Annotated in this window: 100 protein-coding genes (1 of these 100 running past the window's edge); 55 read left to right on the plus strand and 45 right to left on the minus strand. The window is 55.4% G+C overall.

The window, feature by feature from the left end; genetic code table 11:
• Window positions 1–107: 107 nt before the first annotated feature.
• The gene (locus ACXAIA_RS15170; RefSeq protein WP_475350065.1) at window positions 108–3,632 is read right to left on the minus strand and encodes a YhdP family protein; all 3,525 of its coding nucleotides are present in this window, start codon (window positions 3,630–3,632) and stop codon (window positions 108–110) included.
• Window positions 3,633–3,897: 265 nt separating this feature from the next.
• Here ACXAIA_RS15170 and ACXAIA_RS15175 point away from each other — a divergent pair, with 265 nt between their 5' ends.
• Together ACXAIA_RS15175 and bcp are read left to right on the plus strand one after the other, a co-directional pair.
• Window positions 3,898–6,873, plus strand: coding sequence for a bifunctional [glutamine synthetase] adenylyltransferase/[glutamine synthetase]-adenylyl-L-tyrosine phosphorylase (locus ACXAIA_RS15175; RefSeq protein WP_475350066.1), 2,976 nt, complete (start codon window positions 3,898–3,900; stop codon window positions 6,871–6,873).
• 95 nt (window positions 6,874–6,968) lie between these two features.
• A complete protein-coding gene (gene bcp, locus ACXAIA_RS15180) occupies window positions 6,969–7,433 on the plus strand; it encodes a thioredoxin-dependent thiol peroxidase (RefSeq protein ID WP_475350067.1) in 465 nt (154 codons plus the stop codon).
• Here bcp and ACXAIA_RS15185 read toward each other — a convergent pair.
• Window positions 7,420–7,605: a hypothetical protein gene (locus ACXAIA_RS15185; protein WP_475350068.1), complete on the minus strand. Its 186-nt coding sequence runs from the start codon at window positions 7,603–7,605 to the stop codon at window positions 7,420–7,422. The two genes, bcp and ACXAIA_RS15185, sit on opposite strands and share 14 nt — an antisense overlap.
• Before the next feature lie 55 nt (window positions 7,606–7,660).
• On the opposite strand from ACXAIA_RS15185, the gene ACXAIA_RS15190 reads away from it, so the two are divergent.
• The 3 genes from ACXAIA_RS15190 (at window position 7,661) to adhP (ending at window position 10,554) form a co-directional block, all read left to right on the plus strand.
• Entirely contained in the window at window positions 7,661–8,431 is a 771-nt protein-coding gene (locus tag ACXAIA_RS15190; RefSeq protein ID WP_167724028.1) for a response regulator, read from the plus strand.
• A gap of 134 nt (window positions 8,432–8,565) precedes the next feature.
• A complete protein-coding gene (locus ACXAIA_RS15195) occupies window positions 8,566–9,414 on the plus strand; it encodes a ferritin-like domain-containing protein (protein ID WP_475350069.1) in 849 nt (282 codons plus the stop codon).
• A gap of 117 nt (window positions 9,415–9,531) precedes the next feature.
• The gene (gene adhP / locus ACXAIA_RS15200; RefSeq protein WP_475350070.1) at window positions 9,532–10,554 is read left to right on the plus strand and encodes an alcohol dehydrogenase AdhP; all 1,023 of its coding nucleotides are present in this window, start codon (window positions 9,532–9,534) and stop codon (window positions 10,552–10,554) included.
• A 62-nt stretch (window positions 10,555–10,616) separates the two neighbouring features.
• Here adhP and ACXAIA_RS15205 read toward each other — a convergent pair whose 3' ends face one another.
• Both ACXAIA_RS15205 and ACXAIA_RS15210 read right to left on the minus strand, forming a co-directional pair.
• Entirely contained in the window at window positions 10,617–11,138 is a 522-nt protein-coding gene (locus ACXAIA_RS15205; RefSeq protein WP_475350071.1) for a methylated-DNA--[protein]-cysteine S-methyltransferase, read from the minus strand.
• A gap of 2 nt (window positions 11,139–11,140) precedes the next feature.
• Entirely contained in the window at window positions 11,141–12,628 is a 1,488-nt protein-coding gene (locus tag ACXAIA_RS15210) for a DNA-3-methyladenine glycosylase 2 family protein (RefSeq protein WP_475350072.1), read from the minus strand.
• Between the two features lie 273 nt (window positions 12,629–12,901).
• On the opposite strand from ACXAIA_RS15210, the gene ACXAIA_RS15215 reads away from it, so the two are divergent.
• Window positions 12,902–15,040 carry a methyl-accepting chemotaxis protein gene (locus ACXAIA_RS15215; RefSeq protein ID WP_475350073.1) on the plus strand — a complete coding sequence of 713 codons (2,139 nt, stop codon included), beginning with the start codon at window positions 12,902–12,904 and terminating at the stop codon, window positions 15,038–15,040.
• An 83-nt stretch (window positions 15,041–15,123) separates the two neighbouring features.
• Here the strand turns inward: ACXAIA_RS15215 and ACXAIA_RS15220 are convergent, their stop codons facing one another.
• The 5 genes from ACXAIA_RS15220 to ACXAIA_RS15240 all read right to left on the minus strand — a co-directional run bounded on the left by ACXAIA_RS15220 (window position 15,124) and on the right by ACXAIA_RS15240 (window position 21,599).
• On the minus strand, window positions 15,124–15,729 hold the full coding sequence (locus ACXAIA_RS15220; protein ID WP_475350074.1) for a nucleoside deaminase: 606 nt from the start codon (window positions 15,727–15,729) through the stop codon (window positions 15,124–15,126).
• A gap of 118 nt (window positions 15,730–15,847) precedes the next feature.
• Window positions 15,848–16,102 (minus strand): hypothetical protein, encoded by a 255-nt coding sequence (locus ACXAIA_RS15225; RefSeq protein WP_475345601.1) that lies wholly within the window; start codon window positions 16,100–16,102, stop codon window positions 15,848–15,850.
• A gap of 253 nt (window positions 16,103–16,355) precedes the next feature.
• Window positions 16,356–17,484, minus strand: a protein-coding gene (gene prfB / locus ACXAIA_RS15230; protein ID WP_475350075.1) for a peptide chain release factor 2 whose coding sequence is annotated in 2 segments (ribosomal slippage) — window positions 16,356–17,414 and window positions 17,416–17,484 — 1,128 coding nt in all. Because the reading frame shifts where the segments join, the coding sequence is not laid out codon by codon here.
• Between the two features lie 171 nt (window positions 17,485–17,655).
• Entirely contained in the window at window positions 17,656–20,079 is a 2,424-nt protein-coding gene (locus tag ACXAIA_RS15235; RefSeq protein ID WP_475350076.1) for a penicillin-binding protein 1A, read from the minus strand.
• 266 nt (window positions 20,080–20,345) lie between these two features.
• Window positions 20,346–21,599 carry an N-acetylmuramoyl-L-alanine amidase gene (locus tag ACXAIA_RS15240; protein ID WP_475350077.1) on the minus strand — a complete coding sequence of 418 codons (1,254 nt, stop codon included), beginning with the start codon at window positions 21,597–21,599 and terminating at the stop codon, window positions 20,346–20,348.
• A 682-nt stretch (window positions 21,600–22,281) separates the two neighbouring features.
• Between ACXAIA_RS15240 and ACXAIA_RS15245 the strand changes: the two genes are divergently transcribed.
• Window positions 22,282–25,299 (plus strand): Rne/Rng family ribonuclease, encoded by a 3,018-nt coding sequence (locus tag ACXAIA_RS15245; RefSeq protein ID WP_475350078.1) that lies wholly within the window; start codon window positions 22,282–22,284, stop codon window positions 25,297–25,299.
• A gap of 73 nt (window positions 25,300–25,372) precedes the next feature.
• Here the strand turns inward: ACXAIA_RS15245 and ACXAIA_RS15250 are convergent, their stop codons facing one another.
• Both ACXAIA_RS15250 and ACXAIA_RS15255 read right to left on the minus strand, forming a co-directional pair.
• Window positions 25,373–26,524, minus strand: a complete 1,152-nt coding sequence (locus ACXAIA_RS15250; RefSeq protein WP_475350079.1) for a pyridoxal phosphate-dependent aminotransferase — start codon at window positions 26,522–26,524, stop codon at window positions 25,373–25,375.
• A gap of 70 nt (window positions 26,525–26,594) precedes the next feature.
• Window positions 26,595–27,983 carry a gamma-glutamyltransferase gene (locus ACXAIA_RS15255; protein ID WP_475350080.1) on the minus strand — a complete coding sequence of 463 codons (1,389 nt, stop codon included), beginning with the start codon at window positions 27,981–27,983 and terminating at the stop codon, window positions 26,595–26,597.
• Here ACXAIA_RS15255 and ACXAIA_RS15260 point away from each other — a divergent pair.
• The 3 genes from ACXAIA_RS15260 to ACXAIA_RS15270 all read left to right on the plus strand — a co-directional run bounded on the left by ACXAIA_RS15260 (window position 27,928) and on the right by ACXAIA_RS15270 (window position 30,857).
• Window positions 27,928–29,325 (plus strand): M48 family metalloprotease, encoded by a 1,398-nt coding sequence (locus tag ACXAIA_RS15260; protein WP_475350081.1) that lies wholly within the window; start codon window positions 27,928–27,930, stop codon window positions 29,323–29,325. The genes ACXAIA_RS15255 and ACXAIA_RS15260 overlap by 56 nt on opposite strands.
• Window positions 29,326–29,327: 2 nt before the next feature.
• Complete coding sequence (locus ACXAIA_RS15265; protein WP_475350082.1) at window positions 29,328–30,008, plus strand: hypothetical protein; 681 nt, start codon at window positions 29,328–29,330, stop codon at window positions 30,006–30,008.
• A gap of 87 nt (window positions 30,009–30,095) precedes the next feature.
• On the plus strand, window positions 30,096–30,857 hold the full coding sequence (locus tag ACXAIA_RS15270) for a DsbA family protein (protein WP_475350083.1): 762 nt from the start codon (window positions 30,096–30,098) through the stop codon (window positions 30,855–30,857).
• 135 nt (window positions 30,858–30,992) lie between these two features.
• Here the strand turns inward: ACXAIA_RS15270 and thiS are convergent, their stop codons facing one another.
• Complete coding sequence (gene thiS / locus ACXAIA_RS15275) at window positions 30,993–31,988, minus strand: sulfur carrier protein ThiS (protein WP_475350084.1); 996 nt, start codon at window positions 31,986–31,988, stop codon at window positions 30,993–30,995.
• A 268-nt stretch (window positions 31,989–32,256) separates the two neighbouring features.
• Between thiS and ACXAIA_RS15280 the strand changes: the two genes are divergently transcribed.
• From ACXAIA_RS15280 to ACXAIA_RS15300, 5 genes are all read left to right on the plus strand, one after another.
• A complete protein-coding gene (locus ACXAIA_RS15280) occupies window positions 32,257–32,598 on the plus strand; it encodes a type II 3-dehydroquinate dehydratase (RefSeq protein WP_475350085.1) in 342 nt (113 codons plus the stop codon).
• Between the two features lie 10 nt (window positions 32,599–32,608).
• The gene (gene accB / locus ACXAIA_RS15285) at window positions 32,609–33,061 is read left to right on the plus strand and encodes an acetyl-CoA carboxylase biotin carboxyl carrier protein (RefSeq protein WP_475350086.1); all 453 of its coding nucleotides are present in this window, start codon (window positions 32,609–32,611) and stop codon (window positions 33,059–33,061) included.
• A gap of 17 nt (window positions 33,062–33,078) precedes the next feature.
• Entirely contained in the window at window positions 33,079–34,428 is a 1,350-nt protein-coding gene (gene accC / locus ACXAIA_RS15290; protein ID WP_475350087.1) for an acetyl-CoA carboxylase biotin carboxylase subunit, read from the plus strand.
• Window positions 34,429–34,630: 202 nt separating this feature from the next.
• On the plus strand, window positions 34,631–35,296 hold the full coding sequence (gene aat / locus ACXAIA_RS15295) for a leucyl/phenylalanyl-tRNA--protein transferase (protein ID WP_475345585.1): 666 nt from the start codon (window positions 34,631–34,633) through the stop codon (window positions 35,294–35,296).
• 51 nt (window positions 35,297–35,347) lie between these two features.
• Entirely contained in the window at window positions 35,348–35,830 is a 483-nt protein-coding gene (locus ACXAIA_RS15300; RefSeq protein WP_475350088.1) for an N-acetyltransferase family protein, read from the plus strand.
• Between the two features lie 80 nt (window positions 35,831–35,910).
• Here the strand turns inward: ACXAIA_RS15300 and serA are convergent, their stop codons facing one another.
• Window positions 35,911–37,152, minus strand: a complete 1,242-nt coding sequence (gene serA / locus ACXAIA_RS15305) for a phosphoglycerate dehydrogenase (RefSeq protein WP_475350089.1) — start codon at window positions 37,150–37,152, stop codon at window positions 35,911–35,913.
• Window positions 37,153–37,395: 243 nt separating this feature from the next.
• On the opposite strand from serA, the gene ACXAIA_RS15310 reads away from it, so the two are divergent.
• The gene (locus tag ACXAIA_RS15310) at window positions 37,396–38,562 is read left to right on the plus strand and encodes a GNAT family N-acetyltransferase (RefSeq protein ID WP_475350090.1); all 1,167 of its coding nucleotides are present in this window, start codon (window positions 37,396–37,398) and stop codon (window positions 38,560–38,562) included.
• A gap of 71 nt (window positions 38,563–38,633) precedes the next feature.
• Here ACXAIA_RS15310 and ACXAIA_RS15315 read toward each other — a convergent pair whose 3' ends face one another.
• The 6 genes from ACXAIA_RS15315 to ACXAIA_RS15340 all read right to left on the minus strand — a co-directional run bounded on the left by ACXAIA_RS15315 (window position 38,634) and on the right by ACXAIA_RS15340 (window position 45,953).
• Window positions 38,634–40,316, minus strand: a complete 1,683-nt coding sequence (locus ACXAIA_RS15315; RefSeq protein WP_475350091.1) for a methyl-accepting chemotaxis protein — start codon at window positions 40,314–40,316, stop codon at window positions 38,634–38,636.
• A gap of 11 nt (window positions 40,317–40,327) precedes the next feature.
• Complete coding sequence (locus ACXAIA_RS15320) at window positions 40,328–40,945, minus strand: hypothetical protein (RefSeq protein WP_475350092.1); 618 nt, start codon at window positions 40,943–40,945, stop codon at window positions 40,328–40,330.
• Window positions 40,946–41,498: 553 nt separating this feature from the next.
• Window positions 41,499–42,044 (minus strand): hypothetical protein, encoded by a 546-nt coding sequence (locus tag ACXAIA_RS15325; protein ID WP_475350093.1) that lies wholly within the window; start codon window positions 42,042–42,044, stop codon window positions 41,499–41,501.
• A gap of 106 nt (window positions 42,045–42,150) precedes the next feature.
• Window positions 42,151–44,469, minus strand: coding sequence for an ATP-dependent Clp protease ATP-binding subunit ClpA (gene clpA, locus ACXAIA_RS15330; protein WP_475350094.1), 2,319 nt, complete (start codon window positions 44,467–44,469; stop codon window positions 42,151–42,153).
• 3 nt (window positions 44,470–44,472) lie between these two features.
• Window positions 44,473–44,799, minus strand: coding sequence for an ATP-dependent Clp protease adapter ClpS (gene clpS, locus ACXAIA_RS15335; protein WP_008890601.1), 327 nt, complete (start codon window positions 44,797–44,799; stop codon window positions 44,473–44,475).
• A 323-nt stretch (window positions 44,800–45,122) separates the two neighbouring features.
• Window positions 45,123–45,953, minus strand: coding sequence for a phasin family protein (locus ACXAIA_RS15340; protein ID WP_475350095.1), 831 nt, complete (start codon window positions 45,951–45,953; stop codon window positions 45,123–45,125).
• On the opposite strand from ACXAIA_RS15340, the gene ACXAIA_RS15345 reads away from it, so the two are divergent.
• A complete protein-coding gene (locus ACXAIA_RS15345) occupies window positions 45,946–46,239 on the plus strand; it encodes a hypothetical protein (protein WP_475350096.1) in 294 nt (97 codons plus the stop codon). The two genes, ACXAIA_RS15340 and ACXAIA_RS15345, sit on opposite strands and share 8 nt — an antisense overlap.
• A gap of 18 nt (window positions 46,240–46,257) precedes the next feature.
• Window positions 46,258–46,533, plus strand: a complete 276-nt coding sequence (locus ACXAIA_RS15350; RefSeq protein ID WP_475350097.1) for a hypothetical protein — start codon at window positions 46,258–46,260, stop codon at window positions 46,531–46,533.
• A 267-nt stretch (window positions 46,534–46,800) separates the two neighbouring features.
• On the opposite strand, the gene ACXAIA_RS15355 is transcribed toward ACXAIA_RS15350, so the two are convergent.
• Window positions 46,801–47,550, minus strand: coding sequence for a hypothetical protein (locus ACXAIA_RS15355; protein WP_475350098.1), 750 nt, complete (start codon window positions 47,548–47,550; stop codon window positions 46,801–46,803).
• A 214-nt stretch (window positions 47,551–47,764) separates the two neighbouring features.
• Between ACXAIA_RS15355 and ACXAIA_RS15360 the strand changes: the two genes are divergently transcribed.
• Window positions 47,765–49,033, plus strand: a complete 1,269-nt coding sequence (locus ACXAIA_RS15360) for a serine hydrolase (protein WP_475345574.1) — start codon at window positions 47,765–47,767, stop codon at window positions 49,031–49,033.
• 348 nt (window positions 49,034–49,381) lie between these two features.
• Here the strand turns inward: ACXAIA_RS15360 and pgmG are convergent, their stop codons facing one another.
• The 6 genes from pgmG to ACXAIA_RS15390 all read right to left on the minus strand — a co-directional run bounded on the left by pgmG (window position 49,382) and on the right by ACXAIA_RS15390 (window position 55,720).
• A complete protein-coding gene (pgmG, locus tag ACXAIA_RS15365) occupies window positions 49,382–50,797 on the minus strand; it encodes a phosphoglucomutase/phosphomannomutase PgmG (RefSeq protein WP_475350099.1) in 1,416 nt (471 codons plus the stop codon).
• 8 nt (window positions 50,798–50,805) lie between these two features.
• Window positions 50,806–52,122: a UDP-glucose dehydrogenase family protein gene (locus ACXAIA_RS15370; RefSeq protein WP_475350100.1), complete on the minus strand. Its 1,317-nt coding sequence runs from the start codon at window positions 52,120–52,122 to the stop codon at window positions 50,806–50,808.
• An 80-nt stretch (window positions 52,123–52,202) separates the two neighbouring features.
• The gene (galU, locus tag ACXAIA_RS15375; RefSeq protein WP_475350101.1) at window positions 52,203–53,090 is read right to left on the minus strand and encodes a UTP--glucose-1-phosphate uridylyltransferase GalU; all 888 of its coding nucleotides are present in this window, start codon (window positions 53,088–53,090) and stop codon (window positions 52,203–52,205) included.
• 113 nt (window positions 53,091–53,203) lie between these two features.
• Complete coding sequence (locus tag ACXAIA_RS15380) at window positions 53,204–54,031, minus strand: DnaJ domain-containing protein (RefSeq protein ID WP_475350102.1); 828 nt, start codon at window positions 54,029–54,031, stop codon at window positions 53,204–53,206.
• Window positions 54,031–54,753 carry a VWA domain-containing protein gene (locus ACXAIA_RS15385; RefSeq protein ID WP_475350103.1) on the minus strand — a complete coding sequence of 241 codons (723 nt, stop codon included), beginning with the start codon at window positions 54,751–54,753 and terminating at the stop codon, window positions 54,031–54,033. Before ACXAIA_RS15385 ends, ACXAIA_RS15380 begins: the two co-directional genes overlap by 1 nt.
• A gap of 67 nt (window positions 54,754–54,820) precedes the next feature.
• Window positions 54,821–55,720 (minus strand): division plane positioning ATPase MipZ, encoded by a 900-nt coding sequence (locus ACXAIA_RS15390; RefSeq protein WP_475350104.1) that lies wholly within the window; start codon window positions 55,718–55,720, stop codon window positions 54,821–54,823.
• A 239-nt stretch (window positions 55,721–55,959) separates the two neighbouring features.
• On the opposite strand from ACXAIA_RS15390, the gene ACXAIA_RS15395 reads away from it, so the two are divergent.
• The 4 genes from ACXAIA_RS15395 to ACXAIA_RS15410 all read left to right on the plus strand — a co-directional run bounded on the left by ACXAIA_RS15395 (window position 55,960) and on the right by ACXAIA_RS15410 (window position 60,079).
• Window positions 55,960–56,949: a hypothetical protein gene (locus ACXAIA_RS15395; protein ID WP_475350105.1), complete on the plus strand. Its 990-nt coding sequence runs from the start codon at window positions 55,960–55,962 to the stop codon at window positions 56,947–56,949.
• A 58-nt stretch (window positions 56,950–57,007) separates the two neighbouring features.
• Window positions 57,008–58,144 carry an NAD(P)/FAD-dependent oxidoreductase gene (locus ACXAIA_RS15400; protein WP_475350106.1) on the plus strand — a complete coding sequence of 379 codons (1,137 nt, stop codon included), beginning with the start codon at window positions 57,008–57,010 and terminating at the stop codon, window positions 58,142–58,144.
• Window positions 58,145–58,176: 32 nt separating this feature from the next.
• Entirely contained in the window at window positions 58,177–59,349 is a 1,173-nt protein-coding gene (locus ACXAIA_RS15405; RefSeq protein ID WP_475350107.1) for a hypothetical protein, read from the plus strand.
• Window positions 59,350–59,488: 139 nt separating this feature from the next.
• The gene (locus ACXAIA_RS15410; RefSeq protein WP_475350108.1) at window positions 59,489–60,079 is read left to right on the plus strand and encodes a DsbA family protein; all 591 of its coding nucleotides are present in this window, start codon (window positions 59,489–59,491) and stop codon (window positions 60,077–60,079) included.
• Window positions 60,080–60,191: 112 nt separating this feature from the next.
• Here the strand turns inward: ACXAIA_RS15410 and ACXAIA_RS15415 are convergent, their stop codons facing one another.
• Window positions 60,192–60,425, minus strand: coding sequence for a hypothetical protein (locus ACXAIA_RS15415; protein WP_475345563.1), 234 nt, complete (start codon window positions 60,423–60,425; stop codon window positions 60,192–60,194).
• 542 nt (window positions 60,426–60,967) lie between these two features.
• Here ACXAIA_RS15415 and ACXAIA_RS15420 point away from each other — a divergent pair.
• Window positions 60,968–62,017 carry a Glu/Leu/Phe/Val dehydrogenase dimerization domain-containing protein gene (locus ACXAIA_RS15420; RefSeq protein WP_475350109.1) on the plus strand — a complete coding sequence of 350 codons (1,050 nt, stop codon included), beginning with the start codon at window positions 60,968–60,970 and terminating at the stop codon, window positions 62,015–62,017.
• A gap of 92 nt (window positions 62,018–62,109) precedes the next feature.
• Here ACXAIA_RS15420 and ACXAIA_RS15425 read toward each other — a convergent pair whose 3' ends face one another.
• From ACXAIA_RS15425 to putA, 3 genes are all read right to left on the minus strand, one after another.
• On the minus strand, window positions 62,110–62,343 hold the full coding sequence (locus ACXAIA_RS15425) for a (2Fe-2S)-binding protein (protein ID WP_062957449.1): 234 nt from the start codon (window positions 62,341–62,343) through the stop codon (window positions 62,110–62,112).
• 164 nt (window positions 62,344–62,507) lie between these two features.
• The gene (locus ACXAIA_RS15430; protein WP_475350110.1) at window positions 62,508–63,137 is read right to left on the minus strand and encodes a BON domain-containing protein; all 630 of its coding nucleotides are present in this window, start codon (window positions 63,135–63,137) and stop codon (window positions 62,508–62,510) included.
• A 249-nt stretch (window positions 63,138–63,386) separates the two neighbouring features.
• Window positions 63,387–67,190 carry a bifunctional proline dehydrogenase/L-glutamate gamma-semialdehyde dehydrogenase PutA gene (gene putA / locus ACXAIA_RS15435; protein ID WP_475350111.1) on the minus strand — a complete coding sequence of 1,268 codons (3,804 nt, stop codon included), beginning with the start codon at window positions 67,188–67,190 and terminating at the stop codon, window positions 63,387–63,389.
• A gap of 205 nt (window positions 67,191–67,395) precedes the next feature.
• Here putA and ACXAIA_RS15440 point away from each other — a divergent pair, with 205 nt between their 5' ends.
• Together ACXAIA_RS15440 and ACXAIA_RS15445 are read left to right on the plus strand one after the other, a co-directional pair.
• A complete protein-coding gene (locus ACXAIA_RS15440; RefSeq protein ID WP_475345559.1) occupies window positions 67,396–67,869 on the plus strand; it encodes an Lrp/AsnC ligand binding domain-containing protein in 474 nt (157 codons plus the stop codon).
• Window positions 67,870–67,991: 122 nt separating this feature from the next.
• Entirely contained in the window at window positions 67,992–68,624 is a 633-nt protein-coding gene (locus tag ACXAIA_RS15445) for a DsbA family protein (protein ID WP_475350112.1), read from the plus strand.
• An 11-nt stretch (window positions 68,625–68,635) separates the two neighbouring features.
• Here the strand turns inward: ACXAIA_RS15445 and ACXAIA_RS15450 are convergent, their stop codons facing one another.
• Window positions 68,636–69,475 (minus strand): hypothetical protein, encoded by an 840-nt coding sequence (locus ACXAIA_RS15450; RefSeq protein ID WP_475350113.1) that lies wholly within the window; start codon window positions 69,473–69,475, stop codon window positions 68,636–68,638.
• 360 nt (window positions 69,476–69,835) lie between these two features.
• Here ACXAIA_RS15450 and ACXAIA_RS15455 point away from each other — a divergent pair, with 360 nt between their 5' ends.
• From ACXAIA_RS15455 to ACXAIA_RS15470, 4 genes are read left to right on the plus strand one after another with little or no spacing between them, the layout of a single operon-like run.
• The gene (locus tag ACXAIA_RS15455) at window positions 69,836–71,446 is read left to right on the plus strand and encodes a carboxyl transferase domain-containing protein (RefSeq protein ID WP_475350114.1); all 1,611 of its coding nucleotides are present in this window, start codon (window positions 69,836–69,838) and stop codon (window positions 71,444–71,446) included.
• Window positions 71,447–71,453: 7 nt separating this feature from the next.
• Window positions 71,454–72,266: an enoyl-CoA hydratase/isomerase family protein gene (locus tag ACXAIA_RS15460; protein ID WP_475345555.1), complete on the plus strand. Its 813-nt coding sequence runs from the start codon at window positions 71,454–71,456 to the stop codon at window positions 72,264–72,266.
• A gap of 1 nt (window position 72,267) precedes the next feature.
• Window positions 72,268–74,271, plus strand: coding sequence for an acetyl/propionyl/methylcrotonyl-CoA carboxylase subunit alpha (locus ACXAIA_RS15465; protein ID WP_475350115.1), 2,004 nt, complete (start codon window positions 72,268–72,270; stop codon window positions 74,269–74,271).
• Window positions 74,271–75,185: a hydroxymethylglutaryl-CoA lyase gene (locus tag ACXAIA_RS15470; protein WP_475350116.1), complete on the plus strand. Its 915-nt coding sequence runs from the start codon at window positions 74,271–74,273 to the stop codon at window positions 75,183–75,185. The genes ACXAIA_RS15465 and ACXAIA_RS15470 overlap by 1 nt, the downstream gene beginning before the upstream one ends.
• Here the strand turns inward: ACXAIA_RS15470 and ACXAIA_RS15475 are convergent.
• Window positions 75,182–76,162: a DUF2971 domain-containing protein gene (locus ACXAIA_RS15475; protein WP_475350117.1), complete on the minus strand. Its 981-nt coding sequence runs from the start codon at window positions 76,160–76,162 to the stop codon at window positions 75,182–75,184. The two genes, ACXAIA_RS15470 and ACXAIA_RS15475, sit on opposite strands and share 4 nt — an antisense overlap.
• Before the next feature lie 105 nt (window positions 76,163–76,267).
• On the opposite strand from ACXAIA_RS15475, the gene ACXAIA_RS15480 reads away from it, so the two are divergent.
• Window positions 76,268–76,720, plus strand: coding sequence for a GNAT family N-acetyltransferase (locus tag ACXAIA_RS15480; RefSeq protein WP_475350118.1), 453 nt, complete (start codon window positions 76,268–76,270; stop codon window positions 76,718–76,720).
• A gap of 6 nt (window positions 76,721–76,726) precedes the next feature.
• On the opposite strand, the gene ACXAIA_RS15485 is transcribed toward ACXAIA_RS15480, so the two are convergent.
• From ACXAIA_RS15485 to ACXAIA_RS15500, 4 genes are all read right to left on the minus strand, one after another.
• Window positions 76,727–78,394 (minus strand): methyl-accepting chemotaxis protein, encoded by a 1,668-nt coding sequence (locus ACXAIA_RS15485; protein WP_475350119.1) that lies wholly within the window; start codon window positions 78,392–78,394, stop codon window positions 76,727–76,729.
• A gap of 339 nt (window positions 78,395–78,733) precedes the next feature.
• Window positions 78,734–79,252: a DUF934 domain-containing protein gene (locus tag ACXAIA_RS15490; RefSeq protein WP_475350120.1), complete on the minus strand. Its 519-nt coding sequence runs from the start codon at window positions 79,250–79,252 to the stop codon at window positions 78,734–78,736.
• Window positions 79,239–80,894: a nitrite/sulfite reductase gene (locus tag ACXAIA_RS15495; protein WP_475350121.1), complete on the minus strand. Its 1,656-nt coding sequence runs from the start codon at window positions 80,892–80,894 to the stop codon at window positions 79,239–79,241. Before ACXAIA_RS15495 ends, ACXAIA_RS15490 begins: the two co-directional genes overlap by 14 nt.
• An 11-nt stretch (window positions 80,895–80,905) precedes the next feature.
• Entirely contained in the window at window positions 80,906–81,199 is a 294-nt protein-coding gene (locus ACXAIA_RS15500) for a DUF2849 domain-containing protein (RefSeq protein ID WP_475345547.1), read from the minus strand.
• Between the two features lie 216 nt (window positions 81,200–81,415).
• On the opposite strand from ACXAIA_RS15500, the gene ACXAIA_RS15505 reads away from it, so the two are divergent.
• Complete coding sequence (locus ACXAIA_RS15505) at window positions 81,416–81,832, plus strand: DUF1489 family protein (RefSeq protein WP_475345546.1); 417 nt, start codon at window positions 81,416–81,418, stop codon at window positions 81,830–81,832.
• A gap of 8 nt (window positions 81,833–81,840) precedes the next feature.
• Here the strand turns inward: ACXAIA_RS15505 and ACXAIA_RS15510 are convergent, their stop codons facing one another.
• Window positions 81,841–82,782: a transcriptional regulator GcvA gene (locus ACXAIA_RS15510; RefSeq protein WP_475350122.1), complete on the minus strand. Its 942-nt coding sequence runs from the start codon at window positions 82,780–82,782 to the stop codon at window positions 81,841–81,843.
• 135 nt (window positions 82,783–82,917) lie between these two features.
• On the opposite strand from ACXAIA_RS15510, the gene ACXAIA_RS15515 reads away from it, so the two are divergent.
• From ACXAIA_RS15515 to ACXAIA_RS15525, 3 genes are all read left to right on the plus strand, one after another.
• Complete coding sequence (locus ACXAIA_RS15515; protein WP_475350123.1) at window positions 82,918–83,163, plus strand: DUF1127 domain-containing protein; 246 nt, start codon at window positions 82,918–82,920, stop codon at window positions 83,161–83,163.
• A 238-nt stretch (window positions 83,164–83,401) separates the two neighbouring features.
• Window positions 83,402–84,466: a polyphosphate kinase 2 gene (ppk2, locus tag ACXAIA_RS15520; protein WP_475350124.1), complete on the plus strand. Its 1,065-nt coding sequence runs from the start codon at window positions 83,402–83,404 to the stop codon at window positions 84,464–84,466.
• 105 nt (window positions 84,467–84,571) lie between these two features.
• Window positions 84,572–85,459 (plus strand): NAD(P)-dependent oxidoreductase, encoded by an 888-nt coding sequence (locus ACXAIA_RS15525; RefSeq protein WP_475350191.1) that lies wholly within the window; start codon window positions 84,572–84,574, stop codon window positions 85,457–85,459.
• A gap of 92 nt (window positions 85,460–85,551) precedes the next feature.
• Here the strand turns inward: ACXAIA_RS15525 and ACXAIA_RS15530 are convergent, their stop codons facing one another.
• Entirely contained in the window at window positions 85,552–86,982 is a 1,431-nt protein-coding gene (locus ACXAIA_RS15530) for a S41 family peptidase (RefSeq protein ID WP_475350125.1), read from the minus strand.
• A gap of 447 nt (window positions 86,983–87,429) precedes the next feature.
• On the opposite strand from ACXAIA_RS15530, the gene ACXAIA_RS15535 reads away from it, so the two are divergent.
• The 7 genes from ACXAIA_RS15535 to rsmA all read left to right on the plus strand — a co-directional run bounded on the left by ACXAIA_RS15535 (window position 87,430) and on the right by rsmA (window position 97,020).
• Window positions 87,430–89,196, plus strand: a complete 1,767-nt coding sequence (locus ACXAIA_RS15535; RefSeq protein ID WP_475350126.1) for an acyl-CoA dehydrogenase — start codon at window positions 87,430–87,432, stop codon at window positions 89,194–89,196.
• A gap of 213 nt (window positions 89,197–89,409) precedes the next feature.
• Window positions 89,410–90,528, plus strand: coding sequence for an LPS export ABC transporter permease LptF (gene lptF / locus ACXAIA_RS15540; protein ID WP_475350127.1), 1,119 nt, complete (start codon window positions 89,410–89,412; stop codon window positions 90,526–90,528).
• Window positions 90,525–91,628: an LPS export ABC transporter permease LptG gene (gene lptG / locus ACXAIA_RS15545; RefSeq protein ID WP_475350192.1), complete on the plus strand. Its 1,104-nt coding sequence runs from the start codon at window positions 90,525–90,527 to the stop codon at window positions 91,626–91,628. Before lptF ends, lptG begins: the two co-directional genes overlap by 4 nt.
• Before the next feature lie 3 nt (window positions 91,629–91,631).
• Window positions 91,632–93,818, plus strand: a complete 2,187-nt coding sequence (locus ACXAIA_RS15550; protein ID WP_475350128.1) for an LPS-assembly protein LptD — start codon at window positions 91,632–91,634, stop codon at window positions 93,816–93,818.
• Between the two features lie 5 nt (window positions 93,819–93,823).
• Window positions 93,824–95,104 (plus strand): peptidylprolyl isomerase, encoded by a 1,281-nt coding sequence (locus ACXAIA_RS15555; RefSeq protein WP_475350129.1) that lies wholly within the window; start codon window positions 93,824–93,826, stop codon window positions 95,102–95,104.
• Between the two features lie 24 nt (window positions 95,105–95,128).
• Window positions 95,129–96,145: a 4-hydroxythreonine-4-phosphate dehydrogenase PdxA gene (gene pdxA / locus ACXAIA_RS15560; protein WP_475350130.1), complete on the plus strand. Its 1,017-nt coding sequence runs from the start codon at window positions 95,129–95,131 to the stop codon at window positions 96,143–96,145.
• Window positions 96,146–96,150: 5 nt separating this feature from the next.
• Window positions 96,151–97,020, plus strand: coding sequence for a 16S rRNA (adenine(1518)-N(6)/adenine(1519)-N(6))-dimethyltransferase RsmA (gene rsmA / locus ACXAIA_RS15565; protein WP_475350131.1), 870 nt, complete (start codon window positions 96,151–96,153; stop codon window positions 97,018–97,020).
• 23 nt (window positions 97,021–97,043) lie between these two features.
• On the opposite strand, the gene gmk is transcribed toward rsmA, so the two are convergent.
• Together gmk and ACXAIA_RS15575 are read right to left on the minus strand one after the other, a co-directional pair.
• The gene (gmk, locus tag ACXAIA_RS15570; RefSeq protein WP_475350132.1) at window positions 97,044–97,676 is read right to left on the minus strand and encodes a guanylate kinase; all 633 of its coding nucleotides are present in this window, start codon (window positions 97,674–97,676) and stop codon (window positions 97,044–97,046) included.
• Window positions 97,677–97,697: 21 nt separating this feature from the next.
• Window positions 97,698–98,582: a YicC/YloC family endoribonuclease gene (locus ACXAIA_RS15575; RefSeq protein ID WP_475350133.1), complete on the minus strand. Its 885-nt coding sequence runs from the start codon at window positions 98,580–98,582 to the stop codon at window positions 97,698–97,700.
• A 193-nt stretch (window positions 98,583–98,775) separates the two neighbouring features.
• On the opposite strand from ACXAIA_RS15575, the gene ACXAIA_RS15580 reads away from it, so the two are divergent.
• Window positions 98,776–99,567, plus strand: a complete 792-nt coding sequence (locus tag ACXAIA_RS15580; protein WP_475350134.1) for an SDR family NAD(P)-dependent oxidoreductase — start codon at window positions 98,776–98,778, stop codon at window positions 99,565–99,567.
• Between the two features lie 66 nt (window positions 99,568–99,633).
• Here the strand turns inward: ACXAIA_RS15580 and mltG are convergent, their stop codons facing one another.
• From mltG to fabD, 5 genes are all read right to left on the minus strand, one after another.
• Entirely contained in the window at window positions 99,634–100,608 is a 975-nt protein-coding gene (gene mltG, locus ACXAIA_RS15585) for an endolytic transglycosylase MltG (RefSeq protein WP_475350135.1), read from the minus strand.
• A gap of 28 nt (window positions 100,609–100,636) precedes the next feature.
• Entirely contained in the window at window positions 100,637–101,896 is a 1,260-nt protein-coding gene (gene fabF, locus ACXAIA_RS15590) for a beta-ketoacyl-ACP synthase II (RefSeq protein ID WP_475350136.1), read from the minus strand.
• A gap of 86 nt (window positions 101,897–101,982) precedes the next feature.
• Window positions 101,983–102,219, minus strand: coding sequence for an acyl carrier protein (locus ACXAIA_RS15595; RefSeq protein WP_008890547.1), 237 nt, complete (start codon window positions 102,217–102,219; stop codon window positions 101,983–101,985).
• A gap of 169 nt (window positions 102,220–102,388) precedes the next feature.
• Window positions 102,389–103,129, minus strand: coding sequence for a 3-oxoacyl-[acyl-carrier-protein] reductase (fabG, locus tag ACXAIA_RS15600; protein WP_475350137.1), 741 nt, complete (start codon window positions 103,127–103,129; stop codon window positions 102,389–102,391).
• A 42-nt stretch (window positions 103,130–103,171) separates the two neighbouring features.
• Window positions 103,172–104,113 (minus strand): ACP S-malonyltransferase, encoded by a 942-nt coding sequence (gene fabD / locus ACXAIA_RS15605; protein ID WP_475350138.1) that lies wholly within the window; start codon window positions 104,111–104,113, stop codon window positions 103,172–103,174.
• Window positions 104,114–104,750: 637 nt separating this feature from the next.
• Between fabD and rpsF the strand changes: the two genes are divergently transcribed.
• The 12 genes from rpsF to ACXAIA_RS15665 all read left to right on the plus strand — a co-directional run.
• Window positions 104,751–105,128, plus strand: coding sequence for a 30S ribosomal protein S6 (gene rpsF / locus ACXAIA_RS15610; protein WP_475350139.1), 378 nt, complete (start codon window positions 104,751–104,753; stop codon window positions 105,126–105,128).
• 22 nt (window positions 105,129–105,150) lie between these two features.
• Window positions 105,151–105,384 (plus strand): 30S ribosomal protein S18, encoded by a 234-nt coding sequence (gene rpsR, locus ACXAIA_RS15615; RefSeq protein ID WP_033067602.1) that lies wholly within the window; start codon window positions 105,151–105,153, stop codon window positions 105,382–105,384.
• A 44-nt stretch (window positions 105,385–105,428) separates the two neighbouring features.
• Window positions 105,429–106,370, plus strand: coding sequence for a DUF2232 domain-containing protein (locus tag ACXAIA_RS15620; protein ID WP_475350140.1), 942 nt, complete (start codon window positions 105,429–105,431; stop codon window positions 106,368–106,370).
• Window positions 106,370–106,993 carry a 50S ribosomal protein L9 gene (rplI, locus tag ACXAIA_RS15625; protein WP_475350141.1) on the plus strand — a complete coding sequence of 208 codons (624 nt, stop codon included), beginning with the start codon at window positions 106,370–106,372 and terminating at the stop codon, window positions 106,991–106,993. Before ACXAIA_RS15620 ends, rplI begins: the two co-directional genes overlap by 1 nt.
• A gap of 206 nt (window positions 106,994–107,199) precedes the next feature.
• Window positions 107,200–108,744 (plus strand): replicative DNA helicase, encoded by a 1,545-nt coding sequence (locus ACXAIA_RS15630; protein ID WP_475350142.1) that lies wholly within the window; start codon window positions 107,200–107,202, stop codon window positions 108,742–108,744.
• Window positions 108,745–108,786: 42 nt separating this feature from the next.
• Window positions 108,787–109,908 carry an alanine racemase gene (alr, locus tag ACXAIA_RS15635; RefSeq protein ID WP_475350143.1) on the plus strand — a complete coding sequence of 374 codons (1,122 nt, stop codon included), beginning with the start codon at window positions 108,787–108,789 and terminating at the stop codon, window positions 109,906–109,908.
• A 57-nt stretch (window positions 109,909–109,965) separates the two neighbouring features.
• Window positions 109,966–110,739, plus strand: a complete 774-nt coding sequence (locus tag ACXAIA_RS15640; RefSeq protein WP_475350144.1) for an MlaE family ABC transporter permease — start codon at window positions 109,966–109,968, stop codon at window positions 110,737–110,739.
• A 17-nt stretch (window positions 110,740–110,756) separates the two neighbouring features.
• Complete coding sequence (locus ACXAIA_RS15645; protein WP_475350145.1) at window positions 110,757–111,533, plus strand: ABC transporter ATP-binding protein; 777 nt, start codon at window positions 110,757–110,759, stop codon at window positions 111,531–111,533.
• A 61-nt stretch (window positions 111,534–111,594) separates the two neighbouring features.
• Window positions 111,595–113,007, plus strand: coding sequence for a DNA repair protein RadA (gene radA / locus ACXAIA_RS15650; protein ID WP_475350146.1), 1,413 nt, complete (start codon window positions 111,595–111,597; stop codon window positions 113,005–113,007).
• A 57-nt stretch (window positions 113,008–113,064) separates the two neighbouring features.
• Window positions 113,065–113,751 carry a CvpA family protein gene (locus tag ACXAIA_RS15655; RefSeq protein WP_475350147.1) on the plus strand — a complete coding sequence of 229 codons (687 nt, stop codon included), beginning with the start codon at window positions 113,065–113,067 and terminating at the stop codon, window positions 113,749–113,751.
• 64 nt (window positions 113,752–113,815) lie between these two features.
• Window positions 113,816–115,276 carry an amidophosphoribosyltransferase gene (gene purF, locus ACXAIA_RS15660; protein ID WP_475345519.1) on the plus strand — a complete coding sequence of 487 codons (1,461 nt, stop codon included), beginning with the start codon at window positions 113,816–113,818 and terminating at the stop codon, window positions 115,274–115,276.
• Window positions 115,273–115,343: the start of an SDR family NAD(P)-dependent oxidoreductase gene (locus tag ACXAIA_RS15665; RefSeq protein ID WP_475350148.1), read on the plus strand. The gene runs 643 nt beyond the window's last position; 71 of the gene's 714 nt are visible here — the first part of the coding sequence; it begins with the start codon at window positions 115,273–115,275; its stop codon lies beyond the right edge, outside the window. Before purF ends, ACXAIA_RS15665 begins: the two co-directional genes overlap by 4 nt.

Genomic DNA, 115,343 nt, shown 5'->3' on the forward strand with positions numbered 1-115,343 from the left:
CGCCGTCATGCGCAAAATCATTGTAAGGGCAAACGCAAGGATGCGCATATATCATGCAGCGGTCCTTGACACTTAACACCGCTGCTTTTTTGTGTTCGTATCTCTACCTATCCCGGCTCAGCGCCGGTAATCAGGTTACGGAAAACACCCGGCACAAAGGTCGAAAGCGGATTGACGGTAATGTCGGGTTCGTCGAGATCGCCTTCAATCGTGTAGGTCGGGGCAAAGATGCCACCGCCTTCTTCGCCCACCAGAATATCACCCAGGATCGGAATGGCACCGAGGGCGGAGTTCAGCGCATAGATTGGCACGATCGAGCCCGCCAGACGGATTTCCGATTTCGCCAGATCAATCGATCCGTTTGCCGTCACCCCGACGGCAGAGCCATTTGCCGCGACCTTTGAAAGCGACAACACATCATTCACATAGGTGAATTCGCCGTTCAGCTCGTTAAAGGAAATGCCATTGCCCTGCAAAACATCGCCAAGACCGGTGAGCGAAGCAGCACTCAGCACGCGCGCCGCAATCGGCGCATTGACCACACGAAATTCATCAATGCTGGCCTGCCCGCTAAACGGTTGGGCAAAGTCGCGTTCATCAACCGTCCCCTCGATCGTCAGACGCCCGCCCAGAAGATTGTCATACATATCCACTGCGCGCAGGAAACGCCCGGCATCTTCGCTGGTTAGCGTCACCGTGCGGGTCTGGAAATCCTCGCGGGTGACTTGCGCAAATACATTGGCCCGGTCTCCAAATGCCCCGTTCAGGACAAGACGATCCCACTCCTGCCCGACGGTATGGATGGACCCACGCACATCGGCGAGTAACTCGCCGTTGGCCATGACCATCTGTTCGATATTGAGGAACACTTCGGTCGTGCCGCCGGTGCGTTCGGCGCGGCCGCCAATACCACCGCTATTGGCGCCCGAAAGGTCCCGTGGCGTATCGTCGCTGTCGCCTTCGTCATCCACGATCCACGGGGTTGCGATCAGTTGGCGGGCGGTGATTTCAAGTTCGCGGTTATCGGTTTCCTGACGCAGGGTGATCTTGCCGTCATTCAAAAGCGGTTCTTCACCTTTTAGCAGGAAACCACCCGCCTCAAGCGTGACGAGATAATTCTGCATCTCGGGCTCGGCGTCCGGCGCACTGTCTTTGGCTGCATCACTATCAATGAAGGACCGCAAATCAAACTGCGCACCGCGAAGATCGACCAGCAGACGGTCGCCGTCTTCCATACGGACGGTGCCGGCAAGATCGATATTCTCCCGAAAACGGGTGTCTTGCAGTTCGACCAACCATTTGTCGGCCATGGCGTTATCACCGCGCCAGTTTGCGCGTCCGCTGGCTTCAAGTGCCGGGGCCGAGATGGCAAAACTGTCAATCACGCCTCCACCATCAAACTGCACGGCAACATCGAACTTGGCGGATGCAGAAGCCCCCGGTTCCTTGCGATAGCTAACCGTTTCATTGGGAATGGAAATCCCGACATCGGCAAGATCGACATCACCGATCACACGCACCTTGTCCGAGGCAACCCGAATATCAAGATCGCCCTTGGCCATCCCGTTCAGGTACGGTCGCGGGTCAAGTTCGATATCGGGCAGAACGGCAAGATCAAGATCGCCTGACAGCTTATAATGGCTTTTGACATCGGCTTGCTGGTCGAATGTTTCCACCCAGTTAATATTGGTTTTGCCACGGCCAACTGTTGCAGTGCCGCCAAGCTCAAGCCCCTTGGTGTTGACCTGCAATTCAAAGCTGCCATCGGCGATATCCATGCCACGAAATGCCGATGTAATCGCCGCGTTTTCAATCCGCGAGGCCGCTGCGACATCAACATCATCAAAGGTCACAGCGCGTAAAAGCGGGAAGTTGAGGCGCACACGGGTGGCCTGTTCGCCGCTGATCCGGGCCGGATCAATGCCAAGCCGCGTGGCAAAGCCAAGTGGTTTCGCCTCGATCAGTTCAAGTGCCTTGCGCGCGCTGCCCTGCGCGACGATTTCGATATCTGCCGAGGGTACCGGTTCATCGAGTTTCGAAAAGATGATGCTGGCATCAGTGACCTCAAGACCATCGGCCTCGCCGGTATCGACAAAGATGCTGAAACTGGTTTCATCAAATTCTGCCCGCCCGGCGGAATTGAGCACTTCGGGCATTTCGCCAAGGTAATGCACCGTCACACCCGACATCGTCATCTGACCGCCCAGGTCGTCAAGAACAACCTCGCCGGTCTCATCCTGATGCAGTTCCGTGTGCATGGTTGCCTGATGAACAATACCCTCGGACAGGTTGGTCACAACCCAGGTACGCGCATCATGGCCAACGCCCTCGGGCCAAAGACGATCAAGATCGTCGGTCGCGACGTCGGTGGCAGAAACATCAAGGTTCACCTGCCACTGGCTGAACGGATCAAGCACAACGCCCTGCAATTTCGCCGAGGCATCGCCGACATTCAAAACAACATTATCAATGCTGAAACGACCGGGCACAAAACTTGTGACAATCTGCCCGTCTGTCACGCGGTAGGTCGCCCGCAATTCTTCGGGGAAGGTAATCACCCCGCTGCCAACGGTCATATCCGTCGATGCCGAAATCAGTTCGCCATTGGCATCAAGGCGGGCTTGCACCTTGCCCGACACCGGGACATAGGCGTCACGAAGTTCTTCAAACAGGTCTGATATGCTGACAAGATTGGAAAGCTCGACCTCGCCGATATCGGCTTCAAGGTCCACCTCGCCGGTTTCGATACTGTAATCCCCGGTCACCCGGACCTGGGTCGCAATATCACCCGCACTGACCTGCAAGGAGGCCTCGGCCCCGATCCCAAAGGCACGACGCGACAGCAGGATATCGGCCTGTGGTGCGGCCCAGACGATACCTATTTTCTCATCGCGGACTTCAAGGTCGGCATTGACGATCCCGAAGCTTTCGAAATAGGCCGCAGCCGGAATATCGGTGCGCTCGCCCGACAGGATGGCAATCACATCATGCAAAACCGGATTACCGGACTGCTCGACAAGCGCGGTATCATCTTCTGGATTTTCGGTTTCACGCGCCGGTTCTTCGGCTTCGCTATCCGGGGCATCTGGCAGATCAATCACGACCGATGATCCACGGCCCTTTTCATAGGTTTCCCCGACGGGTGCCGCTGCACCATCAACCGCGCTTTCGGTGTCCGGGAGGGTTGCAACTTCTTCCACCGCCTCTTCGGCGATATAGCCGACATCAATAGTACCATCTGCACTGCGTTCAAGACGAATGCGTGGACCGATCAGATTGAGTTCACGAAGGGCCAGTACGCCTTCAAACAGCGCCTTGCTGGAAAAGACAACATCGGCTTCGGGGACGTGGAGGAGTTCCTGATTGTCCGGGCCAAAGATGCTGACATCGCGCAAACCGACATCAAACTTTTCATCCCAGCCGCGCCAGCGCAGAACGACATCGTCGACGGCCAGCCGGTTATTGCCCATCGATTGATTGAGGTGGTCGACCAGATACGGGGTCAGGCGATGCAGGGACACGGGTTCCTGGGACAGCCGCCAGATCGTGACTGCTGCGAACACGCCGACAAATAGGACGATGGCTGATAAAGTCAGCGCCAGCCATCCGGCAAAAGTCTTAACGTGGCGCACTCTTTGTACCCTGTGTTCCCGATGTCATATGCAGCAATATCAACAACCTGTCAGGTCTGGTATGATTGTGGCGACGACCACCTTACCTGAAAGTACCAGACCGTTATTGATCTATACCCCTTTTTGTCCGATCACAGAAAAGCTAGAAACAGATAAGTCATCCTGTTGATCAGGACGTCCAACTCCTTGCAGAGTTTATGCAATCAGGCGCAACCCTTTGCATAGCGCGGTTTGTGACCATTTCGCAATACAAGGAACGCAAAAAGTGTCTCTTTCCTGGATTTCACAGGACCTGCCCAAAGCCTTCGATTCCGATCGTGTCGCCAATGCGTTCGAACGCTGGAACGCGCTGGGTGATCGACCGGTGTTTGAAAGCCTGTCAGACAAAATTGGCGAGATTGCGTCCAATCCCCAAAAACGTGCGGTTTTGGAAGCACTTTTTGGCAACAGCCCCTATCTGACCAACCTGTGCCTGCGCGATCCTGATACGGTTTGCGATGTGTTTGATCGCGGCCTTGATCAGGCTTTTGCCAATGCACTTAAGCCGATCCATATCAGTGCGAATGCACGCGATCTGGATCAGGCAGCTGCAATGGCTGCTGTGCGTGTTGCCAAACGCAAGGCAGCACTTGTGATTGCGGTCGCCGATATCTGCAAGGCCTGGCCGCTCGATAAAATTACCTCGGCCATCAGTGAAACGGCGGAACGCACGCTTGATTTCACCATGGCGCATTGTTTGTCCGCCATGGCGCGCCTGCGCAAATATGATCTGCCAAACCCGGAAAACCCGCTTGAAGGATCGGGCATCTTTGCCATTGGCATGGGTAAGCTTGGGGCTGGCGAGCTTAACTATTCATCCGATATCGACCTGATTTTCCTGTATGATCAGGATGTGGTGACCTATCTGGATCCGGATCGCATTCAACAGGATCTGGTGCGTATGGTGCGCGACATCACCCGGATCATGGAAGAACGCACAGGCGATGGCTATGTTTTCCGCACCGACTTGCGCCTGCGCCCCGATCCCGCATCCACCCCGCCGATCCTGTCGATGATTGCAGCCGAAACCTATTACGAAACCGTCGGGCAGAACTGGGAACGTGCGGCCATGATCAAGGCGCGCATCGTTGGTGGGGATCGCAAATCAGGTGACGAGTTTCTTGAAATCCTGCGCCCGTTTGTCTGGCGCAAGCACCTTGATTTCATTGCCATTCAGGACATTCATGCGATCAAGCGCCAGATCAACGCCCATAAGGGCGGCAGCAAGATCAATATCCCCGGTCACAATGTGAAACTTGGCCGTGGCGGCATCCGCGAGATCGAGTTCTTTGCCCAGACCCAGCAACTGATCTGGGGCGGGCGCGAAATTGCCCTGCGCGGCAAGGCGACCTGCGATACCTTGCGCACGCTGACTGAATTCGGTCAGGTGTCCGAAGAAGTCCGTGATGAAATGCTGGCTGCCTATGATTTCCTGCGGACAGTCGAACACCGCCTGCAGATGATCAATGATCAGCAGACGCAAACCCTGCCCGATACCGATGACGGCTTGCTCGCCCTTGCGACCTTCCTTGGCTATGACACACTTGATGCCTTCAAGGCGGATTTGCTGCTTCATCTGCGCAATGTTGAAAACAACTATGCCGAATTGTTCGAGGATGATGTGCCGCTGGCCGGCACGTCTGGCAATCTTGTTTTCACCGGCACCGAAGATGATCCCGATACGCTGAAAAACCTGCGTGAGATGGGCTTTGAAAATGCCGAGAATGTCTCGGTCACCGTGCGCGGCTGGCACCATGGGCGTTATCGCGCGACCCGATCGCGTCGGGCGCGTGAAATCCTGACTGAATTGATGCCGACCCTTTTGGGTGCCCTTGGCAAAACCACCAATCCGGACATGGCGTTTCGCGCCTTTGATGATTTCCTCAAAGGTCTTCCGGCCGGGGTGCAGCTGTTTTCGCTGTTTACCGCCAACCCGCAATTGCTGGAACTTCTGGCCCAGATTGCTGGCACCGCGCCGCGCATGGCGAAATATATCGGGCGCAATGCCGCGGTGCTGGATTTCGTTCTGATGTCGGGCTTCCACGAAGAATTGCCTGATGCCGACGCGATGATTGCGGAGCTTGATGTCCGCCTGTCACGCGAAGACATGGTCGAAGACTGGCTGGATACTGCGCGGCGTTGGGCGAATGATCAGAAATTCCAGATTGATGTGCAAACCATCCAGAACCGTCAAACCCCGCACGAAGCGGGCCGGGCCCTGGCCGATGTGGCCGACGTTGCCATTCGTGCCCTGTTCCCGCGCATTGCCGACGATTTTGCTGCCAAGCATGGCAAGTTTGCCGATGGCGGGCTTGCGGTCTTTGCGCTTGGCAAGCATGGCGGTCAGGAACTTTCACCCGGGTCGGACCTTGATATGGTGTTTATCTATGAGGTCCCCGAAGACGCCGAAGAATCTGATGGCAACAGGCCCCTGTCACCCGGCCATTATTACATCCGGCTGAGTCAGCGTTACATCAACGCCCTGTCGGCCCCGACCGCCGAAGGCGTGCTGTTTGAAACCGATCTGCGCCTGCGTCCCAGCGGGTCCAAGGGGCCGCTTGCGACCCATTTCAAAAGTTTTGAGGCCTATCAGAACAATGAAGCCTGGACGTGGGAGCATATGGCACTGACCCGCTTGCGCGCGGTTTATGGGCCCAAGGCGCTGTGTGACAAGGTGCTGGCGACCACCAATGACGTGTTGTGCAAAAAGCGCGATCCCGACCAGCTGGTGCGTGCGGTCTATGACATGCGCAACCGCATGGAAGCGGGCAAAGGCGACAACCACCCGTGGGCGATCAAGATGCGTCGTGGTGGCTTGGTTGACCTGGAATTCATTGCGCAATATCTGCAACTGCGCCATGCCCATGACCATCCCGAAATCCTGTCCCCGACCACACGTGAGGTTTTCAAAAACCTTGGCACAGCTGGCATCATGGAGGCTGAAGAAGCAGAATTTCTGGCCAATGGCAGTTCCTTCTGGCTGGCCCTGCAAGCCATGTTGCGCCTGACCACCGAAGGCCCGTTTGATCCGGAAAGTGCGAGCGAGGATTTGCAAAAGATGCTGGCCAATGCTGGCAAGTGCGATGATTTCGCAAGCCTTCAGGACAAAATGGAAAGCACGGCAACGCGTATCAAAGATATCTATGACCGTGTGATTGCCGCGCCCGCCGAAAAGGTTACGCCATCAGACTCACCACAATGATCCAACAGCCCTTGCCAAGCTTATAAGACATTATATTTTCTCGACCATATCCATCCCACGATGGCGGCAAACAGATCAGAGATAAAGGATAGACCATGACAGTTGATGTTGGTGACAAGGCCCCGGATTTCAAACTGCCAACCGATGGCAATGGCAGCGTGCAACTGTCTGACCTGGCAGGCAAGCCGGTGGTGATCTATTTCTATCCCAAGGATATGACCCCGGGCTGCACGACCGAGTCTTGCGAATTCCGCGATGCCGAACCCGATTTCAGCGCAGTTGACGCGCAAATCATCGGCATTTCCAAAGACAGCGCCGAACGGCACGACAAATTCAAGGCCAAGCATGATCTGAACTTCATTCTCGCCTCTGACGAGAACGGCACCACCTGCGAGGATTACGGTGTCTGGAAAGAAAAGAACATGTATGGCAAGAAATTCATGGGCATTGAGCGTTCCACCTTTGTCATTGATGGCAGTGGTGTCATTCGCAATGCCTGGCGCAAGGTCAAGGTCAAAGGCCATGTCGCCGAGGTTCTTGAGGCCGTCAAAGCCCTTTGAGTTCAGCATTTTTCAGCAACAAGGCCCGGCTTTTCAGTGCCGGGCCTTTGTTTTTTTCAGCACAAAAAATGTTTTCTTTCAGGCTTCTGGCAATATCGCAATTTGCTGATTTTGTTGCCATCCCTTGTTTGTCGGGATAAAAATTCGGATATGGGAGTGATGGGTGATGCATTGTCCTCACCTGTTTGATGAAAACTCACCGGCATGCCGGCAAAGCGGGTAATTCAATGAGTAACAATGTTGTCGATCTCGACGATCAGATGCTGGCGGATTTTCGCGACGAAGCAAATGACATCATCAATTCGATTGACGTTCATCTGCAGAACGCACGCGGTAAAAAAGATCCTGCCCACCTGACCGCCATCCAGCGCGAAGTCTTCAATCTGCGGTACAAGGGCAAGTCGGTTGCAGCACCGCTGATCAACCTGACCAGTCATCGTCTTGCCGATTACGTCACGACCTGCAAGGAACTGAATGATGGCTCGATTGAGGACATTCAGGCCTTTGTCGATAAAATCCAGTCCCTGCTTGAAGGTGACATGACAGCCGGTGGCACCGACACCGCCGAATTTGTGCGTGAACTGCCATCCAAACGGGCCCCTGATATTGATCCGGCCTGGTTGAAGAAGGCCAATGTCGAAGCACTGCTGGTCATTCCGCAGCGCTCGATGGCAACCATTCTGGAACGCGAACTTGCCGCCTGCGGGTATCGAAGCTCGGTCACGCAAACTTCGTTCGAGGCGATTGAACTTGCGGTGCGCACCCGTCCGGATTTCATCATCGTTGCGAAAACCATTGATGAACTAAGCGGCGTTGATGTGGCTAATGCCCTTCAGGCGATGCCAAAAACGCGCGGCATTCCGACCGCCGTTCTGACCTCGGATGCACCGAACCACCCGTCGCTTCAGGACCTGCCATGCCGAACCGCGATCATCCGCAAGGGCAATGCCTTTGGCGAGGATCTGGCAGAGGCACTGGCACGCTTTAACATCACCTAGTTCATTCCACCGACGAAATTGATCAAGGGCGGACCGGCACCATGACGGACCGCCCTTTTGCTTTGGCATTGACCCGGTCCCCACCAAGTGGCAGACAAAGCGCACCCGAGAAACAACCCCGTACCCGGACGATCATGACCAAGCTGACCCTTGCCGAAGCCGCGAAAAAGGCCCTTCTGACCGAAGACGCCGCCGAGAAGGCCAATGTCACCGCCGAAATGGCTGCCATGTGGCGCAGCGGCGAGATCAGCGAAGTCGGCTCCACCGACCTGCCCAACCGCCCGGGTCGTCCGGCAAAGCCGGAACTTCTTGCGCCCAACAAGATGCCCAAACGCAAGAAAGGTAGTGTTCAGGGCCGCATCGGGCTTTTGCATGCGCTGGCCCATATTGAGCTTAACGCGATTGATCTGGCCTGGGATCTGTGTGTGCGCTTTCCAGAAGCCGACATGCCGCGCGATTTTCATGATGCCTGGGTTCAGGTGGCTGATGACGAAGCCCGCCATTTCAAAATGATCAGCAAGCGCCTTGGCGAACTGGGCGCGGCCTATGGCGATTTGCCGGCCCATGACGGGCTATGGCAGACATCAATGGATACGGCCTATGACATCTTGCCGCGTCTCGCCGTGGTGCCGATGGTGTTTGAGGCCCGCGGTCTTGATGCTACCCCGCCAACCATCGAACGGCTTCTCGCGCATGGGGATACGGAAAGTGCGCGTATTCTTAAAATCATCGCCCATGATGAAATCGCCCATGTCGCAGCCGGTCGAAAATACTACGAATATGTCTGTGATCAGCGCGGGCTGCCCTATTACACCACCTGGCATGACATGCTGCGCAAACATTTCCGTGGGCCGCTCAAACCACCCTTTAATGACGAAGCACGCTACGAAGCCGGGATGCCGCCCGACTATTATCAGGACTATGTCCTTGAACTGCCCGACATTGATGGCGAAAGCGCATCAACAGCACACCGCCAAAAATAAATCATCAGACAATTGATACAGCTCATGGTGGTAGTGCTTTAAATCATCGACACTCCCAAGCGCGATATTTGACGAAAAGCATGATCTTTTCACTGTCATCAGCAAGGAGTTGTCACCATGCCCTCCACCATGAAAGCCGCCGTTGTTCGCGCTTTCGGCGATCCCCTGTCGATTGAAGAAGTCACCGTACCCAAGGTCACGCCGGGAAAAATCCTGGTCAAGATCGAGGCATCCGGCGTCTGCCACACTGATCTTCACGCAGCCGAAGGCGACTGGCCGGTCAAACCGAACCCGCCCTTTATCCCCGGTCACGAAGGGGTCGGCATTGTTGCCGAAGTTGGCGAAGGTGTAAAATCGGTCAAGGAAGGCGACCGTGTTGGCGTGCCGTGGCTGCATTCGGCCTGCGGTCATTGCCATCACTGCATTACCGGTTGGGAAACACTGTGCGGTGAGCAGCTCAATACCGGTTATTCCGTCAATGGCGGCTTTGCCGAATATGTTCTGGCAGATCCCGATTATGTCGGCCACCTGCCCGACCCGCTTGCATTTGGCAATGCCGCGCCGGTCCTGTGCGCTGGCGTGACGGTCTATAAGGGGCTCAAGGAAACCGAATGCAAACCCGGCGAGACCGTGGTGATTTCCGGTGTCGGCGGACTGGGTCATATGGCCGTGCAATATGCCAAGGCCATGGGCATGAAAGTTATCGCCGTTGAAATTGCAGACGAGAAACTCAAACTCGCCAAGGATCTTGGTGCGGACTGGACCCTAAATGCGGCCGAGGCCGATGTTGTCGCCGAAGTTCAGAAACAGATGGGGGGCGCCAACGGCGTGCTGGTCACCGCTGTTTCGCGCGCGGCCTTCAAACAGGGCGTTGGCATGCTGGGCCGTGGTGGCACCATGGCGCTGTGCGGCCTGCCCCCGGGAACGTTTGAACTTGATATCTTCGATACCGTCCTGTCGCGCAAAACCATCCGTGGATCGATTGTCGGCACCCGTGCGGACCTGCAGGAAGCCCTTGATTTCGCGGGCGATGGCAAAGTGCATTCCCACTTCACGACCGAGCCGATGGAAAACATCAACTCGATCTTTGATCGTATGCGTGACGGCAAGATCGATGGCCGGATCGTCATGTCGATCTGATCAGCCGACCCACAACCGCCACAACAAAAAAGGCTGCCACCCGGCAGCCTTTTCTTTTGATATCAGGCCGCCTTGGCCCGCATGGCGGCCTCGTGCTCCAGCAGCCATTTCTTGCGCTCAAGCCCACCGGCATAACCGGTCAGGGTGCCATTTGACCCAATCACCCGATGGCATGGCACAATGATCGAAACCGGATTAAGCGCATTGGCGCGCGCCACGGCCCGCACCGCCTTGGGGTTGCCCAACTGATCAGCCAACCCGGCATAAGACAGGCTCTGACCACTCGGGATCGTGATCAGGGCATCCCAGACTGATTTCTGGAACGCGGTACCGACCATGTTGATTGAGTCCATCGGCAACGGCCCGACGGTGCCTGCGAAATAGTCGTCCAACCACTTGATCACTGGTGCGGGTGCCGTGCCGCCTTCTTGCCAGTCAAGGTCCTTGAAACGTCGGGTTTGGATGGTGTGCAGGCGGTCGTCATTGTCTTCAAAATCAAGATGCACCAGCTTGCAGCCAATACTCGCAAGCGAGAGTTTCCCGATCGGGCTTGCGTAGCGCATGACATTAATCTGGGTAGACATCATCATTCTCCTTCCAATGCGGACCAAAGATACTGCGCGGCATAGGCCCGCCATGGCCGCCAGTTTTCCGAAATGCTTTCAAGCGCCTTGGGTTTGTCCGGGCCACCGCCCATGCTTGACGCCTTGAGGATGCCAAGATCAGCCGCCGGAAAGGCATCCGGATCGCCAAGCCCCCGCAGGCCAAAATAATTCAGCGTCCATGGGCCAATCCCCTTGATCACCGTCATTGTCGCAATTAGCTCATCACCGGATTTCTGATCGCAGTCCGGGCTGGCAAAAAGATCAATCACATCGGCAAGGGTTTGCGCCCGGCGCGTGGTCAGGCCAATCGGGATCAGTTCCTGCCCGATCAGGCTGTGTGGTGTTGGAAAGACATGCGTGATGCCGGTTCCGTCCACCAGATCATCTGGCAAAGCATCCCCAAAACGCGCGACCAGCCGACCGGCCAAAGTCCGCGCGGCTGCGACCGAGACCTGCTGCCCCAGCACGGCACGAACGGCCAGTTCAAACCGGTCCCAACATCCGGGCACCCGAAGGCCCGGTCGTTTTTCCACCAGCGGGGCGAGTAATGCATCCTCGGCAAATTGCGCGGTGATCGATGGAACATCGGCATCAAGATCAAACAGCCTGCGCACCCGTTCGCCGATTTCAAGTACCGCCTCACGCGCAGGACCGCGCAGGATGACATCGACGCCACTTTGATCTGAACTGAAATGGCAGATCATCAAACCCAGACGCGCGTCAATTTTGAAGCCGCGCACATAGGTGCGCTCCCGCACGGTTTCCAAACCCGGAATGGCACGCGCCCGGAAAAAGGTCAGAAGGTATTCGGCGTCAAACGGTTGGCGGGCGCGAAGGCGTAAAATCAAATCATCACTTCGCGGGGCAAACGGATCATCCGATCCCGCATTTGCCGGTGTGCTGGATTTCACCCCCCGCCTGAAGGCAGTTGGGGCCTGACCATAGGCAGACTTCATCGCGTCGTTAAAGCGGCGCAAACTGCCAAACCCGGCGATGTCGGCGATTTCGGTCATTGTCAGGTTGCTATCAACAATCAACTGTCGGGCACGGAGCAGTCGCCGTGCCTTCGCATGTTCCTGCGGGGTGACGCCGGTATGGTCCTTGAAGATGCGGCGCAAATGCCGGTCCCCGACGCCAAGCCGATCCGCTAGCCCCGCAATCGAGCCGTCTTCAAGCGCGCCTTGATCAATCAGACGCACCGCGCGGGCCACGGTGGCATGCACGCCCGCACTTGCCGGGCTGCCCGGCGCTGCTTCGGGCCGGCAACGCAGGCACGGGCGAAAGCCGTGCGCAATCGCGGCCTCGGCACTGGGATAGAATTCGACATTGTCACGCTTGGGCGTCACGGCCGGGCAGATCGGACGACAGAAAATCCCGGTGGTGCGCACGGCCGTATAGAACCGCCCGTCAAAGCGACGGTCCCGGGTTTTGAGTGCCTGATAGCAAATATCGTTATTGAGCTGTTCCATGTCCGGCAGTTTAGCAGAACTGATCGATAAAACTCGCCAGATTCGGACTCAGACGTTCCAAACACCGTTTGCAAGCACATACAGTGCGCACTTCAACTCTGGCGTTCAATCACCAAATACTCAACAAACAATCAATATCCCTAAATGGGGATGTTTTCGCGTCGTCAACAAAAGTAAAAACTATACCAACGGTTAATTTTGACACTGTCGAAACCTGGACGAAAGTCCCCCAGAGCTCGCCAACGGGCGACGGGCACTGCGAGAGGAAATGTCATGAAACGTATTTCGGTGAAGCTGCCGACGATCATAGCGTGCCTGATCCTGCTGACCGCGCTGAGCGCTGGTGGCATTTTGTCTTTTGAACTCTGGGTGACCCAGAAAACAGAAGTCCATAACAAACTTCTCGCGCTCACAGATGCTCGTAAACAGTCTATTCAATCCTATCTGACATCGATTGAGGAAGACCTGATCATCGAAGCCGACAGTGGCTTTACGCGTGATGCCCTGAACGCATTCACCCAAGGTTGGGACCGTCTGGATGGCAATCCGATGTCAAAGCTTCAAACGCTTTATATCTCGGACAATAAGCATCCGCTTGGCGAGAAGCACCTTCTGACCGATGCCGGGGATGGATCCGACTGGAGCCAGGCGCACCGCACCTATCACCCGCATTTCCGCGAGTTCCTTGAACTAAAAGGATATTACGACATCTTCCTGATCCGTCCGGATGGCGAGCTTGTCTATTCCGTCTTCAAGGAAGCGGACTTTGCCACCAACCTCAATGACGGTAAGTGGGCAGATACCGATCTTGGACGCGTATTTCGCGATACAATGGCACTAAGCTCACCCAAAGACATCGCTTTTACCGATTTCAGCCCCTATACGCCCAGTGCAGACGCACCGGCCAGCTTCATCGGCCATCAGGTCCGCACCGAATCCGGCGAATTGCTTGGCGTGCTTGTTTTCCAGATGCCGATTTCACGCATTAACAACATCATGAATGTGTCTGTTGGCATGGGTGAAAGTGGCGAGACCTATATCGTTGGGCAAAACGGATTGATGCGCAGTGATTCGCGATTCTCCGAGGAAAGCACCATCCTGAAAACCCGTGTAAACGAGGATGCAACGCGCGAAGCGTTGGCAGGCAATAGTGGTATTCACGAAATTCTTGATTATCGTGGTATCCCGGTGATTTCGGCCTATATGCCGGTCCACTTCAATGGCGTTGACTGGATTGTACTGGGCGAAATCGATACCGCCGAAGCATTCGGGCCGGTTTATAGCGCCTTGATGATCGCGGCAGTGATCGTCGCCATCGTGACGGCCCTTGGCGTTGGCGGAAGCATGGTTTTTGCCCGCTCGGTCACCAAACCGATTGAAAAGATTGTTGGTAATCTTGGACAGCTTGCCGATGGCAAACTTGATACCGAGGTCTTTGGCACCAACCGCGCCGATGAAATAGGCGATATCGCCAAGGCAACCGAAGTCTTCAAAACCAACATGATCCGGGCCAAGGAACTTGAAGCCGAGGCTGAAAAGTCCAAGGAACGCGCTGCTGCAGAAAAGCGTGAGCAGATGAACAAGCTTGCCGATGCCTTCCAGGACAATGTCGGCTCGATTGTCAGGGTTGTGGCGTCTGCCGCGACCGAGCTTGAAGCAACCGCGCAGGGTCTGACAGCAATGATGGCACAGACCAACACGCAGGCAACGTCGGTATCAAATGCGTCGGGCCTTGCCAGTGCCAATGTCGAAACGGTGGCATCTGCCTGCGAGGAGATGGCAACCTCCATCCGGGAAATCAGTGCGCAGGTTCAAAACGCCACCAGCATCACGACCCGTGCAACCGAAACAGCCACCTCGACGCGCGAAACCGCGAACGGACTGGCAGACTCTGTGCGTGAAATTTCCAGCGTGGTGGAATTGATCCAGGACATTGCTGAACAAACCAACCTTCTCGCGCTCAATGCCACGATTGAGGCGGCGCGCGCAGGCGATGCGGGCAAAGGGTTTGTGGTTGTTGCACAGGAAGTCAAAAACCTTGCAAGCCAGACCGCTCGTGCAACCGAAAACATCGCAGGACAGATCGAAAAGGTACAGCGGATCACCAACACCATGGTGACCGCGGTCGATGAGATCAGTGACGTTATTGAAAACAACAAACAAAGCTCGACCGTGATTTCGGCCGCCGTGGAGCAGCAAGACGCCACCACGAACGAAATCACCCATAACATTGCTCTTGCCGCCAATGGCACGCAGGAAGTCGCCAACGCAATTACCGATGTTACCAAGGCCGCAACCGAAGGCAGCCATTCCGCAGCCCAGGTTCTTGCCAGCGCACAAGAGCTCTCACAATCTGCAACCCGACTTGGCAAGGAAGTCGATAGCTTCATCGCAACGGTGCGAGCTGCCTGATCAAATCTCTCGCCCAAGCCAAAACGTGCTCCGTTTCATAACGGGGCACGTTTTTTGGTTTGGAAACTCGACTTGCGCTGGGTTTAGCTTAGCGGGATATCGTTATCTGCCTTGCTGTCCTGATACTGCGCAGAAAGCGCGTCATATTCATCGGAGATCGCCTTGGCCCGGGCGACATAGGCTTCTTTTTCGTCGCCCGGCATCTCTGCAACCATGCCCATCATCGAATGGCTGTCCCAGAACGCGTTGGATTTGTTGTATTCGCCGTCTTCAAGCGTGAAGACCTCTTTCATGATTTTCAGGTCATGGGGGATGGCAAAGGCATCGCGCGAATCTTCATAGGAAAAGAAATAGTAGAAATTATCAAACCCGGCCCAGGTGATGGCGGAAAGGCACATCGAGCATGGCTCATGCGTGGAAAGGAAGATCAGCTCCGAGGTTGCCGGGCGCTGATCAGCGGGGATTTCATAGAAGCGCTTCAGACAATGAACCTCGCCATGCCAAAGCGGGTTTTCGGTTTCATTGTTGGTTTCAGCAATCACCAGTGACAGGTCATCCTTGCGCAGGATCGCCGCCCCGAAAAGCTTGTTCCCGCCCGACACCCCGGCGCGCGTTTTTGGCAGAATATCGTCTTCAAGCACGGAAAACAGGCGCTCGAGGATTTGTTGATCGGTTTTGGTATCGGACATGTTGGCGGCCCCGGATGGCGATGAATTCACATCAGGCCATTTCATCGCGTCCGGGCCGCCAAGCCAACCTGTTTTTCGTCTTCCAATACGCAAAACAGCCTATCGATAGGCTTTACAATCAAAGGCCGCGCAATATGCCATCGTTGTCAGGCATCTGACGGCTTTCCGGCGGAACCGGAATGTAGAAATCACGGTCAAGCAATGTCGAGATCGAAATCAGGGTTGGTGATTTGGTATCGCGCACCTTGGTGATCAGCGCATGATCGACCGGTGCCATTTCGCGGATCTTGATAACTTCGAAAATCGGACCGTTGGGTGTCGCGAGTTTAAACTGGTCGCCAACCGCGACCGGACCATGGGACTGATGGGCCATTTGGATCTTCCCGTGAGAGTATGGATGTTTGCTCCACACGCCCTGCCAGTGCCCGTGCTGTGCCGGTGCTTTGTTGTTTTTGACAGGCCGCGCTTGACCTCACTGTTGCAAAGCTATCCGGCAATTCTGTGACAGAAATGGGATTTTTACAGACCTGGATCGTTTTTCTTGTCTTTTTGGCGTGTACAAAGAAAAACACCCCGCTGATATGCCAGCGGGGTGTTTGTAAAATCAGGCAGCTACCCGCAGGCAATCAATCGATATCTTCGATTTCACCGGCAGAACCCGTGACCTTTGCGGCAAGGGCGGCGGCCATGAAGGCATCAAGATCGCCGTTCAGAACGCCCTGGGTATCGGACGTTTCCGTTCCGGTACGCAGATCCTTGATCATCTGATAGGGCTGCAGGACGTAGGATCTGATCTGATGGCCCCAACCGATGTCGGTTTTGCTGTCTTCAACCGCTTGTGCCTCGGCTTCGCGTTTTTGCAGCTCTGCCTCATAAAGACGGGCTTTGAGCATCTTCATCGCCGTTTCACGGTTTTTATGCTGTGAACGGTCGTTCTGACACTGGGCAACAATACCGGTCGGAATATGGGTCATACGCACCGCAGAATCGGTTCTGTTAACGTGCTGACCACCGGCACCCGATGCACGATAGGTATCAATCCGGAGATCCTTATCCAGGATTTCGATTTCGATATCGTCATCAATCACCGGATACACCCAGACCGACGAGAAACTGGTATGGCGACGTGCGGAACTGTCATAGGGCGAAATACGCACCAGACGATGCACGCCGACTTCGTTCTTGAGCCAGCCATAGGCATTGTGACCGGTGATCTTGTAGGTCACCGATTTGATGCCGGCTTCCTCGCCGTCACTTTCTTCGAGCATCTCGAGCTTGTAACCCTTGGACTCTGCCCAACGGTAATACATGCGCGCCAGCATCGATGCCCAATCCTGCGCCTCGGTCCCGCCGGCACCGGCATGGATTTCAAGATAGGCGTCATTGGAATCGGCTTCGCCCGAAAGCAGGCTTTCAAGTTCGCGCTTTGCGGCGATTTCGCGGATCGAACGCAGGGCTTCTTCGCCCTCCTCGACCGTTTCTTCATCACCTTCTGCTTCGCCAAGCGCGATCAGTTCGACACTGTCTTCGAGTTCCTGGGCAAGCTTTTTATAACCATTGATGGCGTCATCAAGCTGGGTACGTTCACGCATGACTTTCTGCGCATTGGCCGCGTCATCCCAAAGGGTCGGGTCTTCGGCAAGTGCGTTCAGTTCGTCCAGGCGTCTAAGAGCGTTATCCCAGTCAAAGATGCCTCCTCAGCAGTGCCATCGACTGCTTGATTTCATCGACCAATGCCTGTGCTTCGGCGCGCATTGATGTCTCCGTTATTCGTCTGAAAATCTGTTTCGCCGCATGGATGATGCGGCAATATCGGCGTGGCTTATAACAGTTTTTGCCACACTTGAAACCCCCGCAAGCATGCAAAAACCCGGCGCGATTGATGCGCCGGGTTCATACGTTTTTCATGAGGGAAAACTGATAACTCTAATAGATACCACCCGGCCCTGCGACAGAGCCACCCCCGCTGTCGGATCCACCCGAACCGCTATAACCGCCATCAATGACATTGTCGTTTGACGCCGGGATGGTGCCGGGTTTGAAGGCCTCCCAGATCACGTCCTGATCGCCCGGGCGGGCCGGAAGACCGGTGCGCGCTTCTACACGCACCATGCGGATACCCGGCGGGGTTCGGAACGGAATGGCCTTGGTACCCGCAAGCGCACCGCGCATGAATTCCTTCCAGATCGGGGCTGCTGCACTTGCACCCTGTTCCTTGTCACCAAGGGATCGGTTGTCATCAAAGCCGACATAAACACCAACCGCCAAATCCGGCGAGAAGCCAACAAACCACGCATCGCGGGAATCATTGGTCGTTCCGGTTTTTCCCGCCAGCGGATAGCCAAGCTCTGCAATGCGGCGACCGGTCCCGCGCGTAATAACACCTTCCATGATGTGCACCATCTGGAAGGCGCTGGCCGGATCGGTCAGCTGTTCGCGGGTGTCAGGCAGGTCCGGCGGCATCTGATTACGAAATGCCACGTCCTGACATTGGGCGCATTCGCGCTCATCGCGGCGGTAAATGACATTGCCGCGACGGTCCTGAATGCGGTCAATCAGGGTCGGGGTGATTTTCTTGCCGCCATTGACCAGCTCGGCATAGGCCGCGGTCAGGCGCATCACGGTTGTTTCGGCCGCCCCCAGCGACATCGACAGAACATCGGGCATTTCATCAACAACGCCAAAGCGTTCGGCATAATCAACCACGGTCGGCATGCCGATGGTTTGCGCCAGACGCACCGTCATCAGGTTACGTGATTTTTCAATGCCAAGGCGCATGGTCGAAGGACCATAGAACTTGCCGCTATAGTTGCCCGGCTTCCACTTGCCAAGTCCCGGGCCCTGATCAATCACAAACGGCGCGTCAAGAACCAGTGTCGAGGGGGTAAAGCCCTGATCAAGGGCAGCGAGATAAACAAATGGCTTGAAGGCCGAACCCGGCTGACGGCGGGCCTGTGTCGCACGGTTGAATTTCGACAGGTCATGCGAAAAACCACCCGACATCGCCAAGACGCGTCCGGTATGCGGGTCCATCGCCACCAGACCACCGTTCACATTGGGGATCTGACGCAGGCCATAGGTATTGGGCGGCAGCTGTTCACCATCCAGCTCGGCAAAATGTTTGACGTAAATGACATCCCCCGGCGAAAGAACATCTGATGGGCGGTTCACCACCGCCCCCAATGTCTGGCCCTTTTGCCACGGGCGTGCCCATGTCAGGAAGCGCAGCGGAATGCGGCCCTGCTCACCATTCATCAGGCCAAGTTTTGCTTCATTGGCATCGGTATCAAGCACCACTGCCCGATCCCACGGGATGTCGGCCGGTGTTTCAACTTCGCGCAGGGTCTGCTGCCAGTTCCCGGAAAGATCAATATTGGTGATCGGACCGCGCCATCCGTGACGACGGTCATATTCGACCAGGCCGTCAAACAGGGCCTTGTCAGCGATATCCTGCAAATTGGGCACCACGGTGGAGCGCACCGAAAGGCCACCGTCATACAGCATGCCTTCGCCGTAACGGTCGACAAGCTGGCGACGGACTTCCTCGGCAAAGAAGTCGGCCTGATAGGTATCAACCGATTCACGGGTTTTGCCTTCAAGCGGGGATGCCCAAGCGGCCTGTGCTTCGGCCTCGGTAATGTATTTTTCTTCCAGCATCCGGCCAATCACCCAGTTCCGGCGTGCCTTGGCGTCGTCATGGTTCCGGACCGGATGATAGTTCGAGGGTGCCTTTGGCAGGGCGGCAAGGTAGGCCGCCTCTTCGACATCGAGCTCATCAAGCGACTTGTCGAAATAGCGCAAGGCGGCAGCAGCCACACCATAGCTGCCACTGCCGAGGTAAATCTCGTTTAAGTAAAGCTCAAGGATGTGTTCCTTGGAAAAGGCGCGTTCGATGCGGAAGGACAGAATGGCTTCCTTGATCTTGCGCTCATAGGACACTTCGTTGGTCAGAAGGAAGTTCTTGGCGACCTGCTGGGTAATGGTGGATGCGCCGACCGGGCGTTTGCCCGTGCCCAAATTGACCACGTTGGTGACAGCCGCGCGCAGGACAGAGGCAAAATCGATCCCCGGATGGGAGAAGAAATTTTTATCCTCGGCCGCGACAAAGGCGTCGATGACTTTATGCGGAATGGCCGAAATCGGCACAAAAACGCGCTTTTCGCGGGCATATTCGGCAATCAGCGCCCCGTCAGATGCATGCACACGTGTCATGACCTCGGGCTCGTAATTTTCAAGCTGGGTGTAATCGGGAAGTCCCTGACCAAAATGCCAGAAGATCGCCAGCATACCGGCACCGCCCGCAACCGCCATCAAGAACAGAAAGCCGAAAATACTAAGTAAAATGCGCATGTAAGCAGGTCTTTTTCATTTTGTTGGCCTGATCCGATCAGGGGCATATTCATGCACTCTTATCGGAAATGCAATGTCCCGGCAGACATTTCGCCCGTCTGTGCCGAAAACCCGGATTTGCCCGCATTATAGCGGCAAAATAATGACGAGGTTGTGACAGCCGCCACGCCCGGCGGGTTTTATTCCGCAAACAGCGCACAACCACCATCAATCAACGCCCCAAAGGCCGGATTGATCCCGAAGGCCGCAATCGCGCCGCCCAGCTTTTAAAACTTGTGCTTCTCGAAATAGATATCAATTGCCCGCATGACGGCCTCGGCAATCTTTTTGCGATGGGCGGGGCTTTGCAGCAGCTTGGCATCCGTCGCGTTCGAAAGATATCCCATTTCAAACAGGGCGGACGGGATATCGGGCGCCTTGAGAACCGCAAACCCGGCAAAGCGATGGGTGCGGCGCTGCAGCTCGATGCTTTGGGCCAGTTGGGTAACCATGTTGGCCGCCAGGGTCGCCGACAGGTTCATGGTTTCACGCTGGGCCAGATCGATCAGGATGCTTTGCACCAATGTGTTTTCATCGGAAAGATCAATCCCGGCAATGACGTCGGCCTTGTTTTCCTTCGATGCCAGGGCGGCGGCCTCTTTGTCCGATGCGTTTTCAGACAGGGTATAGACCGACGCGCCGCGATGTTTGGGGTTGGCAATCGAGTCTGCATGCAGGGAAATAAACAGGTCCGCGCCATTCTTGCGCGCGATTTCGACGCGCTGACGCAATTTCAGGAACACGTCCTTGTCACGTGTCAGCAGCACGCGATAACGCCCCGATGCCGTCAGGGTTTCAGCCAATTGGCGCGCCGCGGCAAGGGTCAGGTCCTTTTCATAGACATTGCCAACACCGATCGCGCCCGGATCAACCCCACCATGCCCGGCATCGATGGCGATCAAGGGTTTTTCATCACCGCCACGGCCAGACTTCACAGCGACATCGACACTTTGCTCGGTGGCACTGGTGTCATTACGGCTGCGCGCGGAATAGGCTTCCATGCTTTGGCGCGATGCCGTCAGGAACGCATCACGGCCTGTCGGTTTCAGGTCAACCACCAGACGGTTGGGTTTGCCACCCCCAGGCGGGAGTGAGAAAATCTTCGACACCAGAGACGGCTGCGCAACATCAAGAACCACACGGAACGTGCCCGGTTTAAACAGACCATAGCGCAGACCGGAAATCAGCCCGCCGCCCGAGGTCACCTTGCCCGGTGGGGCGTTCCAGTCGATTTCGGGCATATCAATGATGATGCGGTATGGGTCAGGCAGCAGGAAATAGGTGAAATCGACATCCTGATCGAGATCGATCACAAAACGCGTGTAATCAGGATAAACACCCAGACGCGCACCAAGCACCTTGGCCGGTTCGGCGGATGCGGCAGACGTCATCATCTGCGACGTGAACAGCAGCGCAAACAGCACCATCACCGTTTTGGCGATCTTGGTAAAGATTGACCGCGACGGGGCGTTTTTCGTCATGGAGTGTGAAAGTGCCTGCTGTGAAATCATCTGTCGTTTCGGCGCCTGTTACCCTGCAAGAGCATCTATAAACCGCTTATAGCAACGCGTTGGTTAACGGGCAATTGACCAAAGCCGGAACTTGTCGGTCCCCGTCATCAACTTTGCGCGACGGCAAGGCAAATTGATCACCGGATAAAAACAGTGTCTTTTCATATATTTGCCCGAAATTAATCGCCCTGCGCAAAATCACGCGGATTTCGTTGTGTTTTTGAACAGGTCTGTCAGAAAGTCGTCACATCCAGCAACAAAACTGTTTGTAGCAAACGCATAAAAGGGATATGTTGCACCCGAGATTCCTAATAGCTTTGTGGTAAGCAACCAAAATGCCACCAAGCTGAGGACGCGACGAGTGCAGTTCTTACGGTCGGTGTCTCGGTGACGCGGCAATTCCCGCTCCCGATAGAGCCCTCCTCAAAAAGGCTGTCTTGGCGCGCTCGAAAAGACACGCAATCTAATTCTTTTGTTTCAACACCAAAACCAGGTCCAACCGGAAGAGCAGCCGACACGCGATGACCCAGATACATACAGGACATATCGCGACCTTTATGGGCGGCGCCTCCGGACACGCCGGTTTGTTTGCATATCAGCGCAATTGCGCCCATAGCATTGAACTGGCGGGGCCCATAGGAACAGGTTCCGAATGGTCAAACGCATGCTTATCGATGCAACGCACGCGGAAGAAAGCCGCGTCGTTGTTATTAATGGAAATCGCCTAGAAGAATACGACGTCGAAACATCGACGAAAAAACAGATCAAGGGTAATATCTATCTCGCCAAAGTCACGCGGGTAGAACCGTCGCTTCAGGCGGCCTTCGTTGACTATGGCGGAAACCGTCACGGTTTCCTTGCCTTTAGCGAAATCCACTCCGACTATTATCAAATTCCGGTTGCTGACCGCGAAGCGATTGCGCAGGGCAATGCCCAAGGCAACACGCAGGTCAAGGACGCCGAAATCGTCGAAGACAATATCGGCGACGGCGAAGACAGCCCGAAAAAAGAAAAGAAACCGTCACGTTCCCGTTCGCGCCGCAAACCGCGCGCCAAGGACAAGGACGAAACCTCCGACACGCCAGAAGTAGAAACCACGGATGCAGACGCATCGACCGATGCCGCTGCCCCGGCTGATGCGGCATCCGAGAACACCGGTTCCGGTGACGAAGAAGACGCCAAGCCGCGTCGCCGTCGCCCGCGCAACCGTCGCAAGAAAAGCGACGAGGTCGAAGCAGCCGGTTCGGATGCAGATGCAGGCACCTCTTCCGAAGGCAACGACGACAGTGGTTCAAACGGTGATGACACGCCAACCGGCGGAAATGCTGCAATGGCCGCCGAAGTCGCCGAGCTGGACGTTGATGTCGACACCGATACCGAAGTCACCGCCCTTGATACCAATGCCGATGTCGAAGAAGACATCGAAGACCTTGGTGGCGATGACAGTGACGAGTTCGTCGAATCGCACAGCCGTCAGCTTCAGAAGCGCTACAAAATTCAGGAAGTCATCAAACGCCGCCAGATCATTCTGGTTCAGGTCGTCAAGGAAGAGCGCGGCAACAAGGGTGCAGCCCTGTCGACCTTCCTGTCGCTGGCCGGTCGTTATTGCGTTCTGATGCCAAACACCCCGCGTGGTGGTGGCATTTCGCGCAAGATCACCAATGCCAAGGACCGCAAGCGCCTGAAATCCATTCTGGCTGAGCTTGAGATTCCCGATGGCATGGCAGTTATCGTTCGTACGGCCGGTGCCGAACGGACCAAGGCCGAAATCAAGCGTGACTTTGATTACCTGATGCGTCTGTGGGATCGTATCCGCGAAACCACCCTTCAGAGCCAGGCACCGTGCCTGATTTACGAAGAAGCCGATCTGATCAAACGTTCCATCCGTGACCTTTACGCACGTGATGTTGATGAAGTTCTGGTCGAAGGTGACGAAGGTTACCGCGTTGCCAAAGACTTCATGAAGATGCTGATGCCGTCGCATGCCAAGCGTGTGCAGCCCTATAAGGATCAGGGCGTGCCGCTGTTCCACCGTTTCCAGGTGGAAAGCCAGCTTGATGCGATGCTCAACCCGGTCGTACAGCTTAAATCCGGTGGTTATCTTGTCATCAACCCGACCGAGGCACTGGTCGCGGTTGACGTGAACTCCGGCCGTTCGACCCGTGAACGCAACATCGAAGAAACCGCTTACAAGACCAACCTTGAAGCGGCCGAAGAACTGGCACGCCAGCTGCGCCTGCGTGACCTTGCCGGTCTGATCGTTGTCGACTTTATCGACATGGAAGACCACCGCAACCAGGCATCCGTCGAACGCAAGCTCAAAGAAGCAATGCGCAACGACCGTGCCCGCCTGCAGATCGGTCGCATCAGCCCGTTTGGCCTGCTTGAAATGTCGCGTCAGCGCCTGCGTCCGTCGCTGGTCGAAAGCGCGTTTGAAGTTTGCACCCACTGCCGTGGTGTCGGCCTTGTCCGTTCGATCGAAAGTGCAGCCCTGCATCTGCTGCGCGTCATCGAGGAAGAAGGCATGCGCCGCCGTTCCGGCGCGCTGACCGTCCATGTTGCCAGTGAAGTTGCGCTTTATGTCCTGAACCGCAAGCGTGACTCGCTTGGCGAGATCGAAAGCCGTTATGGCTTCAGCGTCATGATCTTTGGTGATGACAGCCTGATTTCGCCAGATCACCGCATCGAACGCACCCGTGCGAAAAAGGGTGACGAAGCCGACGATGCCGCACCGGTTCTCAATACCGACAGTGTCTCGTTGACCGCGATTGAAAATCCGGTTGATACGGATGACGAAGACGACACGGAACGTAACGAAGATGACGATCAGAGCGGCAAGCGCCGTCGTCGCCGTCGTCGCCGCCGTGGCCGCAACGATGACCGCGATGATCGCAACAATGATCAGCAGCAGGATGCATCGGGCGACAGCGAGGATGCGTCTGACAACAATGATCGCAATAACAACAATGACGACGATGATGATGACAGCAACCGCAAACGCCGCCGTCGCGGCAAGCGTGGTGGTCGCCGTCGTTCGCGCCGTCAGGACTTTGACGGCAACCGTACCCGTTCGCCCGCAGATGATCCGGCCCTGACGGCAGCACGCCGCAACCGCGATCACGAAGCACCGGACGGCACGGATGAAGACACCGTGATCGATGCCGACAGCGAAGGTCAGGATGCCGATAGCTTCGATCAGGAGGGTGTTCGTGCGGGTCGTTCGCGTAGCACGACTGCCCCGGCCCCGGCCCGTCCGCGCCGTGATCGCAATGACAACCGCCGCAATCGTCGCGACCGTAACAACCGCCCGAACAATCGTGACGGCGACAATGACGGCAGCAACGAGCGCGATGTGAAGAACATCCCGATCCAGTCTGGTCCGGTCCCGGAAGCACCGTCGGAAGCACCGAGCGAAGCCAAACCGGAAGCAGCAAGCGCACCGGCCCCTGCCCCGGCAGAAGTCAGTGCCCCGGCACCGAAACCGGAAGCGGCGAAGGAAGATGCTCCGAAGGCAGAGGCCCCGGTAGAAAAACCGGCAGAGCCGAAAGCAGCTGAACCGGCCAAAGCCGAGAATGCCGAACCGGCACCGGAAGCAGCACCTGCGCCCGAGCCGGCAAAGGATGAAAAGCCGAAGCCGAAAAAACGCGGCTGGTGGAGCCTTGGTCGTTAAGGCCGGCCAACAGATCAAACAAAAAAGGGCTGCCCATCGGGCAGCCCTTTTTCTTTGGCGATCTTTTGAAAGATCAGCGTTTCCAGTTCTGAAGCGCCTTGACCGCACCTGTCATGGTTTCTTCGCTATGCGCGAATGAGAAGCGGACATAACCCTTGCCGCGCAGACGGTCGAAATCAGTGCCCGGCGTGGTCGCAACACCGGTTTCTTCGAGCATCTGTTTACAGAAAGCTTCGCTGTCAGTGGTCAGTTCGCGAACATCGGCATAAAGGTAAAACGCGCCATCGGCCGGGGCGAATTTGGTGAAGCCCGCCTTTGGCAGCCCATCAAGCAGGATTTCACGATTGCGCGCATAGGCCGCGATATTGGCTTGCAGTTCGTCTTCGCAATCGAACGCGGCCACTGCGGCCAGCTGCGACAATGCCGGGGCAGAGATAAATAGGTTCTGTTGCAGGCATTCGACCGCACGCATCAGATCGGGCGGCACAATCGCCCAGCCCAGACGCCAGCCGGTCATGGAAAAGTATTTCGAGAAGCTGTTGATGATGATCGCTTCATCGCCGAATTCAAGGGCAGTACATTCGGCAACATCACCAAATGAAATGCCCTGATAGATCTCGTCACTGATCAGGCGAATGCCATTGTCGCGGCAATAGGTCGCCAACTCACGATAGGTTTCAACATCGATCATGCTGCCCGCCGGGTTGGACGGGCTGGCAACGATCAGGCCATCGACCGGCTCATCAAGATCACGCAGCATCTGTACGGTCGGCTGATAATGGGTTTCCGGCCCCGCCGGCAGGTTGACTGTATCAATGCCAAGCGCGCTTAGAATGTTGTGATAGGCCGGATAACCGGGTGCTGCCATGGCAACACGGTCGCCCGCATCAAACGCGGCCAGAAACGCCAGCACAAAGATTGAGGACGACCCACTGGCGACACAGACGCGCGCCGGATCGACCGAGACACCAAATTTGGTTTTATAGTGCCCGGCAATGGCTTCGCGCAGTGGATCAATGCCCATGGCGTTGGTATAGCCGATCAGATCGCTCTCAAGTGCCTTGGCCGCGGCTTCGCGCACCTTGCGCGGTGCTGGGGTTCCTGGCTGACCGACTTCGAGGTGATAGACAGCCTTGCCTTCGGTTTCGCGCGCATTGGCCGCGCGCATGACGTCCATCACGATAAAGGGCGAAATTGCGCCGCGAAGGGATTGTTTCAATGCCATTTGTGGGGTCCTGACATGGGTTCAAGAACAACAGGGCAGGTTGTCCCCTGCCCTGTTTGGTGGTCTTTGATTAGCGGGTCCCGGCCATGCCGCCGCCTGCCGGATCGGCAAGGAACTGGCAGCTTTCCGGATGGGGTGGCGTACCTTCAAGGCACTTGATCACATTGACCGAAGACGCCCCGTCAGAATTAAGCGCCACACCGGATGCGGCACCGCTGCCAATCAGGTCTTCGGCCATGGTGGCGATCTGTTTGGTCGCCCCGGCTGGCGTGCCTGTCCCGGCGATACCGTAATAATATTCCCAAACAAACGGGTTCACCATCAGAGCCGGCCCCATCAGCGGTGTCGAGACCATGGCGGCATCGCCCGCTGCAAGGTTAAGGCCAAAGGCATCCGCACCAAGCCCGGCGCCAAACGGCGTGTTCATGGTGGTGACACAGGCAACCGCATTGGCCGCACGGTCAACGACAACAAAGCCACTGCGTCCGGCTTTGGCTTGTGCAGCCTCCGTCCCCGACGCGATATCCGCCAGATAGCGGTTGAGGATATCGGCAAGGTCGCTGCCCCCAGCAATCACGGACGCACCGGAATCAGATCGCGGCGGATAGGCAAGGTAAAGGGTTTCATTGCCCACCTTGACCTCGGCCGCGGTTTTCCATTGCGGGCGATAGCTGCGCATGTCTTCGGCAGTAAGCGTACCACCGGCGGCCGTCACGGCATTGGCGATATCCGCACCCAATGCGCCGTTATAAAACTCGCCCGGTCCCTTGACGCGAAGCGAGGTCAGAAGGGCTGCCAGGTTAACCGCGCGAATGCGATCGCCGACCTCAAGCATTTTGCCATCTGGCATGAAGGTCGCGCGCAGCGCCGGGCTGGCTTCGATCCGGGCACGGTTTGCCTCGATATCCTTGACCAGCGAGCGCGAAACCGGCACGCCAAGGCGGGCATATTGCTCAGCCGCACTGATCAAAGAGCCCCACTGCAAACGGCCGTAACGCGCGCTTAGCGCATAAAGGCCGCGCGGCACGGTCGGAATGGTGGTTGCGGTCTGATCGGAACCGGTCCGGGTGCCTGGGCGCGGCCAGAAATCAAGAACTTCGACCTTTTGCGTCGCGCGGTCATGCACAACACAAACACCGCCCCCGCCGATACCGGCAACCGAGGGCTTGGTCACGGTCATGGTGGCATAAAGCGCCACCGCCGCGTCCGCCGCCGTCCCGCCAGCCGACAAAACATCGCGCGCATTGCGCACCGCGCGCGGCTCATCGGCGACGACGCCGCCGAAATAGCCAGCGACTGCCCCTATTTGACCAATATTTTCTGTTTCATTAGCACTACATGCAGCAAGACCGGCAGTCATTGCGATTGCGAACGCGATCCGCCATGATGGCTTGCGCGTCGGCATGGAACCGACATCAGTCGAACGAAAATATGGAACGCACATTTTGCTCAGACGCATTATTACTCTCACTGCCATTTTCCTTGTTGCCCTGCCTAGCACGGTTTTCGCGCAGGGTCGTTCTTTTATCCGCGATACAGAGATCGAAGAAACCCTCCGGATGTATGCCACGCCCATTTTCAGGGCGGCGGGCCTCGATCCGAATGGCGTGTCAGTTTATATCGTTTCCGACAACAGCTTGAACGCATTTGTTGCCGGGGGCCAAAAGCTTTTTATCAATACTGGGCTGTTGTTAAAAGCAGAGACTCCCGAACAGGTTATCGGCGTCATGGCCCACGAGACCGGTCATATATCGGGCGGCCACCTTTCGCGTGTTCATGACCAGCTGCGCAACGCGTCTGCGATCTCCATTCTGTCCACCATTGCCGGGGTTGCCGCAGGTGTTGCCGCGGGCCGGTCTGACGTTGGTACCGCCGCCATTCTCGGTGGTCAGAACGTTGCGACCCGTAACTTCCTTGCCTATTCCCGAACCCAGGAAAGCAGTGCCGACCAGGCCGGCGTGAAGTATCTGACAGAGGCTGGTATTTCAGCACGCGGCATGATGGAATTCATGGAGACGCTTGAAGGTCAGGAATTGCTGAGCACCGCTAGCCAGGACCCGTATCTGCGAAGCCACCCGCTCACTGTCGAGCGTGTCGATTTTCTTGAGAATTATGTGGCCAACTCGCCGCTTAAGGATGCCAAGGTCAGCCCGGAACTTTATGAACGCCATGCCCGCATGCGCGCCAAGCTGTTTGCCTTTACCAACCATATCCAGAATACGATGCGCACCTACCCGGAAAGCGATACCAGCATTCCGGCACGCTATGCCCGTTCCATCGCCTATTATCGCGATTCCCAGCTTGATCCGGCTCTTGAGATCATCGAAGGCCTGATCGCCGAGGAACCGTCGAACGCCTATTTCGAGGAATTGAAAGGCCAGATTCTTCTGGAATTCGGCCGTGCGCGCGAAGCCATCCCGCCGCTGCAAAATTCCGCAGAACTGTCCAATGGCGCGCCGCTGATCCGGCTGCTGCTGGCCCATGCGATGATTGAAACCGGCGATGAACAATATCTTGCCCCGGCCAAGGAGAACCTGATTGGCGCGTTGTCACGGGAACGTGGCAACGCGTCCGCATGGCGTTTCCGCGCGATTGTCGAAAACCGGCTTGGCAATGAGGGCGAAGCGTCCCTGTCCCAAGCTGAATACAGCCTTTTGACCGGTGATAGGCAGGCCGCAAGCTATCACGCGGTTCAGGCGGACCGGAAACTTGAAAAAGGAACGGCTGCGTGGCTTCGGGCGCAAGATATCCTGCAGGCCACCAATCCTGATGGCGTGCCAAGCAAGGATAAACCCAATTGAGGATGCAGGTCGCTCTGCGAGCACTTTTGCATCCGGTCTGGACTCTCTCAAAAGTACGACGTGCTGCGTCTTTGATGATTGTCATCGGATCCCTGGGGTTGGCGGGCTGCACCCTGCCCGATGCGGGTGTGGATGTCAGTGGTGATCTGAAGCTGCTTTATGCGCCGTTTTCGCTCAGCAATCCGCCGCGCTATTGGCAGGTTCACCAAGCACAAGACACCACACCAGCCCCGCTTGGCTGGGAAGACAAGGACGGGCGCATTGCCCTTGCCGCCCGCCCGGGCATAGGCGCCTTTGAAATCGGGCGCCGGACAAATGTGATTGTGCTGGCCTCGCCATTCCTGTCGTTTGACTGGCAGTTCAACAGTGCCGCTCAGGTCGGCGATGTGGAACTGGTTCTTGGCTTTCGGCGCCAGGATCAAGGAAGCTGGACGGAAAGCGATCTTGGGTCGGGCAAACCCACAATGGATCAGGAAGTGCGGATTGCGATTGGGCAATATTCGGTGCGCTACGGCGAATGGCAGCGCGAATATTTCGACCTGGCAACGCTTTATCGCCGCTATTGGCCTGAAACGGCTGCCGATGAAGTTCGGCTTGTCTGGATCGGGCTTGTTTCAGGCAAGGATCACGTCGCTAGCGAGAACAGTGTCACACATCTAACGCATATTTTACTTTCCCGTTAGCAGCCTGATCACGTATCAAAAACCATCACATGTAATCAGGGTCAGGACCAAGACGTCATCGACTGACCAAAGACAAAAGGACGCCCTATGACTTCCCAGATCGCAAAGCGCTTTCTTGCCGGTACGGCACTTGGTTTTGGCATGCTGCTTGGGTCGCAGGCCGCAATGGCGCAGGATGCGCTCAGCACCGATCAGAAAGCTGAAATCGAAGGCGTTATCGAACAGTACCTGCTTGAAAATCCGGATGTTCTTTTGCGCGCCATTCAGAACGTTCAGACCTGGCAAGCATCCGAACAAGCCCGCCAGCAGGCAGAAGCGATCACACCGGTCTGGGATGCACTGGTTGCCGACAGTTCCGTTCCGTCCGTTGGCCCGCTTGATGCACCGGTGACCGTGATCGAGTTTTTCGATTATCACTGCGGGTACTGCAAGCGCGCCTTTGATGGCGTGAAGGAAATTGCAGAAAATAGTGATGGCAAGGTACGCACCATCTTTGTTGAATTCCCGATCCTGCGCGAAGAAAGCGGCCTTGCCGCGCGTGCCGCACTGGCCGCTGCCAAGCAAGACAAATACATGGCGGTGCACGAAGCCTTTATGAGCAGCCGTGGCGTTCTTGACCAGAACACGATCAATGATTTGGCCGCCGGTGCGGGTGTTGATGTCGACCAGATGTTGGCCGACATGAAATCACCGGAAATCAGCGGCATGTTGGCACAGTATTCCTCGATGGCGCGTGCGGTTGGTATTTCCGGCACCCCGGCCTTCCTCATCAATGGCACCATGGTCTCGGGTGCGGATATGGACCGCGTCAACGCACTTGTCGATGCGGGCCTGAAGGACGCATCCTGATCCGGGAAGCCTGTTGACCCTCAAGCTGCCTACATCTGCAGTTTGATGGTTTCGACATCTCAACAAAACACAAAAAGGGCCGTTTCATTTTCGAAACGGCCCTTTTGCATTGCGGGTTTTGGCAAGTGATAGTGCCTAGATGATCCCGGCCAGAGGCGAGGACGGATCAGCGTATTTCTTTCTCGGCATGCGGCCAGCCAGGAACGATTCACGTCCGGCAATGATCGCGTGTTTCATCGCACGCGCCATGCGGATCGGGTCCTTTGCCCCGGCAATGGCTGTATTCATCAAGACACCATCACAGCCGAGCTCCATGGCCACCGCCGCATCCGATGCGCTGCCAACCCCGGCATCGACCAGAACAGGCACGTTGGCGTTTTCCTTGATCAGCGCGATATTGACCGGGTTCAAAATCCCCATGCCTGATCCGATGAGCGAGCCCAGCGGCATGATCGCGCAGCAACCCATGTCTTCAAGCATCTTGGCCTGAATGGGATCATCACTGCAGTAGACCATGACATCAAAGCCATCCTTGATGAGTGCTTCGGCGGCGACAAGCGTTTCAGGCATATTGGGATAAAGCGTCGCCTGATCGCCCAGCACTTCAAGCTTCACCAGGTTCCAGCCACCGGCTTCGCGCGCAAGACGGAGCGTGCGCACCGCATCATCGGCGGTAAAGCAGCCCGCCGTATTGGGCAGATAGGTGTATTTTTTCGGATCGACATAATCGACCAGCATCGGCTGGTTCGGGTCGGTCAGGTTCACACGGCGCACGGCAACGGTGACGATTTCGGCCCCGGATGCCTCAATCGCGATTTTGGTTTCTTCGAAATCCTTGTATTTGCCGGTCCCGACCAGCAGACGCGATGAGAATTTCTTGCCCGCAACGACAAAGCCGTCATCTTCGGCCGTCGCCAGATTAGCTTCCTGCGAACCGCCACCGATGAAGTGAACGATTTCAAGTTTGTCGCCATCCGCAAGCGGGGTTTCGCCATACGCCGTCTTGGGAACGATTTCCAGATTACGTTCGACTGCGACCTTGGTCTGGGCGATTCCAAGTTCGCCAAGAAGGTCGGCAACGTTTCCGGCATTTTCGATTGTGCGGTCTTCACCGTTGATCGTCAGACGCATCTTTTTGCTTCATCCCTGTGGTATCAAAATCTTCACAATTGCCGCGCAGTATGCGCAGCACCTTTGCCTGAGGCAAGCCGTGTTACGCGGCTTTTTGGGTTTGGTCGCATTGGCAGCCGGATTGAGCCGAGATTTGCCATGCAGGCCAAGCATCAAGGCAGCGTTGCAAAGGCCACTGCAAAGTTGCGTCAGACTTTAGTCGTGTTATAAACGCAACTCCAAATGTTGGGCATGCAGATCGCTGCTGCTGCGCGGTTCGGACGTTTACGTGACGATCGACAAACATCGCGGGCAGACAAGCGACGGATGCCTCGAAACAAGAATGGAAGTGAACGGGTTGACTGGTTTTAGGCAAAACCGACAAGAAGACTCTGGCATTCTTGGTAATGCTAAGGCATATACGCACACATCGGTTGCGATCCTTGAAGCTTTCGCCGCATCGACCATGGCGAAATTCGGGATTCATCTGTCCAACATTCAAAAGCGGAATGCATTCAGACACGATCCATACGTCTCGAAAGCTTTACACGGCATGATCTATGGCTTTGGCTCCCGGAGCAACAAGAACGCCCTGGATGCCATGCGCGGATTGATCCACACACCATCATAAAGATATCGAAATGAGCAAGTTCAACATCGACAATGACGCCATTCGCCAGCTCGCAGAGCTGCTGGACGACACCAATCTGACCGAAATTGAAGTTGCCGCAGGTGACAACCGTATTCGTGTCGCCCGTCAGGGCACCATGGTTGCTGCTGCTCCGGCGGCTGCCCCGGCTGCGGCACCCGCTGCTGCTGCGGCGCTGCCCCCTGCCGCACCGGCAGATGCAGGTTCCCATCCGGGTGCTGTCAAATCGCCGATGGTCGGCGTTGTTTACTTCGCCCCGGAACCGGGTGCAGCACCGTTCATCTCGGTTGGCGCATCGGTTTCCGAAGGCCAGACCCTGATGCTGATTGAGGCAATGAAAACCTTCAACCCGATCCGCGCCCCGAAATCGGGCAAGGTCACCCAGATTATCGCGACCGACGGCCACCCGGTCGAATATGACGAGCCGCTGGTCATTATTGAATAAGTCGGGGTATCAACCGCATGTTCGACAAAATCCTGATTGCCAACCGTGGTGAGATCGCGCTTCGTATCCAGCGCGCCTGCCGCGAAATGGGCATCAAAACTGTCGCGGTGCATTCCACTGCTGATGCAGACGCCATGCATGTGCGTCTGGCCGACGAATCGGTCTGCATCGGCCCGGCAGCATCCAAAGACAGCTATCTGAATATTCCGGCCATCCTTTCGGCTGCTGAAATCACCGGGGCCGAGGCCATCCATCCGGGATACGGCTTCCTGTCGGAAAGTGCTGATTTCGCGTCCATGGTCGAAGAGCACGGCTTTGCCTTCATCGGCCCGACGCCGGAACATATCCGCACCATGGGTGACAAGATCACGGCAAAACAGACGGCCGAAAAGCTTGGCATTCCGTGTGTTCCGGGATCTGATGGTGAAATCACCACCGTTGACGAAGCCCGCAAATGCGCCAAGGAGATCGGTTATCCGGTCCTGATCAAGGCATCTGGCGGCGGCGGCGGTCGTGGCATGAAAGTGGTCGATCGCGAAGAAGATCTTTCCGAAGCATTTTCCATGACCCGCAAGGAAGCATTGCAGAACTTTGGCAATGCCGCCGTTTACATGGAAAAGTACCTTGGCAAACCGCGCCATATCGAGTTGCAGGTCATTGGCGACATGCATGGCAACGCCGTTCACCTGTTTGAACGCGATTGTTCCTTGCAGCGTCGTCACCAGAAGGTGCTTGAAGAAGCCCCGTCTCCGACCCTGACAGCAGAAGAACGCGAACGGATCGGCTCCACGGTTGCCAATGCCATGATCGGCATGGGTTATCGCAATGCCGGCACGATCGAGTTCCTGTATGAGAATGGCGAGTTCTATTTCATTGAAATGAACACCCGCCTGCAGGTGGAACACCCGGTTACGGAAATGATTTCCGGTGTTGACCTTGTGCGTGAACAGATCCGTGTTGCGGCTGGTCTTGAGCTGTCATTCAAGCAGGAAGACCTTGAAATTCATGGTCACGCCATTGAATGCCGTATCAATGCCGAAGACCCGGAAACCTTTGTTCCGTCACCGGGCAAGATCAAGGAATATCATGCGCCGGGCGGTCTGGGCGTGCGTGTCGATAGCGGCATCTATGCCGGTTATTCGATCCCGCCCTATTATGACAGCATGATCGCAAAGCTGATTGTTCATGGTCGTGACCGTGAAGAATGTATGATGCGCCTGCGCCGTGCACTGGCGGAATATGCGATTGGCGGCATCAAAACCACCATCCCGCTGCATCAGACACTTCTTGCCAACCCGGACATCCAGAAAGGGGATTATGACATCCACTGGCTGGAAAAGTTCATGGGCATGAAAAAAACGCTGTAATCAGCGCTGAAATCAATTTCAAACGGGAACCTTCGGGTTCCCGTTTTTTTATCTGCGATCCACATCAAACTGTTAATCAGGCTTCCCTATAATCGGTGATGGGTTCAGACTGGGTGAAGTGTTGACCTTGTCGGAGCCCATAGCGTTCCTAATATGTAAATTGTCACCAGAAAACAGGACCGAAGCAATTATCACTGCGATCATGTCAAACCAGCTGACCCCTGATCTTTTGATCCGAGCCTATTCCGTCGGCCTGTTCCCCATGGCCGAAAGCCACGATGATCCGACCCTGTACTGGATTGATCCGGAATGGCGCGGCATCTTGCCGCTTGATGGGTTTCATGTCCCGCGCAGCCTGCGCAAGGCTGTGCGCAAGGGCACCTATAAAATCCATGTCGACCGGGCCTTTCCCGATGTCATTCGCGCCTGTGCAGAACCCACCGACACCCGCGATGACACCTGGATTAACGAAAACATCCTTGATGCCTATTGCGCGCTTCACAAGATGGGCTGTGCCCATTCGATCGAGGCCTGGAAAGACGGCGAACTGGTTGGGGGGCTGTATGGTGTTAGCCTCGGCAAGGCGTTCTTTGGTGAAAGCATGTTTTCGCGCGCAACAAACGCGTCCAAGGTGGCCCTGGTCTATCTGGTCGCACTGATGCGTCAGGGCGGCTACAGCCTGCTTGATACGCAGTTTGTCAACGATCACCTCAAACAGTTCGGGGTCGAGGAAATCCCGCGCGAGCGATATCGCAACGAACTGGCCAAGGCGCTGACAGGACGCGCCAACCTTCCGTTTGAGGTCGAGCCGGAAATCCTTGAAGAAACGCTGACAGGCGGCGATAGTGAGGCACATCCGCGATCCTGAATTCTGCTGTCGCGATTGCCACCACCCCTACGACACCAAGACGAGTTCCACATGAACATTCGCCCCGCCACCGAACAAGACATTTCCGCCATTGTTGATATCGTCGCCCCGATCCTTAGGGCCGGCGACACCTATGCCATCGATAGCGACATGACCGACGACGACGTCATTGGCTATTGGATGGGCAAGGACAAGGTCACCCTAGTGGCCGAGGAAGACAGCAAGGTGGTCGGCACCTATTATATCCGCCAAAATCAGGGCGGCGGCGGATCGCACGTTTGTAATTGTGGCTATATGACATCCCCCGCGGCCAGTGGCCGGGGCATTGCACGGCGCATGTGCGAAGACTCACTGCTGCGCGCCAAGGTGCTGGGCTATCGCGCCATGCAGTTCAATTTCGTGATCGCCAGCAACGCCGCCGCTGTTCACCTGTGGCCGAAGCTTGGTTTTGAGATTGTTGGGCGCCTGCCCGGTGCGTTCATGCACCCGACATTGGGCGAAACCGATGCACTGGTTATGTATCGCAAGCTTTAGGGCAGCCAGAACCGACAACAAAAAGGGCGGGCACCGTTTTGGCACCCGCCCTTTTGTTTATTCAAAACTATCTGTTCGGATCAGAACAGGAAGCGGACACGAAGCGTGCCTTCAATGCCTGACAGCTCCTTACGAACGCCCTCGCCCGGTTTGATTTCCTTGTCGACTTCGACAACCACATAACCAACGCCACCTTCGGAACGCAGGTACTGGCCGCTGATGTTGATACCACGACGGGCGAACACGTCGTTGATCTTAAGCAGCACGCCCGGAACGTTGCGGTGAATGTGCATGAAGCGGGTATGGGTGCGGTCCTTGACCGGAAGCGAGACTTCCGGGAAGTTCACAGCCCCAAGGGTCGAACCGTTATCGGAATAGGTGATCAGTTTGTCTGCCACCTCGATCCCGATGTTTTCCTGTGCTTCCTGTGTCGATCCGCCAATGTGCGGGGTCAGGATCACGTTGCTCATGCCGCGCAGCGGGCTTTCGAACTGTTCGTCCTTGCCTGCCGGCTCAACCGGGAACACATCAAGTGCCGCACCAGCCAGATGACCGCTTTCAAGCGCCGCTGCCAGATCTTCAATCACGATGACATTGCCACGCGCGGCATTGATCAGGTGCGCGCCCTTTTTCATCTTGGCGATTTCGGCACCGGTGATCATGTTCTTGGTCTGCTCATTGGCCGGAACATGCAGGGTGACGACATCGGACTTTTCAAGCAGTTCATCCATCGACGAACAGGAATTGGCATTCCCCATGGCCAGCTTGTTGACCACGTCGAAGTAAATCACATTCATGCCAAGCGATTCCGCCAGCACCGACAGCTGCGAACCGATATGGCCATAACCGATGATACCCAGCGTCTTGCCACGCGCCTCGTAGGAGCCATGGGCGTTTTTCAGCCAGCCACCGTCATGGGCGGCGGCATTGCGCTTGGGAATACCACGCAGCAGCATGATGATCTGACCCAGCACCAGTTCAGCAACCGAACGGGTATTGGAATACGGTGCGTTGAACACCGGAATGCCGCGCATGGCCGCAGCCTGCAGGTCAACCTGGTTGGTGCCGATGCAGAAACAGCCGATCGAGGTCAGCTTGGATGCGGCATCAATGACTTCTTCGGTGAGTTTGGTACGGGAACGAATGCCCAAAAAGTGCGCTTCGGAGACAACGGACTTCAGTTCGTCCGCGTCGAGCGCAGCAGGGTAATGGTCGACATTTGAGTAGCCGGCCTCTTTGAACATCTTTACAGCGTTTTCATGGATTCCTTCGAGCAGGACAACCTTGATCTTGTCCTTCTCCAACGAAAGTTTGCTGTTCACGGCGCACCATCCTTTTCTTCGCGAGGGCGACACGGGAAAATCCCCGAGCCGTTTTTCAAACCGTTTGAAACGGCCTGTGGCACAATGAAATAGGACTTCGCGGCACGTCCGTCAAAGGCTTTCCCTTGCGTAAATGTGCATTGCGCCTATCTTCTGAACGCATATACCGGCTAATGCGTATGAAAATCAGGCCCCTTCAACGGGCCTTTATCACCTTTGGGGACCCGCTTCGGGGAACTTGCTTTGCCTGTCGAAATCAGAACCGTCACCGATATCCATCAAATCGGACAACAGAACTGGGACAACTGTGCGGGGGATGATAACCCGTTTGTCAGTTTTGCCTTTCTTTCAGCCATGGAAGACAGCGGTTCGACCACGGCCGAAACCGGCTGGCAGCCCTTTCATCTGGTGGCCGAGGATGAAACAGGCTCTGTGATCGGCATTGTGCCGCTTTATGTCAAAGCCCATTCATACGGCGAATATGTTTTCGACTGGGCATGGGCAGAGGCCTATGAACGCGCTGGCGGGCGCTATTACCCGAAACTGCAATCAGCCGTGCCGTTTTCCCCAGTCCCTGGCCCGAGGCTGCTTGTTGCCAAGGATCACCCAGATCCTGACAGTGTTCGTGGCGCTCTTATCAATGGCATGACGATCCTGCCAGAAAAGCTTGGCATGGCGACATTGCATGTCACGTTCTGTAGCGGCGATGAAAGCAGGCAGATGCAGCAGGCTGGTTTTTTACCGCGCACCGGCATGCAGTACCATTGGCTCAACCGTGATTATCAGAATTTCGATGATTTTCTCGGCGCGCTTAATTCGCGCAAACGCAAAAACCTGCGCAAGGAACGCAAACAGGTTCTTGAAGCCGGGTACAGTTTTGAAGCACTGCGCGGAGATGATCTGAAGCCCCATCATTGGGACCGGTTTTATCATTTCTATCGCGATACATCGGACCGCAAATGGGGTCAGGCCTATTTAACGCGCGAATTCTTTGACCTGCTTCATGAACGCATGAGCGACCGTACGGTTCTGGTCTGCGCCTTCAATGACGGCGAAATGGTGACCGGTGCGCTTAACATGATCGGGTCGGAAACGCTTTATGGCCGCAACTGGGGCACGATTGATCGCACGCCGCTTCTGCATTTCGAGACCTGTTATTATCAGGCGATTGATATCGCCATTGAACATGGCCTGAAAACAGTCGAGGCCGGGGCACAGGGCGAACACAAGATTCAGCGCGGCTACGAGCCGGTGATTACACATTCCGCCCACCTGATTGCGGATCCGGGCCTTAAGCGCGCTGTTGCGCAGTTTCTGGCACAGGAACGCGATCATATTGATCAGGATCGCGATTTTATCCTGTCGGAACACAGCCCCTATCGCCAGGACCAACCCACCCCGAAAAGCTGACCCAAACACAAGACAAAAAGAAAAGGCGCAGGGATTTCCCCCGCGCCTTTTTTATCAAGATATCTGATGCGTCAGACGGTACGAACGTCATCCAGGAAGCCATTAACATGGCTGCGCAACTCGTCATTGGCGGCAGCCAGTCGACCGACGCTATCAAGCTGGCCGTTCGACAGATCGCCACTTTCCGTCGTTGCATCCGCGACGTTTTTCACAGCATTGGTGATGGCAACGTTACCGTTGGCCGCTCCTTCGACACTGCGTGAGATTTCCTCGGTTGCTGCACCCTGCTCTTCGACGGCACTGGCAACAACCGACATCAGCTCGTCGATCTTGGTGATGGTGTCGGCAAAGCCACGCACGGCCTCAGCGGCAGCACCGGTTTCGCCTTGCATCTCGGCGATTTTGGCCGTGATCTGCTCGGTTGCCTTAACCGTCTGGGAAGCAAGATTTTTGACCTCACCAGCAACGACCGCAAAGCCTTTGCCTGCTTCACCGGCACGGGCCGATTCAATTGTCGCGTTCAGTGCCAACAGGTTGGTCTGATCGGCGATGTCACTGATCAGATTGACAACCTCGCCAACGCTTTGCGCGGCATCATTGAGTTTCTCGACACGTTCGTTGGTCCGTTCGGTTTCGCCAACCGCGACCTGCGTGATTTCGGTCACGCGGGCAATCTGCGACGAGATTTCCGAGATCGAGGCCGACAACTGTGCGGTTGCAGACGCGACCGTTTCGATGTTGGTCGAGGACTCTTGGGCCTGTTCGGCCACATCCTGTGCGTCCTGGTTGGCGCGCTGCGCGTGCGAAGTCAGTGTCTCGGAGGCCGAACGCACGTCATCAAGTGCTGCATTCACTGCCGTCAACACATCCTGGATTTTCTCATCGAAGCCCTTGGTAAGGCTTCCCATACGCTGGCTGCGTTCAACCTGACGCTGGGCTTCGACTTTTTCCTGTTCGGCCATGCGGGCACGTTCACGGGCGTTTTCGCGGAAGACTTCAAGCGATTTCGCCATCGCACCAACTTCATCGGCACGCTTCATATCAAGCGTTTCGATATCAAGGTTCCCGGCCGCAAGGTTGCCCATCGCTTCGGTCATCTTGCGGATCGGCGTTGCGATCATGCGTGACAATGTTCCGCCAAACAGCACCGCCATCGCGATCAACAGGATAACACCAACCCCCAGGGTAATCTGGAAGATGGTCATCGCCTGTTCGACTTCGGCCTCAACATCAAGCACCAGTTGATCGATATTTTTAGCAAGATCACCGGCAATCATGGTGACCTGATCGGCCAGTTCGCGCGGCTCACCGGATGCTTCAATCGCACGGGCATGGTTGACCGTCAGATAATGATGCATCAGCTCTGCCTGCTGGAGCGCGATTTCTTCCCAGCGATCAATTGCGCCGTCCATGTCTTCGATCAATGTCGCGACCTCTGGGTTGATCACTTCATAAGACTTCAGCACGTCGGTCCGGATATCGATTTCTTCAAGCGCGGTTTCATAACCGGCCAAACCGGCACGATCCCCCGTGGTCAGGAAGTAAATCAGTTCCTGACGGGCCATCAGATAAGCCCGATCAAGATCACGGTAGTCCCGCTCGAACTCGGAAAGGTACTCGCGCTGTTCATTCGCACTGTTGACCTTCATGGTTGCAAAGATACCAGCACCGGCGACCATCAGGATCACGGCGATCATGATCGCAAAGCAGGTCATCAATTTTGACGGGATAGAGAGGTTTTCAAAAAATTTCATCACTTTTTCCCCTACAGACCGCGTCGACGCGCGAGTTCGTTGAGATTGACCTCAATGGTCACAGCACCGATCGGCTGACGGTCCGCGTCGCTCATTGTCATGTTGAGCTGCGTGCGCCAAGAGTCCGAACCCTCATTGTATTCGGCCTCGTCAATAAACACGGCGTCCGCCCCATTCGGATAGGTATTCTGGAACTTTGCCTCATCCCCCTGCCAGAAGTCCGACGTGATGGAACTTTGACCGACATTGAGGCCCACCGAGTCCATCACGAAAATCTCGGCAAACAATCCGCCGGAACGTGCCTGGATCTGGGTAAGATAACTCGACAGCGGGTTGGTCAGGATTGCAGCGACCAGTGGCTGGTCTTCAGCTTCGCGCTCTGCGCGCCATTGCTGGTCTGCCGCATCAATCTCATCCTGCGTCATGTTCGTACGCAGCTTGTTTTGCGATGTGATCGACAGTGCCACAACCGGATTAGCAAGCCACTCGCGGATATCGCGGATCACTTCATCAGTAATGAGCACGTTGGGATCTCCCGGCAACTCTGCCTTGGCAAACGCGACATGCGGCACAGCAAGCACTGCTGCTGTCAGCATCCCGGCCAAAGCCACACAACACTTGGATTTCATTCGTTTTACTCCCCTAGTCTATGCCGACGGCGTGAGTTGACTATCTATTCGTATAGCGCCTTATACAAAGGATATAATTCGAATACAACCTTTTTTAGAATCCAAGGAAAAGTGGAGCCGCATGAGAGGAGCTTCCACATTTTCCATATGTGGATTGCGCGCCCTAAAACAACAGTGCGATCAGCAGAAGTTGGGGAAACGGGAAACCCGAAATTCAGGCAAGAAAAAAGCGGCGGTATAAAACCGCCGCTGAGTTTGGTTGGGACACGAGCAAACTGCAGAAGATTACGTTGTTCCAGGCGCGAGACGCGCCCCTGCAAAGAACAACTGTCCACCCTGACCTAAGCAGGAAGCGTGCCAACTTTATAAATCCCCGGAAACCCGACGTTTTTGGGGATATCGGACACGCTCTTTGGCGAACACAGAAATATTACCCCATAATCTTTGCATTTCAAAATGCAAAGATTGCAAATTGCAAAAATCAATCTTTGCAATTTGCAAATAACTACTTCTAATTTAGAACATTTCGTTATTTTCACGCAACTTAATGCGCCTAGCTGCTGCGCTTTTTCTTTTTCTTGCTAGCACCGAGATTCAGCAAGGCTGGCGCCTTTTCGATGATTTCTTCGAGGATGTCTTTGGCCGTATCGAGATCTTCCTTGGCGGAGTCGTCAAGCTGACGGATATAGCGCGGGTCAGAAATCATGCGTTCTGCCTCATAGAGGGTACGCAACTCGCTCTGAAACATCTCACGGGCGCCAAGCGGCAGGTTTTCCTTGGCACTCATGATAAAGAAGAACTTTAGACTGGTTTTGATCACAATACGCAGCATCAAGACCTGCAGCTTGTGAAACTGCTCTTCGAGTTCTTCTTTCTTGGGATGACTTTCGAGCTTGTTCATCCGCTCCATAATTACCAGCGACAACGCCTTGAAGTTGTCAACTTCCTCACGGAACGGGCGGTAACCGGTCACATCGGACTTGTCGGCATTCTTTTCGAGCACTTCGGCAAGCGCAATCAGCTTGCGCGCACGCAATTCCAGCCGGGAGAGAAACTCCTCGACCTCGTTTCTGTATTTTCGTTGTGCTGCTTGGCTCATAACATTCTGGCATTCTTGAAATGACGGTGCCCGGAAACTGGGTCTCCGGGCACCAATCTATACTGCCAATCATTAACAACAACCTGAGAACAGCAAAAGGCTTCTGTTAGCCCGCCATCTCGGGATCTTTTTTCTGTTGTTTTTCGCCGTTGTCATCTTCCGGATAGCGGAAAATGACCGCGTCGTCTTCAATATCGACCAGCACAGCACCACCTTTGGACAGCTTGCCAAACAGCAACTCTTCAGCGAGCGGCTTTTTGACATGCTCCTGAATAACGCGGCCCAACGGACGCGCCCCAAAGGCCACATCGTAACCGCGTTCGGCCATCCAGCTCCGGGCCGCTTCGGTGAGCTCGATCGAAACGTTACGATCCGCCAACTGCGCTTCAAGCTGCAAGATGAACTTGTCGACGACCATTTTGACGACTTCCGGCTTCAGGTTGGCGAACGGAATGACCGCATCCAGACGGTTGCGGAATTCCGGCGTGAAGGTGCGTTTGATTGCCTCTTCATCTTCGCCGGTGCGCATTTCGCGCTTGAAGCCGATTGGCGGCTTGGCCATATCCGACGCGCCAGCATTGGTCGTCATCACCAGCACGACATTGCGGAAATCGACCGTCTTGCCGTTATTGTCGGTCAGCTTGCCGTGATCCATGACCTGTAGAAGAATATTGAACAGGTCCGGATGGGCCTTTTCAATTTCATCGAGCAGCACAACTGCGTGCGGGTGCTGATCAACAGCATCGGTCAGCAGACCACCCTGATCAAACCCGACATAGCCCGGCGGCGCACCAATCAGACGTGAAACACTGTGGCGTTCCATATATTCGGACATGTCAAATCGGATGAACTCGATCCCCATGACGGTTGCCAGTTGCTTGGTCACCTCGGTCTTACCAACACCGGTCGGGCCCGAGAACAGGTAACTGCCAATCGGTTTTTCAGGTTCACGCAAACCTGCCCGGGCAAGCTTGATCGCACTTGAAAGCGCCTCGATCGCGCCATCCTGACCAAACACAACCGTTTTAAGATCGCGCTCAAGATTGGCGAGCGCCTTGCGGTCGTCGGTCGAAACCGATTTTGGTGGGATGCGGGCAATCTTGGCGACGATTTCCTCGACATCACGCTTGCCAACAGTCCGCTTGCGCTTGCTTGGTGCGATCAGCATGCGGGATGCACCGACCTCGTCAATCACGTCAATCGCACTGTCAGGCCGCTTGCGGTCACTGATGTAACGCGACGCCAACTCAACAGCGGAGCGCAACGCTTCGTTGGTGTATTTGACCTGGTGATGCTCCTCGTAATAGGGCTTGAGCCCCTTGAGGATCTTGACGGTATCGGCTTCGGACGGTTCCTCGACATCGATTTTCTGGAAACGACGGACAAGGGCGCGGTCCTTTTCAAAGTGACCCCGGAATTCCTTATAGGTCGTCGACCCGATGCACCGAAGCGATCCGCTTGCCAGTGCCGGCTTGAGCAGGTTCGAGGCATCCATGGCCCCACCCGACGTGGCACCCGCACCGATCACGGTGTGGATTTCGTCAATGAACAGAACAGCCCCCTCATACTCTTCGAGTTCCTTGACGACCGCCTTCAGGCGTTCTTCGAAATCGCCGCGATAGCGCGTGCCGGCCAGAAGTGCGCCCATATCAAGCGCAAAGATCGTGGCATTTTCCAGCACCTCAGGCACGTCACCATCATTGATCCGGCGCGCAAGACCTTCGGCGATGGCGGTTTTACCAACGCCCGGATCCCCGACGTAAAGCGGGTTATTCTTGGTCCGGCGGCACAGCACCTGAATGGTACGGTCAATTTCGCTTTGACGTCCGATCAGCGGATCGATCTTGCCGCTCTGGGCTTTGACATTGAGGTTCACACAATAGGCCTTGAGCGCCTCGCCCTCGGCCGGGCCGCTTTCTTCGCCTTCTGGCGACATGCCCGAGACCGGTTCTTCATCGGCACCACGCGGGATGCGACGTTCATTCATCTCGGATGCCTTGGCAATACCATGTGAAATGTAGTTCACCGCATCCAGACGCGTCATATCCTGCAGCTGCAGGTAATAGACAGCATGCGACTCCCGCTCCGAGAACAGGGCAACAAGGACATTGGCGCCTGTAACTTCTTCGCGTCCGGATGATTGCACGTGGATGGCGGCGCGTTGGATAACGCGCTGGAAACCGGCGGTCGGCTTGGGATCGACCAAACGCGCACTGATCAGGCCGGAAAGTTCGCTATCGGCGAATTCCAGCAAGTCAGACCGCAGACGATCAATATCGACCCGGCAGGCTTTAAGAACCGCCAGGGCATCCTGATCTTCTGTCAATGACAGCAAAAGATGTTCAAGAGTGGCATATTCGTGCCGACGCTCCGACGCATATGCGAGCGCACGGTGCAGGCTTTCCTCAAGATTGCGCGATAGCATATGTCACTCCTTCTCTAAGGTACACTGCAGCGGATGCTGATTCTGGCGGGCCAGGTCCATGACCTGGTTAACTTTGGTTTCTGCGATTTCGTAGGTAAAGACACCGCACACCCCTACACCCTTGCGGTGTACCTGAAGCATGATCTCGGTGGCTTCTTCACGTCCCTTTTCAAAAAACCGTTCCAGTACGTGAACGACGAACTCCATGGGTGTGTAGTCGTCATTCAGCAACAGCACCTTGTACATGGACGGCTTTTTCGTCTTGGGCCGTGTCTTTGTTACGATCCCCGTGTTCGGCAGATCAGTGCCGTCATTATCCTGTTCAGTCATCTTCTACTTACCGGAACCCTTATTTCCTGCATGAACTCCATGATAGGTCATTGCCAAACTCTTTCAAAGTCCGCTAGGCGGTGATCACTACGAATTTATTGTGCATCCGTGTTTCGTTTGTTGTCCATCTTCGATTCATTTAGGCCGCGAATAACGCACTGCAAGATCAGCCGACAAACTTCCTTGTGATTGTCGCCAAGGTTGTGCGGAATTTTCACCAGAACCGAAAAACGCAAAGAAAAGGCGGACATGACTGATTGCCATGTCCGCCCGGAAATTCGGATTATCAGGATGGTTGCGATCCAACCTCGGGATTCCCGCCATCACTTCATCGCGACATTTGTTGCCTTGCTGATTGCTTCCAGTCCGTCCGAAAGCGCGCCAAACATAATTTCCTGCATTTTCTCGCCTTCAGCGACGCTGTTGGCATAGCAGCGATTGATAATGCGGGTATGGAGTTCCTGAAGATCGGCAAGGCTTTCGACCTTCGTCAATTCATCAAGATCATCCTGGGAAGCTTCGAACTCCTTCTGCATCCGGCTGGAAAGCTCGGTGCCAATGCCACCGGTCTTTTCAAACATCGCCATGGTGGCCTGCCAGACTTCCTCGAAGCTTTTCTTTTGCGTATCAAGCAGCTCTTCATACTGGGCCGCAACCCGCGACCCGGCACCAGAAAATACATCTGCCTGACCGGTCATTGTTTCAAAGATTTTGCCAAATGCTTCATTGGCGGCAGAAAAACTGTCTTCGAACGCATCGTTGCCCGCAGCAACCATTGCCTCGACTTCGGGCGTTTTCCACAGCTCGAAATAGGGTTCCATCGCCGTTCCATCCATAAACAGTGCGCCAAAGCCGAAAACATCAGGCTGCTTTGGCTCTGCCTTTGGCTTGGCAGCGATCGGCTTGGGTGCTTCTGCCGGCTTGGTCGGCGCTGGCGAAGTGGTTGGCTTCGCGGGGGCTACGGCCTTCGGCGCAGCCGGTTTTGCCGCCGGCTTGGCTGGCGTTACAGCCTTTGGTGCCGGGGCAGATTTTGATGCCTCGCTTGCCGGAGCTGCAGCAGCCTTTTTCGGAGCTGCCTTGGCAGTGGTGGTCTTTTTCGGGGCGGAAGATGCGGCCGATTTGCTGGTTGCCGCGGATTTGGGTTTCGTGCTCACGGTACTGGCCTTTTCACTTTTGGTGGACGATACGGGCGCTGTCGATTTGGCTGCTTTGGGCTTTGCAGCTGCAGCCGGTCGCGCGGCCCCTGTTTTTGCAACGGGAGATTTTCCCTGTTTCGGCGCAGGAGAAGACGACGGAATCTCCGAGGCAGCTTCTGTGCCCGAGGACGAGACTTCGCTTTGCGCCTTTTCAGAAGGAACCGCTTCTTTGGCTTTGGCGGCTTTCGCCTTGGTGGCTGAAGTTGTCTCAGCTGGCGCTGAATTAGTCACCTTCGCCACTTGAGCGGCAGGCGCTGAGCTCTTGGCCGCAGCACCCTCAGCTGTTTTTGCAGCTGCTTTGGTCGAGGTGTCGGTGTCAGCGGGCTTTGACGCCGCCACCGTTACATCCGCGACGGATGCCTTTTGGGCCGCAGCCTCAATTTCCGATGAGGTCATAACCCTGCGCTTCACAGGGGCCGCCTCGGAAACCGAAGGCACAGATGCAGGTGCAGATTTGGATGACGACGTGGTAACCGGCTTCTTTGCGGTTTTCCCGGACGTTTTCTTCCTGGAAACAGCCATTGCCTCAACCTCCTGATCGCCGGGACATCATCCCGGATCAATGTTGCATTGCAACATAACCCTAGATGGAAAACCCCCACTTCGTCAAGCACAGTTTAGTGACACTTCCAGCACAAACCAGGGAATCTGACGGACCAAAAACGCCGGAATACCGAGGCAAATTATAAAACATCAGTTTGATCAAGGCACTAGCCGACACCCTTGCTGCGTTGCAGCAAATTCTATTTTAACTGATGCCCTACAAACATGGCACTCCGACGCTCGCTTACAGGCCTAAAGCCACTTAACGCAGCATGTTTCCACGCACGGTACGGTAGAAATCACGAGAGTCGTTATTCTGAACGTAGTGCAACTGCGCCGCCCCCTGGGAACGCGCATTTTCAGCAGCCGGCGGCTCAGGCAGCTCTCGCTCAATCGACGACAAACTTGCCAACACATCCGGGAATTCAAGCGCACGCATATCATCGACACCAGACGCCCAAGCGCCGAGCGTGATGCCGCCAGACGAACATCCAATCGCGACCCAGTAATAGTCGTCAGAATACAGACGCAGGCCATCGCGGCTTTGCGTTCCGAAACCCTCGGCCTGCAAAGCATCGGTGACGGCGAGATAGGATTCGCGATCTATCCGGTCGACAGCTTCTTCGCCGCCGAACGCACCAAGCGGCGCATTGAGCTCAACATTGATGTCCTTGACCTCCAGCGGGCCAAAGACGCGGGTGGTCAGGTTGAATTCCTCAAACCCCGGATACGGGTCGAGCTCAAAGACGCGGATTTCCTTATAGTAGTCGGCATTATAAATAATGCGAATTTGCCCCTCGGCATCACCGGCCGAACAGGCCTGACGAAGGTCGTCGGCATTCAGATACGAGAACCAGGACCCCTTGCGCACGATCGGATTGCTGACATCACTGGTCTGGGTAAATGTGCACCCGGCAAGCCCCGCGACAAGCAACGCAGCCACGCTTGTACGGGCCCAACGGCCATTGATTTTGCGTGCAGTGGTGTGAACTGGAACCCTTTTTTCGGACATTCGATCCTCGATTTTTTGCCAATCTGGAGATATAAAAGGTACTTTCGCGTATAAAAATGGCCATCTCAAGGCCCGAATGACGACTGTCTAAAATTGATGCTCTTAAACATTTGTTTAAGGCTGGGATGCGACATTGAGCTTATTTAGTTCTTGGGGAAACCTGAAAGCCGAGCCCGATAAAATGCGTTTAATGACCCTTGCCGGGCCAAATGCAATGGCCAAAGCTCAGTCAGTGACACGCTCGCGTTGTGTGCGTGGGCTTGTCTCTGTGCTTTTGTGTCTGGTCGCAATCATCTCAGTCACCGTTCTTTCGCCGTCCGCTGCACAGGCGCGGACCTACACGGCGATGATCATCGATGGCGACACTGGCGAAACCTTGCATGAATACCGTCCGGATCACAAAGTCTATCCGGCCTCGCTGACAAAGATCATGACCCTTTACATGGTCTTTGATGCGCTCGAGCACGGTAAAGTTTCGCTTTCGACTCGCATGAAGGTTTCCAAACGCGCCTGGGGCCAGGCACCGTCCAAACTTGGGCTGAAGGCGGGTGAAACCATTTCGGTCAAGGACGCCATTCTGGCGCTTGTCACCAAATCCGCCAACGATATCGCTGTTGTTGTTGCCGAACATCTTGGCGGCACGGAAATCAAATTTGCCCAGATGATGACGTCTGAGGCGCGCCGCCTTGGCATGTCGCGCACGACCTTCCGGAATGCTTCGGGCCTGCCCAACCGTGGTCAGATGACCACCGCACGCGACATGATCAAACTGGCCGTGGCGCTCCGCAAGAATTACGGCAGCTATTACCATTACTTTGCGACCCAGAAATTCCGTTTTGGCAACCGCACCTATGGCAACCACAACAATCTTCTGGCGTCCTATTACGGTACCGACGGGATCAAGACCGGCTATATCAATGCATCAGGCTTTAACCTTGTGGCGTCGGTCAATCGCAATGGCAAACGCCTGATTGGTGTTGTGTTTGGGGGGCGCACCGCGCGCACCCGTGACGCCCAGATGAAGAAGCTTCTTGATCAGGCCTATGTCAAACTGACCAAGGAAGGCGAAATCGTCGTTCCACGTCCGCGCATCAGCCCGGAAGACAAGATCCTGCCAGCCGACGCGCAGCTTCTGATCGCCAAACGCAAAACCATGCGCGAAGCCGAACAGCCGGGCCGTGTTGACACCCAGACGGTTGTAACCCGCCTGAAGCCCGAAACCGATACCGGCTGGGGCATTCAGGTTGGCGCCTTTAGCGACCAGCGCCGCGCCCAGGAAGCCGTTCTTGCAGCAGCACGTACCGCGCCGGACGTCCTGCGCCTGACCCGTGCCGCGGTCGAGCAGCAAACCAGTGGCACCGGCATTGTTTATCGCGCCCGTCTGCTGGGCTTTGATGGCGAGAACGAAGCACGTGCAGCCTGTGCCGCACTGAAACGTGAAAACGTCGCCTGCATCCCGGTTAACTCAGGCGACGCTGGCTAGAGCAGTTTCCGTTTAGATTGAAACGTTTTGCCGGAGGCATTCTTCTGTCCTGCAAGGAAAGGACCTCCGTGCGTAACGGTGCTACGGGCAAGATCCTTGACGCTGCGGGGCAGAAGAATGTCCCGGCCCGAAGGGTTCGGTTTGGCGATGTTTTGCGGCGTTACACCGCTTGAACGATGCATCGCATCGCCCTTGCGCGCTGTGCCTTGCCAAACAATTCGCCAAACACGAACAAAACGCTTCAATCTAAACGGAAACTGCTCTAACGACAGAAAACACCAAAGACACAACAATGCCCGTCAGAGTATCTGACGGGCATTTTTATTGTTTATTGCGCAATGGGCGAGATTAGTGACCGCCACCAAGGGCAAAGAAGTCATCCGAAGACAGACCGCTTTTAACCAGCTGCGCGGTCACCTGCCCCTTCAGTCGCTCCAGACCGGCGTCATCGGTGGCCTCGCAACGGGCCACGATGGCAGGCTGGGTGTTTGACGCACGCAGCAACCACCAGCCATCTTCGGTGCTGACACGGACACCATCAATACCGCTGACTTCCGCACCGGCTTCCGCCAGACGCGCGCGGACCTCCTCAATCAGGGCGAACTTGCGATCATCCGGGCAGTCGATGCGGGTTTCCGGCGTATTGACGGCAACCGGCATGGCTTCGCGCCATTCAGCAAGACTTTTGCCACTTTGTACCAGAATGCGATAGAGGCGCACGGCAGCATAGGTTGCGTCGTCATAACCGTAATAACGTTCGGCAAAGAAGATATGACCGCTCATTTCACCGGCGATCGGTGCTTTTTCCTCGATCATTTTGGTCTTGATCAGGGAGTGACCGGTTTTCCACATGATGGCCTTGCCACCGATCCGGTTGACCTCGTCAAACAGGGTCTGGCTGGCTTTCACATCGGCAATGATCGCGGCCCCCGGCTGACGCTCCAGAACATCAGCGGCATAGATCTGAAGCAGCTGATCCCCCCAAAGCACATTGCCCTTGCCATCAATCACACCAATCCGGTCACCGTCACCGTCAAAGGCAACACCCCAGTCGGCATTGTGCTTGGAAACTGCGGCCTTCAGGTCAACCAGATTGGCTTCAACCGTTGGGTCCGGGTGGTGGTTTGGGAAATTGCCATCAATGTCATCAAACAGCAGATGATGCGTACCCGGCAGCTTTGCCGTCAGCTCGCGCACAACATCCCCGGCAGAACCATTGCCGCAATCCCAGACAATCGTCATCGGGTTTGGCACATCACAATCAAGTTCTGCCAGAAGGCGTTCGACAAAGCGATCTTCGATCTCGATATCGGATGCACTCCCCTGCCCGGTTTCAAAATCACCGGCAGCGGCGATTGTCCCAAGCTCCTGAATGGCGTCACCAAACACGGACTTGCCAGCATTGAGCATCTTGAAGCCGTTATAGTTTGACGGGTTATGCGACCCCGTCACCATTATGCCGGCATCGGTTTTTTCATCATAGACGGTGAAGTAAAGCATCGGGGTCGGACCACGACCGATGCGCACCACGTCACACCCGGTCGAAAGAATGCCCTCAGCCAATGCAGCCGCCAGCTCTGGTGAGCTCAGACGGCCATCGCGGCCCAACGCAACGCGCTTGCCACCGGATCGGCGCACCATGGTGCCAAATGCCTTGCCGAGCGCATTGGCGTCAGCTGCGTGAAGAGTTTCTCCGACAACGCCACGCACGTCATATTCGCGCAAAACAGAGCTATCAAACTTGTGTCCGGCGGTATTCGTCATGATTTGGATTAGCCTCCGATAGATGCACGACCGACACAGGAATAGCTGAAACCGTTTTCAGCCATCTCGGACGGGTCATAAACGTTACGCAGATCAACTACGATCGGGTGTTTGAGCGCGTCCTTGATGCGATCAAGGTCCATACCGCGGAATTCGTTCCACTCGGTCAGGACAACCATCGCATCAGCGCCCTCGATCGTCTCATAGGCGTTCTCGCAATAGGAAATGCCCTCCAGAAGCTTTTTGGCTTCTTCCATGGCTTCGGGATCATAGCCCTTCACGGTCGCCCCTGCTGCGATCAGGGCGGGGACGATATCAAGGCTTGGTGCATCGCGCATGTCATCGGTGTTCGGCTTGAAGGCCAGACCAAGAATGCCAATGGTTTTACCCGCAACCGATCCGCCACAGGCCGATATGACCCGATCTGCCATTGCCTTTTTACGCTTGGCATTGACGTCCACCACCGTCTCGATGATGCGAAGCGGGCTGTCATATTCCTGTGCAGTACGCACCAATGCCAGCGTATCTTTCGGGAAACAGGATCCGCCATAGCCCGGGCCGGGATGCAGGAATTTCTTGCCAATACGCCCATCAAGGCCGATGCCGCGTGCAACGTCATGCACATCCGCCCCGACTTTCTCGCAAAGATCGGCAATTTCGTTAATGAAGGTAATCTTTGCGGCCAGGAAGGTGTTGGCCGCGTATTTGATCATTTCCGAGGTTTCACGGGTGGTGAAGACAATTGGGGTTTCGATCAGATAAAGCGGACGATACAAGTCCGACATCACTTCGCGCGCCCGTTCATCACTGGTGCCGATCACGACGCGATCCGGGCGCATAAAATCGCCGATGGCGGAGCCTTCACGCAGAAATTCCGGGTTCGAGACCACCGCAAATTCCGCATCCGGGCGTTTTTCACGAATGATGCGTTCGACTTCGCGGCCCGTACCGACCGGTACGGTCGATTTGGTGACAATAACCGTGAAACCGTCCATGGCTTCGGCGATTTCCTCGGCCGCGGCATAGACGTAGCTCAGATCGGCATGGCCATCACCGCGACGGGTCGGGGTCCCGACTGCAATAAAGACCGCGTCGGCGTCCTTGACCCCTTCCTTGAGGCTGGTTGTAAAGGTCAGACGACCCGCCTTGACGTTATTTTCGACCAGAACATCCAGACCCGGCTCGTAGATTGGCATGATACCGTCTTCAAGACGGGCGATTTTTTCCACATCCTTGTCGACACAAACAACGTCCGTACCGAACTCGGAAAAACAGGCACCGGAAACAAGCCCAACATATCCGGTCCCGATCATAGCTACGCGCATGGAGGTTCTATCCTGGTAAGTAGATCCCGACCGAAACAGATCATTTGGCTATTTCGGTCGGTCATTGTTGACATAAGTGGTTATTGCGCTGCTTCGCCTTCGGCGAATTCGTGAATGAGCTGACGGACATCGTCACGCATATCTTCACGGGCAAGGGCAAATGACATGGTGGCTTTCAGGAAGCCGATCTTATTACCGCAGTCGAAACGACGGCCTTCAAAGTTGTACCCATAGAACGGCACTTGCCCGATCATGGCCGCCAGTGCGTCGGTCAGCTGAATTTCATTGCCAGCGCCGCGTGGAATGTTTTCAAGCACCTCGAAGATGCCCGGATCAAGGATATAGCGCCCGATGGCCGACAAGGTCGACGGCGCTTCTTCCGGTTTCGGTTTTTCAACCATGCCGCATGCGCTGACAAGGCGCCCATTGGTGCCTTCAATCTCCAGAACACCATAACGGTGAACTTCTTCGCGCGGCACATCCATCACGGCAACCATGTTGCCCCCAGTGCGGCCATAACTATCAACCATCTGCTTCATGCAGGGGGTTTTGGACTGGATAAGATCATCGGCCAACAGCACGACAAACGGCTCGTCGCCAACAAGCGACTTAGCACACAGAACAGCATGCCCAAGGCCCAGCGGATTGCCCTGACGGGTATAGGTGACGCGACCGTGTTCCGGGATCATTTCAAGCGCCTTGGAAAGCGCATCTTCCTTGCCGCGTTCTTTCAGGATTGCTTCAAGTTCGGCAGAACGGTCAAAGTGGTCCTCAATCGCGGTTTTGCCGCGACCGGTGACAAAAATGAATTCTTCAATTCCTGCGGCAATGGCTTCTTCGACAGCGTATTGAATAAGCGGTTTGTCAACGACCGGCAGCATTTCTTTGGGCATCGCCTTGGTGGCTGGCAAAAAGCGGGTTCCCATACCTGCGACCGGAAAAACTGCCTTCTTGATTCTTTTTGACATTCAATACTTTCCTTTTTCAACCGCCGCACGCCAGTCCGTATCGGAATTGCCTGCATATATGCTTCTGCCACATTTCCAGAACACGGATCAAGCAAGCGCACGCATTATTAACGCTAATCTTTACATAGCCGTAACAAAAGGCTTCGCGCGGCATTGATCTTTGACGCCAGATAATCCGATCCACCATGATCGGGATGAACCGCCTTGATCTGCTTTTTATAGGCCCGGTTGATCTCGTCACGGGTGGCATTTTCACCCACACCAAGGATATTCCGGGCCTCGTCAGCCGTCATGCCAGATGCACTTGTACTCCTTTCGCCATCTCGGCCTTGCTCGTGATAGTTGCGGTCGTTTCCTCCGTTTTGTGCTCTGTCTTCGCCGTGATCACCCTGGCGCCAGCTTTGCCATCCCGCACAATCAGGACGACGGTCAAGATAGGCTTCCAGAACCGCCCGGCTTTGATCGGTTGCACTGCAACAGTCAACATAAAGCGACTGCAAGTCGTCAAGTCCCAAGCTGTCAAGATCGGCCCCGGCATAGGGACCGCTGACAACACCACCGCGCATTTGGCCGCTTTCGAGATCAAGCACCATATGGAGAAATTCCGTACGAATTTCCGAACTTGATCCCGCCCCGGCCGTGCGGTTGCCAAAACTTCCCGGCTGCGCGCGCTTTTGCGACGCGGCAAAGATCCTGCGAAAAATCGGCCACAGGAATCCAAGCTTCATCACCCGGATCAGAAACGGCACGGCGGCCACCAAGGCAGCCCCCATTGCGGCGATCTTGCCCGTGAGCAACAACCAACCGGCAAGCATGATCAACACCAAGATGATCAGAAATAAGACAATTTTGCGGATTTCTTTGGGCTCTGCCTCGGTCATCCAGCGGATGAAGAAACCAACGCCAACAAAGAGCGCGATGCCAATCAGAAACCACTGCATCAACGCGGCTTTCGCAATTGGTGACCAAGTCTGAGAACTTCCTCAGATCCGGTTTTCTGCTGATAGATCGAAAGCCCCGACTGCCCGCCAACGGCATAACTTGCCACGGCACCCAACAAATCACGGAGCTTGCCTGCCGCACTGGCGTCAAACTGCATGAAGGCACCACCGGTTATCCTGGCAATCTCACCAAAGGCAAAGGCAGCGTCCCTGTCATGACCCTCCTGAAACATGAATGCCTTAACTCCCTTGAGCGCCAGTTTCCCGGCGATCGGGGCCAGATGATCCGGGTTTTCTTCAATGCAGTCGCCAACATAAATCAATGCATCGATCTTTTTATCCCCGGTTTCGCGTTCAACATGGGCCAAAACCCGTTCGATCTGCGTATGTCCGGCCCGGCAGGTAACCTTGGTGATATAATCGCGAAAGGACTTGGCATTTCGACACCAGCCGCTTGATTTGCATTCCGAAAGCCCTCGGAAAAACACAAGCTGCACATCAAGCGCGCCAACGCCGTCCACCGCCTCAAACATCTCTGCCTGAATTTCAGCGGCACGGTCCCAGCTCGGCTGACGACTGGCCGTTGCATCCATGGCAAAAATCAAACGCCCCTGAGCCGGCCCGGAGGACGGCGCTTTAACCGCAAGTTCACGGGCCTTGCCAAGGAAGTCTGCCACTTCCTCCGCCCCGGATGTCTCAGAAATGATGTCTTTGCGCGTCAAAGGGACCTGCCTGCTTTATATTCCGGTTGGACAATTTCGTGTCCCACAAGATATAGGCCGGAAGCCTTCAGATCGGCAACTCCTCGCCATCTGCCGGTTTGAAACCGATCACTTCCAAAAGCGATCTGACTTCCTGACGGGCAGCCATGTGCGACATGCTCATGGGGATTCCGACACCTTTTTCGCGCAGATCAAGAAGCGTCAGACCTTTGAGGAAAAGTTCGCGGTAAATCACACGCTCGCCAAATCCCGGCGCCTGCCGGAAACGGATGCGATCCGCGAGTTTTTCAACAATTTCGGCAATGTCGCGCTTGTTGCGCGCATCAAGATGCGAAAGACGGTTGCGCATGACAATCCAGTCAATCTTGCCGCCATCAATGGCCGCACGACGCTTACGCGCATCCCAGACCATCTCAGCATAGATGCTGGGCCCTTTGATATCGAGACTGTCCGGATCAATCCGGGCCAGCATATCAAGATCAATAAAGCTGTCATTGATCGGCGTAATCAGGGTATCCGCACAGGCATGCGCCAAACGTGACAGGTAATTGTCACTGCCCGGGCAATCCATGACGATGAAATTGCAGCTGACCACCATTTCCCCAAGGGCCGTCGTAAAGCGTTCGCGCTCATCGAGCTTGGCTTCATTGCCATCGGACAATTCACTCCGAAAGATCGGGCGGTGTTCGGGCACCGGCAGTGAAAGGCCCTTTTTCTCGTTAAAGGCGGTCCGGTTTTCGACATACCGCGTAAGTGTTCCCTGACGGGCGTCAATATCGAGCGATCCGACCTTGAACCCCATCTTCATCAGGGAAACGATCAGATGCATCGCGGTTGTAGATTTGCCTGACCCACCCTTTTCATTGCCGATCACGATTACATGGGCGCGATTGGACGGCGGTTGCTTGTCCGTTGCCGTCTGCTGGCCCGCGCTGTCCCCGTCTGCGCCGGTCTGGTGCACCGTCATGATTATATGCTCCGTATCTTCAGGCTTATTGTCTTCGTCCCCAAGGCCAATCTCCCCAATGAGCCCGTTTAATCCCAAAAATCAAGGTAAAAGCGAGCTGATTGACATGGCAAAGGTTACTGCACCCTAGCCAATCTAGATGCACAAAGGTAAAGATAAGGGTAGCGCAACGCAAAAATGCGCCTGAAAACAAACTGAAAGGACGTAATGTGAAGTATCGGGCGGCTTTGATCGGCAGCATGCTTGCAAGCCTTCTGGTGGCAGTCCCCCAGATCGCGCTTGCACAGCAAACCAGCGGGTTTGAACAGATCCCGCAAGACCAGAGCCCAGTTTTGTTTGCCACCAATACCGATGGCCAGAACAGCTTCCTGCGTCAATATCGCGACAACAGCACGGTTTTTGTCGGGCGCTGGTATGCGCCGCGCTCGGTCTCGGAATCGCCGGCGACCGCAAGCGACCTTTATCTGGAAAGCGTTTATACGACTTCTGCCCCCGGTTTTCGGTTCAGCACCGCCATGGCATCCGAGCAGTTGCTTGATATGTTTGATGCACTCAAGGGACGCAGCAGCCTGAATGGAGCGAACTTTGTGCAGGAAACCCGATATGGCAACATCGCCCTGTCGCCCTTTACCCGAGATGGATCGCAATGCGTTTCCTTTGTCGGACAGTGGGATCCGCAAACACCAGCCCAACGCGGCAGTCGCCTGCTGGGTTATTATTGCACCCCGACACAGGTTCAGGCTGCCAATGGGGTCAGCGCGCCGCTAAGTGGCCTGCCGATGATTGATGCACAGGAATTTGCCGCCGGGTTCTTTGGCCGCCTGACGATTGAACTGCCGGAAAATTCGGCGATTTCCGCAGCTGTTGCCGGGCCAGCGGATGCCCCAGTCCTCGAGCAGCCCGAAGGTGAAACCACGCCGCCACCGATTGACGGAATTGATATCGTCACCAACTGGCAATCTGTGCGTGGCACCGGCAAGCTGCGCTTTGACCAGCCATCTGGCGAAGGCACCATGATCCTTGATGACGACCAGCGCCATTGCGAGGGCATCTGGCGCCATGAAGGTGGTGCCTATCAAAGTGATACTCTGCCGTTTGGCAGCTGGTATGTCTATTGCAACGACAGCAGCTTTGCACGCGGCCATTACACCAGTGAGGCGCCCGCAGTTGTCACCGGCAACGGCAAGGACAATCAGGGACAGGCTGTCTATTTCCGCCAAGCGAACTAGGGTCCCCCCACATCCTGACCACCGCATTTCCTACATTCCAACCAAGACACAAGTGATCATGACTGCAGATATTCAAACCATCGTCATCGGTGCCGGCGTCGTCGGACTGGCCTGCGCCCGTTCTCTTGCACGCACGGGGCGCGAAGTCCTGATCATTGAACAGCACGATGCAATCGGCACCGAGACAAGTGCGCGCAACAGCGAAGTCATACATGCCGGGATCTATTATCCGAAAGGCAGCCTCAAGGCCGAGCTTTGTGTCACCGGGCGCGAGATGCTGTATCGCTATTGCGAGGAAAACGGCATTGAACACAAACGCACCGGCAAACTGATCGTCGCCGCCGCCGAAGACCAGATGACAGCACTGACCGGGATAAAGGAAAAGGCTGCCGAAAATGGCGTGAATGATCTTGTCTGGATTTCGCGCGACGAAGCCCTTGAACGTGAAGCGAACCTGCATTGCGTTGGCGCGCTTGAAAGCCCATCGACCGGTATTGTCGATAGCCACCAATTGATGGTCACCCTGCTGGGTGAGGCGGAAAACAATGGCGCGACCCTTGCGGTAAACACCAAGGTCACCGGCGTCAGCTTTGAAAACGGACTTTATACCGTCAACACCACCGATGCCGATGGCGAGGAAATGAGCCTGACCTGCGCGGAATTGATCGTTGCAGGCGGCCTGCACAGCCAGACACTGGGTCGGAACTTTGCCGGTTTGCCGCCCACGACTGTCCCACCGCAGCATTACGCACGTGGTTGTTATTTCACTCTGTCGGGCAAGGCGCCATTTTCCACCCTGATCTACCCTGCCCCGGAACAGGCAGGCCTTGGCATCCACCTGACCCTTGACATGGGCGGTCAGGCGCGCTTTGGCCCAGATGTCACCTGGGTGGACGCGCCGAACTATGACGTTCCCGAAGAACGCCGTGCGGCCTTTGCCGAAGCCATCCGGAAATACTATCCCGATCTTGACGAAAATGCCCTTCAGACCGGCTATGCAGGTGTGCGACCAAAAATTCAGGCGCCGGGCGAAGCTGCGCGTGACTTCCTGATTGCCAATGAAAAACAGCACGGGCTTAATGGTCTTGTAATGCTCTATGGTATTGAATCACCGGGTCTTACTGCATCGCTTGCGATTGGCAACCGGGTGACCGAGCTAATCACTGCGCAAGGCGCGATGCAGGCGACATCATAATATCGCCAAACTAATCAGCGATGGATAAAGGCATGGCCAACCAACGTCACAGCAAGTCACGGCAGATCCAACCGACGCCAAGTACGGCTGAGCGGCACGGCTTGCCCAAATCCATCTCGCGTCGACATTTTCTGGGAACTGGTGCGGCCGGGCTTGGCGGCGCATTGCTGGCGACAACACCGCTTGGCGCCTATGCTCAGGAACTTGAGCCCTTTATCCCACCGCCCAACAGCCTGAGCGATGGTCGGTCTGGCATCAATACCGGCCGACCTGAAAAAGACTTCGTCGAGGAAATGCGCGATTACGTCATCGCGATCAGCCGCTGGGCGAAAAGCTATCGCAGTGACTTTTCGATCATTGCCATGAATGGCCTGGAGCTGACCGAGTTCCTTGAAAAAACGCTGTTTGCGACCCGCGGTGTTGCCGAACCGGCACGCAATTACCTTCGCGCTCTTGATGCCATTCTGGTCGAAGCGCCGTTTTACGGTTTCGAGAATTATGGCGAAGCGACCAACGCCGAAGAAACCAAATATATTCTGGGATATCTGGAACGGCTCAAGCTTGAAGGCCTGCAATATCTCGCTGTCGATTACACCGAAAATCGGGCCGATATGGATAAGGCGCGTGCGCAACTTGCCGATCTCGATGCGCTTTACTACGCGGCCCCGCCGCCGGGCATGCAGCTTTCATCACTGGCAAAGGTGCCCAACACACCGTTTGGTTCCAACCCGCATGTGATCGACAATATCCGCCAGGCAAAGAACTATGCCATGGTGCTTGATAGCTCGCCCTATGGCACCAAAGATGCCTATGTCGATGCGCTGGCGGCAACCAATTACGATACCCTGATCATAGATCCGTTCCATCGTGGAACCATCCCGCTGACCTATGATGATATGAAGCGCCTGCGCTACAAGACAACCGGCACACCACGCACGCTGATTTCCTATCTCAATATCGCGACCGCAGAGACATATCGCTATTACTGGCAAAGCGGATGGCGGGCCGGCAGCCCCGATTTCGTCAGCGAAGGCAACCTGATGGCGCGCTGGGGCCAGGAAAACCATGTCCATTACTGGACCCGCGAATGGCAAAGCATCATCTTTGGCAGCGAGAACAGCTATCTCGGCAACATCATGAAGCTTGGTTTTGATGGGGTCCTGATGGGGGGCATTGATGAATATGCCTGGTGGCTGGATTACTAGGACCCGCAAAACACCATCACAAACATATGAACGGATCTCATCTGTCAAGCCGTGACAGGTGTTTGACGAAGCATGCCTGCTTGGGCAGTCTATGGGCCATTGAAAAACAACATCTGCACTGCAGAGACAGGAGGCCGACATGTCCGAGCCGATCATTCATTATTTCTTCGTGCAATCCCCATGGTCCTTTTTCGGGTTTCGCCGCGTTGTCGACATCGCCAAAAAGCATGGCGTGAAGATCATTCACAAACCTTGCCGGGCTGCCGATGTCTGGGAACATGGTGGTGGCGTCCCATTGGCCAAGCGCCCGCAACCGCGTCAGGAATATCGCCTGGTTGAGCTGAAACGCTGGTCAGAACATCTTGGCATCCCGATCAACCTGCACCCGGCACATTTCCCGGCGGATGAAACGCGTGCAGCGCGCACCATCATTGCGGTTCAAGAAGACGGCAAGGATGTCAGCGACCTGACCGAAACCCTGATGGGTGATATATGGCTGCGTGAACGCGATATTTCGCTGCCTGCGACTGTGCGCGATGCACTGGTCTCAAACGGCCTGTCGACAGAATATCTGGAAAATGCCGACCTGCCCGAGATCGCCAAGATCTATGACGACAACTGCCAGTCAGCGCGTGAACGCAACATCTTTGGCGTGCCCACCTATTTCGTTGGAAACGAAATGTTCTGGGGTCAAGATCGACTGGACTTTGTTGACCGCGCCCTGCCTTGAACATTTACGTTCATAACGGCATCCACAAACACATCGGGCGGGGTAATCCCCGCCCGATGTGTTTGTGTCCATGAATTCACCATGGACCATATCTCTGCCCGCTCAGCGTAAATCAGCCAAGGCGTTTGACGTGATCGACAACGAAGCCGTCTTCGGACGGATAGCTGTTTTCGATCATGGCAAGGGCCTTGTTTTCGTCGCTTGCCGCAACTTCATGAGTCTGAACATCAGCCCAACGGTCATCAAAGAGTTCGTGGGAACGGTTCTCTTTGACACACTCGCGCACAGCCTGATTGTGCAGTTCAACCTCATATACGGTTTGGCGATGGTCTGTGAATGCAGACATTTCCGCCGCTCTCCTTACTTTTTGTTCGCTGGCGCCGCCCAGACGCCAACCTGTCCTGAACCGGGAATCTCAACCACAAGATACCCAACCGTGAGTCTACGTTTCGCACCTTAACGAGCCGTAAATTGTCCGGTTAATTGAGATTTCCAGATTAATTACTCCGGTTTCAAGTGCGAATTTGGCATGGCCGCATGATCAAATCCCTGATTCAGGACAAATCACCGTAAGTGCAATGCAACATAAAATGGTCTCCGGAAAAGGTTCGGAAATAGTCCCGCAAAAAGAATCCCGGAAAAGCTGAATTTGCCGCTTGGCGCGTCCCTCAGATCGTTGTGCGCCGCACATCGCGCGCAATAAAATTACAAAGCCTTTCCATCAGGCTCAGAATATTTCCGCACGAAAGCCGCCCTTCAACCGAAACGGTCTTTTTTCCGTCTTTCGGGAATTAGAAATTGATCAACAGCCCGATGCATCAAACATAAAGGGATAAGCAGGAAACAGCCTGCACCAGAACAATGATGCTGCCAGGAGGCTGCAAGAGGATGAACGTCTTTTCCGATATCGCCTTTGATGATCATGAACAGGTCGTCTTTGCCAGCGACAAATCCACCGGCCTGAAAACCATCATCGCCGTCCACAATACCAACCTTGGCCCGTCACTTGGCGGTTGTCGCATGTGGCCCTATGCCAGCGAACAGGTCGCCATCCATGATGTTTTGCGCCTGTCCCGCGGCATGACCTATAAATCTGCGCTTGCCAATCTGCCGTTGGGCGGCGGCAAGTCCGTCATCATCGGTGACCCACGCAGCCAGAAGACACCGGAAATTTTCCGCGCTATGGGTCGTGCTGTCGAACAGCTTGGCGGGCGCTATATCGTGGCCGAGGATGTCGGCACCAGCCCCGAAGACATGGGCCATATCGCAAGCCAGACCAAACATGTCGGCGGCATCAATGATGGCAAGGATCCGGAACGCACCGGCGACCCGTCGCCGTTTACCGCCTATGGCGTTTTCATCGGGCTTAAGGAAGCGGTCCAGTTCAAACATGGCCGTGAGGAGCTTGAAGGCATGCGCGTCGCGGTTCAGGGGCTGGGCCATGTGGGTTATCACCTGTGCCGCATGCTGCATGCTGCCGGGGCCAAATTGATTGTCGCGGACCTCAATCCATCCAGCGTCAAGGCCGCCGTCATGGAGTTCGGGGCAACGGCCGTATCCGTCGATGAAATCCTGTCGGTTGAGGCCGATATCCTTGCCCCGTGCGCCCTTGGCGGGGTGATCAATGATCGCTCGATCGAGGCGCTTAAAGTTGGCATCATTGCCGGCGCCGCCAATAACCAGCTTGAGCATGACCGCCATGGCGAGATGTTGCGCGAGGCGGGTATCCTGTATGCCCCGGACTATGTCATCAATGCCGGCGGTGTGGTTGAAGTCTATTACTGTCGCGAAGGCAAAACCGTGGCCGAAACCAACATGCATATCGAAGGCATTGGCGACACCGTGCGCGAGATTTTCAAACGCGCCAAGGACCAGAACTTGTCGACCGGCTTTGTCGCCGACCGACTGGCCGAAGAACGCTTTGGTTCGAAGAAATAACGTTCCAGGTAAGACTGAAGTCAGACACAAACAACAAAGGCGAGGCCCAAGTGGCTTCGCCTTTTCGTTTCGCTTGGATGTCTGGAAGCGCCTTACTCGGCGGCAATCGGTTCGATATTCGCCGTTACAGCCGCTGCATCATCACAATCGCAATTGCCGCAGGTTTTCGCCTGCAGCAGCTCTGCGCGCATATGGCAGGCGCATTTCCCGCATTGCGGCGCGCAGCCATGGAAACGGAACACTTCCGCCGGACGTGTCGCCCCGCCCTGCTCGGCGGCATGGCGAACGTCTTTTTCCTTGAGCGCATTACAAATGCAGACATACATGGTGCGATTGCAATCAGTTATTAATTACGTGCAATCACCTGTATGATAAATGCGAATGGTTTTCAAACACTTTTGCATCTGGCCCGACCAAAAAAATTCCCCGCAAGGCCGAACGCCTACGGGGAATTTCCAAAAAACTGTTTTATCACAAGGTGATCGACGAATCAGGCTGTTGTGATGTGGCTCACAACCTTGGTCACACCTTTGATCCGGCGCACGATCGAAAGCACCTTTTCAAGCTCGGTATCGCTTTGCGCTTCGCCCATGATGTAGACGACATTTTTCACCGACTGCCAACGATAGTTGACCGAGCTCACGCCTTTTTCGGCCAATAACAATGCCTTGATCTGACTTTCGATCCAGACATCGGATACCGATTGGGTGGCCGAATCCGTCGGAACGGCATTCTTGCCATACTCGTCTTCGGCCGCATGGTAGGCATCAATCGTTTCCTGATCGGCAATCACCAGATGGTCATGGACGGTCTTAATACGGTTGTCCTGTTTGACCATCGACATGACGTCGTAATACTTGCCCTTGGAATCCACCATGCCGGTGACCATGACATTTTGTTCCCAGATATCGATGTTCACATCCATCAGATAGGTGTGATCGACCTTGGAAAACTCGCCAAGGATGCCGGACTTGATCTGGGTATCGAGCCACTGGTCATTGCCGGTCCGGTCTTCCAACGGCATCTGCAACGGCCCACAAGCCGCAAGCGGCACCGCCAAAAGCGCACATACCGATACCGTTTTCAGGACACGGCCCAAACCGTGGGTTACCTTGATCATTCCTGTTCTCCTTGTTCATGCCTGCCCGACATGGGTCATTTTTCTTGCGTCAGTATCAACGCCGCAGGACGTCATCTGTTCCGGCCAATAGCTATTGCAGCCAATTTTGACGAAAAAAAGCCCAACCGCTTTTCGAGCGCAGGCATACTACTTCAGAGAAGATGAATAAAAGATAGAAAAATGGACCGGAAATCCCTTCCCGGTCCATTTGCTGATTTCAGGATCACAAAAGCGCCAATCCGATCAGGATCAGTCCTCTTCCATCGACATCAGGGATGCGTTGCCCCCGGCTGCCGTGGTGTTGATCGTAATCGTCTTTTCGGTGGCAAAGCGATGCAGAAACGCCTCATCGGGCAGTGCGCCGTCATCCTCGGCTCCGCTATCGGAAATCAGCGACAGGATCGCGCCATCACGCTTGGCCAGAAGCTGCTTGAACGAGGTCACCCGATCAAGGGTGGCCACACAGGACACCCCGGCGATGTCACCATCATACATCGCACCAAGGCCCGTATTGGTCCCGACTGCCTTGATCAGCTTGGCCGGAAGCCCCGCCTGCTTTGCAAGTGCCGGAATATCAGCCAGCCATTTCTGGTCACCTGCAAGGATCACCGCATTGCCAGCCGCAAGGGCAGCGGCCAGATGACGGATGATCTTTGCCGGTTCGGCGTCCTTGTCGGCCTGCACCAGGTAAACCCCACGCCCCTGACAATACAGGTCGTTGGTTTCACCGGTCGGCCCGGGCATCCGGGTCGGTGCGACAAAGCCGTTTTCCGAAAGGGCTGCAAAGTTCGCCACATGATCCGCCCCGGCAACCAGGGCATCAGTGCCAGATGCCTCCATCTTGCTTGAAAGCTTTTCAAGAATGGTGACACGGGCATTGCCATCAGTTGCCTGCCATTCTTCCTGGGCCGTCAGCATCGCGGCATATTCGTTTGTCGCGATAACATCCTTGACGATGATCGGTGCACGATCATCTGCCACATCGTCATTGGAGATGGTCTGGGCATGTGCAATCGGCTTGGCAAACCGTTCGACATAGTGCGGACCACCGGCCTTTGGACCGGTCCCGGATTTACCCTGCCCACCAAACGGCTGCACGCCAACCACGGCACCGATCTGGTTGCGGTTTACATAGCAGTTCCCGACACGCAGCTTATGCGAGATTTCGCGTACCGTCGTATCGATACGTGAATGGATACCAAGGGTCAGGCCATAACCCGATGCATTGATCTGATCGAGGATCTTGTCAAGATCCCGCGCCTTGTAGCGCACCACATGCACGACCGGCCCGAACACTTCACGTTCCAGCACTTCGATCGACGGAATTTCAAAGCAATGCGGGGCAAAGAAATTGCCGCCTTCGCATTCCGGAAGCGTGTCACAAGCATGCAGAAGCTTGGCTTCCTTTTTCATGCGTTCGGCATGGGCCTCAAGAACCTTGCGCGATTTCTCGTCAATCACCGGACCGACATCGATATCAAGGAACTTCGGATCCCCAACGCGAAGCTCCTTCATCGCGCCAACCAGCATGTCACATAGCTTGTCGGCAATGTCTTCCTGAACAAACAGAACACGAAGCGCCGAGCAACGCTGACCTGCCGACTGGAAGCCGGAAATGATCGCGTCCTGCACGACCTGTTCGGGGAGTGCGGTCGAATCAACAATCATCGCGTTCTGACCACCGGTTTCGGCAATCAACGGCAGTGGCACACCCGGGCGCTTTGCCAGCGCCTGGTTGATCAGCTGTGCAGTTTCGGTCGAGCCGGTAAAGGCGACACCGGCAATGCGCGGATCATTGATCAGCTGATTACCAATCACACGGCCCGGCCCCGGCACCAGTTGGAATGCCGAGCCCGGCACACCGGATTCAAGGATCAATTCTGCGGCACGGGCTGCAACCAGTGAAGTCTGCTCTGCCGGCTTGGCAATGACAGCATTTCCTGCTGCAAGGGCGGCAGTTACCTGCCCCAGGAAGATCGCCAGCGGGAAGTTCCACGGGCTGATGCAAACGATCACCCCGCGGCCTTCAAGCGGACTGCCTTCGCGGAAGGTTTCCTCCGCCCGGTTGGCGTAATAGCGACAGAAATCGACCGCCTCACGCACCTCGGCAACACCATCAAGATACAGCTTGCCTGCTTCGCGCTGACAAAGCGCGATGAACTCGTCCATGTTTTCTTCAAGCAGATCACCGAGACGGCGCAATGCCTTGGCGCGCTCGCTTGCCGGTGTCTTGTTCCAGGTTTCATAGCCCTTCACGGCGGCGACAACGGCGGCCTCAACACCGGCCTCGGTCGCCTGAACAAGGTCACCGACCTTTTCATTCAGCTTGGCTGGGTTGATGACATCAATCGGCATTCCGGAAACCAGTTTGCCATCAATCAGCGGGGCAGCGTTCCAGGTCTTGTCCTTGATCTCGGCAAGCTTGGCGCTAAGCGGCAGGAGCTCTTCCGTATCGGTCAGGTCAATCCCGCGCGAGTTCACACGCGTTGCGCCATAAAGGTCAATCGGGGCCGGGATCTTCGGATGACCTTTACGCGGAAGCGCTGCCATCTTTTCGATCGGATCGGCGATCATTTCCTCGATCGGCAGCTGTTCATCCTGAATACGGTTCACAAAGCTGGTGTTGGCCCCGTTTTCAAGCAGACGCCGCACGAGATAAGCCAGAAGATCTTCGTGGGTGCCGACCGGCGCGTAAACACGGCACGGAACGTTTTCACCCTTATTATCGACGATCTGCTCATACAGGGCTTCGCCCATGCCATGCAGGCGCTGGAATTCAAAGGTGCGATCGTTGCCCGCCATTTCAAGGATCGAAGCCACGGTATGGGCATTGTGGCTTGCGAATTGGCAATAAAACGCATCGCGCCGCGACAGCATATATTTCGCGCATGCCAGATAGGACACATCGGTCGATGCCTTGCGGGTAAAGACCGGGTATCCGTCAAAGCCGTTTTCCTGGCTGAATTTGACTTCGGTGTCCCAATAAGCGCCCTTCACAAGGCGGACCATCATCTTGCGCCCGACCTTGGTCGACAGATCCGCCAGCCATTCCAGAACGTGATAGGCACGCTTCTGATAGGCCTGAACCGCCAGACCATAGCCTTCCCAGCCATCAAGATCCGGATCGGCAAAGACCGTGCCGATGACATCAAGCGACAGATCAAGACGGTTGGCTTCCTCGGCATCGACGGTGAAGCCGATATCGTATTTCTTGGCCAGAAGGGCCAGTTCCTTAAGCCGCGGGGTCAGCTCGGTCATCACCCGCTCATAATTGGCAAAATCATACCGTGGATGAATCGCCGACAGCTTGACCGAAATACCCGGGCTGTCGATCGGGCCACGGCCATTGGCAACCCGACCAATATCGTGAATGGCGGTTTCATAGGCCTTATAATAGCGATCGGCGTCATCCATGGTGCGGGCGGCTTCGCCCAGCATGTCGTAGGAATAGCGATAGCCTTTTTCCTCATTGGCCTTGGCGCGTTCGGCGGCTTCGTCAATGGTGCGGCCCATCACGAACTGACGGCCCATGATCCGCATCGCGTGGTTGAACGCCTTACGAATGACCGGCTCGCCAGAACGGCCAATCATGCGTTTGATCAGACGACCCGGATCGGCCTTTTCCGCCTTGCCGAACTTGATCACCCGCCCGGTCAGCATCAGGCCCCAGGTCGACGCATTGACAAAGAAACTGTCGGAATGGCCCAGATGGCTCTGCCAGTCGGCGTCAAACAGCTTGTCCTGGATCAGCTTATCAGCAGTCACCGCATCAGGTACGCGCAGCAATGCCTCGGCCAGGCACATCAGGATGACGCCTTCCTTACTGGAAAGTTCATATTCATGGAGCAAAGCATCAATGCCGCTTTTGCCGTTGTCAGCTTCACGGACACGGGCGACAAGCTGATAGGCGCGACCCTGAACCCTTGCGGTCTGTTCCGGGGAAAGACGCGCCGCTTCGATCAGGCGCTCAACGACAGCTTCTTCATCAGCACGATAGGAATCGCGGATGGTCTGGCGGATCTCGTTTGGTTGGGACAGTTCGGAACGGAACATATTTTCAAGCCTCTCCCTGATGATTGACTTTTGCCAACGCCGAAGAACGCATGCTTTTCCAAGCGCTTCGGGGCCTGTTGCACCTCTATGGTGACCGACAATATTATTTCACCCGAAAAATGTGCTGCCAATTTTCGATAAAATACGATATATCATCCACAGTTTTCACATTCTTGTAGTCATAAACACTGGCTGGATATCCATAATGCAGAAGAACCACAAGAGCCTGGACAAGATCGACAAACAGATCCTCCGCGAGCTGCAAAATGATGGTCGCATGTCCAATGTCGAGCTGTCACGCCGGGTCAATCTAAGCCCGACCCCCTGCCTGGAACGTGTCCGCCGGCTTGAGCAGCACGGCTTTATTACCGGCTATATGGCAACACTCGACCCGCGCAAGCTTAACCAGTCACTGGTCGTCTTCGTTGAAATCATTCTTGATCGTACCACACCAGACGTCTTTGACGTTTTTGCCGCGGCGATCAAAAAGCTCCCTGAAATCGAAGAATGCCACATGGTTGCGGGTGGTTTTGACTATCTTGCCAAACTGCGTGTCGAGGACATGTATGCCTATCGCGAGTTCCTCGAACGGCTGTCTTCTGTTCAGGGTGTCGGTCAGACTCATACATATGTCGTCATGGAAGAAGTGAAAGTCCGCCCCGGAATTGTGGTTCCCTGATTTTATTATTTTGTTGATTCACAACAACTTAATAGATCACTATTACGTATAGTAAAGCAGGCAAAAGATCTGCACGTAAAAATTGTTGTGATGAACTGGTTACGTAAAACGGGGTTTGGGAAATGTCTGAGGTCACCTTCTATTTCGATTTTTCGTCACCTTACGGGTATCTCGCCGCCGAGCGGATGGAAGAATTTGAACAACGCCTTGGGGTCACCGTCGTCTGGCGCCCCTTCATGATTGGCGCGGCCTTCAAACAGACCGGACAAAGCCCGCTTCTGGATCAACCGATCCGCGGTCCCTATTTCCGCCATGACATGGAACGCTGTGCACGTCTGCAGAACGTGCCATTCCAGATCCCGAAAAACTTCCCCTACGCAGCCCTGGTACCGACGCGTGCCTATTACTGGCTTGAATCGCGATCTCCGATGCTGGCCCGCAAGTTCGCCATGGATATCTATCGCGGCTATTTCGCCGATGGTCTTGATATGGCCAACCCGGAAAACGTCTTTGCTGCGGCAACCCGCCATTCCATCAATGCCACCGAAATGCGCACGGCCGTCGAATCCCAGAAATGGAAAGACCATGTGCGCAGCGTCACTGAAGACGCCATTGCCATGGGGGCATTTGGTTCGCCCTTCTTCTTTTATGAGGACGAACCGTTTTTCGGAAATGATCGCATCGATCAGCTTGGCCAGTGGATTTCACTGCGCAAGGGCGCCTCGGGCAGCTTGATCGACGATCCTGCTGACTAACCCACCAAGCTCTATTCAAGCAAATGTTCCTGCGCCTTTTTGACCGACATCCACACGTCGGCATTGCGATCAAGGGCATTCTGAACATCGGCGCGGGTCAGCAAGTCATCCAACAACGCAACCGCCTGCCTGCCCCAGTCATTCTTGGTGCAGGCCACGTGATAATTGATTTTTGTCGATGCCTCGCGAAATGGATGCGTGATGATCTTGGGGGTTCGATCATCGCGCAGCTTCAGCTTTTCGTTCACCAGCAACCAGGTAATCACCCAAGGCGGCGCCAGTGAAAAATCCACCCGCTGCATTTCAATCATCGACAGGATCGGCTCGATGAAATTGGGTGTTGGATGGCGGATCACGACCGGTTCATCCTCATAGCTCTGGATAATTTCATCGATCCCGTCGCCATAAGATATGCCCGCCCCGACCCCGACGACAAAACCATCCTTAAGCAACTGCTTGAGCGAGACATTTTCATCAATCTTGTCGCGCAGCTTCTTGTTGCTGGCCGCGTAAACCAGATGACTTGAATCAAGCACAGCGCTCGGATGATCCGTAAAATAGACGAACTCTTCCCGTTCGGATGTTTTGAGCAGTCCGGGCACGCAATAATTGCCCGATTTTATCAGGCTAAACAGGCGCGCCATGTTTGCATGCCCCTCGACCATCCCCGGACCGGCTTCATGGCCCAAAAGAGCTTTCAAGATACCGCCATGCAGTCCTTTGCCGGCCAGTGGACCGCTTGAAATACCGATGGGTGGGACATCGGCCTTAAGCCAATGAATGTCGTTTACGGATGCCTGCGCATGCACCGGCGTTGCGGCATACGGGCCATCAACCACCGACAAAAACATAAGCCAGATCAAAGCCGTATAAGATTTTTCTTTTTTACGCCAACCAAACCCGAACACCAACCGTCTCCATGTGTCTCTGCACACAAGTGTATTCCGCGAACACGTGATTTGTAAACCGAACCGGCTTGGTGCGGCGCAGCAATGAGCCGCCATCCGCCAGCCGAAAAATCTGGATTACCTGAGCCAATGAAAGGCCTATCAAACGCTTCATATTCTGCGCATTTGCAGCATATAGATAATTTCGGTACTAAAATACCGATTTAATATTGACGTTTACGTAAACTTCACCCATAACAACAGCCATAAACACCCTGCACGCGGGCCGATTTGCCCACAACAAAAGAACGGTGAAAACGGACGATGACGGTACTGAAATCTGCGGTAAACGCCCGTTCAGAAGACTTCCGCAACAATGCCGAGCATATGGAAAAGCTGGTTTCCGATCTGCGCGCCCAGATCGCGACGGTCAAGCTTGGCGGCGGTGAACGCGCACGCGATCGCCACACAGGGCGCGGAAAGCTCCTACCACGGGAACGCATTCGACAGCTTCTTGATATTGGCTCGCCGTTTCTTGAACTTTCCCAGCTTGCCGCGCATGGCATGTATGGTGATGAAGACGTCCCGGCCGCAGGCATCATTACCGGCATTGGCCGGGTATCGGGCGTTGAATGCGTGATTGTCGCCAATGATGCGACGGTCAAGGGTGGATCCTACTATCCGATGACCGTAAAGAAGCATCTTCGCGCACAGGAAATCGCGCTGGAAAACAATCTGCCCTGCATCTATCTGGTGGACAGTGGTGGCGCCAACCTGCCGCGTCAGGATGACGTTTTCCCGGATCGCGACCATTTCGGGCGCATCTTCTTTAACCAGGCAACCATGTCTTCAAAGGGCATCCCGCAGATCGCGGTTGTCATGGGGTCCTGCACGGCGGGTGGTGCTTATGTCCCGGCAATGTCGGATGAAAGCATCATTGTTCGCAAACAGGGCACGATCTTCCTCGGTGGTCCACCGCTGGTAAAAGCCGCAACCGGCGAAGTCGTCTCGGCCGAGGACCTTGGCGGGGCGGATGTTCATTGCAAAACATCCGGTGTCACCGACCATTATGCCCAGGATGACAGCCACGCGCTGTCAATCGCGCGTGATGTGGTCAAGAACCTGAACTGGACCAAGAACCCCGGCCTGACGCTGAGCGAGCCGCGCGCCCCGGCCTATGACCCGCACGAGATTTATGGCGTGGTCCCCTCTGACACCAAGAAGCCCTATGACGTGCGCGAAATCATTGCCCGTATCGTTGATGGCTCCGAGTTCGATGAGTTCAAGGCACAGTATGGCACGACCCTTGTCACCGGCTTTGCCCGTATCTTTGGTTATCCGGTCGGCATCGTTGCCAATAACGGCATCCTGTTTTCTGAGAGCGCGCTTAAGGGCGCGCATTTCATCGAACTTTGTGCCCAGCGTGGCATTCCTCTGGTCTTCCTGCAAAACATCACCGGCTTCATGATTGGCCGCAAATATGAAAGTGGTGGCATCGCCAAGGATGGTGCGAAACTGGTCACCGCTGTTGCCACCGCCAATGTCCCGAAATTCACCATCCTGATCGGTGGATCATTCGGGGCGGGGAACTATGGCATGTGTGGCCGCGCCTATAGCCCGCGCTTCCTGTGGATGTGGCCAAATGCCCGCATTTCGGTCATGGGCGGCGAACAGGCGGCCAACGTGCTGACGCAAATTCGTGCCGATGCCATGGAAAAACGCGGTGAAAGCTGGCCCGAAGCCGAGCAGGAAGAATTCAAGGGCCCGATCCGCGATCAGTATGAAGAACAGGGTCACCCCTATTACGCGTCAGCCCGCCTTTGGGATGACGGTGTGATTGATCCCGCCGATACCCGTATGGTTCTGGGTCTTGGCCTGTCGGCGGCACTCAACAAACCGGTCGAAGAAACCCGGTTTGGCGTGTTCAGAATGTGAGGTGATCATGAGCAATATAAACACCGATAACATGACCAACGCTGCCATCTGTGAAATCAGCGATTTCGGAATTGCGACCATTACGCTGAACCGCCCGAAAATCCACAATGCGTTTGACGACGTCCTGATCACTGACCTGACAGCGAAGATCGAGGCGCTTGATGCGGACCCGGCTGTGCGCGTGATCATTCTGACCGGGGCGGGCAAAAGCTTTTCGGCTGGTGCCGACCTGAATTGGATGAAGCGCATGGCGGGCTATAGCCATGCTGAAAACCTGGCTGACTCCCGTGCGCTTGCCAAACTGATGAAGGTTTTGAACTTCGCATCAAAGCCGACCATCGCCCTGGTCAATGGCGCGGCCTTTGGCGGCGGGGTTGGGCTTGCGGCCTGTTGTGACATCGTCATTGCGTCAGAACGTGCGAGCTTCTGCTTGTCTGAAGTCAAACTGGGTCTGATCCCGGCGGTGATTTCGCCCTATGTGGTTGAGGCCATCGGGGTTAATCAGGCACGGCGTTATTTCCTGACCGCTGAGCGTTTTGATGCAAAGACAGCCCAGCAGATAGGTCTGGTGCATGAAATCACCTCCCCCGATGAATTGACTGCCCGTGGGCAGGAAATGGCGACGCTTCTGCTGGCCAATGGGCCGGATGCGATGCATGCCGCCAAGAACCTGATTTACGCGGTTGCAAACAAGCCGATTTCAGATGCCGTAATTGACGACACAGCACACCGTATTGCTGATCAACGGGCAAGCGACGAGGGCCGCGAAGGTGTCGGTGCCTTTCTGGAAAAACGTCCCGCGAACTGGAGCAAGAAATAACATGCCGCGCAAACTTCTGATCGCCAACCGCGGTGAGATCGCCTGCCGTGTGATCAAGACCGCCCGCCGCATGGGAATTGCCACGGTTGCCGTTTATTCCGATGCCGACGCCAAGGCCCTGCATGCCAAACATGCGGACGAGGCCTACCATATTGGCGCGCCAGCACCCAAAGACAGCTATCTGCGCACCGACCGTCTGCTTGAAGTCATTGCGCAATCGGGTGCGGATGCCGTTCATCCGGGTTATGGCTTCCTGTCGGAAAATGCCGGCTTTGCCGATGCGCTGGAAAAGGCCGGCTGCGTTTTTGTCGGCCCGCCGGCCAGTGCCATCAGTGCGATGGGCTCAAAATCCGAAGCCAAGAAAATCATGGGCAAGGCCGGTGTGCCGCTGGTGCCAGGCTATCATGGGGAGGATCAGGACCCCGACCTTCTGGCGGCCGAGGCCGACAAGATCGGCTATCCGGTGCTGATCAAGGCATCGGCTGGTGGCGGCGGCAAAGGCATGCGCGCGGTTGAAACCCCGTCTGATTTCAAGGATGCGCTGATCAGCTGCAAACGCGAAGCCGCGAGCAGCTTTGGCGATGACCATTGCCTGATTGAGAAGCTGATCGTCAAACCCCGCCATGTCGAAATTCAAGTCTTTGCCGACAGCCATGGCAACGCGGTTTACCTGTTCGAACGCGATTGCTCCTTGCAGCGCCGCCATCAAAAGGTGATCGAAGAGGCCCCGGCCCCGGGCATGAGTGACGAACTGCGTGCCCAGATGGGCAAGGCTGCCGTCGATGCCGCCAAGGCGATCGGCTATCAGGGCGCGGGTACGGTTGAATTCCTGCTTGATGCGTCAGGTGCGTTCTATTTCATGGAAATGAACACCCGTCTTCAGGTCGAACACCCGGTGACCGAGAAAATCACCGGCGAAGATCTGGTGGAATGGCAGTTGCGTGTCGCCGATGGTGAGCCCCTGCCAAAGGTGCAGGAGGAGCTTTCGATCAAGGGGCATGCTTTTGAAGTACGCATCTATGCCGAGGATCCGCAGAATGACTTCTTGCCGGCCACCGGTAAGCTTGTCCATATGCGCATGCCGCGTGAAACCGATCATGTGCGGGTCGATACCGGCGTTTATGAAGGCGGCGAAGTATCGATCCATTACGACCCGATGATCGCCAAGCTGATCACGTGGGATGTGGACCGCAAGGCCGCCCTGCGTCGTATGGCGACGGCACTCAATGATGTTCAGATCGTTGGTGTGACGACCAATACCGGCTTCCTTGGCAATATTGCCCGGCACCCGGCATTTGAGCGGGGTGACGTCGAAACCGGCTTTATCCCGAACTATCAGGATGACCTGATCCCGGCCCCTGTCACACCCGATAACGAGGCGTTGGCATTCGCCGCCCTTGATATCCTTCTGACCCGCGATACCGAGGCCGCCCGCTATGCGGCCCAAAGCAACGACCCCTACTCGCCTTGGCACAGCACGGCGGGCTTCAGGCTGAATGACGATAACCACCATGACCTGATCCTGCGTCATGACGGGTCGGACATGCTGGTGAAGGTGCATTACCGTGATCAGGGCTATGTCATCGATATGCCCGATGGTAGCGCTATCATCGCCAGTGCCGAACGCGATGAAAACGGCGCCATCGTTGCAAGCCTTGATAACGTCCGCAAACGCGCAACCGTCCTGCGTGATGGTAATCGTCTGATGATTTTCCGCGATGGGCGTTCGGATCGTCTTGATATCTTTGATCCGCTGGCAGCTGCCGGTGGGTCCGAGGGCACAGGCGGCGGCCTGACCGCACCGATGCCGGGCAAGATCATTGCCGTGATGGCCGAGACCGGCCAGTCGGTCACCGCCGGTGACAAGCTGGTCGTCATGGAAGCGATGAAAATGGAACACACCATTTCCGCCCCTGTATCGGGCACGGTCAAGGAGGTGTTCTTTGGCGTGGGGGATCAGGTTGATGACGGCGCTGAACTGATCGCGATCGAGGAGGCCGAATAATGGCCCTGATTTCCGATCTGCCAAGCCGCGTCAAAATCGTCGAAGTCGGCCCGCGCGATGGGCTTCAGAACGAAAAGGCGATGGTGCCAACCGACACCAAGGTCGAGCTGATCCATCGTTTGAATGATGCCGGATTATCGGCGATCGAAGCCACCGCCTTTGTCAGCCCGAAATGGGTCCCACAAATGGCCGATGCGCCCGATGTCATGGCCCAGATCACCCGCAAGCCCGGTGTGACCTATCCGGTGCTGGCCCCGAATATCAAGGGGCTTGAGGCCGCAATTGCCGCCGGTGCAACCGAAGTCGCCGTTTTTGGCGCCGCGTCCGAAAGTTTCTCGCAAAAGAACATCAATTGTTCGATTGCCGAAAGTCTTGGTCGTTTCCGCCCGGTGGCAGATGCCGCCCTAAAAGCAGGCCTTGCCGTGCGGGGTTATGTATCATGCGTGTTGGGCTGCCCCTATGAAGGGGATATCGCACCGCAAAAGGTCGCCGAGGTCGCCCGCGCCCTTTATGACATGGGCTGTTATGAAATCAGTCTGGGCGACACGATTGGCACCGGCACCCCGATCAAGGCGCAGGACATGATTTCTGCTGTGGCCAAACATGTGCCGACCGAAAAACTCGCCGCGCATTTCCATGACACCTATGGTCAGGCACTGGCAAACTTGCTGGCGGTTCTGCAGATGGGAGTTACCACCATTGACAGTTCGGTGGCCGGACTTGGCGGCTGCCCCTATGCCAATGGGGCCAGCGGCAATGTCGCGACCGAAGATGTTGTCTATATGCTGAACGGTCTTGGCATCGAAACCGGTATCGACCTTGCAAAACTTGCCGAGACAGGCAGGTGGATTTGTGATCAGATCGGAAAATCAAGCGCATCGAAGGTTAATCTGGCCTTGGCTGCAAAGCTCTAACCAACAAATGGTGTCTCAGACTTCACCACTTCGATATCACGATCCGCAACCGCAAATCTGACTGCATCAAAGTTGCGCTCCTGTCTCATGGACGGCCCCACGATAATCCTTTTGATCGGCAACTGTACTTCTTGCTTTTCAAAAAGCTTGATAAACGAAACCATATGCCTACCATTCGAACGCGTATAGATTTCCTTTGAGTTTAGCTTTTGATCTTTGAAGTACGCATCCGGTGCATTTTTCAGAACCGGTGACTTAATAATCCGTACCTCTCTTTCTTCTTTAAAGCCCTGATGCTTCAAACACGTTGTAAGTCTCGAGAAAGGATCAAATAGCCGATAAAATTCGTCTTTTAGACCTTCAAAGTACTTTTCAATTTGCTCAGTAATTATTGATAATTCTTCCGAATAGTCCTCCATGACGTCATCCCCGATACCATATGACACATCCGACATGCTCGAAATAGTATAGCTGTAACTATCGTATTCAGCTTGAATCATGTCTGAGAGCTCTTTGGTATTGATCTCCAAACAGACCCCTCCACCTGCTCCGTAACCACGCCATTGACTCAGCAATCCATTCCGAGATTCATAGTCTTCTTTGTGAGTGCAAAAGGAAGTAACGAAGGGGTGCAACAGCTCAGAACAACCACTCTGCGGAGAGAATGTCACCTCGTACAAAGCATCCAAAAGTGCGTCGAAATCACGTTTTGCAACGACTTCAGGACCGCCTATCAGTTCGAAAACTTCCCGCGCTGTGGCGTTCTCGTTAGTTAGCCGATTACTAAGCGTCTGAAATTTTGGCAAAAGTGCCCTTTCAGCCAGACTGCGAAAAAAACCGATCTCTGAAGTATCATTTAAACACTTATAACTTGTAGCCCACAGTTGATTTGTGTCTAGTATACCTTCTAGTCCGGCCTGATTAGTGTAGTGACAAACTAAGGGATGCTCTTGCCAAATCTCTTGTTTTTTCTTCATTCAAACTCGCCAAATATACTTTTCCAAAACGCAACTAATATTATATTGTTTACTGATTACGGACAAATGTACAGCTTCAGACGGGCCACCCCAAATGATCTGCCGATGATTGGTCGCTGGCTGCATGTGCCTGATGTGATCCGCTGGTGGGGCGATCCGGCTGAACAGATTGAACTGATTTCCGAAGATGTCGAACTGGCCGAAATGGCGACACTGATTGTGTCCTATCGCAATCGACCCTTTGCCTTTGCCCAGCATTACGATGCACATCAATGGCCCCAGGCGCATTTTGATCCGTTGCCGGCAAACACCCGTTGTCTGGATGCCTTTATCGGTGTGCCCGACATGATGGGCTGCGGACATGGTCAGATGTTTTTGAAAATGCTGACCGCCCAACTGTTTGAGCGCGGCGCGCCCATGATCGGCATTGATCCCGATCCCGAGAACGAACGTGCCATTCGCTGCTATGAAGCCATCGGCTTTGTCGCCGGGCGGGAATATGACACCGCCAAGGGCCCGTGCCTTTTGATGACACTTTCCCCGCCCGACCAGATTTAAGCGCAATCAGACGGCCCTTACGGCATCAAGGAATGCCTGCACCTTATGACGCAGCCCTTCTGATTCGCGTGACAGTTCGGATGCCGCGCTGAGCACTTGTTCGGCTGCAGCCCCGGTGGACCCGGCCGCCTCATTCACGCTGACAATGTTTGAAGTTACCTCTGTCGTGCCGACCGAGGCTTCCTGCACGTTACGGGTGATTTCAAGAGTGGCCGCCCCCTGTTCCTCGACCGCGCTAGCAATGGTAGCTGAAATCTCGCTGATTTCGGTGATGGTCGCTGAAATGGTACCGATCGCGGTGACAGCGCCATCGGTTTCGTGCTGAATGCTGGTGATCTGACTGGTGATGTCCTCGGTCGCGCGCGAGGTTGCGGTTGCAAGGTTTTTGACCTCGGCTGCGACCACGGCAAAGCCCTTGCCCGCATCGCCAGCACGTGCAGCTTCGATGGTGGCATTGAGTGCGAGAAGGTTGGTCTGTTCTGCGATTTCGCTGATCAGGCCGACCACATCGTCGATTTTCTGGGCGGCTTCGGCAAGGCCCCGGATCTGGGTATTGGTTTTTTGCGCATCCTCAACCGCGCGATTGGCAACCGTTGACGACTGACTGACTTGTTGGGTGATTTCAGAGATCGAGGCACTGAGTTCTTCGGTCGCGCTGGCGACGGTTTGCACGTTGGTTGATGCCTGCTCGGCCGCGGCTGCGACGATGCCGGACTGCCGACTGGTTTCCTCGGCCGTGCTGCTCATACCGGTTGCAGTTGACTGCATCTCGGTTGCGGCAGATGCCAGGGTTTTGAGGACGACTGCCATGTCCTGATCAAAACCGACTGTCAGTTCGTTGACTTTTTCAGCCCGCTTTTCGCGACGCTTGACAGCCTCGGCTTCCTCGGCGGCAAGCTGTTCCGCCTTGATCATGTTTTCCTTGAACACCGACACGGCATTGGACATGTCGCCAATTTCGTCCGTGCGATCCTGACCGGGAATCTCGACCTGCTTGTTGCCCCCGGCGAGTTCCTTCATGACCTCGGTGATCTGGCGGATCGGACGGGAGATGCCGGTTCCGATGGTCCAGGCGGCAAAAACACCAAGAATAAGGGCAACACCGCCAACAATCGCTGTGACAATCACGGCCTGGGACGCGGCCTTGGTGGCCCGCGGGCCAATTTCATCCTGTTCGGCCTTGACCGCCAGTTTGAGGTTTTCAAGGTTGGCGGCCACCATCGGACCAATTTTATCGAGCGTATTGGTCACCAGCTCATCACGTGTAGCGTCTCCTGCTGGAAGGGATACGACACGGGCAAAGGTCTCGCGATAGGTATTGAGGCTTTCGGATGCTGCTTTGGTAATTTCAATCATCTCAGGCGTATCAAGCAATGGCGCGAGTTCGGCATTAAGCTTGATCGCGGTTGCCAGGCGTTCATTGACGTTGTCTGCCGCGGCTCCATCACCGGTCAGCAGGTAGTGTTTCATCAAAACGCGGGCTTCGAGCAAATTCGCCTGTACCCGCCCGGCCTGATTTGATTGCAAGGCGATGTGGCGATAGCGGACAAAATCATCCCCGACACTGCTGACCGAGAATTCCGACCAAAGTGACGCCAGGACCAGCAAAACCAGCACAACGCCAAACCCGCCATACACTTTTGTAGAAATCTTGAGACGATTAAACACCGACATGAATGAGGCACTCCCAAATTAAACTATAGCCTCGTTAGTCATATTATACTTTTACAATCATGGCATGATATACGCGTGATTACGGCACTATGCTTTGGATGCTATCCACCCAGTCGGTTGTGGGATGCGGGAGGTATATGATATTTACATAAGCATACCGTGGCATATAGGTGCTTAAAAAAACAGGAAACCACGTATATTATTGTTTTATATTATACTTTTTCGTTATTTGAAGAGTGGCTCGGAACGTAGAACAGAAAAAGGGGCACCCGTTCGGGTGCCCCTTGATCGATTTTAAATTGCTTCTAAGGCAATGGTCTTAGACGTGGTCTAAATCGCCTATGACTGCAAAGCATCGCGTCGACGTTCGCGCAATGATTGCGCTGTTACGCGACCATCGCCGGTCGGCTGATAATAGACCGTCATTTCCTTGAGCGCGGCGCGGACCTTGTCCAGCGCGACTTCGCCTTCAACCTTGAGGTCATAGGAGTCAAATCCGCAACGGTGCATATACAGAATCTGATCTCGCAGGACGTCACCGACCGCGCGAAGCTCACCGGTGAAACCCATGCGTTCACGCAGCACCCGCCCATAGGAATAACCACGCCCATCGGTATAGGCCGGGAAATTGACCGTGATGATCGACAAACGATCAAGATCATCTGCCAGATCTTCGGGCGCATCACCCGGATTCAATTGGACTCCCAACCCACCATTTCGCCCCAGTAGACTGTCACGTTCTTCCTTAAAACGGGCAAGCGGCACGATCAGGTTTTCATCGCTGGCCGGAAGGTCTTCTTCGGCGTCAACCGTGATCCATTCCTGTTCGATCAGGCTGTCATTCTTAACGATCGCCATAAAGAACCTCCTTGAACGGATCCATGCCGACACGACGATAGGTGTCGATGAAGCGTTCACCGCCGTCGCGGATATCAATATATTTGGTCACCAGGCTTTCGATGGCGTCGACCACCTCGGCCTCGGAGAAACCGGCACCGGCGATCTTGCCGATCGACGCATCCTGGCTGGCATCGCCACCAAGGGTGATCTGATAGAATTCCTTACCCCGTTTATCGAGGCCAAGAATACCGATATGACCAACATGGTGATGCCCGCAGGCATTGATGCAGCCGGAAATCTTGATCTTGAGCTCGCCAATATCATGTTGGCGATCAAGGTCACTGAACCGTTCGGAAATACGCTGTGACAGCGGGATCGAACGTGCCGTTGCCAGTGCGCAGTAATCAAGGCCCGGGCAGGAAATGATGTCGGTGACATAGCCAAGGTTGGCCGTGCCCAGGTTATCGGCATCAAGGGCCGTCCAGAGCGCGAACAGATCGGCCTTTTTGACATGCGGCAGAACAAGGTTTTGTTCGTGGGTCACGCGCACATCGCCAAAGCTGTATTTTTCCGAAAGATCGGCAACCAGTTCCATCTGGGTATCGGTCGCATCGCCCGGAATGCCGCCAATCGGCTTCAGCGACACATTGGCAATCGCATAGCCCGGCTGTTTGTGTTCGATGACGTTCGAACGCACCCAGTTGGCGAAGCGACGGTTTTCGGCCTTGTGCCGTTCGAAATCCGCATCGTCATCCGAAAGCGCCTCAAACGCAGGCGGTGCGAACTGTTCGATGTAATGGGCGATTTCCGCATCATCAACGCGCAGCGACCCGTCCTTGATCTGGGACCATTCCTCTTCAACAAGCTCGCGGATTTTATCAATGCCTTCCTCGTGAACGAGGATCTTGATACGCGCCTTGTACTTGTTATCGCGACGGCCGAAGCGGTTATACACACGCAGGATGGCCTCGAGATACGAGAACAGATCATTCTTGCCGATGAAGTCACGAATGGTCTTGCCGACGAATGGTGTCCGGCCAAGGCCACCACCAACAAGCACTTCAAAGCCGGTCTCGCCCGCATCGTTCTGATGCATGCGAAGGCCAATGTCATGGACCTTTACGGCCGCACGGTCATTGGGCGAACCGGTGACCGCGATCTTGAACTTACGCGGAAGGTAAGTGAATTCCGGGTGGAAGGTCGACCACTGACGGATCAGTTCGCAATAGGGACGCGGATCTTCGATTTCATCGGCCGCGGCACCGGCATACTGGTCGGTCGTGGTGTTGCGGATGCAGTTGCCCGATGTCTGGATGGCATGCATTTCAACCTTGGCAAGGTCAAGCAGCGCATCGGGGATTTCATCAAGCTTCGGCCAGTTATACTGGATGTTCTGGCGCGTCGTGAAATGGCCATAGCCCTTGTCATAAACCCGCGCAATCATGCCAAGCTGACGGAGCTGGTCGGCGCGCAGCGTGCCGTATGGAACGGCAACGCGCAGCATATATGCATGAAGCTGCAGATAGACACCGTTCATCAGACGCAAGGGGCGGAACTGTTCCTCGGTAATGTCGCCGGCAAGGCGGCGCTTTACCTGTTCGCGGAACTGTTCGGTGCGTTCATGAACAAGCTGGCGGTCAAAATCGTCATAACGATACATGGGCTTTCTCCTTATACCGCCTGATAGCCAAGGTCCTCGCGGACACTCGGGCCTTTGGTGCGCAGAACTTCGCGGTATTTTGTCGGGACGAGGTCACCGCCCTGCTGTTCGACATCAATCAGATACGGCCCGACGATAATGGTATCGAGCTCGGGTGCACTGGCCTCGGCCAGAAGCGCATTTGCAGCTTCCTTGCCTTCGGCAGTGCGGGCATCGCTGATGTTTTCGCTCCATCCACCATCGCTGGTCAGGAACACCACCAACCCGTCTTCCAGACGGTTTGCCGTGACAACTTGCAGGGACATTCGGTTCTCTCAGCCTGTAAATCTCTCGGGTTTGGTCCTGTCATGGACCTTTTCTGCACCAGAATTTGGCTGATTACCCCTTATTGGTCAAGTTTTTTTGTGAAATAACATATACTACACTTAAAATTGTGTTTTAATAATCCACTATTGACCGTTCCGCGTACGGGTTCTACCTCATCAGTCATTGATCCCCACCGCACAAGAAACCTTCCTGATATGCCTTTGAACATCATAAAACTGAGTGTCGGCACAGACAGCCCCGAAAGCCTCAAGGAATGGCAGACCTATTTTCAGGCCATGCACGGGCGGATTTTCCACACCACACGCATGACGCCCAAACGCAAGAAAGAGATTCTTGACGGCGGATCAATCTATTGGGTGATCAAGGGGGCTGTGCGCTGCCGCCAGCGGGTCATTGACCTCGAGGAGTTCGTCAATGAGGAAGGCACGAAATACTGCCGCATCGTACTCGATGATGAACTGATTGCCACCCGTCCCTATCCGCACCGCGCGTTTCAGGGGTGGCGTTACTTCACCGATGATAAATGCCCACCCGATGAAAAACAGGGCGGCGGCACGGATGCCCTACCCGATGATATGGCCGATGAGCTGCGTGACCTTGGGCTGATCTGAGGCACGCCTTACGCCGGTGTGTTTTCCTCATCCGGGTCAATTTCACGAAGCGTTTCAGCGACTTCGTTTTTAAGCCAGTCCACAAACGCCTTCACGCGTGGACGCCGCAGGTGTTCTTCGGGATACACCAGATAATAGGCGCCGCTTGATGCCACACTTTGCGGGAACGGACGCACCAGATTGCCCGCCGCAAGATCAAGCGCGGCCAAGCTGGTGCGCGCCATGGCAATCCCCTGCCCCATCAGGGCGGCCTGAATGACCATGTCGCCGGAATTAAACCGCAAACCACGACTGACATCGACGCCTTCGGCACCAACACCCTTAAGCCAGAATTCCCAATCTGCCGCGTGCGGGTGATCGATAAAGGTCGTCGCATCATGCAACAGCTGATGCCCGGCAACATCAGCCGGGTCCTTGGATACCGGATGGGCGGCAAGATAAGCCGGACTGCAGACCGGGAAGGACTCGTCACGCATCAGCCTCTCGCAGACAAGCCCGGGATAATGGCCGCTACCAAAGCGCACCGCCAGATCGATGCCTTCGGTCCGTAAATCAACCATCCGGTCATCGGCATGAATGCGCACATCGATATCGGGATAGGCATCTCGAAAATGCCCTAGGCGCGGCACCAGCCATTTCACGGCAAAACTTTGCAGGACACTGACCGTGACCACACCGGTTTCTTCAACCCGGGTCAGGCGTTCGATCTCATCCGCGATGCGTGAAAACCCGGCTGTGGTTGCCTGGGCCAGCTGTGCGCCTTCTTCGGTCAGATGGATCTGACGCGGCAAACGATGGAACAGCTTGAAGCCAAGATATTCTTCAAGCTGGCGAACCTGCTGACTGATCGCACCCTGGGTCACAAACAGTTCTTCGGCCGCCTTGGTAAAACTCAGATGGCGGGCAGCAGCATCAAAGGCGCGCACGGATTGCAAGGGCGGAAGCCGCATCAATATTGCTCCGATCATATGGATTAGCATTCCTAATCCATATGATCAGAAATACTCGTTTGTTCTGCGTCGAATATAGCCGCACTATGACTTCAACAGCAAACATTGCATTAGCAGTATTAACCTATGGAGAGAATGATGGCTTATTCCCTGAGCCCCGCTCCGTCTGCCGTGGAGCGCCAACCCAGAGCATCAATCAGCACGTCTGTTTTCAACCTTTTTGGTCGGCTGAGTGATCTGAGCAACCGGTTTTCACGCTTTCTTGCCGTCCGAGAAGAACGCCGAATGTTGCTGAGAATGTCAGACCAGCAACTTTCGGACATCGGCATTACCCGCGCCCAGGCCGAAGAAGAATACCGGCAGTCTTTCAAACTGCGTTAACCCCGCACGGGATCTGTCGCCTCCGCCCCCACGGAATGCCCCGCACGGCAGATCCACCCTTCGTGCCACCGCACACCCCGCCTATCGCTCGGTCAATGCCCCCTCATTGGCCGGGCATTTTCGTGCCCGAGACCACAGACCGCCCTATCTGCGATAATTTGATCCATTGCATTGCGGCGAATTGAATAATCCCGCAAAGTTATCGCTGTATCTGGCCATAACCGATGGGACCCGGCGTATGACTGCAGAAAAGAAAGCGGCAAAAAAATCCGACAAACCAGCCAAGCATGACAAAAGCGATGTCATGCGCGATACAGTGGGCGATGCAACACGCCGCACGGCCAAAAGCCGATCTGCAGCCAATCGGACCGAAACGCTTTCCACCCTTGATAGCGAAGCAAAGGATCGGTTCTTGCTGGATTCTGAGAACATGACCATGGACCGGCTTGACGATTTCCCGTCCGGTTCAAGCAAGGCCACCAGCCAGAACCTCGCCAACATTCCCGAAGATCAGCTTCCGCCCGACATTGACCTTAACCCCAAGGCCCGGGCGAAGAAGATGCGCGGCAAGCAGTATCTCGAACTGATTGCGCCGCTTCATATTGAACTGTTGAAACTGCAAAACTGGATCAAGGCGGAAAACCTCAAATCCCTGATCATTTTCGAAGGGCGCGACGCCGCGGGCAAAGGCGGCACCATCAAAAGGTTTACCGAACACCTCAATCCACGTGGTGCGCGCATTGTCGCCCTTGGCAAGCCGAACGACCGAGAACTGACGCAATGGTATTTCCAGCGCTATGTCGAACACCTGCCAAGCGGGGGTGAAATGACCCTTTTTGACCGGTCCTGGTACAACCGGGCGATGGTCGAGCGCGTTATGGGGTTCTGCAGCATGTTTGATGTCAGCGAGTTCCTGCAATCGGTGCCAGAACTTGAACGCATGCTGATCCGGTCGGGCATTCACATGACGAAGTTCTATTTCTCGGTCAGCAAGAAGGAACAGGCCAGACGTTTCAAGCAGCGTCAGACCGATCCGCTGAAACAATGGAAGCTGAGCCCGGTTGATCTGGCGTCCCAGAACCTTTGGGAGTCATACACAGAAGCCAAACGCGACATGTTCTTCCATACCTCCACCACCGACAGCCCGTGGGTGATCGTGAAGTCCGATGACAAGAAACGTGCGCGCATCAACGCCATTCGTTTCTATCTATCGCAGTTTGATTATCCCGGCAAGCGCCCCGAGATCCTTGTTTATGACCGCCGGATCATTCACAGCGTTGCCGAGGAACTTGATGAGGATTGAGCAACTTGCTCGGCCTCTGGTCTTCCAGATCGTGAAAACATTGTCGCGGTAACATTTGCGTTCATTGACATTGCCCTCACTGCAACCTTTACTGGATGCATATAAATCTTCGGGAGGCAAACAATGGCAAAATGTGCATTTATCGGTCTGGGTGTCATGGGATATCCGATGGCCGGTCACCTGCAAAAAGCAGGTCACGACGTTACCGTCTATAACCGTACTGCGGCAAAGGCGGAAAAGTGGGTTTCCGAATATGGCGGATCATCCGCCCCGACCCCGTCCGAGGCGGCAAAGGGTGCGGAATTCGTCTTTTCCTGTGTTGGCAATGACGACGACTTGCGCAGCGTGATGCTGGGCGATACGGGCATGTTTGCTGGCATGGACAAGGGGGCTGTCCTGATTGACAACACCACCGCATCGGCGGATGTCGCGCGCGAACTTTACGCGGCGGCCAAGGATATGGGCATTTCATTCATCGACGCCCCGGTTTCCGGTGGCCAGGCAGGTGCAGAAAACGGTGTTTTAACCGTCATGTGCGGCGGTGATCAGGATGCATTTGATCGCGCGGCCCCTGTGATTGATGCCTTCGCCAAATCCTGCAAACTGATGGGCGACAGTGGATCTGGCCAGCTGACCAAAATGGTCAACCAGATCTGCATTGCCGGCCTGGTTCAGGGCCTTTCCGAAGGGGTTAATTTCGGCGTGAAGGCCGGCCTTGATATGGAAAAGGTTCTGGATGTGATTTCCAAAGGGGCTGCTGGCAGCTGGCAGATGGAAAACCGTGGCAGTACCATGGTCGAAAACAAGTTCGACTTCGGCTTTGCGGTTGACTGGATGCGCAAGGATCTTGGCATCTGTCTTGAAGAATCCAAACGCAATGGCGCGCGCCTGCCGGTCACGGCCCTCGTTGATCAGTTCTATGCCCAGGTGCAGGAACGCGGCGGCAATCGCTGGGACACGTCTAGCCTGATTGATCTGCTGTCACGCGGCTAAGCCGCACGCGATCCAAAGATCGAAACAAGCAAAAAGCGCGGCCTTTGCGGGCCGCGCTTTTTTTTTCATTCATGTCTCATCAGGCGAACCTATTACAGACCGGCACGCAAAAGCGGCTCAACCTGATTGCGGTAATTTGCCAGCGGGCCGTTATCGAAATAGCCGACGGCACATTCAAGAACGGAATCCCGCGGCGGTTCTTCGCCCTCTGCCAGGTTTTCTTCCAGGTTATCGCGGCTCGATTTGCCAAGGCGCTCGATCTCGATATCCTGTTCGCAGCTTGCCGCCTCAAGCGTTGCCAACGATTGGCGCGGGTCGCGACGGCGCGATGGCAAGGCGTGCTCAAGATCAATCTCGCGCTCGAACTCTTCGGCATCGGCCAAGGTGACTTCGATATCTGGGATTACGCCATGGCCCTGCACAATGTGGTTTTCCGGCGTGGTGTAATACCCCGTCGTGATTTTAAGTCCACCGCCAGAAGCCAGCGGCATGATGCGCTGCATGGAGCCTTTGCCAAAGGAACGCTCACCAATGATGATGCCGCGCCCGTTTTCACGAAGGGCGGCTGCCATCAGCTCCGCACCGGATGCAGAACCACGATCCAGCAAGATCGCCATCGGCACTTCATCAAAGAAATCGGAACGATCAGCTTCATAGCTGCGCAATTTCCGCTCACCACGGCCTTCGGTGGCGACAATCAAACCGTCTTTCAGGAACTGGTCTGCAATGTCGGCGGCACTGTCAAGCAACCCGCCCGGATTGCGGCGCAAATCAACGATCACGCCGCGCGGCGACGCGATCCGGTCTTCAAGCTCACGCAAGTATTCCTGCGTCTGGTCAAGGGTGGTGGCATCAAAGCGTGACACACGGATATAGCCGATATCCTGATCAATGATGCTTGCGGTGACCGATGGAACTTCGATCCGCGCACGCTTTACCGTGACATCAAAGCTGTCTTCGACACGCTTGATCGTCAGCGTTACCGGATCACCAACGCGGCCGCGCATTCTTCGGACCGCCTCGGAAATCGGTTCGCCAACCATCTGATAGCCATCAATATGGGTGATGCGGTCATCGGGCTTCAGCCCCGCACGTGCGGCCGGGGTATCGTCAATCGGGGAGACGATCCGGATCCGCTGTTCATCATCAAGCGCAATAACGATGCCCACACCGGCAAAGCTGCCCTCGGTGCTTTCCTGCAGGCGGCGGAACATATCATCCGTCATATAGGCGCTGTGGGGATCAAGATCGTGCAGGCTGTCATCAAGCACCGCACCAACAACTCCGACCGGCGATGTATCATCGGTTTCGAGATCACCCAGCATGGCAATGCTGTTATCGATAAACGCCATGCGATCAATTTTCTCGACATAGGTTTCCGACAGCACTTCCAGCGCTTCGACATACAGCTTGTCGGCATGGGCAAACTGTTCCTCGCTCGCACCGGCGGTTACGCTAGTACGATAGGCATCGAGAAATCTGCGTTCTTCGTCACTTGGCCATGCCGGTCCGGCGCAGGCCACCAGTCTTGTCCCGGCGAACGAAATTAGCACCGCAAACAAAATTGGCAATATTCCTTTACGCAGCAACAGCTTGCTCCTGTCCTTCGACTTTTTCGACCGAATGCATATCGGGCATCACTCGACCTTCAATTGTGGCAAGTCTAGCCTGCCTTTTTTCGATTGGCGACCCCTTGGCATGCAATCGGCGCCATATCACGCAACTTTTACCTGTCGGGGCGTTCAAGTGCACGCCTTGGCAACATATCGGTAGACTTATGTCATTTCGCCAGTGTTGGGGCTGAAATGCGGGAATTCAACCAATGTTCAATGCGTCCGTATGGATATCCATGCGAAACGGACTCGATCTTGGTACGCTGTATCGTTATGCTACGCGACAACAAAACAAGGTCGGCACAAAGCTGACTGTTCCGAGCGGGCGGCTCACATTTCAGGGAGACGTCTTTTTTCATGAGCGACTTTACGCCCCCCATTTCAGATATCCGTTTTCTGATCCATGATGTGATCGGTCTGGATACTGTTTCCAAACTACCGCCTTACGGGGAAACCAGCCCCGATCTGGTTGACGCCATCCTTGAAGAAGCCGGTAAATTTGCGGGCTCCGTCATCGCCCCGCTCAACCGGATTGGTGATCAGGAAGGTGCAAAACTTCAGGCAGACGGCACGGTACGCACGCCAACCGGCTGGACGGAGGCCTATGCGCAGTTCTGCGAAGGTGGCTGGCAGGGTATTTCTGCGCCTGAAAGCGAAGGTGGCATGGGGCTTCCGATGTTACTGGGGGCTGCGGTTGCCGAAATGTGGCAGGCAGCTAACATGGCATTCGCCCTTTGCCCGATGCTGACATCCGGTGCGATCGAGGCGCTGATTGCCCATGGATCGGATCAGCAGCGGGAATTGTATCTGTCGCGCATGATCTCGGGCGAATGGACCGGCACCATGAACCTGACCGAGCCGCAGGCAGGTTCGGATCTTTCAAAGGTTCGCAGCACAGCGGTCCCGCAGGGTGATGGCACCTATAAAATTTCCGGCCAGAAGATCTTCATTACCTATGGCGATCACGAGATGACGGGAAATATCGTGCATCTCGTGCTGGCCCGCACACCGGATGCGCCGGCAGGTGTCAAAGGCATATCGCTCTTTATCGTTCCGAAGTATCTGGTCTCAGAAAGCGGTGAAATCGGGGCGCGCAATGATGTGACCTGTGTGTCGCTTGAACACAAACTTGGCATTCATGCCAGCCCGACGGCGGTTTTACAGTTTGGCGACAAGGGCGGTGCGACCGGCTATCTGGTGGGTGAAGAAGGCAAAGGCTTGGCCTACATGTTCACCATGATGAACAATGCCCGCCTTGCGGTCGGTCAACAGGGTGTCGCCATTTCCGAGCGCGCCTTCCAGCAGGCCCTTGAGTATGCCAACACGCGAAAACAGGGCCGGGATGCCAAAACCGGCGAAGAGGCCCCGATTGCCGTTCATGGCGATGTCCAGCGCATGTTGATGCGCATGCGATCCTCGACCGATGCGGCACGTGCGCTTTCGCTTTACGCTGCCGCCCAGCTAGACCTCGCCCATCATTTATCGGACGCGGCGGAACGCGCCGCAGCGCAGGCACGCGCTGACCTTCTGATCCCGCTGGTCAAGGGCTGGTCGGCCGATCTTGGCGTTGATAACGCGTCACTTGGCGTGCAAGTTCACGGCGGCATGGGCTTTATTGAGGAAACCGGTGCGGCACAACACTTGCGTGATGCCCGTATCGCCCCGATCTATGAGGGCACCAATGGCATTCAGGCGCTTGACTTCATTGGGCGCAAGGTGCTGCGCGATCAAGCAGATGCCCTCAACACCTTGCTCGCCGAGATCAAGGAAACCATCCGCGACCTTAAAACGGGCGATGAAACGACCTTCCTTGCGAAGGCAAGCGGTGAAGTGGATCACGCAATTGCCGGTCTTGAAACTTCAACGGCCATCGTGCTTGAACGCTGTGCGACGGATGCGGACATGGCGCAGGCGTTGGCCTCCCCATATTTGCGCCAAGCTGCCCTGTGTCTTTCCGGATGGTTGATGCTGCGCGCGCTTTATGCCGCGAACAGCGCCGGAACGCCAAAAGATTTCCGTTCATCCAAAACAAAAAGCTGCAGCTTCTTCCTTACACAACTCCTGCCAGAAGCGGCCTTCATGGCCGCCCAGGTGCGGAATTGCACGGACCCGAAAATGTATTAACGACAGTCACATTTTCGCCGTGCTTGTTGATCAGAACCAAGTCGCACCATCACAGCAAACTGGAACGATGGTGCGACTTTCTGATTGCCCCAATTCAACCAACCCGATCATTCCCGCACAAGCAGGTCAACATTCAGAAATTCCGCAAGATTTGAACGGGTTTGACGACAATTTCCTGTTTCGGTTTTCGATTGCTTCTCTATAATCCGCCCAATGAATCGCTTAACCCGATATATGCTCAAACAGCAGCTGATCATGATGGTCTTTGTCACACTGGGTCTTCTGTGTGTCATCTGGCTGTCGCAAAGCCTGCGCTTTGTCGAGATGATCGTGAATCGGGGCTTGTCGGTTACTGTATTTCTGCAGCTGACATCCCTGCTGTTGCCCAGCTTTCTGACGATCATTATTCCGATCGCGCTGTTTTTCGTTATTGTCTTTACCTATAACAAGCTGATCCAGGACCGCGAGCTGATCATCATGCGCGCGGCGGGTTTAAGCCAATGGTCTCTGGCGAAACCAGCATTGATCGTCGCACTGCTTTCGACAGCCGTTTGTTACTTCTTGACCCTGTTTTACCTGCCCTACAGCTACACACAGTTCAAGGAACTGCAGTTCTCGATCCGCAATGATTTTTCATCGGTTCTTTTACAGGAAGGCAGCTTCACCGACCTTGACGGCTTAACCGTCTATGTCCGCGAAGTTGGCCGGGATAATGAATTGCTTGGCATTCTGGTCCATGATGCCCGCGATCCGGATGCACAAACCACCATGATGGCCAAACACGGCGCCTTGGTGCGCACTGACGAAGGGCCGCGCATCGTCCTGCTGGATGGCAACCGCCAGGAAGTCAACGCCGACGACGGCACCATGTCGATCCTGTATTTTGATCGATATGCGGTTGATATCGCACATAGTGCAACTGAGGAAGGCCTGCGCTATCAGGAAGCGCGCGAGCGCAGTGTTTATAACCTTCTGACTGGAACCCCACCCGATATCGCGCAGCACGATCTCGGGTCCTTTCGGGCAGAGGGACATGACCGCCTGATCTCGCCACTGAACGCCATTGCGTTTGCGAGTATTGCATTGGCGGTACTTGTCTCAAGCAGCTTCTCACGACGTGGTCAAACGGGTCGTCTTCTGATTGCCATTGGAGTGATGGTTTTGTGCCAGGCAACAGGTATCGCGATGAAAAATCTGGCAGCCAAAAACCCTGCCCTCGTCCCGCTAATGTATATGAACGCCATCATTCCGATCGCGTTAGGGCTTTACTGGACTTTCCGGGGGCCCGTGATCAAGGCGCGGCGTGCGGTCAATCAAGAGGTAGAAGCATGAGGATTTCACCGCTTCTGACCTGGTATTTTGGCAAACATGTCCTGATTTCCATTCTGGCGATTCTTGCTCTCTTGATTGGTCTGATCCTGATAGGCGACACGATTGAGTTGCTTCGTCGTGCAGGCAACAAACCAGATGCAACGGTTGGTATTGTCTTGCAAATGGCAACCAGTCGTATTCCGTTCATGACGGAGAAGGTTCTACCCTTTGCCGTATTGTTCGGTTCAATGTTTTCATTCTGGAAACTGACAGGGAACCAGGAACTAGTTGTGACGCGTGCGGCTGGCGTTTCTGCATGGCAATTCATGCTGCCACCAATCCTGTGCGCGCTTATCCTTGGCAGCATTCAGGTTGGTGCACTCAATCCATTATCCTCGATCCTGCTGCAGAAATATGAAACGCTTGAAGCACGCTATCTGCAAAACAACGCCAGTGTCATGAACCTGTCTTCAAGCGGGCTATGGTTGCGTCAGGGGACGCAAGATGGGCAGGCCGTTATCTACGCACGCTCCGTCAGCAGCCAGCAAGGTGACCAGCTTGATCTGCGAAACGTCACAATTTTCCGGTTTGAAGACGCTGATGATTTCACGACAAGGATCGATGCAGGTCGTGCTGTTCTCGAACCGGGGACCTGGCATTTCTACGAAGCGTGGACCTTCGTGCCCGGACAAGCCAGCACTTACTCCGAAGAGATGATGCTACCGACAAACCTGACTGCGCGAAAAATTCAGGACAGTTTTGCATCGCCGGAAACCATGTCTTTCTGGGACCTCAAGCCCTTTATCACATTGCTTGAACGTGCAGGGTTTAACGCCACCCGTCATCAGATTCATTTTCACAGTCTGTTGTCGAGGCCTTTACTTTTATGTGCCATGGTTTTGATTGCAGCGGCATTTTGCCTTAAATTTTCGCGACGTCGTCGCGCCTCGCTTGTTATCGGAGGCGGTGTTGCGACCGGTTTCATACTGTATTTTTGCACAGACGTGATTTCGGCACTCGGCGTTTCAGGCGGTATTCCACCGGTTTTGTCGGCTTGGGCGCCTGCGGGAATATCTTTGTTGCTGGGAGTTACCACGTTGCTACATCTCGAGGACGGCTAGCCTATGACGATGGCGGGGGGAATGATAAAAAGACTGGTAACAGGCACCATTCTGGGCTGTGGGATTTTTGCCGGGGGCAGCTTTGCAAATTTGCATCCTGCCTCGGCACAAACCACTGGCTCCGAAGCTCCCCAGCAGGAACCAGCCATTCTGTTTAGTGCAGATGAGGTTGACTACAATCAGGACCTCCAGACGGTTACGGCACGTGGAAATGTCGAGATTTCACGTGAAGGCCGGATTTTGCTGGCCGATACAGTGAACTACGACCAATCACAGGATGTTCTGACGGCATCAGGCAATGTCAGCATTACCGAACCAAGTGGTGAAGTGACTTTCGCGAGCTACGTCGAACTCAGCGGAGATTTCAAGGAAGGCATCGTCAGAGATATTTATGTCCTACTTGATGAGAACACCCGAATAGCCGGCGCTGGAGCGCGACGGAGCGGTGGGAACTTTACCGAGATCGCCAAAGCTGTTTACTCCCCATGTAAAGTTTGTGAAGACGATGGCGGCGGATCGACACCGCTGTGGCGTATTCGCGCCGCACGCGTCCTTCATGACGCAGAAAGCAAAACGGTGGAATATGAGGATGCCCGTCTGGAAGTTGCCGGAATCCCTGTTTTGTACTCACCATATTTCCAGCACCCGGACCCAACAGTAAAACGTCAGTCCGGTCTGCTTGCCCCGTCATTTGGCAGTACGAGTCATGTCGGCAGCTACTTCAGTCAACCCTATTTTTGGGCGATTGACAAAAGCAAGGACATGACTTTCACCCCGACTTACACGACTGACGAAGGTCCTGTACTTGCAACAGAATATCGACAGCGCCTGGATAGCGGCGAATTTGATGTCGTCAGTAGCTTCACAAGAGACAGTGATGATGACTGGCAAGGTCACATAGACGCTGAAGGTCGATTTGATATTGATCCGACTTGGCGTTGGGGTTTTGACGCCGAACAAGCATCAGAAAAAACCTATCTTTCGCGCTACGGGTTTGGGTCACCGTCTGTATTGACCTCAAACCTGTTCACTGAAGGTTTCAGGGGAGCAAGCTATACGCGCGCCGATGCATACTATTTCCAAGGATTGAAAGATGAAGATGACAGGGACACGACCCCTGTTGTTCTACCGCACCTTCAGTTTCATGGACAGTCTGCGCCTGCAAGGTACGGCAGTGTAACAACATTTGCTTTGGATGGCCTTTCTCTCACGCGTGATGATGGCACCAATTCGCATCGTGTTTCAGCCAAAGCAGGCTGGGAACTTCCTCATGTAGGTACAATGGGTGATGTCACCAAACTGAGCCTCTCTGTTCGCAGTGATAATTATCTGGTTTCCAACGTGTCGCGTGAAAATAAAGAAAACTACAGTGGATACACTGGGCGCCTTCTACCGTTGGCAGCACTAGATTGGCAGATGCCTTTCGTGAGCAACCAAGGCAAATACCAACAGGTAATAACACCAATTGCCATGGCAGCTTGGTCTCCCAATGGCGGCAACCCGGCCGAAATACCAAACGAAGACTCCCAGTCCTTTGAACTGGACGATATCAACCTGTTCTCTCACGATAGGTTTGGAGGATTAGATCGCGCGGAAGACGGTTTCAGGGCCAGTTACGGCCTTGAATGGGGAATTTATGGCCCCCAGGGAGGCTATACAAGCGCTATGTTTGGCCAAAGCTACCGCGCGAATAAAAATGATACTTTTGCGTCGGGTTCCGGATTGGATGAACATCTTTCTGACTATGTCGGGCGTGTCACTGTAGCCCCAAATCGTTATCTTGATCTCACCTACCGCTATCGTCTTTCAAACGACGATTTCTCGGCAAGACGTAATCAGGTCACAGCAAGTGCCGGGTCAATGGACACCTTGCGCATCAACACAACCTATGTCCACTTTACTGACGACGCAGGTAGTGAAGAGTTCGATGAACGAGAAGAATTTTACTTCCAGGCGCAACGTCAATTCAACCAATATTGGTCCGGACGTGCCTACGGACGATATGACATCGATCAATCTGACCCGTTGGAATACGGTGTTGGTTTTGTTTATGAAGATGAGTGCTTTATTTTTGATGGTCGCATTCGCCGAACCTTTTACCGAGATCAGGACTTAGGTGAGTCCGATGACTTTATTTTCCGTCTTGTTTTCAAGACATTGGGTGAATTTGAATCTGCAGCCGGATTGTAAGAAAAATGATTTCCAAATTTTCGATTTCGACATCCTTGAAAACCTGTGCTGTGATTTTGGCTGTCGCACTCTCGACGATTGCTGCACCGCTGCGCGCGCAGTCGCCTGTTGGCGTTGCGGCAGTGGTCAACGACGATCCGATTTCAGTGATAGATCTGGTGGAGCGCATTAAGCTGGTGGCCGTATCCTCGAATATCGAGATGACACCTCAGCGCAGCAACGAGATGGCGCCGCAGATTTTGCAGCAACTGATCAATGAAAAGCTGCAAATGCAGGAAGCCGAGCGCCGTGGCATCGAAGTGACGGATGAGGACGTTGCACGCGGCAAGTCGATGATTGAGCAGAATGCTGGTCTTCCAGACGGTGCGCTTGAGCCTTACCTCACTCAGCGACAGATTGCACCGGGAACAATTGAAAACCAGATTCGCCCGCAGGTGGCCTGGCAGAAAGTTCTGGGGTCCATGCGTAGCGAGGTTGAGATTTCCGAGGCCGAGATCGATGAAAACCTTGAACGCATCATCAGCAATCAGAACAAGCCGCGTAACCGGGTTCAGGAGATTTTTCTGCCGGTCGATAATCCCCAGGACAGCACGCGCGTCTATCAAACTGCGCAGGAAATTCTCGATGCTGTAAATCAGGGTGCTGACTTTAGTGGCCTGGCGCGGCAGTTTTCAGCCAGTGCCAGTGCAGCAAATGGTGGAGACCTTGGTTGGCTTTATGCCGGCGAGATGGCCGGTGAATTGCAGCAGGCGGTCAACCAGCTTCAGCCCGGTGATGTCAGCGCCCCGATCCAGACCATTCGTGGATATTACATCCTAAAACTGCTCGATCGTCGTGTCGGTGACACCAATGCGGTGACCGATACACGTCTTGATCTTTATCAGCTGTTTGTACCGATCAGCGGCGATATGCCGCAGGATCAGATTGATGCCAAAGTCGCGGTTCTGCAAAACACCCGCGAAACCGCCGGCAGCTGTCAGGCCATGGCAAATGTCGCTGTTGACCTTGGTTCCGATCTGAGTGGCAAGATGGAAGGCATTTCACCCGAAGAATTGTCCGGCCCGATCCGCCAAGCCGTCGGCAACCTGGATGAAAACACGCCATCCAACATCATTCGCGTCGATGGGGGTGCTCTGATGGTGATGATCTGTAACATCACCGAAGAAAGCAATCTGCCCACCCGTCAGGACATTGAGAACCGTCTGCGGATGGAACGTCTTGATATTCTGGCGCGTCGGAAACTGCGTGAACTGCGCCGTCAGGCCTTTATTGATATCCGGATGTAATCCGGTCGACAGGACCCAGAGAGGATGACAAAACCCGCACCCATCGCATTGACCATCGGCGAACCCGGGGGCATTGGGCCAGAGCTTGCGGTGAAGGCATGGCTGCGGCGCGCACAGGACGGGATTGCACCATTCTGTCTGATCTCACCTGTCAGCATTGTCAAACAGGCGATCGCGCAAAGCGGAAGCGATGTCCCGCTGGAGATCGTCAAAACGATTGACGCAGCAACATCGACCTTTGATCGCGCCTTACCGGTTCTGGAAATCGCGGATGCCACCGTTGACGCCGTTTCCGGTGTCGCATCGGCGAAGACAGCAAGTGTCGTGATCGAGAGCATCACAAGGGCCGTTGAACTGGCGACCAATGGCGATGCCAGTGCTGTTGTCACCAACCCGATCCAGAAAAGTGCACTTTATGAAGCCGGTTTCAGCCATCCGGGTCATACAGAGTTTCTGGCTGAGCTTGCCGGTCCGGGCACAATTCCGGTCATGATGTTGGCAAATAGCCAGCTGCGTGTGGTACCGCTAACCATCCACATCGCGCTCAAGGATGTCCCGACGCACCTGACAACCGAGCTGATTGTCGAGCGTTGCCGGATCACACATCACTCACTTCAAAATGCCTTCGGGATTCCGACACCACGTCTTGCCATTGCCGGGTTGAACCCGCATGCGGGCGAAGACGGTGCGATGGGGACCGAGGAACAAACCATCATGGTCCCAGCCATCGAGCAGCTACGCAGCGAAGGTATTGATGTCATCGGGCCGCTTCCGGCTGATACCATGTTTCATGAAGAAGCACGCGCCAACTATGACGTCGCCCTTTGCCCCTATCACGATCAGGCCCTGATACCCGTCAAAACGCTTGATTTTCATGGTGGTGTGAATGTCACACTGGGATTGCCATTTATAAGAACATCGCCCGATCATGGCACAGCACTTAATATCGCCGGCAAAGGGATTGCCCGCGCCGATAGCCTGATCGCCGCCCTTAGGATGGCCGCCGAAATGGCAACCAAACGCCTTGCGACAGGAGCCTGACCGACGTGTCAGAACAAATCGAACCAACCGGCAAACTTGCCAATGACGGCCTTCCACCGCTCCGTGAGGTCATCGCAACCCATGACCTGTCGGCCCAAAAGAAATTCGGTCAGAACTTTCTGTTTGATCTGAACCTGACCGGGCGTATCGCCCGTGCTGCCGCCCCGTTGGAAGACGCCACGGTTATTGAAATTGGTCCGGGTCCGGGTGGGCTGACGCGTGCCTTGCTGTTTCATGGCGCCAAGAACCTGACGGTGATTGAGCGTGACCCGCGCTGCCAACCGGTTCTGGAACAGATCAGTAATCACTATCCCGGTGCGCTACACGTCATCGATGGCGATGCGCTGGATGTCGATGTCACGACACTGGGCCCCGCCCCGCGCAAGATTGTCGCCAACCTGCCTTACAATGTCGGTACGCAGCTTCTGCTGGGCTGGTTGATGCAGATTGATCAATTCGCCAGCCTGACCCTGATGTTCCAGAAAGAAGTCGCCGAGCGTGTCGTGGCCCGCCCGAAGACCAAGGCCTATGGGCGGTTGTCGGTGCTGTGTCAGTATCTGTGTGACTGTGACATCCTGTTTGATGTCCATCGCAGCGCCTTTACCCCACCGCCAAAGGTCACATCGGCCGTTGTACAATTGCGCCCCAAGGCGGACCGGGGCACAGACATCAATCTTGATAGCCTGGCGAAAATCACCCAGGCCGCATTTGGCCAGCGCCGCAAAATGCTGCGCGCCAGCCTGAAAACGTTAAACGTCAATGTCGGTGAGTTGCTTGCAAAGGCCAGCATTACGGAGACAGCCCGGGCCGAGGAACTGACAGTCGCAGACTTCGTTCGCCTGACACAGGTTCATGAAGAAATGGCCGCTTCGTAAAGCGGCCATTGTCATATGCGATATCAATCGGTCAGAAGCTTTTTGACAAAGCCCGGCAACCCGGTTTGTCGTTCTCGTTTGATCCGTTCGGCACCGATAATGTGCTGAACATCGGCGACGCAACGATCGAGATCATCATTGATCAGCACATAGTCAAATTCTTCCCAGTGGCTGATCTCGGCACCGGCCTTCGCCATGCGTTTCATGATGACGTCATCGGCATCCTGTCCACGGTCGCGCAGGCGCCGTTCCAGCTCACCCGATGATGGCGGCAGAATAAAGACCGACACAACATCATCGCCGCCCTTGTCGCGCAACTGGCGCGCGCCTTGCCAATCGATATCAAACAGGACGTCACGCCCTTCTGAAAGGGCCTTGTCCACCGGACCGAGCGGTGTGCCGTAGTAATTACCAAACACCTCTGCCCATTCAAGCAGCTCGTCATCGGCGATCATGTGCTTGAAATCATCAACCGACTTGAAGAAGTAGTGTTTGCCCTCTTCCTCACCCGGGCGGGCTTCGCGGGTTGTTGCGGAAACTGACAACGATATCTTGTCATCATTTTCAAGCAACTGACGGGTAATGGTCGTTTTGCCGGCACCGGACGGGGCACAGAAAACCAGCATCACGCCACGGCGGTTATGTGGATCAGTCATCAAGCTTCCTTCCCTGCCCGCTTATTCGACGTTCTGAACCTGCTCGCGGAGCTGATCAATGATCACTTTAAGCTCCATCCCGCAATTGGTCAGTTCAATATCATTGGCCTTTGAGCACAAGGTGTTGGCTTCGCGATTGAATTCCTGACAGAGGAAATCAAGCTTGCGCCCGATTGCCCCACCCTTTGAAAGCATGTCACGGGCGGCCGTGATGTGGGCTTTCAAGCGATCAATCTCTTCGCGTATATCGGCCTTGGTCGCCAGGATCGCAGCTTCCTGATGCAGGCGTTCCGGATCGAACTTGCCCGCATCCATCAATTCTTCGACCTGACGTTTCAGCCGATCCTTGATCGCGTCGGCACGGGCGGCTTCGCAATTCTGGGCACGGGTTACGGTTGCCTCGATATTATCGATATGCCCGCGCAGCATTGCATCAAGCTTCTCGCCTTCTTCCGCCCGGTGGGTCGCCATCTGATCGATTGCCTCAGCAAGGCTTGCCAGCACGGCGGCATCATTGGCATCACGGGTTGCTTCGTCTTCCTGTGGCTCATAGGCCTCAAGCACGCCACGTACATTCAGAAGATCAGCAATCGAGCCACCAGACAGGCTGCTGGTATTATCAAACTCTTCGGCAATCTGGACCAGTTCAGAAAGCAGTTCCCGGTTTACCGAATAGGCATTGGTATCGCCAGAGCGCGACACATTGAGCGTAACGCCCATATTGCCGCGCTTGAAACGTTTGGACACCGCATCGCGTACCTTGGCTTCAAGGCGTTCGAACCCGCCATTCAGACGCAAGCGAACATCAAGGCCCTTGCCATTGACGCTGCGTAGCTCCCAGGTCCAGCCAAAACCATCTGCAGCGCCATCAACGCGCGCAAAGCCGGTCATGCTTGAAACGGTCATACTTTCATCCAATCTGCTTTTGTGTTTCGGCGTTTATAACGATTGCCCCCAATTCCGCCAAGGGTGAACACCGATCATCCATGCGATATCGACAATATGGTATTGATTGCTGCTGTTTCATAATGCTGCCCTATTGCTGCAGCATGTTCCGCGAAAATCAAAGTCGATAATTCAAAACCGCGTAAGAGCGAAAATGTCCTTTCAGTACAATGCCATTCTGATCACGGGTGCAAGTTCCGGCATAGGGGCAGCACTTGCCCGCCATTTTGCGCGCACCGGGGTGACGCTTTTTATCAGCGGGCGCAATCAAACGCGCCTGCAACTGGTGGAAAATGATTGCCGGGCGGCCGGGGCAAATGTCTATGCCGATGTTCTGGATGTGACGTCACGTGAAACCATGGAAGCCTATGTCACCCATTGTGACGAAATCGCCCCGCTCAGCCTTGTGATCGCCAATGCCGGTATTTCGGCGGGGACTGGCGGACTTGGCGAAAGTCCGGAACAGGTCCGCGATATCTTTGCCACCAATGTTGCCGGTGTGCTCAACACTATTGATCCGGCGATCAAGGTTATGCGCACGCGCAAGCGAGGTCAGATCGCCCTTGTCGCATCACAGGCTTCCTGGCGCGGTTTGCCCTCTGCCCCGGCCTATTGCGCAAGCAAGGCAACGGTAAGAGTTTACGGAGAAGGGTTGCGCGGCGCACTGGCACCTGATGGGATAAAGGTCAATGTGATCTGCCCGGGATTTGTCAAAAGCCGCATCACCGATGCCAACGATTTCCCGATGCCGTTCTTCATGCAGGCCGACAAAGCCGCCCGCAAGATCGTGCGCGGCCTTGAACGCGACAAGGGCATGATCGCCTTCCCTTGGCAAATGAACCTGATCATCGGGATGCTGAAGATGGCACCGCAATGGCTGCTTGATCTTGCCGCCTCAAAGATCCCGAAGAAAACATCATCGCCCGATAGCGAAAGCGACCCTTAAAACAAGAAAGGCGGCATTCACATGATGCCGCCTTTGTCATTTTCGCCCAATAGATCGCCCGCTGGCTTATTGCCCATCGCGGATCCGCCGCCATTTGGCGACATTGCGATTATGCTCCTTGAGCGTCCGGGCAAAGGCATGGCCGCCCGTACCGTCCGCAACGAAATAGATATCCTCGGTCGCGGCGGGATGCAGAACGGCATAGAACGCGTCACGGCCGGGATTGGTAATCGGGCCCGGCGGCAAGCCAGCAGTCACATAGGTGTTATAGGGGCTGTCAAAACGCCAGTCCTGGCGCGTTAAGGGTCGCTCAAGACGCTTGTCCGGGCTGATGGCATAGGCAACCGTCGGATCGGACTGCAGGCGCATATCACGGCGCAGTCGATTGACAAACACCCCGGCAACCCGCGCACGTTCGCCCGCCACACCGGTTTCACGTTCAACGATGGAGGCCAGAATAACCGCCTCCTCAACAGTATGGAACGGCAGGCCTTCCTGACGGCTCGGCCAAAGCTGTTCGACCATGTCGTCATGGGCCGCACGCATGCGATCAATGATGCTTTGCTTCGTATCGCCAAACGAGAACTGATAGGTTTCCGGCAAAAGCGTCCCATCCGGCGGGATATCAGTGATTTCGCCATCAAGCCCATCAACCAGATTGATCCGCTCAACGATTTCACCGGAACGGAGCCCTTCGGGGATGGTGACAAACCGTTTGACCGTGTCACCGGTCGCAAGGATTTCTGCCGCCTGCTTTGGACTGACACGGGCCGGGAAATGATATTCCCCCGCACGCAGTGACCGGTCCAGCTGACTGACACGGACACCTGCCAGGAAGATCAGCGGTTCGGTGATGATGTTTTCACGTTGGAAAATCTCGGCAATACCGCGCACACCCGTCCCCTGCGGGATGATGATGTCGCGTTCCTGCGCCATGTTACTGGGGGATGTGTATTGCACATAAACATACACCGCTGCCCCACCTGTGGTGAGAGCAGCGGTGATGATCAGAAAGCCAAGAAAAAGCAGAAAACGCTTCAAGGGAATGCTCCCGGGTTTGCTCTGCTGTTTAAACGGCTTTGAACACAAGCGACGCGTTGGTGCCACCGAAGCCGAACGAGTTCGACAGCGCAACATTGACTTTGCGCTTTTTGGCTTCCAACGGAACCAGATCGATGCCTTTGCAGGCTTCCGACGGATTGCGCAGGTTCAGGGTCGGCGGAACGACGCCTTCGTGGATCGCAAGGATCGAGAACACTGCTTCAATCGCACCGGCAGCCCCCAGAAGATGACCGGTTGCCGATTTGGTCGAAGACATCGACATGCTCTGGGCGTGATCGCCAAACAGACGTTTGACGGCACCCAGTTCGATTTCGTCGCCCAACGGAGTAGAAGTACCATGGGCATTGACGTAATCGACGTCTTCCGGGTTCAGACCTGCATTGCGGATCGCATTGCGCATCGAACGGAAACCGCCATTGCCGTCTTCGGCCGGTGCGGTGATGTGATAGGCATCACCCGACATGCCGTAACCGGCAACTTCGGCGTAGATCTTCGCACCACGCGCCTTGGCGTGTTCGTATTCTTCAAGAACGACACAACCGGCACCTTCGCCCATGACGAAACCGTCACGGCCTTCATCCCACGGACGGGATGCTTCGGTCGGCGTGTCGTTGTAACCGGTCGAAAGCGCACGTGCAGCGGCAAAGCCCGCCATGCCAAGACGGCAGACAGCAGCTTCGGCACCACCAGCCACCATGACATCGGCATCACCAAGCATAATCATGCGGGATGCGTCGCCAACGGCGTGTGCACCGGTCGAACATGCGGTTACAACCGCGTGGTTCGGACCTTTAAGACCATGTTTGATCGAAACCTGACCAGAGACCAGGTTGATCAGGCAGGACGGAATGAAGAACGGACTGACGCGGCGGGTCTTGCCGTTATTGACCAGATCGGTTGCTTCGGAAATCTTGGGCAGACCACCGATACCCGAACCGATCAGAACGCCGGTGGATTCCTGATCTTCTTCGGTTTCCGGCTTCCAGCCAGAATCCGCAAGTGCCTGATCGGCAGCAGCAATCCCATAGACGATGAAATCGTCCATTTTTTTCATGTCTTTGATCGAGACATGATCTTCAGCGTTGAAAAGTCCGTCACCCTCACCGCGCGGCACAAGGCCTGCGATCTTGGCAGGGATATCCGACACGTCAAACGTATCGATGCCTTTGATCCCGGATTGGCTGTTCAGCAGTTTCTGCCAAGTATTTTGTGCTCCGCTTGCAAGCGGAGTAACAGCACCAATACCGGTAACAACTACGCGTCTCATCCCGCATTACGCCTTTATTTTATGAATCCAGCAAAGACGAAAAGGGCGCCTGAGGATGCCTCTGGCGCCCATGTCTGACAGCAAACTTAGCTGTCCGCCTTTTCGATGAAGTCGATCGCGTCTTTAACGGTCAGAATTTTTTCAGCCGCGTCATCCGGAATTTCACAACCGAATTCTTCTTCAAACGCCATAACCAGCTCAACGGTGTCCAGGCTGTCTGCGCCCAGATCGTCGATGAAGCTTGCGTTTTCAGTGACCTTGTCTTCTTCAACACCGAGGTGCTCGACAACGATCTTCTTCACGCGATCTGCGACATCACTCATAGCTCAAATCCTTCAATAGGTTTTCTGTCAGTAGTGTAAACGTGGTGCCCGTTCCATCCCCCTATTGAAGGAGTTCCCGGGAACCGGAAACCGGCAACAAACAATCGCCAGTTTCAATATTTGGTATAGCGGCCTCTTTTAAACAGAAAAGAAGGCAACCCGCAACGGGTTAAATCATCGCCATTCCGCCATTCACATGCAAGGTCTGTCCTGTGACATAAGCAGCTTCGTCACTCGCAAGATACAGAACCGCTGCTGCGATCTCTTTGCTGTCGCCCATGCGACCTGCCGGAATACCGCCCAAAAGCTTTTCTTTCTGGGCATCTCCGAGTTCTTCGGTCATCGCCGTGGTGATAAAACCAGGTGCCACACAATTTACCGTGATCCCGCGTGCAGCAACTTCCTGCGCCAGCGATTTCGACCAGCCGATCATGCCGGCTTTGGCTGCGGCATAGTTGGTCTGGCCCGGGTTACCGGTCACACCGACGATCGAGGTGATATTGATGATGCGACCATGACGGCGTTTCATCATGCCGCGCAGCGAGTTGCGCGCAAGTTTGAAGGCCGAGGTCAGGTTGACATCCAGAACCGCCTGCCAGTCTTCGTCCTTGAGACGCATGGCAAGCTGGTCACGGGTGATGCCGGCATTGTTGACCAGAATATCCAGCTGACCGCCAAGGGCTTCTTCAGCATTTTTGATCAGGCTGTCGACCGAGTCTGAATCCGAAAGGTTGGCCGGAACAACAACCGCGTTACCGCCAATATCGGCAGCAACCGCTTCGAGGCGTTCCTGACGGGTCCCCGACAGAGCAACCTTCGCACCTGCGTCGGCCAGAACCTTGGCGATTTCGCCACCGATACCGCCGGTCGCACCAGTTACGAGTGCTGTTTTCCCTGCAAGATCAAACATAGATTTTCGTTCCCTTTGGGTTCGTTTGTTTTCCGGGTGCTCTTAAAGAGCCCCAAGGAATGCTTCAATATCTGCCGGACCGTTGACAGCCGTGCCGCTCAGTTCGCGGTCAATGCGGCGTACCATACCGGTCAAAACCTTGCCTGCGCCGATCTCGACCAGATCGGTGATGCCCTGCTCTTTCATATAAAGAACCGACTCACGCCAGCGCACGGTGCCGCAAACCTGCTCCACAAGGAGTTTACGAATGGTTTCCGGATTGTCGGTTTTTTCTGCCGTGACGTTGGCAACGACCGGTTTGCCCGGCGCATTCATGGTCACAGCGGCCAGGGCTTCTGCCATACGATCGGCGGCCGGCTGCATCAAGGCACAATGGAACGGTGCCGATACCGGCAGCAGGACGGCGCGCTTGGCACCCTTTTCCTTGGCGATTTCAATCGCGCGTTCAACAGCGGCCTTGTGACCGGAAACAACAACCTGCCCGCTGGCATTGTCATTGGCCGCGGTGCAGACTTCGCCCTGGGCGGCTTCTTCGGCAACGGCAACGGCATCAACATAATCAAGCCCAAGAAGAGCTGCCATCGCGCCAACGCCGACCGGAACAGCAGCCTGCATTGCCTGACCGCGGATTTTCAACAGACGCGCCGCATCGGCAATGGCAAAGGTGCCCGCCGCCGCAAGGGCCGAATATTCACCAAGGGAATGGCCCGCGACCAGATCGCATTTGTCGGTCAGGGTGAAACCACCTTCGTTTTCAAGAACGCGGGTGACGGCAAGGCTGACTGCCATCAGAGCCGGCTGCGCATTCTCAGTCAGGGTCAGTTCGTTTTCCGGACCTTCGAACATCAGTGCGCTCAACTTTTGGGAAAGCGCGTCATCGACTTCCTGGAAAACTTCGCGGGCAACCGGAAATGCATCTGCCAGTTCCTTGCCCATACCTACCGCTTGCGACCCCTGGCCGGGGAAAACGAGTGCGCGTGTCATTATATAACTAAACCCTTGTCAGCTTCTACGAAGGCTGTGCCGAAATCCGGCCCCTTGAAATTGAGCCACCCTTGATAACGTGCGTTAGCGCACTGTCAAGAACTGAAACCCGCCGGGCGTGATCCGTTTCATGTTTCCAAGCCCTTAATGATGCACTTTATAAATACAGGCATGCTGCTTAGGGCTTGATATCGCGTCAGCGCGTTTATGGCATATTTTGCACCATTTACGAAGGATTGCCTGTTGCGCAGCGCACAAAACGCCCCGGTTTGCCACCCTGTCGCGGGGTCGGGCCGCGCACAGACCGAACCCCGCCATTTCCGGGACCCAGCACCCCGAAAACGCCTGTCGAGTGGTTCAAAAGAGCCCTTCCCAAATCCACGCATGACGGTTATCACAAAACCGCAACGCTCAGCCAATGTCATGACAGAGGCCGAAACCAGCAGTTTCCTGCGGATCATGGAGAATTGATCCGTCCATCAAGCAAACGGTAAAAAGCTGCATTTGGCGTTGCACTCATGGGTGAAAAGTGTATATTCCGCCGTCTCACGGCTCCTTGCCGGGATTGCCCGGCTATGCCTGCATGGCACGAGGTCATGTCAGGAAGAGATAAGCCAAAAGGAGTAATAGGAGTATTATGAGCAAGTACGAAAGCGTGTTTATCGCACGTCAGGACTTCTCGACCGCACAGGTCGAAAGCCTGAACGAAAAGCTGACCCAGACCATCGAAGGTCTCGGCGGCAAAATCGCCAAAACCGAATATTGGGGTCTGCGTTCCCTGGCATACCGTGTCAAAAAGAACCGCAAAGGCCACTATACCCTCTTCCAGATCGAAGCTGACAAAGAAGCGATCGCGGAATACGAGCGTCAGATGCGCCTGAACGAAGACGTTCTGCGCCAGATGACTGTCAAAGTTGACGAGTTCGAAGAAGAACAGTCAGCAATTCTGCGCAACCGCGACGAGCGCGGCGGCCGTGGCGGTAATCGCCGTGGTGGTCCCCGTCAGAACGGCTAACAGATAGCGAGGAGATAATATCATGGCTGGACGTCGTCTGTTTTTCCGTCGTCGCAAAACCTGCCCGTTCTCGGGTGCGGATGCGCCGAAGATTGACTACAAAGATGTCAAACTGCTGCAGCGTTTCGTTTCCGAACGCGGCAAAATTGTTCCGAGCCGTATCACTGCGGTTTCGGCCAAGAAGCAGCGCGAACTGGCGAAAGCCATCAAACGTGCACGCTTCCTGGCGCTGCTGCCTTACGCAGACCAGGTCTGAGGCAGTCGGCAAGAGACCCTTTTGAGGTCTCGGGCCGGGAGTAGATGATGCAACGTGATACCCTCATAGCGATCGGGACCGGACTTGGCAGTGCCGTTCTGTTCCTGCTGGTTCTATCAGGAAATCCGTTTGCTCTTTTGCTCTCATACTTCGGGCATCTGCCGCTTTTCCTTACGGGATTGTGGCAAGGGCCCAAACGCCTGCTGGTTGCGGCATTTGCCGCATGTATTGCCCTCATTCTTATGGGGGGATTACTGCCCTTCACGGTCTTTATGGTCGTGTTTGCCGGACCGGCGATGTTGTTGACCCACATGGCGCTGGTCATCAGGAAAGACGAAAATGGCAATCTTGCCTTTCTGCCTTCCGGAATTGTCGTAAGCGCCATGGCCGTCATGGTCGCGACGGTAATGATTTTCGTTACCGGAACACTAACGGCGGAAGGTGTGGACATTCAGGACTTCATCGCGAAGTTCCTGAGCCAGATGTACTCGGAAATGGGTGTCCCTATGACATCCGATGTTCAGGGTCTGATTGGTATGTTCCAGACGTACTTCCCGGCGATTGCAGCGGTGAGCTGGCTTTTGATGCTGTTCGCCAATGCGGCAATCGCACAGGCAATTTTGGTGCGTGCAGGCAAAAACCTGCGTCCGACACCAAGTATGGCAACCTTTGCCTTGCCTGGCTGGTCACTGTTTGCGTTTGCCCTGGCCGGGTTTACGGTCGGCTTTGCCGATGGTTCGCTGGCGTATGTGGCGCGCAACGTCGCGGTGGTACTGGCAGTGCCGTTCCTGTTTCAGGGATTGGCGCTGGTGCATGGGCAGGCAGCCCGATGGCCGCAAAAACGTGTAATTCTGACGGTGTTTTACATCGTCGCGGTTCTGTCCACCTGGTCGTTTATCGCGATCACCGGACTTGGAATTGTTGAGCATTTAATCAGGCTGCGGGGGAAAGAACCGATGACCCGTAGCAATGAGGAGGATCGGTGATGGAAGTTATTCTGCTCCAGCGGGTAGAAAAACTCGGTCAGATGGGTGACGTAGTCACTGTCAAGCCGGGCCACGCCCGCAACCGCTTGCTGCCGCAGGGCATGGCCCTTCGTGCAACCAAAGCAAACATCTCTGTGTTCGAAGCACAGAAAGCACAGCTCGAAGCTGACAACCTGGAACGCCGTAAGGAAGCAGAAGATGTTTCCGAGAAGATGGGTGAACTCGCAGTCACCATCGTTCGTCAGGCATCCGACGTTGGCCAGCTTTACGGTTCGGTCACTGCCCGCGATGTCGCAAACGCAGTAACCGAAGCAGGCTTCACTGTTGCCCGTACCCAAGTCGTTCTTGATCAGCCGATCAAGACCCTTGGTCTGCACCAGGTTAAAATCAACCTGCACCCGGAAGTTATCGTTGAAGTAACTGCCAACGTTGCACGTTCCGAAGAAGATGCCGCAGAACAGCTCCGTAAAGGTGCTGCTGTTCTGGGCACCATCGAGGAAATGGAAGCGGAAGAAGAGGAAGCTCTGGAAGCCGCTGAAGAACTCTTCGAAGAAGAAGTTCCGGAAGACGTTGCAGAAGCTATCGAAGCTGCTGCAGAAGACGAAGAAGAAACCAACGCTTAATTGCGGGGTCTTCGACGACATTCGAAAACGGCGCGTCCTTGCGGATGCGCCGTTTTCTTTTGGGCGGTTCAAGGACCGCCGGAAAATTCTCCAAGCCATTACAGAGGGCTGCCCATGCCCCGACCCCTGCGCTGGCGGAATACCGGCTATGAGCACACGCGATTAACCCTTTGCGGTCATGCTGATGCCTGCTACCTTTTCGGCCCATGACAGATCCCAATTTAGATGCCCTGTTTGCCCCGCTTGAACCGGACCATGGTGACGACGCCGATATGGTGCTCGAACGCATGGCGCCGCACAATTTCGAGGCGGAGGCAGCCCTTCTTGGCGCGGTACTCAATAACAACGCCGCCTATGAGCGCGTGTCCGATATCCTGCGCCCCGAACATTTCGCAGATGGGCGTCACGGACGCATCTTTGAAGCGTGCGGCAAACTGATCGAACGCGGCCAACTGGCCAACCCGGTCACGCTGAAAGCCTATTTCAAGCAGGACGAACATCTTGCCGAAATCGGCGGTGCGCAATATCTCGCAGAACTGTCCAACAACCTCGTCTCGGTCATCAATGCCGGTGACTATGGCCAGTTGGTTTATGACCTGTATCTTCGACGTGAACTGATTGAGCTTGGCGAGGAGGTCGTCAATGAAGCCTATCAGTACGAACTCGATACCGACGCCACCAACCAGATCGAAAAAGCCGAACAGAAACTGTTCTCCTTGGCGACCGCCGGTTCGGCGGAGTCCGGCTTCGTGGCCTTTGGCCCGGCCCTTGCCAAGGCGTATGAGAATATCGATCACGCCTATAAAAACGCCGGCCGCGTTGTTGGTGTCACCACCGGTTTGCGCGACATTGACCGCAAACTGGGTGGTTTGCACCCGTCTGACTTGCTGATCCTTGCGGGGCGTCCGTCGATGGGTAAAACGGCCCTTGCGATGAACGTGGCGTTTAACGCCGCCATCGCATCGCATCAGAACCGCGCCGCGGGCGAAGATACCCGCGATGAAACGCGTACCGGGGCCGTTGCCGTCTTCTCGCTTGAGATGGCCGCCGAACAGCTTGCCGGGCGACTTCTGTCGCAGGCGGCAGAGGTATCTGGCGATAACATGCGCCGCGGCGATTTGACCGAACAGGACTTTGAGCGCCTGATGCACGCGACCCAGGAACTTAATACCGTTCCGCTTTATATCGATGATACGCCGGCCCTTCCGGTATCGACCCTTCGCACCCGTTGCCGCCGCCTAAAACGCCAGCACGGACTTGCGATGATCGTCGTCGATTACCTGCAGCTTTTGGCACCACCGACCAACTTCCGCGGCGACGGCCGCGTGCAGGAAGTTTCCGAGATTACCCGAATGCTCAAGGCCATTGCCAAGGAACTTGAAGTCCCGGTTCTGGCCCTGTCGCAGCTTTCACGTGCGGTCGAACAGCGCGAAGACAAACGTCCGCAGCTTTCCGACCTTCGTGAATCCGGCTCGATCGAGCAGGATGCCGACGTCGTGATGTTTATTTATCGCGAACAATATTATCTCGAACGTGCCGAGCCGGCCCAGCGCCCGGAAGAGGCCACCGACAAGTTCGGTGAGCGTTATTCGCAATGGCAGGACCGTTTGAACCACGTCTACAACACCGCAGAGGTTATTGTTGCCAAACAGCGTCACGGCCCGGTGGGCAACGTGCGCCTGTTCTTTGACGGGAACTACACCAAGTTTGGCGATCTTGATCACACAGAAGAAGAGTTTGAACAGGAATAAGGCCCAGGCCTTTCCATCAACGGATTCCACGGGGTATTACGAATGACCGTTCTTCCCGCCGTCGGCCGTGCTGCCGAGTGCGCGGAACTGCAGATCAATCTGAAAGCAGTTGCCGACAACTATCACACCCTGACCAAACGCTATACCGGGCGCACCTGTGCGGCCGTGGTAAAGGCGAATGCCTATGGTCTTGGTGCCCAGACAATCGTCCCGGTCCTCAAAAAGCAGGGCTGCCGCCTGTTCTTCGTGGCACATGCCAACGAAGCAGCCGAACTGTTCCCGCTCTTGCGGGGCGGCGGACGGATTGCGGTTCTGAACGGTGTTCTGCCCGGTGACGAGGCGTTCTTTATTGAAAATGACGTCATTCCGGTTCTGAATGATCTCGAGCAGATTGAACGTTGGTCAAACCTGTGCCGTGAATATGAACGTCCGGCCCCGGCCTTTATCCATCTTGATACCGGCATGAGCCGCCTCGGCCTGACGCCCAAAGAAGTCGGCGAACTGGTTGATCGATATTCATCGCTGCTCTACGGGTTTGAAAAAGCCGGTTACATGACCCACCCGGTCGCAGCTGATGAGCTGGAAAATCCGGTCACCAAGGAACAGTATGACCTGTTCATGAAATGGTACCGCCGTTTGCCGCCGGCCCCGCGTGGTTTCTGTAACTCGTCGGCGATTTTCCGCAATGACGACTACCATCTGGAATTCTGCCGTCCGGGCATCGCGCTTTGGGGCGGCAATCCGACCCCGGAAGGCACCAACCCGATGCGCTCTGTCGTGAACCTTAAGGTCAAAGTCCTGCAGGTTCGCGAGATCGATGAAAACCAGGCGGTCGGTTATGGTGGCACCTGGACCGCGAAACGCAAAACCAAAATCGCCACCCTTGCGGTTGGTTATGCGGATGGCTGGCTGCGATCGTTGTCAAACACCGGCAAGCTGATCATCAAGGGGCACGAAGTTCCCTATGTCGGGCGTGTTTCGATGGATGCGATCACGGTCGATGTCACCGACCTTCCGGGCAAGCCGCTGAAGACCGGGGACATGGTTCCGCTTCTTGATGAAAAGATGACGGTTGACGACGTTGCATCTGCTGCTGGTACAATCGGTTATGAAATTCTAACTTCGCTTGGACATCGCTACCGGCGGGTCTATACAGAGAGCTGAAAAACATAACCGGCCCAATGTAATAACCGGCCGATAACAGGGGACTTCGAAGTACAGATGCCGATCTTTGCGCCGGTTGGCCATATGTTTCTGACCTTTTTGGCCCTTGTCGGTCGCGTCACGGTCTTTGCGGGTCGCACGATTGGCCACATGGTCACACCGCCGATCTATTTCCGCCTGATTCTCAAACAGATGCGTGAAATCGGTTATTTCTCGCTGCCCGTGGTGGCCATGACCACCCTGTTTGCCGGGATGGTTCTGGCCCTGCAATCCTATTCCGGCTTCTCGCGTTTTTCGGCCGAAAGTGCGGTTGCAACCGTGGTTGTCATTTCCATGACCCGTGAATTGGGCCCGGTTCTGGCTGGTTTGATGGTGGCGGGCCGTGTCGGTGCAGCGATTGCCGCTGAAATCGGCACCATGCGCGTGACCGAACAGATCGATGCGCTGGTGACACTGTCGACCAATCCATTCAAATATCTGGTCGTGCCGCGTGTGGTGGCCGGTCTGATCACCCTGCCCGTTCTGGTTCTGATCGGCGATATCATCGGGGTTATGGGCGGTTATCTGGTGGGTGTGAACAAGCTTGGCTTTAATGACGGATCCTATATCCGCAACACCTTCCAGTATCTTGAACAGCTTGATGTGGTTTCGGGCCTTGTAAAGGCTGCGGTGTTTGGCTTTATCATCACGCTTATGGGCTGCTATCACGGTTATCATTCCCGTGGTGGCGCACAAGGTGTTGGTCAGGCAACGACCAATGCGGTTGTTTCAAGCTCCATCCTGATCCTGATTTCGAACTATATCGTCACCGAACTGTTCTTCACGCGATAAGGGCCGGTGACAGGATCATGACCAGCACAGCCAAGATATCGCTTCGCAATGTTCACAAGGGCTTTGGCCCGAAAAAGGTGCTTCAGGGTGTCGACCTTGATGTCGCACAGGGTGAATCGGTCGCCATCATCGGCGGATCGGGTACCGGCAAGTCGGTCACCCTTAAATGCGTGCTGGGCCTTCTGACACCCGATCAGGGATCCATCAAGGTCGATGGCGTTGAAATGACGACCGCATCGCGTTCCGAGCGCGAAGCGATGCTGGCAAAGACCGGCATGCTGTTTCAGGGGGCTGCGCTTTTTGACTCGCTCACCGTCTGGGAAAATGTCGCCTTTGGCCTGATCGAAAGTCAGGGCATGAAGGCGTCCAAGGCGCGTGATCTTGCCATTGCGCGGCTTGAGGATGTCGGACTTGCGGCTGATATCGCCAACATGTCCCCGGCATCGCTTTCGGGTGGCATGCAAAAGCGTGTCGGTCTGGCCCGTGCCATCGCGACCGAACCGGAAATTCTGTTCTTTGATGAACCGACCACCGGCATTGACCCGATCATGGGCGATGTCATCAATGATCTGATCGTCAAATGCACCCGTGAACTGGGTGCCAGTGCCATGACCATCACCCATGACATGGCCAGTGCGCGCAAGATCTCCGATCGCGTTGCCATGCTCTATCAGGGCAAGATCATCTGGGACGGTCCGGTTGCCGATATTGACGATGCCGATAACCCCTATTTGCAACAATTCGTTGCCGGTGATATCGAAGGTCCGCTTGAACTTGATCTCAAGCATCTCTGAATTCGGTCTGCCTGACCAACACTAATATTTACTAACACTTCCCTGATCTGCGGAGCATTCTGTGGCCAAAACCCAAAGCCGTTTCATCTGCCAAAACTGTGGTGCCGAATACCGCAAATGGACCGGGCGCTGTGATGCCTGCGGCGAATGGAACAGCATCGAGGAAGAGCGCGTTGAAAGCGGCCCCAAGGCCACCGGCGGCATTGCCAGCGGGGCGAAGGGCAAGACCATCGATTTCGTCGCCCTTGAAGGCGAAAGCGCTAGCCCCAAACGCCTGATCAGTGGTATTGCCGAACTTGATCGCGCCTGTGGTGGTGGTCTTGTGCCGGGGTCGGCCCTCCTGGTCGGTGGCGATCCGGGGATTGGTAAGTCTACCATCCTTTTGCAGGCCGTCGGTGCGATGGCCGCCAAGCATAAATGCGCTTATATCTCGGGCGAGGAAGCGGTTGATCAGGTCCGCATGCGGGCAAGCCGTCTGGGTCTTGAAAAATCCAAGGTCGATTTTGCCGCCGCCACCAGCCTGCGCGACATCATCACCACCCTTGAAGCCAGCAATCACGACGTGGTGGTGATTGACTCCATCCAGACCATGTATGCTGACACGCTTGATAGTGCGCCCGGCACCGTATCGCAGGTCCGCGCCTGTGCGCTGGAACTGATCCGGCTTGCCAAGCGCAAGGGTTTTGCCGTCTTGCTGGTTGGTCACGTCACCAAGGAAGGCCAGATTGCCGGTCCACGCGTGCTGGAACATATGGTCGATACGGTTCTGTATTTCGAAGGCGAACGCGGTCATCAGTTCCGGATCCTGCGTGCTGTTAAAAACCGTTTTGGTGCGACCGATGAAATCGGCGTGTTTGAAATGGGCGATGGCGGCCTTGTCGAGGTCCCCAACCCGTCCGCCCTGTTCCTGGCAGACCGTGACTCGCCCGTCAGTGGCACAGCCGTCTTTGCCGGGCTTGAGGGCACGCGCCCGATGCTGGTTGAAATTCAGGCGCTTGTTGCGCAATCCGCCCTTGCCACACCGCGTCGTGCGGTCGTTGGTTGGGACTCTGCGCGCATGAACATGATTCTGGCCGTGCTGGATGCCCGTTGCGGCCTGCCGCTTAGTCAGTTTGATGTGTATCTGAATGTTGCTGGTGGTTTGCGGGTTGGCGAACCGGCCGCCGACATGGCGGTTGCCGCCGCCCTGATTTCCGCCGTTGCCGATGCCCCGGTTCCAAACGAAACCGTGATTGTCGGCGAAATCGGCCTTTCGGGCGAGGTTCGCCCGGTCGGGCAGCTCGAATCGCGGTTGAAAGAAGCCACCAAACTTGGTTTTGGCAATGCCTATACCCCCAAGAACGGCACGCAGGGCAAGAAGAAGCTCTCGATCAAGGGCCTCAATCAGGTTGAAATCGGCCATCTTCAGGATTTGGTAAACCTCTTCGGCGACGATGTGCGCGACAAGGTGCGTCCGCGCGAAGGCATGTATTAAGCGCCTTTACCGCGATCTCGCCCGCCACCCGGACTGACGAACAAGGTTTACGAATAGATGGATTTCTCCGCCCTTCCCGATCTTGGCGCACGTGATGTGTTTGACCTGATTGTTGTCGGCATTTTGCTGATCTCGGGGATCTTTGCCTTTTTCCGCGGTTTTATCCACGAAACGCTTTCGATGATGGGCTGGGTCGGGGCCGGGCTTGTTGCGCTTTATGGCTATCCGGTCGCGCGCCCCTACGTGCGTGAACTGATCCCGTCCGAACTGATTGCCGATCTGGCGACGGGGGTTGGTCTGTTTCTGATTTCGTTTTTGATTTTCTCGTTCATCAGCGGGCGGATTGGCCGGGCGGTGCAGAATTCCGGGCTCGATAGCCTTGATAGCACGCTTGGTTTTGTTTTCGGGCTTGTGCGCGGGGCGTTGATCGTTTGTATCGGTTTTCTGGCGCTGTCGTGGTTGCTGCCGGCAGATTCGCAACCCGATTGGGTCCGCGATGCCCGCACCCGCCCGGTTCTCGAAGAAGGTGCCTTCCTCATTATGCGCATGGCACCTGACGAAATTTTCGATACCACCGCCCAAGAGCTTGAGCGCGCTCAGCGTGAGGCCGATGAGAACGAAAGAACCTATCGCCAACTTCTTGGCCCGGAGCCAAAAGGGACTGGACCCGCGCCCCTAAACGGGTATACAAGGCCCTCGCGCGATGATTTGGATCGTCTGATCGAGGCGACCACCAACGAGTGAGGCGTGTGGGTTTCGTAAATGTGACGAATTCCGTGCGCCACCGGCGAGAGAGCGGAACCCACTCATGCTGACCACCAATCCATTTGACGACGATAAGCTACGTGAAGAATGTGGCGTCTTTGGCGTATTTGGCTCCCCCGATGCGACGGCACTGACGGCCCTTGGTCTGCATGCCCTGCAGCATCGCGGACAGGAAGCCGCAGGCATTGTGTCCTATGACGGCGAAGACTTTCCGGCACACCGGGCATCCGGCCAGGTTGGCGATATCTTCGGATCCGAGGATGTCATCAAAAGCCTGCCCGGTCACCGTGCGGTTGGCCATGTTCGCTACTCGACAGCGGGTGGCAAGGGCCTTCGCAATGTGCAGCCGCTATTTGCCGATTTCGAATTCGGCGGTCTGGCGATTGCCCATAACGGCAACCTGACCAACTCGCTTGCGGTGCGGGAACGGCTGGTCAAGCGTGGCTCGATTTTTCAATCGACCTCGGACACCGAAACCTTCATTCATCTGATCGCAACCAGCCTTTATGAAAAGATCGTCGATCGTCTGATCGATGCGGTTCGCCAGGTTGAAGGCGCCTATTCGCTGGTCGTCATGACCCAAAAGAAACTGATTGGTGTGCGTGACCCGCTGGGTGTCCGTCCGCTGGTTCTGGGCAAGCTTAATGACGCCTATATCCTGTCATCGGAAACGGTTGGCCTTGATATCGTTGGCGCGGAATTCATCCGCGACGTCGAACCGGGCGAGATCGTTGAAATCACCGATGATGGCCTGCGTTCGATCAAGCCGTTCAAGCCGCAAAAATCGCGCTTCTGCATTTTCGAACATGTCTATTTCGCCCGCCCCGACAGCATCGTCGAAGGCACAAGCGTCTATGACGTGCGCAAGAATATCGGTCGCGAACTCGCCATTGAATCGGCGGTTGATGCCGACGTTGTCGTGCCGATCCCGGATTCCGGCGTGCCGTCTGCGCTTGGTTATGCCGAGGAAAGCGGCATCCCGTTCGAACTGGGCATCATCCGTAACCATTATGTCGGGCGTACCTTCATTGAGCCGACCGATCAGATCCGCCACCTTGGCGTGAAGCTGAAACACAACGCCAACCCAGGCAAACTCAAGGGCAAGCGCGTTATTCTGGTTGATGACTCGATCGTGCGTGGCACCACTTCGACCAAGATCGTTGATCTGGTCCGTCAGGCCGGTGCGGCAGAGGTGCATATGCGCATCACCAGCCCGCCGACCATGAACCCGTGCTTCTATGGCGTTGATACCCCGTCCAAGGACAAACTGATGGCGGCCAACCACGACATTGAAAGCATGGCGAAGATCATTGGCGTCGACAGCCTGGCCTTTGTCACCATTGATGGCCTGTATCGCGCGACCGGCCTTCCGGGCCGCGACAATGATGATCCGGCGTTCTGTGATGCCTGCTTTACCGGCGATTACCCGATCAAGCTCACCGATCACAATGCCGAAAACAAGGACCGCAAGCTCACCCAGCTGGTGGAAAGGCAGTCCGCATGACCGATAGCAAGCGGCTTGAAGGTCGCGTCGCCCTGATCACCGGGGCGTCGCATGGTATCGGGTGTGC

The sequence above is a fragment of the Thalassospira sp. ABL2_045 genome, assembly GCF_056161285.1.

Excerpts from the sequence above, each read along its gene's own strand:
- bcp (WP_475350067.1), top strand. The coding sequence starts at position 6,969 with ATGACAGTTGATGTTGGTGACAAGGCCCCGGATTTCAAACTGCCAACC.
- ACXAIA_RS15185 (WP_475350068.1), bottom strand. The coding sequence starts at position 7,605 with ATGCATCACCCATCACTCCCATATCCGAATTTTTATCCCGACAAACAA.
- ACXAIA_RS15190 (WP_167724028.1), top strand. The coding sequence starts at position 7,661 with ATGAGTAACAATGTTGTCGATCTCGACGATCAGATGCTGGCGGATTTT.
- ACXAIA_RS15195 (WP_475350069.1), top strand. The coding sequence starts at position 8,566 with ATGACCAAGCTGACCCTTGCCGAAGCCGCGAAAAAGGCCCTTCTGACC.
- adhP (WP_475350070.1), top strand. The coding sequence starts at position 9,532 with ATGCCCTCCACCATGAAAGCCGCCGTTGTTCGCGCTTTCGGCGATCCC.
- ACXAIA_RS15205 (WP_475350071.1), bottom strand. The coding sequence starts at position 11,138 with ATGTCTACCCAGATTAATGTCATGCGCTACGCAAGCCCGATCGGGAAA.
- ACXAIA_RS15210 (WP_475350072.1), bottom strand. The coding sequence starts at position 12,628 with ATGGAACAGCTCAATAACGATATTTGCTATCAGGCACTCAAAACCCGG.
- ACXAIA_RS15215 (WP_475350073.1), top strand. The coding sequence starts at position 12,902 with ATGAAACGTATTTCGGTGAAGCTGCCGACGATCATAGCGTGCCTGATC.
- ACXAIA_RS15220 (WP_475350074.1), bottom strand. The coding sequence starts at position 15,729 with ATGTCCGATACCAAAACCGATCAACAAATCCTCGAGCGCCTGTTTTCC.
- ACXAIA_RS15225 (WP_475345601.1), bottom strand. The coding sequence starts at position 16,102 with ATGGCCCATCAGTCCCATGGTCCGGTCGCGGTTGGCGACCAGTTTAAA.
- ACXAIA_RS15235 (WP_475350076.1), bottom strand. The coding sequence starts at position 20,079 with ATGCGCATTTTACTTAGTATTTTCGGCTTTCTGTTCTTGATGGCGGTT.
- ACXAIA_RS15240 (WP_475350077.1), bottom strand. The coding sequence starts at position 21,599 with ATGACGAAAAACGCCCCGTCGCGGTCAATCTTTACCAAGATCGCCAAA.
- ACXAIA_RS15245 (WP_475350078.1), top strand. The coding sequence starts at position 22,282 with ATGGTCAAACGCATGCTTATCGATGCAACGCACGCGGAAGAAAGCCGC.
- ACXAIA_RS15250 (WP_475350079.1), bottom strand. The coding sequence starts at position 26,524 with ATGGCATTGAAACAATCCCTTCGCGGCGCAATTTCGCCCTTTATCGTG.
- ACXAIA_RS15260 (WP_475350081.1), top strand. The coding sequence starts at position 27,928 with ATGGAACCGACATCAGTCGAACGAAAATATGGAACGCACATTTTGCTC.
- ACXAIA_RS15255 (WP_475350080.1), bottom strand. The coding sequence starts at position 27,983 with ATGCGTCTGAGCAAAATGTGCGTTCCATATTTTCGTTCGACTGATGTC.
- ACXAIA_RS15265 (WP_475350082.1), top strand. The coding sequence starts at position 29,328 with ATGCAGGTCGCTCTGCGAGCACTTTTGCATCCGGTCTGGACTCTCTCA.
- ACXAIA_RS15270 (WP_475350083.1), top strand. The coding sequence starts at position 30,096 with ATGACTTCCCAGATCGCAAAGCGCTTTCTTGCCGGTACGGCACTTGGT.
- thiS (WP_475350084.1), bottom strand. The coding sequence starts at position 31,988 with ATGCGTCTGACGATCAACGGTGAAGACCGCACAATCGAAAATGCCGGA.
- accB (WP_475350086.1), top strand. The coding sequence starts at position 32,609 with ATGAGCAAGTTCAACATCGACAATGACGCCATTCGCCAGCTCGCAGAG.
- accC (WP_475350087.1), top strand. The coding sequence starts at position 33,079 with ATGTTCGACAAAATCCTGATTGCCAACCGTGGTGAGATCGCGCTTCGT.
- aat (WP_475345585.1), top strand. The coding sequence starts at position 34,631 with ATGTCAAACCAGCTGACCCCTGATCTTTTGATCCGAGCCTATTCCGTC.
- ACXAIA_RS15300 (WP_475350088.1), top strand. The coding sequence starts at position 35,348 with ATGAACATTCGCCCCGCCACCGAACAAGACATTTCCGCCATTGTTGAT.
- ACXAIA_RS15315 (WP_475350091.1), bottom strand. The coding sequence starts at position 40,316 with ATGAAATTTTTTGAAAACCTCTCTATCCCGTCAAAATTGATGACCTGC.
- ACXAIA_RS15320 (WP_475350092.1), bottom strand. The coding sequence starts at position 40,945 with ATGAAATCCAAGTGTTGTGTGGCTTTGGCCGGGATGCTGACAGCAGCA.
- ACXAIA_RS15325 (WP_475350093.1), bottom strand. The coding sequence starts at position 42,044 with ATGAGCCAAGCAGCACAACGAAAATACAGAAACGAGGTCGAGGAGTTT.
- clpA (WP_475350094.1), bottom strand. The coding sequence starts at position 44,469 with ATGCTATCGCGCAATCTTGAGGAAAGCCTGCACCGTGCGCTCGCATAT.
- clpS (WP_008890601.1), bottom strand. The coding sequence starts at position 44,799 with ATGACTGAACAGGATAATGACGGCACTGATCTGCCGAACACGGGGATC.
- ACXAIA_RS15355 (WP_475350098.1), bottom strand. The coding sequence starts at position 47,550 with ATGTCCGAAAAAAGGGTTCCAGTTCACACCACTGCACGCAAAATCAAT.
- ACXAIA_RS15360 (WP_475345574.1), top strand. The coding sequence starts at position 47,765 with ATGGCCAAAGCTCAGTCAGTGACACGCTCGCGTTGTGTGCGTGGGCTT.
- pgmG (WP_475350099.1), bottom strand. The coding sequence starts at position 50,797 with ATGACGAATACCGCCGGACACAAGTTTGATAGCTCTGTTTTGCGCGAA.
- ACXAIA_RS15370 (WP_475350100.1), bottom strand. The coding sequence starts at position 52,122 with ATGCGCGTAGCTATGATCGGGACCGGATATGTTGGGCTTGTTTCCGGT.
- galU (WP_475350101.1), bottom strand. The coding sequence starts at position 53,090 with ATGTCAAAAAGAATCAAGAAGGCAGTTTTTCCGGTCGCAGGTATGGGA.
- ACXAIA_RS15380 (WP_475350102.1), bottom strand. The coding sequence starts at position 54,031 with ATGCAGTGGTTTCTGATTGGCATCGCGCTCTTTGTTGGCGTTGGTTTC.
- ACXAIA_RS15390 (WP_475350104.1), bottom strand. The coding sequence starts at position 55,720 with ATGACGGTGCACCAGACCGGCGCAGACGGGGACAGCGCGGGCCAGCAG.
- ACXAIA_RS15395 (WP_475350105.1), top strand. The coding sequence starts at position 55,960 with ATGCTTGCAAGCCTTCTGGTGGCAGTCCCCCAGATCGCGCTTGCACAG.
- ACXAIA_RS15400 (WP_475350106.1), top strand. The coding sequence starts at position 57,008 with ATGACTGCAGATATTCAAACCATCGTCATCGGTGCCGGCGTCGTCGGA.
- ACXAIA_RS15405 (WP_475350107.1), top strand. The coding sequence starts at position 58,177 with ATGGCCAACCAACGTCACAGCAAGTCACGGCAGATCCAACCGACGCCA.
- ACXAIA_RS15410 (WP_475350108.1), top strand. The coding sequence starts at position 59,489 with ATGTCCGAGCCGATCATTCATTATTTCTTCGTGCAATCCCCATGGTCC.
- ACXAIA_RS15415 (WP_475345563.1), bottom strand. The coding sequence starts at position 60,425 with ATGTCTGCATTCACAGACCATCGCCAAACCGTATATGAGGTTGAACTG.
- ACXAIA_RS15420 (WP_475350109.1), top strand. The coding sequence starts at position 60,968 with ATGAACGTCTTTTCCGATATCGCCTTTGATGATCATGAACAGGTCGTC.
- ACXAIA_RS15425 (WP_062957449.1), bottom strand. The coding sequence starts at position 62,343 with ATGTATGTCTGCATTTGTAATGCGCTCAAGGAAAAAGACGTTCGCCAT.
- ACXAIA_RS15430 (WP_475350110.1), bottom strand. The coding sequence starts at position 63,137 with ATGATCAAGGTAACCCACGGTTTGGGCCGTGTCCTGAAAACGGTATCG.
- putA (WP_475350111.1), bottom strand. The coding sequence starts at position 67,190 with ATGTTCCGTTCCGAACTGTCCCAACCAAACGAGATCCGCCAGACCATC.
- ACXAIA_RS15440 (WP_475345559.1), top strand. The coding sequence starts at position 67,396 with ATGCAGAAGAACCACAAGAGCCTGGACAAGATCGACAAACAGATCCTC.
- ACXAIA_RS15445 (WP_475350112.1), top strand. The coding sequence starts at position 67,992 with ATGTCTGAGGTCACCTTCTATTTCGATTTTTCGTCACCTTACGGGTAT.
- ACXAIA_RS15450 (WP_475350113.1), bottom strand. The coding sequence starts at position 69,475 with ATGTTTTTGTCGGTGGTTGATGGCCCGTATGCCGCAACGCCGGTGCAT.
- ACXAIA_RS15455 (WP_475350114.1), top strand. The coding sequence starts at position 69,836 with ATGACGGTACTGAAATCTGCGGTAAACGCCCGTTCAGAAGACTTCCGC.
- ACXAIA_RS15460 (WP_475345555.1), top strand. The coding sequence starts at position 71,454 with ATGAGCAATATAAACACCGATAACATGACCAACGCTGCCATCTGTGAA.
- ACXAIA_RS15465 (WP_475350115.1), top strand. The coding sequence starts at position 72,268 with ATGCCGCGCAAACTTCTGATCGCCAACCGCGGTGAGATCGCCTGCCGT.
- ACXAIA_RS15470 (WP_475350116.1), top strand. The coding sequence starts at position 74,271 with ATGGCCCTGATTTCCGATCTGCCAAGCCGCGTCAAAATCGTCGAAGTC.
- ACXAIA_RS15475 (WP_475350117.1), bottom strand. The coding sequence starts at position 76,162 with ATGAAGAAAAAACAAGAGATTTGGCAAGAGCATCCCTTAGTTTGTCAC.
- ACXAIA_RS15480 (WP_475350118.1), top strand. The coding sequence starts at position 76,268 with ATGATTGGTCGCTGGCTGCATGTGCCTGATGTGATCCGCTGGTGGGGC.
- ACXAIA_RS15485 (WP_475350119.1), bottom strand. The coding sequence starts at position 78,394 with ATGTCGGTGTTTAATCGTCTCAAGATTTCTACAAAAGTGTATGGCGGG.
- ACXAIA_RS15490 (WP_475350120.1), bottom strand. The coding sequence starts at position 79,252 with ATGGCGATCGTTAAGAATGACAGCCTGATCGAACAGGAATGGATCACG.
- ACXAIA_RS15495 (WP_475350121.1), bottom strand. The coding sequence starts at position 80,894 with ATGTATCGTTATGACGATTTTGACCGCCAGCTTGTTCATGAACGCACC.
- ACXAIA_RS15500 (WP_475345547.1), bottom strand. The coding sequence starts at position 81,199 with ATGTCCCTGCAAGTTGTCACGGCAAACCGTCTGGAAGACGGGTTGGTG.
- ACXAIA_RS15505 (WP_475345546.1), top strand. The coding sequence starts at position 81,416 with ATGCCTTTGAACATCATAAAACTGAGTGTCGGCACAGACAGCCCCGAA.
- ACXAIA_RS15510 (WP_475350122.1), bottom strand. The coding sequence starts at position 82,782 with ATGCGGCTTCCGCCCTTGCAATCCGTGCGCGCCTTTGATGCTGCTGCC.
- ACXAIA_RS15515 (WP_475350123.1), top strand. The coding sequence starts at position 82,918 with ATGATGGCTTATTCCCTGAGCCCCGCTCCGTCTGCCGTGGAGCGCCAA.
- ppk2 (WP_475350124.1), top strand. The coding sequence starts at position 83,402 with ATGACTGCAGAAAAGAAAGCGGCAAAAAAATCCGACAAACCAGCCAAG.
- ACXAIA_RS15535 (WP_475350126.1), top strand. The coding sequence starts at position 87,430 with ATGAGCGACTTTACGCCCCCCATTTCAGATATCCGTTTTCTGATCCAT.
- lptF (WP_475350127.1), top strand. The coding sequence starts at position 89,410 with ATGAATCGCTTAACCCGATATATGCTCAAACAGCAGCTGATCATGATG.
- lptG (WP_475350192.1), top strand. The coding sequence starts at position 90,525 with ATGAGGATTTCACCGCTTCTGACCTGGTATTTTGGCAAACATGTCCTG.
- ACXAIA_RS15550 (WP_475350128.1), top strand. The coding sequence starts at position 91,632 with ATGACGATGGCGGGGGGAATGATAAAAAGACTGGTAACAGGCACCATT.
- ACXAIA_RS15555 (WP_475350129.1), top strand. The coding sequence starts at position 93,824 with ATGATTTCCAAATTTTCGATTTCGACATCCTTGAAAACCTGTGCTGTG.
- pdxA (WP_475350130.1), top strand. The coding sequence starts at position 95,129 with ATGACAAAACCCGCACCCATCGCATTGACCATCGGCGAACCCGGGGGC.
- gmk (WP_475350132.1), bottom strand. The coding sequence starts at position 97,676 with ATGACTGATCCACATAACCGCCGTGGCGTGATGCTGGTTTTCTGTGCC.
- ACXAIA_RS15575 (WP_475350133.1), bottom strand. The coding sequence starts at position 98,582 with ATGACCGTTTCAAGCATGACCGGCTTTGCGCGCGTTGATGGCGCTGCA.
- ACXAIA_RS15580 (WP_475350134.1), top strand. The coding sequence starts at position 98,776 with ATGTCCTTTCAGTACAATGCCATTCTGATCACGGGTGCAAGTTCCGGC.
- fabF (WP_475350136.1), bottom strand. The coding sequence starts at position 101,896 with ATGAGACGCGTAGTTGTTACCGGTATTGGTGCTGTTACTCCGCTTGCA.
- ACXAIA_RS15595 (WP_008890547.1), bottom strand. The coding sequence starts at position 102,219 with ATGAGTGATGTCGCAGATCGCGTGAAGAAGATCGTTGTCGAGCACCTC.
- fabG (WP_475350137.1), bottom strand. The coding sequence starts at position 103,129 with ATGTTTGATCTTGCAGGGAAAACAGCACTCGTAACTGGTGCGACCGGC.
- fabD (WP_475350138.1), bottom strand. The coding sequence starts at position 104,113 with ATGACACGCGCACTCGTTTTCCCCGGCCAGGGGTCGCAAGCGGTAGGT.
- rpsF (WP_475350139.1), top strand. The coding sequence starts at position 104,751 with ATGAGCAAGTACGAAAGCGTGTTTATCGCACGTCAGGACTTCTCGACC.
- rpsR (WP_033067602.1), top strand. The coding sequence starts at position 105,151 with ATGGCTGGACGTCGTCTGTTTTTCCGTCGTCGCAAAACCTGCCCGTTC.
- ACXAIA_RS15620 (WP_475350140.1), top strand. The coding sequence starts at position 105,429 with ATGATGCAACGTGATACCCTCATAGCGATCGGGACCGGACTTGGCAGT.
- rplI (WP_475350141.1), top strand. The coding sequence starts at position 106,370 with ATGGAAGTTATTCTGCTCCAGCGGGTAGAAAAACTCGGTCAGATGGGT.
- ACXAIA_RS15630 (WP_475350142.1), top strand. The coding sequence starts at position 107,200 with ATGACAGATCCCAATTTAGATGCCCTGTTTGCCCCGCTTGAACCGGAC.
- alr (WP_475350143.1), top strand. The coding sequence starts at position 108,787 with ATGACCGTTCTTCCCGCCGTCGGCCGTGCTGCCGAGTGCGCGGAACTG.
- ACXAIA_RS15640 (WP_475350144.1), top strand. The coding sequence starts at position 109,966 with ATGCCGATCTTTGCGCCGGTTGGCCATATGTTTCTGACCTTTTTGGCC.
- ACXAIA_RS15645 (WP_475350145.1), top strand. The coding sequence starts at position 110,757 with ATGACCAGCACAGCCAAGATATCGCTTCGCAATGTTCACAAGGGCTTT.
- ACXAIA_RS15655 (WP_475350147.1), top strand. The coding sequence starts at position 113,065 with ATGGATTTCTCCGCCCTTCCCGATCTTGGCGCACGTGATGTGTTTGAC.
- purF (WP_475345519.1), top strand. The coding sequence starts at position 113,816 with ATGCTGACCACCAATCCATTTGACGACGATAAGCTACGTGAAGAATGT.